Annotated in this window: 127 protein-coding genes and 1 pseudogene; 66 read left to right on the plus strand and 62 right to left on the minus strand. The window is 58.7% G+C overall.

All coding sequences use genetic code 11. From position 1 onward, the window contains the following. Nucleotides 1-190: hypothetical protein (locus tag I9185_RS18015; protein WP_210093764.1), on the plus strand; the 190-nt coding region annotated here is incomplete at its 5' end. Here the strand turns inward: I9185_RS18015 and I9185_RS18020 are convergent. Together I9185_RS18020 and parC are read right to left on the minus strand one after the other, a co-directional pair. After that, nucleotides 168-761, minus strand: a complete 594-nt coding sequence (locus tag I9185_RS18020) for a hypothetical protein (RefSeq protein ID WP_171637519.1) — start codon at nt 759-761, stop codon at nt 168-170. The genes I9185_RS18015 and I9185_RS18020 overlap by 23 nt on opposite strands. Before the next feature lie 96 nt (nt 762-857). Then, nucleotides 858-3,206, minus strand: a complete 2,349-nt coding sequence (parC, locus tag I9185_RS18025; protein ID WP_210093765.1) for a DNA topoisomerase IV subunit A — start codon at nt 3,204-3,206, stop codon at nt 858-860. Between the two features lie 203 nt (nt 3,207-3,409). On the opposite strand from parC, the gene I9185_RS18030 reads away from it, so the two are divergent. The 6 genes from I9185_RS18030 to I9185_RS18055 all read left to right on the plus strand — a co-directional run bounded on the left by I9185_RS18030 (nt 3,410) and on the right by I9185_RS18055 (nt 7,670). Continuing rightward, the gene (locus I9185_RS18030; RefSeq protein ID WP_245218198.1) at nt 3,410-4,039 is read left to right on the plus strand and encodes an SH3 domain-containing protein; all 630 of its coding nucleotides are present in this window, start codon (nt 3,410-3,412) and stop codon (nt 4,037-4,039) included. 69 nt (nt 4,040-4,108) lie between these two features. Beyond that, entirely contained in the window at nt 4,109-4,936 is an 828-nt protein-coding gene (locus I9185_RS18035; protein ID WP_209835303.1) for an SDR family NAD(P)-dependent oxidoreductase, read from the plus strand. Between the two features lie 78 nt (nt 4,937-5,014). Next, nucleotides 5,015-5,218: a twin transmembrane helix small protein gene (locus tag I9185_RS18040; RefSeq protein ID WP_152457110.1), complete on the plus strand. Its 204-nt coding sequence runs from the start codon at nt 5,015-5,017 to the stop codon at nt 5,216-5,218. Next, nucleotides 5,219-5,791: a cob(I)yrinic acid a,c-diamide adenosyltransferase gene (locus I9185_RS18045; protein ID WP_152457109.1), complete on the plus strand. Its 573-nt coding sequence runs from the start codon at nt 5,219-5,221 to the stop codon at nt 5,789-5,791. Between the two features lie 191 nt (nt 5,792-5,982). After that, nucleotides 5,983-6,741 carry an electron transfer flavoprotein subunit beta/FixA family protein gene (locus I9185_RS18050; RefSeq protein WP_171637528.1) on the plus strand — a complete coding sequence of 253 codons (759 nt, stop codon included), beginning with the start codon at nt 5,983-5,985 and terminating at the stop codon, nt 6,739-6,741. Then, nucleotides 6,741-7,670, plus strand: a complete 930-nt coding sequence (locus I9185_RS18055; RefSeq protein WP_210093766.1) for an FAD-binding protein — start codon at nt 6,741-6,743, stop codon at nt 7,668-7,670. Before I9185_RS18050 ends, I9185_RS18055 begins: the two co-directional genes overlap by 1 nt. 50 nt (nt 7,671-7,720) lie before the next feature. On the opposite strand, the gene I9185_RS18060 is transcribed toward I9185_RS18055, so the two are convergent. Continuing rightward, nucleotides 7,721-8,524 carry a DUF6473 family protein gene (locus tag I9185_RS18060; protein ID WP_245223633.1) on the minus strand — a complete coding sequence of 268 codons (804 nt, stop codon included), beginning with the start codon at nt 8,522-8,524 and terminating at the stop codon, nt 7,721-7,723. A gap of 162 nt (nt 8,525-8,686) precedes the next feature. Between I9185_RS18060 and I9185_RS18065 the strand changes: the two genes are divergently transcribed. After that, the gene (locus I9185_RS18065; protein WP_171637532.1) at nt 8,687-9,562 is read left to right on the plus strand and encodes a 3-hydroxybutyryl-CoA dehydrogenase; all 876 of its coding nucleotides are present in this window, start codon (nt 8,687-8,689) and stop codon (nt 9,560-9,562) included. Between the two features lie 74 nt (nt 9,563-9,636). Here the strand turns inward: I9185_RS18065 and I9185_RS18070 are convergent, their stop codons facing one another. The 7 genes from I9185_RS18070 to I9185_RS18100 are packed head-to-tail and all read right to left on the minus strand — an operon-like array spanning nt 9,637 to nt 15,059. Continuing rightward, a complete protein-coding gene (locus I9185_RS18070; RefSeq protein WP_171637533.1) occupies nt 9,637-10,536 on the minus strand; it encodes a lysophospholipid acyltransferase family protein in 900 nt (299 codons plus the stop codon). Between the two features lie 39 nt (nt 10,537-10,575). Then, complete coding sequence (locus I9185_RS18075) at nt 10,576-10,845, minus strand: HPr family phosphocarrier protein (RefSeq protein WP_152457104.1); 270 nt, start codon at nt 10,843-10,845, stop codon at nt 10,576-10,578. Nucleotides 10,846-10,861: 16 nt separating this feature from the next. Next, complete coding sequence (locus tag I9185_RS18080; RefSeq protein ID WP_152457103.1) at nt 10,862-11,254, minus strand: PTS fructose transporter subunit IIA; 393 nt, start codon at nt 11,252-11,254, stop codon at nt 10,862-10,864. After that, complete coding sequence (rapZ, locus tag I9185_RS18085) at nt 11,251-12,132, minus strand: RNase adapter RapZ (protein WP_152457102.1); 882 nt, start codon at nt 12,130-12,132, stop codon at nt 11,251-11,253. Before rapZ ends, I9185_RS18080 begins: the two co-directional genes overlap by 4 nt. Continuing rightward, nucleotides 12,129-12,584 carry an HPr kinase/phosphatase C-terminal domain-containing protein gene (locus I9185_RS18090; RefSeq protein WP_245223634.1) on the minus strand — a complete coding sequence of 152 codons (456 nt, stop codon included), beginning with the start codon at nt 12,582-12,584 and terminating at the stop codon, nt 12,129-12,131. Before I9185_RS18090 ends, rapZ begins: the two co-directional genes overlap by 4 nt. Before the next feature lie 19 nt (nt 12,585-12,603). Further along, nucleotides 12,604-14,322, minus strand: a complete 1,719-nt coding sequence (locus I9185_RS18095; RefSeq protein WP_171724862.1) for a sensor histidine kinase — start codon at nt 14,320-14,322, stop codon at nt 12,604-12,606. Between the two features lie 32 nt (nt 14,323-14,354). After that, nucleotides 14,355-15,059, minus strand: coding sequence for a response regulator transcription factor (locus tag I9185_RS18100; protein WP_171169148.1), 705 nt, complete (start codon nt 15,057-15,059; stop codon nt 14,355-14,357). 343 nt (nt 15,060-15,402) lie between these two features. Here I9185_RS18100 and I9185_RS18105 point away from each other — a divergent pair, with 343 nt between their 5' ends. The 3 genes from I9185_RS18105 to I9185_RS18115 all read left to right on the plus strand — a co-directional run bounded on the left by I9185_RS18105 (nt 15,403) and on the right by I9185_RS18115 (nt 18,229). Further along, entirely contained in the window at nt 15,403-17,001 is a 1,599-nt protein-coding gene (locus tag I9185_RS18105) for a phosphoenolpyruvate carboxykinase (RefSeq protein WP_209835297.1), read from the plus strand. Nucleotides 17,002-17,359: 358 nt separating this feature from the next. Beyond that, nucleotides 17,360-17,650 (plus strand): hypothetical protein, encoded by a 291-nt coding sequence (locus I9185_RS18110; RefSeq protein WP_210093767.1) that lies wholly within the window; start codon nt 17,360-17,362, stop codon nt 17,648-17,650. A 24-nt stretch (nt 17,651-17,674) separates the two neighbouring features. Then, a complete protein-coding gene (locus I9185_RS18115; protein ID WP_348539545.1) occupies nt 17,675-18,229 on the plus strand; it encodes a hypothetical protein in 555 nt (184 codons plus the stop codon). Nucleotides 18,230-18,233: 4 nt separating this feature from the next. Here I9185_RS18115 and I9185_RS18120 read toward each other — a convergent pair whose 3' ends face one another. Next, nucleotides 18,234-18,998 (minus strand): sulfite exporter TauE/SafE family protein, encoded by a 765-nt coding sequence (locus I9185_RS18120; RefSeq protein ID WP_171637544.1) that lies wholly within the window; start codon nt 18,996-18,998, stop codon nt 18,234-18,236. 144 nt (nt 18,999-19,142) lie between these two features. Between I9185_RS18120 and I9185_RS18125 the strand changes: the two genes are divergently transcribed. From I9185_RS18125 to I9185_RS18135, 3 genes are all read left to right on the plus strand, one after another. After that, the gene (locus I9185_RS18125; RefSeq protein ID WP_210093768.1) at nt 19,143-20,834 is read left to right on the plus strand and encodes an acyl-CoA dehydrogenase family protein; all 1,692 of its coding nucleotides are present in this window, start codon (nt 19,143-19,145) and stop codon (nt 20,832-20,834) included. A 252-nt stretch (nt 20,835-21,086) separates the two neighbouring features. Beyond that, complete coding sequence (locus tag I9185_RS18130) at nt 21,087-21,641, plus strand: hypothetical protein (protein WP_171637548.1); 555 nt, start codon at nt 21,087-21,089, stop codon at nt 21,639-21,641. 40 nt (nt 21,642-21,681) lie between these two features. Then, nucleotides 21,682-22,074: an META domain-containing protein gene (locus I9185_RS18135; RefSeq protein WP_171637551.1), complete on the plus strand. Its 393-nt coding sequence runs from the start codon at nt 21,682-21,684 to the stop codon at nt 22,072-22,074. On the opposite strand, the gene recO is transcribed toward I9185_RS18135, so the two are convergent. Continuing rightward, entirely contained in the window at nt 22,058-22,783 is a 726-nt protein-coding gene (recO, locus tag I9185_RS18140; protein WP_171169330.1) for a DNA repair protein RecO, read from the minus strand. The two genes, I9185_RS18135 and recO, sit on opposite strands and share 17 nt — an antisense overlap. A 194-nt stretch (nt 22,784-22,977) precedes the next feature. Between recO and I9185_RS18145 the strand changes: the two genes are divergently transcribed. The 3 genes from I9185_RS18145 (at nt 22,978) to I9185_RS18155 (ending at nt 25,033) form a co-directional block, all read left to right on the plus strand. Further along, entirely contained in the window at nt 22,978-23,229 is a 252-nt protein-coding gene (locus tag I9185_RS18145; RefSeq protein WP_171637553.1) for a hypothetical protein, read from the plus strand. Between the two features lie 215 nt (nt 23,230-23,444). Then, nucleotides 23,445-24,449 (plus strand): IS30 family transposase, encoded by a 1,005-nt coding sequence (locus tag I9185_RS18150; protein ID WP_210093769.1) that lies wholly within the window; start codon nt 23,445-23,447, stop codon nt 24,447-24,449. Between the two features lie 194 nt (nt 24,450-24,643). Continuing rightward, nucleotides 24,644-25,033: a VOC family protein gene (locus I9185_RS18155; RefSeq protein WP_171637555.1), complete on the plus strand. Its 390-nt coding sequence runs from the start codon at nt 24,644-24,646 to the stop codon at nt 25,031-25,033. A gap of 56 nt (nt 25,034-25,089) precedes the next feature. Here I9185_RS18155 and I9185_RS18160 read toward each other — a convergent pair whose 3' ends face one another. The 3 genes from I9185_RS18160 to era form a co-directional block, all read right to left on the minus strand. After that, complete coding sequence (locus I9185_RS18160; RefSeq protein ID WP_171637557.1) at nt 25,090-25,413, minus strand: SemiSWEET transporter; 324 nt, start codon at nt 25,411-25,413, stop codon at nt 25,090-25,092. 112 nt (nt 25,414-25,525) lie between these two features. After that, nucleotides 25,526-25,855 (minus strand): DUF1491 family protein, encoded by a 330-nt coding sequence (locus tag I9185_RS18165; RefSeq protein ID WP_171724856.1) that lies wholly within the window; start codon nt 25,853-25,855, stop codon nt 25,526-25,528. Continuing rightward, nucleotides 25,852-26,760 carry a GTPase Era gene (gene era, locus I9185_RS18170; RefSeq protein ID WP_171169156.1) on the minus strand — a complete coding sequence of 303 codons (909 nt, stop codon included), beginning with the start codon at nt 26,758-26,760 and terminating at the stop codon, nt 25,852-25,854. Before era ends, I9185_RS18165 begins: the two co-directional genes overlap by 4 nt. Before the next feature lie 160 nt (nt 26,761-26,920). Between era and I9185_RS18175 the strand changes: the two genes are divergently transcribed. Further along, a complete protein-coding gene (locus tag I9185_RS18175) occupies nt 26,921-28,303 on the plus strand; it encodes a multicopper oxidase family protein (RefSeq protein WP_210093770.1) in 1,383 nt (460 codons plus the stop codon). Between the two features lie 51 nt (nt 28,304-28,354). Here I9185_RS18175 and I9185_RS18180 read toward each other — a convergent pair whose 3' ends face one another. The 10 genes from I9185_RS18180 to folK form a co-directional block, all read right to left on the minus strand. After that, complete coding sequence (locus I9185_RS18180; RefSeq protein ID WP_171637561.1) at nt 28,355-28,831, minus strand: hypothetical protein; 477 nt, start codon at nt 28,829-28,831, stop codon at nt 28,355-28,357. 155 nt (nt 28,832-28,986) lie between these two features. Then, nucleotides 28,987-29,664, minus strand: coding sequence for a ribonuclease III (gene rnc / locus I9185_RS18185; RefSeq protein WP_171637563.1), 678 nt, complete (start codon nt 29,662-29,664; stop codon nt 28,987-28,989). Beyond that, nucleotides 29,661-30,500: a signal peptidase I gene (lepB, locus tag I9185_RS18190; RefSeq protein ID WP_171229134.1), complete on the minus strand. Its 840-nt coding sequence runs from the start codon at nt 30,498-30,500 to the stop codon at nt 29,661-29,663. Before lepB ends, rnc begins: the two co-directional genes overlap by 4 nt. 60 nt (nt 30,501-30,560) lie before the next feature. After that, a complete protein-coding gene (gene acpS, locus I9185_RS18195) occupies nt 30,561-30,980 on the minus strand; it encodes a holo-ACP synthase (protein ID WP_171637565.1) in 420 nt (139 codons plus the stop codon). Then, a complete protein-coding gene (locus I9185_RS18200) occupies nt 30,977-31,600 on the minus strand; it encodes a LysE family translocator (protein ID WP_210093771.1) in 624 nt (207 codons plus the stop codon). The genes acpS and I9185_RS18200 overlap by 4 nt, the downstream gene beginning before the upstream one ends. Continuing rightward, nucleotides 31,597-32,343: a pyridoxine 5'-phosphate synthase gene (locus I9185_RS18205; RefSeq protein ID WP_171637569.1), complete on the minus strand. Its 747-nt coding sequence runs from the start codon at nt 32,341-32,343 to the stop codon at nt 31,597-31,599. Before I9185_RS18205 ends, I9185_RS18200 begins: the two co-directional genes overlap by 4 nt. Continuing rightward, the gene (locus I9185_RS18210; protein WP_171724853.1) at nt 32,336-33,034 is read right to left on the minus strand and encodes a DUF2062 domain-containing protein; all 699 of its coding nucleotides are present in this window, start codon (nt 33,032-33,034) and stop codon (nt 32,336-32,338) included. The genes I9185_RS18205 and I9185_RS18210 overlap by 8 nt, the downstream gene beginning before the upstream one ends. Before the next feature lie 16 nt (nt 33,035-33,050). Next, complete coding sequence (locus tag I9185_RS18215; RefSeq protein WP_171637571.1) at nt 33,051-35,183, minus strand: bifunctional (p)ppGpp synthetase/guanosine-3',5'-bis(diphosphate) 3'-pyrophosphohydrolase; 2,133 nt, start codon at nt 35,181-35,183, stop codon at nt 33,051-33,053. Nucleotides 35,184-35,209: 26 nt separating this feature from the next. After that, nucleotides 35,210-35,563 carry a DNA-directed RNA polymerase subunit omega gene (rpoZ, locus tag I9185_RS18220; protein ID WP_117869873.1) on the minus strand — a complete coding sequence of 118 codons (354 nt, stop codon included), beginning with the start codon at nt 35,561-35,563 and terminating at the stop codon, nt 35,210-35,212. Between the two features lie 94 nt (nt 35,564-35,657). After that, entirely contained in the window at nt 35,658-36,227 is a 570-nt protein-coding gene (gene folK, locus I9185_RS18225) for a 2-amino-4-hydroxy-6-hydroxymethyldihydropteridine diphosphokinase (RefSeq protein WP_210093772.1), read from the minus strand. A gap of 141 nt (nt 36,228-36,368) precedes the next feature. Between folK and I9185_RS18230 the strand changes: the two genes are divergently transcribed. The 7 genes from I9185_RS18230 (at nt 36,369) to I9185_RS18260 (ending at nt 40,868) form a co-directional block, all read left to right on the plus strand. Further along, complete coding sequence (locus tag I9185_RS18230) at nt 36,369-36,944, plus strand: NYN domain-containing protein (protein ID WP_117869875.1); 576 nt, start codon at nt 36,369-36,371, stop codon at nt 36,942-36,944. Between the two features lie 192 nt (nt 36,945-37,136). After that, a complete protein-coding gene (gene ispH, locus I9185_RS18235; RefSeq protein WP_152457074.1) occupies nt 37,137-38,087 on the plus strand; it encodes a 4-hydroxy-3-methylbut-2-enyl diphosphate reductase in 951 nt (316 codons plus the stop codon). Continuing rightward, complete coding sequence (locus tag I9185_RS18240; protein ID WP_171642257.1) at nt 38,084-38,536, plus strand: DUF3429 domain-containing protein; 453 nt, start codon at nt 38,084-38,086, stop codon at nt 38,534-38,536. The genes ispH and I9185_RS18240 overlap by 4 nt, the downstream gene beginning before the upstream one ends. After that, nucleotides 38,533-39,120 carry a class I SAM-dependent methyltransferase gene (locus I9185_RS18245; RefSeq protein WP_210093773.1) on the plus strand — a complete coding sequence of 196 codons (588 nt, stop codon included), beginning with the start codon at nt 38,533-38,535 and terminating at the stop codon, nt 39,118-39,120. Before I9185_RS18240 ends, I9185_RS18245 begins: the two co-directional genes overlap by 4 nt. Next, nucleotides 39,113-39,580 (plus strand): ribonuclease HI, encoded by a 468-nt coding sequence (gene rnhA / locus I9185_RS18250; RefSeq protein ID WP_152457071.1) that lies wholly within the window; start codon nt 39,113-39,115, stop codon nt 39,578-39,580. Before I9185_RS18245 ends, rnhA begins: the two co-directional genes overlap by 8 nt. Beyond that, nucleotides 39,577-40,200: a trimeric intracellular cation channel family protein gene (locus tag I9185_RS18255; protein ID WP_171637576.1), complete on the plus strand. Its 624-nt coding sequence runs from the start codon at nt 39,577-39,579 to the stop codon at nt 40,198-40,200. The genes rnhA and I9185_RS18255 overlap by 4 nt, the downstream gene beginning before the upstream one ends. 65 nt (nt 40,201-40,265) lie before the next feature. Then, nucleotides 40,266-40,868, plus strand: coding sequence for an alpha/beta hydrolase (locus I9185_RS18260; protein WP_210093774.1), 603 nt, complete (start codon nt 40,266-40,268; stop codon nt 40,866-40,868). 1 nt (nt 40,869) lies between these two features. Here the strand turns inward: I9185_RS18260 and speB are convergent, their stop codons facing one another. From speB to def (I9185_RS18290), 6 genes are read right to left on the minus strand one after another with little or no spacing between them, the layout of a single operon-like run. Beyond that, entirely contained in the window at nt 40,870-41,691 is an 822-nt protein-coding gene (gene speB, locus I9185_RS18265) for an agmatinase (RefSeq protein ID WP_210093775.1), read from the minus strand. Between the two features lie 60 nt (nt 41,692-41,751). Then, a complete protein-coding gene (locus tag I9185_RS18270) occupies nt 41,752-41,988 on the minus strand; it encodes a GlsB/YeaQ/YmgE family stress response membrane protein (protein WP_171637580.1) in 237 nt (78 codons plus the stop codon). Nucleotide 41,989: 1 nt separating this feature from the next. Continuing rightward, nucleotides 41,990-42,226, minus strand: a complete 237-nt coding sequence (locus I9185_RS18275; protein ID WP_210093776.1) for a hypothetical protein — start codon at nt 42,224-42,226, stop codon at nt 41,990-41,992. A gap of 6 nt (nt 42,227-42,232) precedes the next feature. Continuing rightward, complete coding sequence (gene fmt / locus I9185_RS18280; protein ID WP_209835287.1) at nt 42,233-43,147, minus strand: methionyl-tRNA formyltransferase; 915 nt, start codon at nt 43,145-43,147, stop codon at nt 42,233-42,235. 2 nt (nt 43,148-43,149) lie between these two features. Then, entirely contained in the window at nt 43,150-43,644 is a 495-nt protein-coding gene (gene def, locus I9185_RS18285) for a peptide deformylase (protein ID WP_171120283.1), read from the minus strand. After that, nucleotides 43,641-44,159 (minus strand): peptide deformylase, encoded by a 519-nt coding sequence (def, locus tag I9185_RS18290; protein WP_171637587.1) that lies wholly within the window; start codon nt 44,157-44,159, stop codon nt 43,641-43,643. The genes def (I9185_RS18285) and def (I9185_RS18290) overlap by 4 nt, the downstream gene beginning before the upstream one ends. A 94-nt stretch (nt 44,160-44,253) precedes the next feature. On the opposite strand from def (I9185_RS18290), the gene I9185_RS18295 reads away from it, so the two are divergent. Next, nucleotides 44,254-45,426, plus strand: coding sequence for a MalY/PatB family protein (locus I9185_RS18295; protein WP_210093777.1), 1,173 nt, complete (start codon nt 44,254-44,256; stop codon nt 45,424-45,426). Between the two features lie 164 nt (nt 45,427-45,590). Here the strand turns inward: I9185_RS18295 and I9185_RS18300 are convergent, their stop codons facing one another. After that, nucleotides 45,591-45,944 carry a hypothetical protein gene (locus tag I9185_RS18300; RefSeq protein WP_171169191.1) on the minus strand — a complete coding sequence of 118 codons (354 nt, stop codon included), beginning with the start codon at nt 45,942-45,944 and terminating at the stop codon, nt 45,591-45,593. A gap of 213 nt (nt 45,945-46,157) precedes the next feature. Between I9185_RS18300 and I9185_RS18305 the strand changes: the two genes are divergently transcribed. Continuing rightward, a complete protein-coding gene (locus I9185_RS18305; protein WP_210093778.1) occupies nt 46,158-47,147 on the plus strand; it encodes a glutathione S-transferase family protein in 990 nt (329 codons plus the stop codon). On the opposite strand, the gene I9185_RS18310 is transcribed toward I9185_RS18305, so the two are convergent. Continuing rightward, the gene (locus I9185_RS18310; protein WP_117869888.1) at nt 47,129-47,491 is read right to left on the minus strand and encodes a response regulator; all 363 of its coding nucleotides are present in this window, start codon (nt 47,489-47,491) and stop codon (nt 47,129-47,131) included. The two genes, I9185_RS18305 and I9185_RS18310, sit on opposite strands and share 19 nt — an antisense overlap. 185 nt (nt 47,492-47,676) lie before the next feature. Between I9185_RS18310 and cobD the strand changes: the two genes are divergently transcribed. Genes cobD through I9185_RS18325 form a run of 3 tightly spaced genes read left to right on the plus strand, consistent with a single transcriptional unit; the run spans nt 47,677 to nt 50,735 of the window. Beyond that, entirely contained in the window at nt 47,677-48,642 is a 966-nt protein-coding gene (gene cobD / locus I9185_RS18315) for a threonine-phosphate decarboxylase CobD (RefSeq protein ID WP_210093779.1), read from the plus strand. Next, nucleotides 48,639-49,559, plus strand: coding sequence for an adenosylcobinamide-phosphate synthase CbiB (cbiB, locus tag I9185_RS18320; protein ID WP_210093780.1), 921 nt, complete (start codon nt 48,639-48,641; stop codon nt 49,557-49,559). The genes cobD and cbiB overlap by 4 nt, the downstream gene beginning before the upstream one ends. A 12-nt stretch (nt 49,560-49,571) precedes the next feature. After that, the gene (locus tag I9185_RS18325; RefSeq protein ID WP_210093781.1) at nt 49,572-50,735 is read left to right on the plus strand and encodes a lytic murein transglycosylase; all 1,164 of its coding nucleotides are present in this window, start codon (nt 49,572-49,574) and stop codon (nt 50,733-50,735) included. A gap of 13 nt (nt 50,736-50,748) precedes the next feature. Here I9185_RS18325 and I9185_RS18330 read toward each other — a convergent pair whose 3' ends face one another. From I9185_RS18330 to I9185_RS18350, 5 genes are all read right to left on the minus strand, one after another. Continuing rightward, complete coding sequence (locus tag I9185_RS18330) at nt 50,749-51,546, minus strand: class II glutamine amidotransferase (protein WP_210093782.1); 798 nt, start codon at nt 51,544-51,546, stop codon at nt 50,749-50,751. A 135-nt stretch (nt 51,547-51,681) separates the two neighbouring features. Continuing rightward, a complete protein-coding gene (locus tag I9185_RS18335) occupies nt 51,682-52,032 on the minus strand; it encodes a hypothetical protein (protein ID WP_210093783.1) in 351 nt (116 codons plus the stop codon). A gap of 53 nt (nt 52,033-52,085) precedes the next feature. Further along, nucleotides 52,086-55,541 carry an AAA family ATPase gene (locus I9185_RS18340; RefSeq protein WP_210093784.1) on the minus strand — a complete coding sequence of 1,152 codons (3,456 nt, stop codon included), beginning with the start codon at nt 55,539-55,541 and terminating at the stop codon, nt 52,086-52,088. A gap of 140 nt (nt 55,542-55,681) precedes the next feature. Beyond that, nucleotides 55,682-56,134 (minus strand): hypothetical protein, encoded by a 453-nt coding sequence (locus I9185_RS18345; RefSeq protein WP_245218195.1) that lies wholly within the window; start codon nt 56,132-56,134, stop codon nt 55,682-55,684. Next, a complete protein-coding gene (locus I9185_RS18350) occupies nt 56,134-57,327 on the minus strand; it encodes a PLP-dependent aminotransferase family protein (RefSeq protein ID WP_210093785.1) in 1,194 nt (397 codons plus the stop codon). Before I9185_RS18350 ends, I9185_RS18345 begins: the two co-directional genes overlap by 1 nt. Before the next feature lie 150 nt (nt 57,328-57,477). On the opposite strand from I9185_RS18350, the gene I9185_RS18355 reads away from it, so the two are divergent. Next, nucleotides 57,478-58,248, plus strand: a complete 771-nt coding sequence (locus tag I9185_RS18355; RefSeq protein ID WP_152457051.1) for an FCD domain-containing protein — start codon at nt 57,478-57,480, stop codon at nt 58,246-58,248. Nucleotides 58,249-58,290: 42 nt separating this feature from the next. Here the strand turns inward: I9185_RS18355 and I9185_RS18360 are convergent, their stop codons facing one another. The 6 genes from I9185_RS18360 to I9185_RS18385 form a co-directional block, all read right to left on the minus strand. Continuing rightward, complete coding sequence (locus I9185_RS18360; protein WP_210093786.1) at nt 58,291-59,124, minus strand: hypothetical protein; 834 nt, start codon at nt 59,122-59,124, stop codon at nt 58,291-58,293. Nucleotides 59,125-59,325: 201 nt separating this feature from the next. After that, the gene (locus I9185_RS18365; protein ID WP_152457049.1) at nt 59,326-59,886 is read right to left on the minus strand and encodes a F0F1 ATP synthase subunit B; all 561 of its coding nucleotides are present in this window, start codon (nt 59,884-59,886) and stop codon (nt 59,326-59,328) included. A 5-nt stretch (nt 59,887-59,891) separates the two neighbouring features. Next, nucleotides 59,892-60,443 (minus strand): F0F1 ATP synthase subunit B', encoded by a 552-nt coding sequence (locus tag I9185_RS18370; protein WP_171120301.1) that lies wholly within the window; start codon nt 60,441-60,443, stop codon nt 59,892-59,894. A gap of 86 nt (nt 60,444-60,529) precedes the next feature. Then, nucleotides 60,530-60,754 carry a F0F1 ATP synthase subunit C gene (locus I9185_RS18375; RefSeq protein WP_005981269.1) on the minus strand — a complete coding sequence of 75 codons (225 nt, stop codon included), beginning with the start codon at nt 60,752-60,754 and terminating at the stop codon, nt 60,530-60,532. A gap of 48 nt (nt 60,755-60,802) precedes the next feature. Next, nucleotides 60,803-61,561: a F0F1 ATP synthase subunit A gene (locus tag I9185_RS18380; RefSeq protein WP_171637610.1), complete on the minus strand. Its 759-nt coding sequence runs from the start codon at nt 61,559-61,561 to the stop codon at nt 60,803-60,805. A gap of 2 nt (nt 61,562-61,563) precedes the next feature. Next, the gene (locus tag I9185_RS18385; protein WP_152457046.1) at nt 61,564-61,896 is read right to left on the minus strand and encodes an AtpZ/AtpI family protein; all 333 of its coding nucleotides are present in this window, start codon (nt 61,894-61,896) and stop codon (nt 61,564-61,566) included. 231 nt (nt 61,897-62,127) lie between these two features. Here I9185_RS18385 and I9185_RS18390 point away from each other — a divergent pair, with 231 nt between their 5' ends. Next, complete coding sequence (locus tag I9185_RS18390) at nt 62,128-62,463, plus strand: metalloregulator ArsR/SmtB family transcription factor (protein ID WP_170344797.1); 336 nt, start codon at nt 62,128-62,130, stop codon at nt 62,461-62,463. On the opposite strand, the gene I9185_RS18395 is transcribed toward I9185_RS18390, so the two are convergent. The 3 genes from I9185_RS18395 to I9185_RS18405 all read right to left on the minus strand — a co-directional run bounded on the left by I9185_RS18395 (nt 62,460) and on the right by I9185_RS18405 (nt 64,789). Next, entirely contained in the window at nt 62,460-62,873 is a 414-nt protein-coding gene (locus I9185_RS18395) for a universal stress protein (protein ID WP_210093787.1), read from the minus strand. The genes I9185_RS18390 and I9185_RS18395 overlap by 4 nt on opposite strands. Nucleotides 62,874-62,999: 126 nt before the next feature. Further along, nucleotides 63,000-63,914 carry a DMT family transporter gene (locus I9185_RS18400; RefSeq protein WP_210093788.1) on the minus strand — a complete coding sequence of 305 codons (915 nt, stop codon included), beginning with the start codon at nt 63,912-63,914 and terminating at the stop codon, nt 63,000-63,002. Further along, nucleotides 63,911-64,789 carry a LysR family transcriptional regulator gene (locus tag I9185_RS18405; protein ID WP_152457042.1) on the minus strand — a complete coding sequence of 293 codons (879 nt, stop codon included), beginning with the start codon at nt 64,787-64,789 and terminating at the stop codon, nt 63,911-63,913. The genes I9185_RS18400 and I9185_RS18405 overlap by 4 nt, the downstream gene beginning before the upstream one ends. Before the next feature lie 120 nt (nt 64,790-64,909). On the opposite strand from I9185_RS18405, the gene I9185_RS18410 reads away from it, so the two are divergent. Then, the gene (locus I9185_RS18410) at nt 64,910-65,491 is read left to right on the plus strand and encodes an NAD(P)H-dependent oxidoreductase (protein WP_171724834.1); all 582 of its coding nucleotides are present in this window, start codon (nt 64,910-64,912) and stop codon (nt 65,489-65,491) included. A gap of 70 nt (nt 65,492-65,561) precedes the next feature. Further along, nucleotides 65,562-66,299, plus strand: coding sequence for an aspartate/glutamate racemase family protein (locus tag I9185_RS18415; protein ID WP_171724833.1), 738 nt, complete (start codon nt 65,562-65,564; stop codon nt 66,297-66,299). Here the strand turns inward: I9185_RS18415 and I9185_RS18420 are convergent, their stop codons facing one another. Beyond that, nucleotides 66,300-66,830 (minus strand): prolyl-tRNA synthetase associated domain-containing protein, encoded by a 531-nt coding sequence (locus I9185_RS18420; protein WP_171724832.1) that lies wholly within the window; start codon nt 66,828-66,830, stop codon nt 66,300-66,302. Nucleotides 66,831-67,109: 279 nt separating this feature from the next. On the opposite strand from I9185_RS18420, the gene I9185_RS18425 reads away from it, so the two are divergent. After that, a complete protein-coding gene (locus I9185_RS18425) occupies nt 67,110-67,634 on the plus strand; it encodes a hypothetical protein (protein WP_171724831.1) in 525 nt (174 codons plus the stop codon). Here I9185_RS18425 and I9185_RS18430 read toward each other — a convergent pair. Then, nucleotides 67,631-68,518 (minus strand): sulfotransferase domain-containing protein, encoded by an 888-nt coding sequence (locus tag I9185_RS18430; protein WP_171724830.1) that lies wholly within the window; start codon nt 68,516-68,518, stop codon nt 67,631-67,633. The genes I9185_RS18425 and I9185_RS18430 overlap by 4 nt on opposite strands. A gap of 251 nt (nt 68,519-68,769) precedes the next feature. Between I9185_RS18430 and ffh the strand changes: the two genes are divergently transcribed. The 12 genes from ffh (at nt 68,770) to I9185_RS18490 (ending at nt 76,163) form a co-directional block, all read left to right on the plus strand. Then, nucleotides 68,770-70,266 carry a signal recognition particle protein gene (gene ffh, locus I9185_RS18435; protein WP_210093789.1) on the plus strand — a complete coding sequence of 499 codons (1,497 nt, stop codon included), beginning with the start codon at nt 68,770-68,772 and terminating at the stop codon, nt 70,264-70,266. A gap of 41 nt (nt 70,267-70,307) precedes the next feature. After that, nucleotides 70,308-70,820 (plus strand): GNAT family N-acetyltransferase, encoded by a 513-nt coding sequence (locus I9185_RS18440; RefSeq protein ID WP_210093790.1) that lies wholly within the window; start codon nt 70,308-70,310, stop codon nt 70,818-70,820. After that, nucleotides 70,817-71,368 (plus strand): GNAT family N-acetyltransferase, encoded by a 552-nt coding sequence (locus I9185_RS18445; RefSeq protein WP_171724828.1) that lies wholly within the window; start codon nt 70,817-70,819, stop codon nt 71,366-71,368. The genes I9185_RS18440 and I9185_RS18445 overlap by 4 nt, the downstream gene beginning before the upstream one ends. Further along, nucleotides 71,365-71,904, plus strand: coding sequence for a GNAT family N-acetyltransferase (locus tag I9185_RS18450; protein WP_210093791.1), 540 nt, complete (start codon nt 71,365-71,367; stop codon nt 71,902-71,904). The genes I9185_RS18445 and I9185_RS18450 overlap by 4 nt, the downstream gene beginning before the upstream one ends. After that, nucleotides 71,901-72,197 (plus strand): chorismate mutase, encoded by a 297-nt coding sequence (locus tag I9185_RS18455; RefSeq protein ID WP_170344783.1) that lies wholly within the window; start codon nt 71,901-71,903, stop codon nt 72,195-72,197. The genes I9185_RS18450 and I9185_RS18455 overlap by 4 nt, the downstream gene beginning before the upstream one ends. Before the next feature lie 96 nt (nt 72,198-72,293). Next, the gene (rpsP, locus tag I9185_RS18460) at nt 72,294-72,683 is read left to right on the plus strand and encodes a 30S ribosomal protein S16 (protein WP_010437590.1); all 390 of its coding nucleotides are present in this window, start codon (nt 72,294-72,296) and stop codon (nt 72,681-72,683) included. A 12-nt stretch (nt 72,684-72,695) separates the two neighbouring features. After that, nucleotides 72,696-73,331 (plus strand): 5,6-dimethylbenzimidazole synthase, encoded by a 636-nt coding sequence (bluB, locus tag I9185_RS18465; protein ID WP_171637632.1) that lies wholly within the window; start codon nt 72,696-72,698, stop codon nt 73,329-73,331. A 6-nt stretch (nt 73,332-73,337) separates the two neighbouring features. After that, nucleotides 73,338-73,487: a hypothetical protein gene (locus I9185_RS18470; RefSeq protein WP_162896811.1), complete on the plus strand. Its 150-nt coding sequence runs from the start codon at nt 73,338-73,340 to the stop codon at nt 73,485-73,487. After that, a complete protein-coding gene (rimM, locus tag I9185_RS18475) occupies nt 73,480-73,983 on the plus strand; it encodes a ribosome maturation factor RimM (RefSeq protein ID WP_152457030.1) in 504 nt (167 codons plus the stop codon). The genes I9185_RS18470 and rimM overlap by 8 nt, the downstream gene beginning before the upstream one ends. Then, the gene (locus I9185_RS18480) at nt 73,983-74,798 is read left to right on the plus strand and encodes a hypothetical protein (RefSeq protein WP_171724823.1); all 816 of its coding nucleotides are present in this window, start codon (nt 73,983-73,985) and stop codon (nt 74,796-74,798) included. Before rimM ends, I9185_RS18480 begins: the two co-directional genes overlap by 1 nt. Then, a complete protein-coding gene (trmD, locus tag I9185_RS18485; protein ID WP_171724822.1) occupies nt 74,795-75,604 on the plus strand; it encodes a tRNA (guanosine(37)-N1)-methyltransferase TrmD in 810 nt (269 codons plus the stop codon). The genes I9185_RS18480 and trmD overlap by 4 nt, the downstream gene beginning before the upstream one ends. A gap of 133 nt (nt 75,605-75,737) precedes the next feature. Continuing rightward, nucleotides 75,738-76,163, plus strand: coding sequence for a hypothetical protein (locus I9185_RS18490; protein ID WP_171637639.1), 426 nt, complete (start codon nt 75,738-75,740; stop codon nt 76,161-76,163). Here the strand turns inward: I9185_RS18490 and I9185_RS18495 are convergent. Continuing rightward, nucleotides 76,160-76,960 (minus strand): GH25 family lysozyme, encoded by an 801-nt coding sequence (locus I9185_RS18495; RefSeq protein WP_210093792.1) that lies wholly within the window; start codon nt 76,958-76,960, stop codon nt 76,160-76,162. The genes I9185_RS18490 and I9185_RS18495 overlap by 4 nt on opposite strands. 370 nt (nt 76,961-77,330) lie before the next feature. Here I9185_RS18495 and rplS point away from each other — a divergent pair, with 370 nt between their 5' ends. The 3 genes from rplS to I9185_RS18510 all read left to right on the plus strand — a co-directional run bounded on the left by rplS (nt 77,331) and on the right by I9185_RS18510 (nt 78,350). Further along, nucleotides 77,331-77,714, plus strand: a complete 384-nt coding sequence (gene rplS, locus I9185_RS18500; RefSeq protein ID WP_152457026.1) for a 50S ribosomal protein L19 — start codon at nt 77,331-77,333, stop codon at nt 77,712-77,714. Between the two features lie 11 nt (nt 77,715-77,725). Then, nucleotides 77,726-77,947, plus strand: a complete 222-nt coding sequence (gene rpmE, locus I9185_RS18505) for a 50S ribosomal protein L31 (protein WP_050605278.1) — start codon at nt 77,726-77,728, stop codon at nt 77,945-77,947. A gap of 175 nt (nt 77,948-78,122) precedes the next feature. Next, entirely contained in the window at nt 78,123-78,350 is a 228-nt protein-coding gene (locus I9185_RS18510) for a hypothetical protein (protein WP_171637644.1), read from the plus strand. Here I9185_RS18510 and I9185_RS18515 read toward each other — a convergent pair. Both I9185_RS18515 and I9185_RS18520 read right to left on the minus strand, forming a co-directional pair. Then, on the minus strand, nt 78,347-79,954 hold the full coding sequence (locus I9185_RS18515; protein WP_210093793.1) for an MFS transporter: 1,608 nt from the start codon (nt 79,952-79,954) through the stop codon (nt 78,347-78,349). The two genes, I9185_RS18510 and I9185_RS18515, sit on opposite strands and share 4 nt — an antisense overlap. 77 nt (nt 79,955-80,031) lie before the next feature. Continuing rightward, a complete protein-coding gene (locus I9185_RS18520; RefSeq protein ID WP_210093794.1) occupies nt 80,032-80,919 on the minus strand; it encodes an AEC family transporter in 888 nt (295 codons plus the stop codon). A gap of 217 nt (nt 80,920-81,136) precedes the next feature. Here I9185_RS18520 and I9185_RS18525 point away from each other — a divergent pair, with 217 nt between their 5' ends. Beyond that, entirely contained in the window at nt 81,137-81,946 is an 810-nt protein-coding gene (locus tag I9185_RS18525) for a division plane positioning ATPase MipZ (protein WP_152457022.1), read from the plus strand. 334 nt (nt 81,947-82,280) lie between these two features. On the opposite strand, the gene I9185_RS18530 is transcribed toward I9185_RS18525, so the two are convergent. Further along, nucleotides 82,281-83,945 carry a tetratricopeptide repeat protein gene (locus I9185_RS18530; protein ID WP_210093795.1) on the minus strand — a complete coding sequence of 555 codons (1,665 nt, stop codon included), beginning with the start codon at nt 83,943-83,945 and terminating at the stop codon, nt 82,281-82,283. A 350-nt stretch (nt 83,946-84,295) separates the two neighbouring features. Between I9185_RS18530 and I9185_RS18535 the strand changes: the two genes are divergently transcribed. Then, entirely contained in the window at nt 84,296-86,350 is a 2,055-nt protein-coding gene (locus I9185_RS18535; RefSeq protein WP_245218194.1) for an alkyl sulfatase dimerization domain-containing protein, read from the plus strand. 46 nt (nt 86,351-86,396) lie between these two features. Further along, the gene (locus tag I9185_RS18540; protein WP_171637652.1) at nt 86,397-86,627 is read left to right on the plus strand and encodes a hypothetical protein; all 231 of its coding nucleotides are present in this window, start codon (nt 86,397-86,399) and stop codon (nt 86,625-86,627) included. 8 nt (nt 86,628-86,635) lie between these two features. Here I9185_RS18540 and I9185_RS18545 read toward each other — a convergent pair whose 3' ends face one another. Both I9185_RS18545 and I9185_RS18550 read right to left on the minus strand, forming a co-directional pair. Then, entirely contained in the window at nt 86,636-87,886 is a 1,251-nt protein-coding gene (locus I9185_RS18545) for an adenylate/guanylate cyclase domain-containing protein (RefSeq protein ID WP_171637654.1), read from the minus strand. 60 nt (nt 87,887-87,946) lie between these two features. Beyond that, the gene (locus tag I9185_RS18550; RefSeq protein WP_171120356.1) at nt 87,947-88,399 is read right to left on the minus strand and encodes a MarR family transcriptional regulator; all 453 of its coding nucleotides are present in this window, start codon (nt 88,397-88,399) and stop codon (nt 87,947-87,949) included. Nucleotides 88,400-88,456: 57 nt separating this feature from the next. Between I9185_RS18550 and hmgA the strand changes: the two genes are divergently transcribed. From hmgA to I9185_RS18585, 7 genes are all read left to right on the plus strand, one after another. Continuing rightward, nucleotides 88,457-89,812 carry a homogentisate 1,2-dioxygenase gene (gene hmgA / locus I9185_RS18555; protein ID WP_210093796.1) on the plus strand — a complete coding sequence of 452 codons (1,356 nt, stop codon included), beginning with the start codon at nt 88,457-88,459 and terminating at the stop codon, nt 89,810-89,812. Nucleotides 89,813-90,030: 218 nt separating this feature from the next. Beyond that, on the plus strand, nt 90,031-91,287 hold the full coding sequence (gene fahA / locus I9185_RS18560; RefSeq protein ID WP_210093797.1) for a fumarylacetoacetase: 1,257 nt from the start codon (nt 90,031-90,033) through the stop codon (nt 91,285-91,287). A 10-nt stretch (nt 91,288-91,297) separates the two neighbouring features. Further along, the gene (locus I9185_RS18565) at nt 91,298-92,248 is read left to right on the plus strand and encodes an MBL fold metallo-hydrolase (protein WP_039541551.1); all 951 of its coding nucleotides are present in this window, start codon (nt 91,298-91,300) and stop codon (nt 92,246-92,248) included. Nucleotides 92,249-92,382: 134 nt separating this feature from the next. Then, nucleotides 92,383-93,993 carry an FAD-dependent oxidoreductase gene (locus I9185_RS18570; RefSeq protein WP_210093798.1) on the plus strand — a complete coding sequence of 537 codons (1,611 nt, stop codon included), beginning with the start codon at nt 92,383-92,385 and terminating at the stop codon, nt 93,991-93,993. A 5-nt stretch (nt 93,994-93,998) separates the two neighbouring features. Then, nucleotides 93,999-94,196 (plus strand): DUF2783 domain-containing protein, encoded by a 198-nt coding sequence (locus I9185_RS18575; protein ID WP_210093799.1) that lies wholly within the window; start codon nt 93,999-94,001, stop codon nt 94,194-94,196. 11 nt (nt 94,197-94,207) lie between these two features. Beyond that, nucleotides 94,208-94,846 (plus strand): maleylacetoacetate isomerase, encoded by a 639-nt coding sequence (gene maiA, locus I9185_RS18580; protein ID WP_210093800.1) that lies wholly within the window; start codon nt 94,208-94,210, stop codon nt 94,844-94,846. 86 nt (nt 94,847-94,932) lie between these two features. Then, the gene (locus I9185_RS18585; protein WP_152457005.1) at nt 94,933-95,286 is read left to right on the plus strand and encodes a DOPA 4,5-dioxygenase family protein; all 354 of its coding nucleotides are present in this window, start codon (nt 94,933-94,935) and stop codon (nt 95,284-95,286) included. On the opposite strand, the gene I9185_RS18590 is transcribed toward I9185_RS18585, so the two are convergent. Beyond that, on the minus strand, nt 95,265-96,893 hold the full coding sequence (locus I9185_RS18590) for an acyl-CoA synthetase (RefSeq protein WP_210093801.1): 1,629 nt from the start codon (nt 96,891-96,893) through the stop codon (nt 95,265-95,267). The two genes, I9185_RS18585 and I9185_RS18590, sit on opposite strands and share 22 nt — an antisense overlap. A 221-nt stretch (nt 96,894-97,114) precedes the next feature. On the opposite strand from I9185_RS18590, the gene I9185_RS18595 reads away from it, so the two are divergent. Beyond that, nucleotides 97,115-98,506, plus strand: coding sequence for an aminotransferase class III-fold pyridoxal phosphate-dependent enzyme (locus tag I9185_RS18595; protein ID WP_171229222.1), 1,392 nt, complete (start codon nt 97,115-97,117; stop codon nt 98,504-98,506). A gap of 90 nt (nt 98,507-98,596) precedes the next feature. Here the strand turns inward: I9185_RS18595 and I9185_RS18600 are convergent, their stop codons facing one another. From I9185_RS18600 to I9185_RS18620, 5 genes are all read right to left on the minus strand, one after another. Then, nucleotides 98,597-99,772 (minus strand): peptidase S41, encoded by a 1,176-nt coding sequence (locus I9185_RS18600; protein WP_210093802.1) that lies wholly within the window; start codon nt 99,770-99,772, stop codon nt 98,597-98,599. A gap of 126 nt (nt 99,773-99,898) precedes the next feature. Continuing rightward, nucleotides 99,899-100,264, minus strand: coding sequence for a 50S ribosomal protein L20 (rplT, locus tag I9185_RS18605; RefSeq protein ID WP_008756009.1), 366 nt, complete (start codon nt 100,262-100,264; stop codon nt 99,899-99,901). A 14-nt stretch (nt 100,265-100,278) separates the two neighbouring features. Further along, nucleotides 100,279-100,479 (minus strand): 50S ribosomal protein L35, encoded by a 201-nt coding sequence (gene rpmI / locus I9185_RS18610; protein ID WP_010443552.1) that lies wholly within the window; start codon nt 100,477-100,479, stop codon nt 100,279-100,281. Between the two features lie 184 nt (nt 100,480-100,663). Beyond that, entirely contained in the window at nt 100,664-102,214 is a 1,551-nt protein-coding gene (locus tag I9185_RS18615) for an alanine/glycine:cation symporter family protein (protein ID WP_210093803.1), read from the minus strand. A gap of 13 nt (nt 102,215-102,227) precedes the next feature. Then, nucleotides 102,228-102,665, minus strand: a complete 438-nt coding sequence (locus tag I9185_RS18620; RefSeq protein WP_171229185.1) for a universal stress protein — start codon at nt 102,663-102,665, stop codon at nt 102,228-102,230. Nucleotides 102,666-102,863: 198 nt separating this feature from the next. On the opposite strand from I9185_RS18620, the gene I9185_RS18625 reads away from it, so the two are divergent. After that, the gene (locus I9185_RS18625) at nt 102,864-103,325 is read left to right on the plus strand and encodes an Lrp/AsnC ligand binding domain-containing protein (protein WP_174830357.1); all 462 of its coding nucleotides are present in this window, start codon (nt 102,864-102,866) and stop codon (nt 103,323-103,325) included. A 12-nt stretch (nt 103,326-103,337) separates the two neighbouring features. Here I9185_RS18625 and pyk read toward each other — a convergent pair whose 3' ends face one another. Beyond that, a complete protein-coding gene (gene pyk, locus I9185_RS18630) occupies nt 103,338-104,783 on the minus strand; it encodes a pyruvate kinase (RefSeq protein WP_171637669.1) in 1,446 nt (481 codons plus the stop codon). A gap of 142 nt (nt 104,784-104,925) precedes the next feature. On the opposite strand from pyk, the gene I9185_RS18635 reads away from it, so the two are divergent. The 4 genes and pseudogenes from I9185_RS18635 to I9185_RS18650 all read left to right on the plus strand — a co-directional run bounded on the left by I9185_RS18635 (nt 104,926) and on the right by I9185_RS18650 (nt 107,634). Further along, complete coding sequence (locus I9185_RS18635; protein WP_171724811.1) at nt 104,926-105,663, plus strand: N-formylglutamate amidohydrolase; 738 nt, start codon at nt 104,926-104,928, stop codon at nt 105,661-105,663. Nucleotides 105,664-105,750: 87 nt separating this feature from the next. Then, entirely contained in the window at nt 105,751-105,990 is a 240-nt protein-coding gene (locus tag I9185_RS18640; protein WP_171637671.1) for a DUF6868 family protein, read from the plus strand. 87 nt (nt 105,991-106,077) lie between these two features. Then, on the plus strand, nt 106,078-106,392 hold the full coding sequence (locus tag I9185_RS18645; protein WP_152456994.1) for a DUF1244 domain-containing protein: 315 nt from the start codon (nt 106,078-106,080) through the stop codon (nt 106,390-106,392). Between the two features lie 94 nt (nt 106,393-106,486). After that, nucleotides 106,487-107,634, plus strand: a pseudogene (locus tag I9185_RS18650) (IS3 family transposase). Nucleotides 107,635-107,929: the final 295 nt, after the last annotated feature.

The following is a 107,929-nucleotide window of genomic DNA, read 5'->3' on the forward strand; positions in this document are numbered from 1 at the left end:
CAATCGTGCCGATGTTGACGTGCGGTTTTGTACGCTCAAACTTTTCCTTTGCCATTCCTCAGGCGCCCTTTTGCGATTTGGGGGACCCTTGGTCCCGTGGTTACATCTGCGCGCGCGAGATATTTGGTTCAAAGGGGAAAATCAAGCACATCCTGAGGGAAAAGCGCTTATCCTGCCGGATTTTGCGTGACCTCGACAGATTCCAACGGCTGGATAAGGTCCGGCCGTTTGTCGAACCAGCCATTTTCCTTGTGCTCTTCAGCCAGCCATTCCTCGACACGGTCGGCTATCTTGAGGGCCAGACCGCTCATCTGTTCTTCTTTTGTGCGCTCATGCCCCGATCCTTTGAGGGCACTTCCGCCGGTGGTGTCTTCCAGCACCTGGAATTGCTTACCCTTGGCCAGAAACTCTTTTTTCTTCACGTCATAGACGTTGACCAACACAATCGCAGTGCTTTTGGGGTTGTAGATCACAGGGATCCCCGGCGGGGCCAGCATGTAACCCTCGAGGCTGATGCCAAGGTCATATTCCTGTGAGCCTTCGTAACGCCCCAAACGAATATCAACCGCGTTCTGGATCGCTTTTGTCCATTCGTCAGGTGTGGCGTCCCGCGACACAGGTCCCTGAACGGCCTTGTCCGCAAAGGCATAATTCACGCGAAGCTTGAATTCTCCGAGGGATTCAGGCGGCTCATACACCTGTGTCTGTGTGCAAGCGGCCATCAGGGCCAGTCCGGTGATCAGCGTCAGAATGCGCAACATGTGTCGTCTCGATAGGCCTGTTTTTTGTTGATCTAGCGCACCGATACGGGTTGTGCCAAGCCGTATCGGCGGAAATTCACCCGCGCAACAGCGCGATCACGAAAACTTATAGTCGCGCGGGAAGCCATAGGGCGGTTTTTTCCCGACACTGGCGCGTTTTGCCAGCCATTGCGTCATATCCGCCTCATGTCGGGTCTTGTCGCCACCCATGGACCACTTGAGACCGTCTTCCCAGTTGAACGTCGTGATGTCGGACAAGCCCCCATCCAGTTCAAGCGTTCCCTGACGGCCCCGCGCCATATTGTATTTCTGCAAACGCACGCCCTTGCCGCGACCCATCTCTGGCAGTTCTTCCGTGGGGAAGACCAGGAATTTGCCGTTTTGGGACACGACAGCGACATGATCGCCTTCCACAGGCTTACAGATCATGGCCGTCTCATCACCCTTGACGTTCAGCACTTGTTTGCCGTTGCGCGTCTGCGCCAGCACGTCATCTTCCGGCACCATAAAGCCGTTGCCCGCGTCCGAGGCCACCAGCAGCTTGCGCCCCGGCTTGTGGATCAGAATGTCGATGATCTGCGCCTCGTTGGGCAGATCCACCATCAGGCGCAAGGGCTCGCCCATGCCGCGCCCGCCGGGCAGGTTGGCTGCGCTGACGGTATAGAATCGGCCATTCGAGGCAAAGACCAGCAACCGGTCGGTCGTTTCCGCGTGGAAGATGAAACGCGGGCCGTCGCCGTCCTTGAACTTCAACTCTCGCTTCAGGTCGATATGGCCGGTCATGGCGCGAATCCAGCCCATCTGCGAGCAGACGACCGTGATCGGCTCCTTGTCGATCATCGCCTCAAGCGGAACTTCCTCGACCTGCCCCGCCTCGGCAAACCGGGTGCGGCGCGCACCGCCTGCATAATCTTTGCCAAAGGTCTTTTTCGTCTCTTTCAATTGCTCGGCAATCTTGGCCCATTGCAGGGCGGGATCGGCCAGCAGATCTTCGAGATTGGCGCGTTCTTCCATCAGCGCGTCGCGTTCGCGAACCAGCTCCATCTCTTCCAGACGGCGCAAGGAGCGCAGGCGCATATTGAGGATGGCGTCGACCTGAACTTCCGACAGCTCGCCCTCGCCCGGCTTAGGCGTGACGTAGTCAGATTCGTCGGTGGCGCGAACGTGGTCGATGCCCCAATCCTCGCGCATCAGCGCGGCCTTGGGGTCGTCGTCATAACGGATGATGTCGATCACACGGTCGAGGTTCAGGAAGGCGACGATAAAGCCTTCGAGCACTTCCAACCGGTGGTCGATCTTGGCCATGCGGTGACGCGAGCGGCGCAGCAGCACCTCTTGCCGGTGATCGAGGAAGGCTCGCAAAACTTCCTTCATCGAACAGACCTTGGGCGTCACCCCATCGATCAGCACGTTCATGTTCAGGCTGAACCGCACCTCGAGGTCCGAGTTGCGGTATAACATGCCCATCAGCACCTCGGGGTCCACGTTCTTGGAGCGTGGCTCGAGGATCAGACGGATATCGTCGGCGGATTCGTCGCGCACATCTGCGAGGATCGGGATTTTCTTGGTCTGGATCAGTTCCGCGATCTTTTCGATCAGCTTGGATTTCTGAACCTGATAGGGAATCTCGGTGACCACGATCTGCCACTGGCCACGGCCCAGATCCTCGACTTCGAACTTGCAGCGCAGTCGGAACGAGCCGCGCCCGGTGCGATAGGCTTGCGCGATGTTCTCGGGCGGTTCGACGATCACGCCACCGGTCGGAAAATCCGGGCCGGGGACATAGTTCAGCAACGTGTCGTCCCGCGCGTCCGGTGTTTTGATCAGGTGCAGGCAGGCGTCGCAAAGCTCCGAGATGTTGTGCGGCGGGATGTTCGTGGCCATGCCGACGGCGATACCGCTGGCGCCGTTGGCCAAAAGATTCGGAAACTGCGCAGGCAGCACCACAGGTTCGGTCAGCGTGCCATCATAGTTGTCGCGGAAATCCACGGCGTCTTCGTTCAGACCTTCCAGCAGCGCCTCGGCCACGATGGTCATCCGCGCCTCGGTATATCGCGAGGCCGCCGGATTGTCGCCGTCGATATTCCCGAAATTCCCCTGCCCGTCGACCAGCGGGTAACGCACGTTGAAGTCCTGCGCCAGGCGCGCCATTGCGTCGTAAATCGCGGCGTCGCCATGCGGGTGGTAATTGCCCATCACGTCGCCGGAAATCTTGGCGGATTTGCGAAAACCTCCGGTTGCGCTGAGTCGCAGCTCTCTCATCGCAAAGAGGATTCGCCGGTGCACCGGCTTCAATCCGTCCCGCGCGTCCGGCAGGGCGCGGTGCATGATTGTGGACAGCGCATAGGTCAGGTAACGCTCGCCTATCGCGCGGCGCAGCGGTTCTGCAACCTCACCCCCGTGGTCGGGGGCCTCCATGTTGGGGTCGTCGATCGTATCGTTCATATATGATGTGATACGACGCAAGAACGCCTTGGTAAAGCAAGCAACGCGTATTTTACTGGGGACAAGTCGGGCTTTTTGCAACAGGGGGAGGCAAGTCGGTGTTTTCCCCGAATTTTCGACTCTGCCCTTCTATTATGCTACCATTCCAACAATTGAATGATTGCTGCCTTTTTTGTTGTTACGATTGAATTGGGGGATGCGCCATGACGCGCCTTGTACTTGTTACTTTCGCCGCACTCGGCTGGGCTTTTTACGTGATGAGCGGAGGTCCGGACTTTGAGCCGCGCGGGGTCCGCACAGCGGAGCCCGAGCGTGTTGCCATTGTCCCGAAACCTTCAAGACCAGCTATCGAACCCGCGCCCGCGGAAACGTTGGTCGTGCGCGCCGCGGTGAAGCCTCCGGCGCCGGTCGCACCGGTCACTGAACCTGTCGCCGAATTGGACGAAGCAGAAACCAAAGCGCTGTTGTCGCAAGTCGCGGCTGGTCTGAAGGCAAACCCCTCACTGTTCGCTGACGAAAACGTCACTCTGACCCTTGCGTCGCTGGAACAGGGTCTGGCCTCTCTCGAACAAGTCACCACCGACGCCGAGCTGCCAACGGTCGAACTGCCCGCCCCTGTTGAAGCCGCCAAGGATATCCGTGAAATTTCGGGAACGCGCGTGAACCTGCGCGATGGGCCGGGGACGATCTATCCGATCATCGGCAAAGCCAGGATCGGCCAGCAGGTTGAGGTATTTGGGGATTCAGGTACCGGCTGGTTGCGCCTGCGCGTGTTGCCGGGGCAACAGGTTGGGTGGGTTTCGGCATCACTCGTCCGGAAAACAACGAACTGACATCGAAGTGTCATTGCCCTGCCGCAAACCCCGCCATAGCTATGGGCGGGGATTAGGCTCGGAAGGCATATGCAGAAATCGATTCTTATCACGGGATGCTCGTCAGGCATCGGTCTGGACGCAGCACACGGGATGCGTGCACGAGGCTGGCGCGTTTTTGCATCCTGCCGCCAGCAACGCGACTGTGATCGCCTACGCGCACAAGGCTTTGAAAGCCCCAGAATCGATTACACTGATGCAGAGAGCATTACATTGGGTTTGTCCCACGTTCTCGAGGCTACAGGCGGCTCTCTGGATGCCCTTTTCAACAATGGCGCACATGGCTTGCCCGGCGCGGTTGAGGATGTTCCGACGGATGGCCTGCGCCATATATTTGAGACCAATGTCTTTGGCTGGCACGAGCTGACCCGACAGGTCATTCCCGTCATGCGGGAACAGGGTCATGGCCGGATTGTGCAGTGTTCCTCGGTTCTGGGTCTTGTCGCCTTCCCGTGGCGCGGCGCATATGTCGCCACGAAATACGCGATCGAAGGGCTGACCGACACGCTGCGGCTGGAACTTCGGGATACCGACATCCACGTCGCCCTGATCGAACCCGGCCCCATCACCTCAAAACTCCGGGAAAAGGCGATCCCATTGTTCGAGAAATACATCGACTGGGAAAACTCGGCCATTCGGGAGAAGTATGAAGGCTCACTGCTTAATCGCCTTTATGAAAGCAGTGGGCCAGACCGATTTGAACTGCCCGCCTCTGCCGTCACGGACAAGCTGGCCCATGCGGTCGAGGCCCGACGCCCCAAACCACGTTACTATGTGACCACTCCGACATATATCGCCGGGATACTGCGCCGCATTCTGCCTACAAACGCCTCTGATCGAATCCTTTCGGATATCTGAGACGATATTTCCCGTTCGCTTTTCGACGCCCTGACGCTAGATGGGTGGTAATCGAAAAAAACCGGACGGTGACTTCAAATGGACCTTGTGATGGTCATTCTGCTTCTGGCTATGGCGGCAGTTGTCGTAGTGCTGGCCTTAGGCATCGCGAATTTCGGCAAAGGCGGCATGGAAGCGGCCAAGAAAAGCAACAAGATGATGCGCCTGCGCATTCTCTTTCAGTTCATCGCCGTGTTGCTGATCGTGCTTTTCGTGTATCTGCGCGGACAGGGAGTTCAATAAATGGTCGTACTCAACAAAATCTACACACGCACTGGCGATGACGGGAAAACCGCCCTGGGCAACGGAGAGCGCGTGGCAAAATATTCGGGCCGCGTTGCAGCCTATGGCACCGTGGACGAACTGAACGCTTTTGTCGGCGTGGCACGGACCGAGGCCGAAGGTGATGTCGAAACCGCGCTGTCGCGCATTCAAAATGACCTGTTCGATCTGGGTGCCGACTTCTGTCGCCCCGACATGGAAAAAGACGCCGAGGCCGATTATCCCCCCCTACGCATCGTGCCTGCCCAGATCGACCGGCTGGAAGCCGAGATCGACGCAATGAACGAGACGCTGGAACCTCTGCGCAGTTTCATCCTGCCCGGTGGCTCGCGCTTGGCAGCACATCTGCATGTCTGCCGGACCGTTTCGCGCCGGGCGGAACGGCTTGCGGTCGAGCTGACGAATATGGAGCCCGTCAACGACGTGGCGGTCAAATACCTCAACCGTCTCAGCGACTGGTTCTTTGTTGCAGCACGCTGCGCAAACGCAAACGGCAAAGACGACGTGTTGTGGGTTCCGGGCGCGAACCGCTGATCGCGAAATACAGAGTCGCGGGTAATATTCTTTCGCCACTTGGCAAAAAAATTGCAAAACGCGACGTCCCGACGCCATGACGTGACGATTTTGCTCTGTTGTGCCACTGCGGCAGGCGCTATCTAGTCGGTCGAGAGCATTGGTGGAGTCGCCTGCGCGGCTTACCGTTTTTTTGAGGAGAAAGCGCTACAATGAAGGTACTGGTGCCTGTCAAACGCGTGATTGACTACAATGTGAAGGTCCGCGTGAAAGCGGACGGTAGCGGTGTTGATCTCGCCAATGTCAAAATGTCGATGAACCCGTTCGACGAGATTGCGGTGGAAGAAGCTATCCGCCTGAAAGAAGCCGGCAAGGCCGACGAGGTCGTTGCTGTTTCGATTGGCGTGAAGCAGGCGCAGGAGACGCTGCGCACGGCGCTGGCCATGGGGGCTGACCGCGCAATCCTGGTTGTGGCGACTGACGATGTACACACCGATATCGAGCCTCTGGCCGTTGCCAAGATCCTGGCCAAAGTGGTCGAAGAAGAGCAGCCCGGCATTGTTCTGGCAGGCAAGCAGGCGATCGACAACGACATGAACGCCACCGGCCAGATGCTGTCGGCGCTGTTGGGCTGGTCCCAGGGCACCTTCGCGTCCGAGCTGGACATCGAAGGCGACACCGCCAAGGTCACCCGCGAGGTCGATGGCGGCCTACAGACCATCAGCGTCAAGATGCCCGCCATCATCACCGTCGACCTGCGTCTGAACGAGCCGCGCTATGCCTCGCTGCCCAACATCATGAAGGCGAAGAAAAAGCCGCTGGACGAGAAAACCGCCGCCGATTACGGCGTCGACGTCACCCCGCGTCTGGAAATCGTCAAGACCGAAGAGCCGCCGGCGCGCGCGGCGGGCATCATCGTGGGCTCGGTTGACGAGCTGGTCGAGAAACTCAAAGAAGCGGGGGCTGTGTAATGGCTGTACTTCTGCTTGCCGAAGTGAACAACGGCGAATTGGCGATGGATGCGACCGCAAAGGCCGTGACCGCCGCGAAAGTGCTGGGCGACGTGACCGTTCTGGCCGCTGGTGGGTCTGCCGCTGCTGCCGGTGAGGCCGCCGCCAAGATCGACGGCGTTTCCAAGGTTCTGGTCGCCGAAGACGCATCGCTGGGCCACCGCCTGGCGGAATCGACCGCAGCCCTGATCGTGGGCCTGGCCGATGGGTATGAGCACATCGTTGCCCCTGCCACCACCGACGCCAAGAACGTGATGCCGCGCGTTGCAGCGCTGCTGGACGTGATGGTGATCTCGGATGCCTCGGGCGTGGTCGATGGCTCTACGTTTGAGCGCCCAATCTATGCGGGCAACGCGATCCAGACCGTGAAGTCGAACGACGCCAAGAAGGTCGTCACCATCCGGACCGCCAGCTTTGACGCTGCCGGCGAAGGTGGTTCGGCCGCGGTCGAGACCGTGTCGGTCGGTGAGAACCCCGGCCTGTCGTCCTGGGTTGAGGACAAGGTTGCCGAAAGCGACCGTCCAGAGCTGACCTCGGCCGGCGTTGTTGTTTCGGGCGGCCGCGGTGTCGGCTCGGAAGAAGACTTCAAACTGATCGAAACCCTGGCTGACAAGCTGGGCGCTGCGGTTGGTGCGTCGCGTGCGGCCGTTGACTCGGGCTATGCGCCGAACGACTGGCAGGTGGGTCAGACCGGCAAGGTTGTTGCCCCAGATCTGTATGTCGCCGTCGGTATTTCGGGCGCGATCCAGCACCTGGCCGGCATGAAGGACTCGAAGGTCATCGTGGCGATCAACAAGGACGAAGAGGCGCCGATCTTCCAGGTCGCCGATTTCGGCCTGGTCGCAGACCTGTTCCAGGCGGTACCGGAACTGACCGAAAAGCTCGGCTGAACCGGATATCCGGATTGATCTGTAAAGGCCCGCCAACAGGCGGGCCTTTTTCAGTTCAGGTTCCGCAAGGCGATTAGCAGGTGTTCGGCAATTTCTCGATGCGCGGACGGGCCGATCATATTTTCCGCAATTGGCTGCTGAAGCGTTCCGAACATTACGTCTTCGAGAGCATCCGATCGCGCGGATACAGCGACCGAAACCTCGACGACATCTGCGCATAGCGGGCGTAGCTCTTCGATCATGGCGGCGTCGGGCACGATATGGTCGACATGCGATCCGGTTTGCCGCTGCACATGCAGCCAAAGCAGAACCACGCCGGGTTCGATCCGTTCTATCAAGTCCCCGGTGGCGCGTATCCAGACCTCTCGCAGCTCCTGCGTTACGACTTCAAATCGTGCGTCTTCTGTTGCGCTCAGCTGCTCCAACAAATGGCGCACAAAATGGATTTCCGTGAAGTCAACATCCGGGTACAGCCCCAGCAAGTCCGCGGTGGGTTCAAGGAACCGATCGTTGCGACGCGGGTGCACGCGGTAAAACCGGTTCGATTGACGCAGAAGATCGGGCACCTGCAACACGCACAGGTCTGACTGATTGACCAGATTCAGCACCCCCGGATCAGTGGACAACGCTTCGATTCCGCAAAACAGGCTGCCGAAGTTTACGCATGGCTTTCCCAATCGCTTCTCAAGCACGGCAGGAAACGGGTAATCGACGAATCTGCCGAAAGTTTCCTCTCCTCCCAGACAGGCCACATAGGGCTGGTTCAACGTGCCGGGTGGACCCCGGAACCAAAGTTTCGAGTTGGCATATTGGCAGGCGGACTCCCCGCCGCTGTTTGTCTGATGAAAGCTCATATCAAGCCCCCGTTTTCTCACCCGGTGCCATCTTGCGGCCTTAGATATTGAGATTTTCCTAATGCGCGCATTTGAAGCGAAATTGACCGCCTTGATCCTCTTGCCGCCTGCCCCGGTCTGCCGATACTGTCGCGGTATCCTACAGGGCAAAGGCAGCTGAACATGGAAGTTAAATCGGTCGGGGTGATTGGCGCGGGGCAAATGGGCAACGGCATTGCCCATGTTATGGCGTTGGCGGGATACGACGTCTTGCTGAACGATGTCAGCCAGGATGCTCTGGACAACGCCATTGCCACAATCGAAGGTAACCTGGCGCGGCAGGCGTCGCGTGGCAAAATCACCGAAGAGGCGATGAAGGCTGCACTGAAACGGATTACGACCACGCTTGAGTTGCCGAAACTGGGCCAAACCGATCTGGTTATCGAGGCAGCAACCGAGCGGGAAACGATCAAGCAGGCGATTTTCGAGGACCTGCAACCGCACCTGCTGCCGCATACGATTCTGACGTCAAATACATCCTCGATTTCCATCACCCGCCTGGCAAGCCGCACGGATCGGCCCGAACGGTTCATGGGTTTTCATTTCATGAACCCTGTCCCTGTTATGCAGCTGGTGGAATTGATCCGCGGCATCGCCACGGATGAAGAAACTTTCAAGGCCTGCAAAGCGGTGGTGGATCGGTTGGGCAAAACGGCGGCCAGCGCCGAGGACTTTCCGGCCTTTATCGTGAACCGGATCCTGATGCCCATGATCAACGAGGCTGTCTACACACTCTATGAAGGTGTGGGGAACGTTCAATCCATCGACCAGTCCATGAAACTTGGGGCGAATCATCCCATGGGCCCGCTGGAATTGGCGGACTTCATCGGGTTGGATACCTGTCTGGCGATCATGAACGTGTTGCATGACGGGTTGGCCGATACCAAATACCGCCCCTGCCCCCTGCTGACGAAATATGTCGAGGCCGGGTGGCTGGGGCGCAAGACCGAGCGCGGCTTTTATGATTACCGTGGTGAAGTTCCGGTACCGACACGCTGAAGGGGGCCAACCCCCTCGCCCGGACTTTGTCCGGGCTCACCCCCGGGATATTTTTGGCCAGATGAAGACGCGGGTCAGGTCTGTTCCGACTTGCCCAGAGACATGGTGTGATTTCTGAGCCAGGCCATGAAACCGCGCGGGTCGCGTTCCAGCAGTTCCATGTCGCGGTCTGAAATCGGTTCGCCGATCACCGGCGACTGAGGTTTGTTGCAGGATCGGACGATCTCGTGCAGCAACAATCCCTGCCGGAGAATTGCAGAGACACGGTTGGCGATCTGATACCAGCGCGAATTGCTGCCCGGAAAGAAAATCGGCACCACACGCGCGCCTGAACGGCGGATCATCTTGGCGGTGAACACGTTCCATTCCCGCTCGATCGCAGGCCCGAACCAATCATCCGAGGACATCACAACACCGGATGGGAACAGCGCCACAACGCCGCCGTTTTTGAGATGTTCCATGGCTTTGCCGCGCATTTCCAGCATCTTGGCCTGCGCCTCGGGGTCATGTGGGAACGGAACCGGAATCATGAATGACGTGGCCGCTTCGTCCAGCCCTGTCAGGACCGAACGGGTCAGGATGCGGTAATCGCTGCGTACCCGGCCGATCAGTTCTGCCAAAATCATGCCATCGACCATACCGTGCGGGTGGTTCGCGACAACAACAACCGGGCCGGTCTTGGGAATGCGGTCAATCTGTTCCTGCGGTGTGGTCAGGTCGATTCCCATAGTCTTGAGGGCACCGCCCCAGAACCGCTGGCCGCGATAGTATTCGTTCTTTTTTTCGAACTTGTTGACCATGCGCAAAATGGTCAGCTTGCCTGTGCACCACTCGATGGCCCGAATGGCGGTCGCTGTCCAGGCATCGTCGAATGAATTCGCATAGGTCAGCGTTCTACGGTCGTAGATCTCACCCTGATCTGTGGTCCCATCCACCACCGGGTTTGTCTTGGTCTCGTGCGTCGTTTCCGCCAATTCCTGGTCTTCCCGTTCTTCCTGTCCCGGCGGGGTGGCTTAGAACCCCTCTCCGAACTTGTCGTTCACAAGCGTTTCCAGAGCTTCTGCCAATGCCTCAGCATCCGGCCCGGACGTCTCGACGTCAATAGTTGTTCCGCGCGATGCTGCCAACATCAAAAGGCCCATGATGCTGTCGCCCGATGCAGAAAGTCCGTCTTTTGACACCTCAGCATGTGCATCAAACCCCTCGACAACCTCAACCAGCTTTGCCGAGGCGCGTGCATGCAGGCCCTTTTCATTGATAATTTTCAGGCTTCGGCTCGTCATATTCAATAATCCGTTTTTAATCCAATGTCACATTCTGCGCATTGATGTACTTCCGTCCAGCCTCCATTGCCTGACGGACGGCATCACCAATGGGCAAGTGGCGACTTTTGGCCAATTTGATCAGCATCGGCAGGTTTGCCCCATACAGAATACGCCGATCCTGAGGCGCGCAGGCGCGCAGGCTGAGATTCGAGGGGCTTCCGCCAAAGAGGTCGGTGACAACAACGACACCATCTCCGGTGTCCACTTCGTCCGCGGCACGGCAGATTTCGGCCTGTTTTTCGTCCCGATCATGATCAGCCTCGATCGCGACCGCCACGAGGCTGGCCTGTGGTCCGACCACGTGTTGTGTGGCGGCCAGGTATTCCTGAGCCAACCCACCATGTGCAACGATCACAATTCCGATCAATCCGACCTCACATTCAACGACCGACGTTCCATCTCGCGATGCCTAATTGCCACCTGCTGCCCGTCTTCCGCAAGGGCCTTTGCAACGGCCTCTGCCAGGGCAACTGATCTGTGCTGGCCCCCTGTGCACCCAAACGCCACGGAAAGATGCGCTTTGCCCTCGGCCCGAAAGGCCGGCAGCAACAGGGTCAGCAAGTCCAGCACACGTTCAAAAAACGGTAAGTAGTTAGCGTCTGACTGCACATAGTGCGCAACGTCAGGGTTTCGACCATCCGCTGCGCGAAATTCCGGGCGCCAGTACGGATTCGCCAGAAATCTGCAATCGAACACCATGTCCAATCCACGCGGCAGACCGCGTTTGTAAGAAAAGGATTCGATGGAAACCGCCAGATGCCGCCCGCCTTGCGGGGCGAACCAGTTCTCGACCTCTTCCCGCAGTTGATGCACGTTCAGAAGGCTGGTGTCGATCAGTGTATCCGCAATCTCACGTATCGGCGCCAGCAGCTCTTTTTCGCGCTGAACGCCGGTTTCCGGGCTGGCATTCTTGGCGACGGGATGCCGCCTTCGGGTTTCTGAAAACCTACGCACCAGAACATCATCACTGCAATCCAGATACAGAACCGTCAGATCGACCTGCGCCAAGCGGCCCAGCTTTTCAGCCAATTCTATGAAACCGATCGTCGAAAAATCACGGTTGCGGGCATCTATACCCAAAGCCATCGGACGGTCGCTGTCAGCACTGTCGAGCAAGCGCGACAAAAGACCCATCGGCAGATTGTCGATGGCTTCAAAGCCCAGATCTTCCAGCACATGAATGGCTGTGGATCTGCCTGCCCCAGAGGGGCCCGTGACAAGTACGATCCGTCTTTGCGATGTCATGTGTTCGGCCATTCCGGGTTTACGTGCCCATTTCCTAGAAGCTGCATCATCGCTACAGCCAAGTTGGGCACGCCTTCACCCCGAAGCAAGGGAACAGTTTGCCTCAGCACGGAAACCGTCAAAGGGTCGGGCAGACGCTCGGGCTCAGGCTGATCCAGATCCACCACGTAATCCAGCGGAACCGGACCACTGGGTTCGGCTTTGATCAGGCCAATTTGGCGCGCCTCGATCAAACCGCGGATCTGCGATACGGCCGAAGCGATCACCCGATTCTGCTGCATCTCTAGATTGACTCGGTCATCGGCGACCAGTTTCGCGCCGAACGCCATCATTTGCAACGCCAGCCCGGACTTCCCTGTGCCGGACGCACCGATGATCAAAAGCCCGCGTCCGGCAACCGAAACGCAGGAGGCATGAACACAGGCGCTGTCCTGATCTTTCGCGAGTGACAACGAATCAATATGCATGGATTTAGACGGGCAACCCCACGACAAAGCGGGCACCCAGCGGATCCGATGTGATATCGGCCTCTGTCGGGCGGATGTTCTCAGCCCAGATCACCCCGCCATGCGCTTCGACAATCTGCTTGGAGATCGCCAAGCCGAGACCCGAGTTATTGCCGAAATGTTCCGCCGGACGCTGCGAGTAGAAACGCTTGAACACTTTGGTAAGCGCCTGTTCGGGAATCCCCGGGCCAGTGTCTTCGACAACCACCAGCACGCGGTTGTCCCGCTGCCGGACCCAAACGCGAATTGCGTCATTTTCCTCGCAGAACGAAATGGCGTTGGTGATCAGATTGACAAAGACCTGCGCAAGACGCGCTTCCAGCCCGTTGATCACAATTGGCTCAGAGGGCAGATCCGTAATGTAATCGATGCCCTTGGAGCGTGCATCTTCACCCAGATACTGGCCGAGATTGCCCAGCAGCTTAAGCAGGTCAAAGGGCTGCTCTTCTTCCTTGACCAGTTCCGCATCCAGACGCGACGCATTTGATATGTCGCTGACCAGCCGGTCCAGACGCCGTACGTCATGCTCGATCACGTCCAGCAGCTTGTCGCGCTGATCCTCGCGCTTGACCATCCGCAGCGTTCCCACGGCGGATTGCAGGCTGGCCAGCGGGTTTTTGATTTCATGGGCGACATCGGCGGCAAACTGTTCGTTTGCGTCGATCCGGTTGTAGAGCGCGGTCACCATACCCCGCAAAGCGCGGCTGAGACGTCCGATTTCATCAGGACGGGCGCTGAGGTCGGGAATGCGGATGCGCCCGGGATTGACACCCGTGCCCCGGTCTTTGCCCATCTCTGCCGCGGATGCCAGATCGGCCAGCGGGTTCGCAATGGTCGAGGCCAGGACAAGGCTGAGGCCCACGGAAACCAGCAGGGCCACGACAAACATCTGAAGAATGCGCTCCTGCTCGCGGCGGGCAAGCGCGTCGATTTCACCAGCCGGGCCGGTAATCGCCACCGCGCCGGCGGGTACATCCTGATAAAGAACTGGTGCCGCAGCCACGATGACCGTCTCACCCGCGCCATCTTGTACCGCCTGCACCTGGCTTTGACCGGCAATCGCTTGTGGAATAATGGTCTGAACACGCTGCGCCAACGTCGGTGCCTCGGTGTCAGTCGACCAGTTCAGCAGGTTTGACAAACCCGTCCAAACGGCATTCAGCGTGTCGCTGATCACCGTACTGCCGGTCTGCATCTCGGCCTCGGATTGCAGAAGAACCGGCATGTCAGAGGCTTGCGGGGCACCACGTGTCCAGCCGATCAGCGTGCCACTGGCGTCATAAACAAAAACCTCGCCCCCTTCGGGTAAGGTGAGGCCAGACAGGGTATCCTTGACGTCCAGGTTCCCGGCATTCTGCCCGGATTGCTGTGCGCCCTGACGCAACTGGGTTTCAAAAACGTTGCTGACAAGTTGCGCATCGCCCAGCAGATTGCGGGCGGTCTGCTGAACCTTCTCTTTTCGCGAGTCGTCCAGATACAACAACCCAGTGACCAGGATCACCAGAGCGATCAGATTGAACGTGATGATTTTGCGCGCCAGAGGAGAACCACGCAGCGAAAACAGGTTTCTCCGCGATCGCTTTTCCCTTAGCTCCGCTGACTCGGGGTCCTGGGGAATGACCCAGTCATCCCCAAGAACGACGTCACCGTCGCGCAATTCGCTGGCTTGTTCGGTGTCGCGCACGAGACCCCATTACCTCTTGCAGGCGGCGGCGCCTATTCTTCGTTGTACCGGTAACCGATACCATACAAGGTTTCGATCGCCGAGAACTCGGGATCAGCCGCGCGCATCTTTTTCCGCAGACGCTTTATGTGGCTGTCGATCGTCCGGTCATCCACATAGACCTGATCATCATAGGCGACATCCATCAGCTGGTCGCGGCTTTTGACGAATCCCGGACGTTGGGCCAGCGCCTGAAGCAGCAGGAACTCGGTCACGGTCAGGGACACATCATTACCTTTCCAGCTGACCGCATGGCGCAGCGGGTCCATCCGCAAGTCGCCGCGCTCCATGACTTTGGTGTCATTGCTGTTGGATGCGACCGCATCGCCGCTTGTCGCCTCTTGCCGGCGCAGCAAGGCCCGAATGCGTTCGACCAGCAGACGCTGCGAAAAAGGTTTCTTTACATAGTCATCCGCGCCCATGCGCAGGCCCAAAACCTCGTCGATCTCATCGTCTTTCGAGGTCAGAAAGATCACCGGCATTTGCGTCTTCTGACGCAGCCGTTGCAACAGATCCATGCCGTCCATCCGCGGCATCTTAATATCCAGAACAGCCATGTCCGGCAGTTTCTTGTTGAACGCATCCAACGCGGCCTGGCCATCATTATATGTTTCAACCTCGAAACCTTCGGCTTCGAGGGTCATGGATACAGACGTCAGAATGTTTCTATCGTCATCCACAAGTGCAATCTTTGACATCGGGCTCACCCCTATTCCTGCTCACTCGCGCAATAATTCGCTTATTTGTAAGGCATTGTTGGCGGTTTTAAGACGCCGAATCAATCCGTAACTGCGAATCATGCCTTTGTTGCGGCAGGTCTGCGGCAAATTTGCCTTTATGCCCGCAAAAATCTGCCCGCTTTTCCGACATTGAATTTCTGATGGCGCTAAACCCGGACTTGGTTGCGCTAACTGCGTCAAACCCGCCTGTTCATGCCATGAACGACCGTGATAAGACGCGCTCAGCCGCCGGTTTTCCCGGCTCACTGCCCCAAAGGCGCAACGGCCAACGACCTTCGCGCCGCCACAGGAGAAGACACACATGACATCTGGACGGGTTAACCCGCAATTCCGCCTCGAAGATCAGGGCATCGAGGGTCTGGGCAATGTCTATTACAACTTCATGGAGCCGGCGCTGATCGAAGAGGCACTGAAGCGCGGCGAAGGCACACTTGGCAATGGTGGAGCGTTCCTGGTTACCACAGGCAAGTTCACCGGCCGGTCGCCAAAGGACAAACACGTCGTCAAGACCGACACCGTTGCCGACACCATCTGGTGGGAAAACAATGCCGAAATGAGCCCCGAGGGCTTTGACGCGCTGTACGAAGACATGCTGGCTCACATGAAGGGCCGCGATTATTTCGTGCAGGACCTCGTCGGTGGTGCGGACCCGGCTTACGCAATCAATGTACGAATGGTTACCGAGCTGGCGTGGCACAACCTGTTCATCCGCCACCTTCTGCGTCGCCCGGACCGCGAAGATCTGGATGAGTTCACGGCCGACTTCACTGTCATCAACTGCCCCAGCTTTCAGGCCGACCCGGCAAAGCATGGCTGCCGCAGCGAGACTGTGATTGCGATGAACTTCGACCGCAAACTGATCCTGATCGGCGGCACTGAATATGCCGGTGAAAACAAGAAGTCCGTTTTCACCCTGCTGAACTACATGCTTCCTGAAAAAGGCGTGATGCCGATGCACTGCTCGGCCAACCATGCTGTTGGCAACCCGGTCGATACGGCCGTGTTCTTTGGCCTGTCCGGCACCGGAAAGACCACCTTGTCCGCAGATCCTTCGCGCATACTGATCGGGGATGACGAGCACGGCTGGTCCGATCGCGGCACCTTCAACTTCGAAGGCGGTTGCTATGCCAAGACCATTAACCTGAATGCCGAGGCAGAGCCGGAAATCTATGCCACCACTTCGAAGTTCGGAACCGTGATCGAAAACATGGTCTTCGACCCCGAAACCAAGGAACTGGATTTCGACGATGACTCGCTGACCGCCAACATGCGCTGCGCCTATCCGCTTGAATATATCTCGAACGCATCCAAAAGCGCACTGGGTGGTCACCCGAAGAATATCATCATGCTGACCTGCGACGCGTTTGGCGTTCTGCCTCCGATCGCGCGGCTGACGCCGGCACAGGCCATGTATCACTTCCTGTCGGGTTTCACGTCAAAAGTCGCCGGGACCGAACGCGGCATCACCGAGCCGCAGCCGACATTCTCGACCTGTTTCGGCGCGCCGTTCATGCCCCGTCGCCCTGAGGAATACGGCAACCTGCTGAGGGACAAGATCGCCCAGCACGGCGCGACCTGCTGGCTTGTGAACACCGGCTGGACCGGCGGCGCCTATGGCGTGGGCAGCCGGATGCCGATCCGCGCGACACGCGCCTTGCTGACCGCCGCTCTGGAAGGGTCCCTGCGCGACGCCGAGTTCCGCAAGGATGCCAATTTCGGCTTTGACGTTCCAGTCTCTGTCCCGGGGGTTGCCGAAGTTCTGCTAGACCCGCGCCGTACCTGGGACGATCAGGCAGCCTTTGACAAACAGGCCGAAAAACTGGTGCAGATGTTTGCCGAGAACTTTGAACAATATCTGCCCTTCATCGATGACGACATCAAAGCCGTCGCAATCGGATAAATCAGGAAAAGGGGCCACAGCGCCCCTTTTTTACTACACTCACTGTGCTTCTCCCTAAGGTTGTTTGTCGCAAAAAGCACATACAATTGCGTTGTTTCAAAATGAAATTTGCGCTAGCCCTGATAATCGCTGAGACGAAAAAACCCGGCACTTTTGCGCCGGGCACTGACTGAAATTAGATTGGGGGTTGCTCATGTGCGCACACTCACAACGCTGGATTGAGCAACCTAATCAGTCACCTAGTCTAAGTAAATGGGGATGAGTGTCAACACGAGACCTGCTGACTTGCGCATCATTCAGCATGGCTCAAACAGTCGCAATTAGGCGGCAAATGACACGGCAAACGATAGGTAACATTATGACTGAGATCTCGAAACTCACCGAACTGCGCAAATTGATGCAAAGCATGGAGCGCACTTTAGGCCTGGAAAAACTATCTCCGGTTGAACGCGACATCTACTATGCCGCCGAAGAGCTTTCCAAGTCCGATCAGGAAGTGCGCACATTCGGCCTGATCGAGCACACGTTGGTTCAAAGTGTTTCGCGCCCAACATTCTTTCGCGCACTGAAGTCGCTGGTCGAAAAAGGCTATCTTTCTCAAAGCGGCAGCACCAACCGGGGACGGTATATCGTTCATGCACCCAAATGATGCGATCCACCCGCGCAAGAGGCCGTGATTACTTTGCGCGGGTGGGCTACTGAAACGCTTCTGGCCTCATTGGCCTATGTGCTGGCGTCGTTCCTTACATTCGCCGTCCTCATGCCGTTACAGAACGTGTTTTTCCCGGAATACCCAAGCAGGGCGAGCCTGTTGTTTCTGCCGCATGGCGTGCGGGTTCTGTCGGCGTGGCTGTTGGGGTGGCGCGCCGTTTTCGCATTGTTGCCCGGCGTGTTCATCGTTTTTGCCTATTTGGGTCAAACGGATGTGTTCCTGCCCAGCCGCCTGATGGCCATGGCGATTGCGGTTCTGACGGCCCCGATCGTGTTCTATCTTCTCAAGGCAATCGGGTGGGATCTGTTTCCCCGTCCGGATCGCAAACCCTGTTGGATATGTGTGATGGGCATCGGAATCGTAACGTCCTTCCTTGTCTCCGGGTTGACCAACCTGGCTTTTGGCAGCGCGACGGTGGAATATATCGCATTCCTGATCGGCGATATCTCGGGTTTGTTCTTTCTGATGCTGGGCCTGTATTTTGCTTTCCGGTTTGCCGACAAGCGCTCGGGCTGACGTGTTACCCCACCAAACCGCGTCGAAGCAGGTTCAGGCCCGCGATCAGCAATACCAACAAGGTCGCCTTGCGAAAGCTTGCCTGATCAATACGGTCCTGCAGCTTCATGCCGATCCACATCCCGGCCAGGGCCGGAACGATCAGGGCTGCCGAAAACTCAAGTGTTTCTGCATACAGAATGCCTGATCCAAGATGTGCGACCAGCAACAAAACCGCCCCCAAACCGTAGATTACGCCCTGAATTCGAATCTGTTCGGTCTTGGGGGTGTTCAGCGCCGTCAGATAGGCAACTGTCGGAGGCCCCCAAACTCCTGACATGCCGCCAACAAACCCAGCCAAGCCACCAACCACAGCCTCGACTGCGGTCGAGGGTTGGTTCAGCGCCATTCTGAACCCAAGAACCTGTAACAGCGCAAAAACTGACACAAAGCCGCCCATCAGAACCAGAAAGACAGACCCTGGGATCAATGCGACCAACTGTGCGCTCAGCAGCAGAAGAAGACCGCCAACAACAAGGAAGACCCGAAAGCGCCGAATCGAGGCAAACGCGGCGACACGGCCACCGCGAAGGGCCTGCAGCCCATTGGTCACCAGCGTCGGCAGGATAAGTCCCGCCAGGGTCAGATCCGGCGGCAGAAATGAATTCAACCCTGATACCAAAATCATGGGCATCGCGAAACCAACCATGCCCTTGACCCAACCAGAGGCAAACGCGATTGCCATGGCCAACAACAGTTCCTGCGGGGAAAGAATGGAAAACAGGGTCATGCCCCCTAGATATCATCTGGATTTTCTTCTGCATTGCAAAAATGGTGGGGTAATTTTTGAACTTTTTCGCAGCGTAATAAGTATTTTTGTTGCGCTGCACGTGCAGCATGATATGACCAGACGACCGAGGAAAGGACGCGATTCATGGCCCACGACGGACAGGATATGACCGAGATGACAACTGCTGCAGTTTTGCCCGATCTTCTGAATTTGACCCGGGCTGCCCTACCCGCGGTAGAAGCTGTTTTTGAAAAAGCCCGTGAATCCGTGCGCGACATGGTCTCGGCGGATGGCCGTATCTCTGGCGCTCTGATCGAGGCAAACCAGACCGCCGCGCATGGCCTGGCCTGGCTGGCCACGTATAACCAGTCGCTGCAACAGATGCAGCGCTGGGCCGAAGCACTTCAGGCCGAAGGCAAGTTCGGTGAGGTCGAGCAGTTGCTTCACCAGATCGCCTTTGGCGAGTACCTGCATCAGGTCGCAGGCGGCATCCCGATGAACCAGGGCGAAGTCGTGCGCCTTCAGGATATGGGTCTCGGCTGGGATGCGCTGTCGGGCTTTCAGTCGTCCGAAGTACAGACCTTGATGGCGCAGGCGAATTCACAAGCCGCACGCAGCCGTTTGGTCGAGCTGATGCAAGATCAGGCCGGCGCCACAATGTTCGGCGCGTCGGGCCTGGACGAAGAACTGGAAATGATCCGCGACCAGTTCCGCCGCTATGCGCAGGAAAAGGTCGAACCGTATGCCCATGAATGGCACCTCAAGGATGAGCTGATCCCGCTGGAAATCATCGAAGAACTGGCGGAAATGGGCGTTTTCGGGCTGACCATCCCGGAAGAGTTTGGCGGTTTCGGACTGTCCAAAGCATCCATGTGCGTCGTTTCCGAAGAACTGTCGCGTGGCTATATCGGCGTCGGCTCGCTGGGCACGCGTTCGGAAATCGCGGCCGAGTTGATCATTGCCGGCGGTACGGACGAGCAAAAAGCCAACTGGCTGCCAAAACTGGCCAGCGCTGAAATTCTGCCGACGGCTGTCTTCACTGAACCCAACACCGGCTCGGATCTTGGCAGCCTGCGCACCCGTGCCGTGAAGGACGAGAACGGTGATTACCGGATCACCGGCAACAAGACCTGGATCACCCACGCCGCGCGGACCCATGTCATGACGTTGCTGGCGCGGACCGATCCCGACAGCACCGATCACCGCGGCCTGTCCATGTTCCTGGCGGAAAAGACACCCGGCACGGACGACAATCCCTTCCCCACCCCCGGCATGACCGGTGGTGAGATCGAGGTTCTGGGATACCGCGGCATGAAGGAATACGAGCTGGGCTTTGACGGCTTTCACGTCAAGGGTGAAAACCTGCTGGGCGGTGAAGAAGGCAAGGGTTTCAAACAGCTGATGGAAACCTTTGAAAGTGCCCGTATCCAGACCGCCGCGCGCGCCATCGGCGTGGCGCAAAGCGCGCTGGATATCGCCATGCAATATGCCGTCGACCGCAAGCAATTCGGCAAATCGCTGATCAACTTCCCGCGTGTCTCGGGCAAGCTGGCAATGATGGCGGTCGAGATCATGATCGCGCGCCAGCTGACCTATTTCAGCGCATGGGAAAAAGACCACGGCCAGCGCTGTGATCTAGAGGCCGGTATGGCCAAGCTGCTTGGCGCGCGTGTGGCCTGGGCTGCGGCGGACAACGGGCTGCAAATCCACGGCGGAAACGGCTTTGCACTGGAATACAAGATCAGCCGCGTTCTGTGCGACGCGCGTATTCTTAACATTTTCGAAGGGGCGGCCGAGATTCAGGCACAGGTCATCGCACGACGTCTGCTCGGGTGACCCATTCCGGCAGCCCTGTTTCCCCGACTGGCCCGGCGCTTGCGCCGGGTCTTTTTCCTGTTTTGTACAATCTGTACGCGGTCCGAACCATGCAGAGTGTGTTTTGTACAAAACATACCATCGCCCCTCGTAGCCCGCGTGACGGTCACAAATGACCCACGTGTTTCAAAACTTCCCCCTTTGATCCCGCCCCTTTCACCGGTAGAGCATCAGCCGAACACGAGACGTCGAAATTAACTTTTGGGATACCGCATGACCCGATCTTTCCTTGCCATGTGTGCTGTTCTTGCGGCTCTTGCTCTGGCGGCTTGCACCACGTCTCAACCGACGGTGAGCCGGAACGATATTGATGCGCTGGCTCAGTCGATCCAGGCGCTCGGGTCGGATGTCGATCCGGCCGAGGCTCAGAGGGCGGCCACAATCGCCTATTCCTACTCGCAGCAGTTGGCACGGGATTGGAATGTCACCGACCCGGCTATCATCCACAACGCCAAGGTCATCAACGGGTTCCGCGAAAAGGGCCTGTGCAATGACTGGGCCGAAGCGATGACCAAACGCTTGCGGCAGGAAAATTTCCAGACGCTGGACCTGAACTGGGCCACGTCGCCGCCGACCCCGTTTCGCATCATCCACCATTCGGCATCGATCAGCGCCAAGGGGGACACAATGTATGACGGTATCATCCTCGACCCATGGCGCAACAGCGGTGCCTTGTTCTGGGCGCCGGTGCGTGAAGATACGCGCTATAACTGGAAACCCCGGCAGGAAGTGCGTGCGCAACTGCTGAACGGGTCTCTTCCTTACTGATCCGGTTCCAACAACATCCCCTATGCGCTAAGACCCAGCCATGACTCGTCTGATCCTGACCCTGCCCTTGTTGGCACTGTTCCAATGCGACAAGGACGAAACCGTCGCCGCCTATGGTGCGGCGGACCAGATTTGGGTGCTGCAGGAGATCGATGGTCAGCCCTATGAGGCGAGCGCTCTGCTGCGGTTTCCGGAAGAAGGCAGGATTGCCGGCAACGCTCCTTGCAACAGCTATGACGGAACACTCAACGCGCCTTACCCTTGGTTTGAGGTTCAGAACCTCAACGCGACGCGCGCCGCCTGCGCGGGACTCGAGGCGGAAGGGGTCTACTTTGCCGCCCTCATGGCCATGACCCAATCCGAGGTGTCAGGCAATGTTCTGATTCTGCGCAATGAGGACGGGCACGAGATGGTGTTCACAGCCGCCGAGTGACCTGATCCACGAACCGAGCCCGCGCTTCGGGCAGCGGATTATGCCCCAAAGACGGAGCAACGCGGTGCTCCAGGAAATATCCGGTTGTGCGCAGGGCCTCTGCGACCTCGGCATCGGGCGCAGTGCCCTCACCTCGCAGACAAGGCGGCAGAGGCAACAGCTTGTCAGCCCATTCCCCGGCGCCATTGGCGCTGACGGAACGGCCTGTTTTGGGGGATACATAGATCAATCCTTCGGTCACACCGGTCACGGCGCAGGCTGTCAGATCAAGGCCAAAGCCAAGTTCGTCAAGCAACGCGAGCTCCCACCGCAGATAGGCCAGAGGCCAGACCTCGTCCTGCCCCAACAGATCCATCAACTGTTCCGTCCGGGAATAAAGCGCGGGGTGTGGTTCCCGTTCGGGCAGACAAAAGGACAACAGCGAAACGACCGCGTTCAGCCCGGACAAGGCCAGCCGCCCTGAAAAAGCGGCTGCCGCGCGGGACCGCAGGGGTTCGACCTGAAAGGTGCCGATATGTTCTTCCAGCCGCGCACGCCACAGCACGTCCAATTGCGCCCCAGGTTGCAGGATCGGCGCGATCTTGCGGCTGGTCCCGCCGCGCACCACACCTGCGTGGCGCCCGTGGCCTTCGGTAAAGACCTCGATGATCGCCGCTGTTTCACCATGGCGGCGTAATGTCAGGAGTATTCCGTGATCGCGCCAGTCCAAAACCTGACCCTGTTGCTGGTTTGGTTGGTTCGCAGAAAATCCCAAGCGACGTTGGCACGCAAGAGCGGAAGTGCTTCAACCCCTTTTCAGCGCGTGTTCTTTTCCGAAGCTGCCATAGTTTTGTGACTTCGCGCCACCCGGCTTGTACGTGTTTTTACGACCCCCAACTGCGCTTCAACAAAAGGGGCCGCAGCATGATCGATGACGAACCGAAACCCGCCACATATTACGACGAACTCGAAATCTGGACACCGGATCCAACGGCGGCAGACATGCAGGTCTATGAGACATTTGCGTCAGCCATCGTCGAACTTGTGCAGGTTTTGGATGACAACAAGCCGATGTTGTCGAGGGATGTCTATGCACGCTTTTCTGCCTCTCTGCTGCACCTGTCCAGGGTGTTGGGCGAGTACGAAGACGGGTGGAACGGCGGACATGGCGCGTAATCCCAAGACATGCAAAGACTGAAGGGCAGAGCATCGGCTTTTCATTGCAACGGTCCAGTCCGATATAGCGACCAGACCTGACCACGGTGGATTCCGTTGTGCCTCAAAATGAACCCGCCGCCATTCCTCAGATCACCAATGTGCCCCGGAGCGCGCTACCCTGAAGTGCGACTTTTGTTAGAAAACAACATGTTATCTAATGAGAGGATATTGCCATGGGAGCTGTTTATTCGCAACTGTCGCTGTCTGAACGTCGTAGAATAGAAAACTGGTGGCACGCGAAGGTCCCTGTCGCTGAAATGGCGCGGGTTCTGAAGCGCCACAAATCAACGATTTTCCGTGAAATCAAACGTAACTTCTGGGCGGATGACTCCGTTCCTAAGAATTACGCTGGTTACTTCGGATCCGCCGCTCACTTGCAGTCGCAGAAACGTCGTTCCGTTCAACGCAAGCTGATCCGTTATCCTGGTCTCTGTCAGCGTGTCATCGCGCGCCTTAAGAATGGCTGGACACCAGAGCAGATTGGCAATCGCATGATCTATGAAGGCGTCAAGCTGCGGGTCTGCCAGGAAACGATCTATCGCTACATCTATTCCAAGGAAGGCATGGCACAAGAGCTGTGGTGGTATCTGCCAGAGCATCGCAAGTCCCGTAGACCACGTCGTGCCAGAAAGCGTCAGGCTCCAAAATTTGATCGAGATGTCAGCATTCTCTTTCGACCTGATGATGTTGCCCACAGACGCCAGTTTGGTCATTGGGAAGCTGACTTGATCCTGTTCAAACAGAAGCTTGGACAAGCTAATGTCACATCGCTAGTCGAGCGCGTTAGCCGCTTCACAGTGTTATTGAAGAACCCCAACAAGCGCACGAAGCCCGTCATGGGAAAGATCATGAAAGCTGTCCGTGACCTGCCCCACCTAGCGCGGAAATCCATCACGTTTGACCGCGGTAGCGAATTTGTCAGCTGGCCGCACCTTCAGGCAGAGATCGGAACGCAGACCTGGTTCTGTGATCCATCCAGTCCGTGGCAGAAAGGCACCGTTGAAAACACCAATCGCCGGGTACGAAGATGGTTGCCCCGCAAGCGTGACATCAGGACAATGAAAGATCACGACCTGAAGATGCTCTGTGACCGTCTCAACAACACGCCCCGCAAGTGCCTCGGATGGAAGACGCCGGCAGAGGTCTTCAGAGAAAAGATGCTGGAGGAATTGCGGTGAGACCCCTACCCTGAAGCCAACAAAAGTCGCGGTTCAAGTATCGCTCACACCGGCAGAACGCGCCTGCTGCCCCTTGGTCGATGGAAACCCCGTCTGTCGTCCGGGGTATCGCCAACTGCGGGCAAAAGAATGCGTTGCTTTAATCCCGTTCAGGCCATAATGTTCTACTTATGTTCTAAAACGGGATTCCTAAAATGTCTCTTAATTACGTCATGATCGGTTCCAACGACGTTGCCAAGGCACGCAGCTATTACGACGCGGTTATGCCCCGGATCGGCGGAAAGGTCGTCGCTGAGTATATGCCGCATGCCGTATGTTATGAGCTGCGCGGCGGCGGATGCATATGGGTCGCGACACCGTTCGACAAAAAAGACGCGACGATCGGCAACGGAAACATGGTTGGCCTGCTGTGCCAAAGCACAGAGGAAGTGCGTGAGGCGCACGCGGCCGCGCTTGCAAATGGCGGAACAAACGAAGGTGATCCGGGGGACCGCCCCCAATATGGCCCAAACTTTTTTGGTGCCTACGCACGCGACCCCGATGGGAACAAGATGAGCTTTGTCTATTTTGGCGACGCGGATTGATGGCCCCGAGCATCGTCTGCGACCGCGAACAAGAAAGACCCAAGCCAGCGTGAAGTTCAGAACGTCACACCCGCATGAACCAGAATTCCTATGACCATCAGCAGGTTCAGCACCATCGAAATACCGTTGCCCACATAGATGGGCAACTTGCCGACCACCAGACCATATGCGAACCACAGGAAGGACAGCCCGGCATAAAGCGACCAGGACAGAAGCGACTGACCAGTAGCGTGTTCGGAATGGGTGAAGTAGAGCTTGATCAGTTGCGGAAGCGTGGCAAAAGGACCAACAACCCCGACAAAGACCATGAAGCTTTCGAAACGCTGCATCCAGTGGCCGAGTTCCGATTTTTCCAGTTTCTCAGCAAGCGTTTTAGCCACGAAAGCACCTCTTGGTTGCGCCTGTCCACAGGGCAAGCCAGCCCTGCCAGTGTAATTGCCGGGGTAAAATAGTCATTTTGGTCTCTGCGTCAAAGACCCGTCTGTACCGTGGTCACTCCAGCCCTTCTTCGCCCAGCAGGTGCCGCCCCTGCCGGTCTTCGACCTCGATCACCCAGAGGTCGGGGTCAAAGCTGCGTTGGCGCTGAATGGCCTGGTCCACGTCACCTTCAAGGCCGGACGAGAGTTCGACCCATTTCCGTTCGCCACTCATCAGATCAAAGCTGCGTTGGAAGGCAACGGCCTGCCCGTTTAGTGTGTTCAGCTTGACCAGAACTGCGCCTGCGGTGTCATCGCCATGGGCAACCACATAGGCCGGGATATCCTGAAATCGCAGCCGCGCCAGATAGGCGTGAACCCAGAATTCCGCCGTCAGCCGCGTCATGCGTTTCCGTCTTTGAAATCCAGCCCCATTTCCGAATACCGCTCGGATTCTTCCAGCCAATTGGGCCGGACCTTCACTTGCAGGAACAGGTGAATCCTGCGGTCGAGGAATTCTTCCAGCTCGGCCCGTGCGGCCTGACTGACGGCCTTGATCGTCTCGCCCTTCTTGCCCAGAACGATGCCCTTGTGGCCGTCGCGCATGACATAGATGACCTGATCGATCTTGGCAGAGCCGTCTTTGCGCTCTTCCCAGTTTTCGGTCTCGACGGTCAGTTGATAGGGCAATTCCTGATGTAGACGCAGGGTCAGCTTCTCGCGCGTCATTTCGGCGGCGATCATGCGCAGGGGCAGATCGGCGATCTGGTCTTCGGGATACAACCACGGGCCTTCAGGCAGTTCAGAGGCCAGCCACTTGCGCAAGTCCTCGACGCCGTGTCCCTTTTCAGCAGAGATCATGAAGGTTTCGGCAAACGGGTAGCGCGCGTTCAGGTCACTGGTCAGCGCCAGCAGCTTCTCGGACGGCACCTTGTCGATCTTGTTGATGGCCAACGCGATCGTGCGGCCCTGCCCGATCTCTTCCAGACCTTCAAGGATGCGCTCGACGCCTTCAGTAATGCCACGATGCGCCTCGACCATGAGCACAACGATGTCGGCATCCGCGGCCCCGCCCCATGCGGCGGCGACCATGGCGCGATCCAGTCGGCGGCGGGGTTTGAACAGGCCCGGCGTGTCGACGAAGACCAGTTGCGCGTCGCCTTCCATCGCCACGCCGCGGATACGCGCGCGGGTGGTCTGCACCTTATGCGTCACGATCGACACCTTGGCCCCGACCATGCGGTTCAGGAGGGTGGATTTGCCCGCATTGGGCTCTCCGATCAGGGCGATAAATCCGGCGCGTGTGGTCATGTGTCTGGCAATCCTGTCTGCAACTGCGCCCCCCTATAGCAGAAAGGGGCGGCGGGCCAGAGGGATTTGTCGCATTGCAGCCCTGCGCTTGCAGTGGCAGGACAGGATTAGATGCCCAGCCAGTTCCAGCCCGGCAGCAAATCCTTTCAGTGAGGTTGTCATGAAACGTCGCGAGTTTCTTCTTGGAAGCGGTGCCGCCGCTGGTGCGTTTGGGTTGGGCGGATGGTCGCTGGCGGCAGGCAATGCGGCGCAGGAGCTGGTGCTGCAACCCGCCAGTTGCCGGCTGCGCGAAGGGCTGACCACAGGGATGGTCAGCCTGTCGCCCGATGCGCCGCCGCCGATTCTGTATGGGCGGCAGGGCGAGCCTATGCGGCTGAGCGTTCGCAACACCTTGCCGGATTATACCTCGATGCACTGGCACGGGCTGCGCATTCGAAACGGGATGGACGGGGTGCCCTACCTGACCCAAATGCCCATCGGCGAGGGCGAAAGTTTCGCCTATGAGTTCACGCCGCCGGATGCGGGCACGTATTGGTATCATCCCCATTGCATGACGATGGACCAGATGGCGCGCGGGCTGACCGGCGTGATGGTGATTGCCGAGCCGGACGAGCCGGGGTTCGACAGCGAGCAGGTGGTCAATCTGCGGGATTTCCGTCTGGACGAGAATGACGCGTTCCTGCCGGCCTATACGGCGCGAGGTGCGGCGCGGGCGGGCACGTTTGGCACGGTGCAGACCGCCAACTGGCAGAGCGAGGCGGTCTATGAACACACGGCGGGTAGTCTGGTGCGGCTGCGGGTGGTCAACACAGACACGACCCGCATCTATAGGTTGCATCCTGAGGGGGCCGAGACCCGGATCATCGCCTGGGACGGGCATCCGGTCGAGATCGATCTGCCGGTGCCAACGGCGGACGAACCGCTGTTGCTGGGCCCCGGTCAACGGGTGGATATTGCCGTCCGGATGCCCGAGGGCGAAGGGCAGTCGGCGGACCTGATAGCCAAGTTTCCCGGTCAACCACATCGCGCCATGGCGCGCTTGCGGGCGACCGGCACATCAGCGGCGCGCGATCTGAGAGAGCTGCGCCCATTGCGTGCAAACCCTGTCGCGCGCCCAGATCTTGATCAGGCCGAGTTGCATGAATTCGTGTTCGGCTGGACCCCGGAAGGCGGCGCCCCGAATGACGGGTTCTGCGGGTCGTTGGGCTATAGTTTCTGGTCGATCAACCGCACACCCTGGCCGGGCGATGCGGCGCAGGAAACCGGGCCGCTGGCCGTGCTGCAACGGGGCAAGAGCTATGTTTTGCGATTGCGCAATGAATCGCCCAATCTGCACCCGATCCACCTGCACGGGCTGGCCTTCGTGCCGCTGCGATCCAACCTGCGCACCCTGCCACCGCTGATGACGGACACGATGCTGCTGTTGAAGGATGAGGTGGCGGATATCGCACTGGTGGCGGACAACCCCGGCGACTGGGCGTTTCATTGCCATGTGATCGAACATCAGAAAACCGGGCTGACCGGGTTCATTCGCGTGGAGTGATCAATGAAAACCGTCGGCCCGACACCGGACCGACGGATAGTACGGGTCAGATCACGGGTGACGGCGCAGGATGGGGTTCAGCACGGCCACAAACACGATACCGTACAAAACGTGTCCGATCAGCGCGACCCATGTGATGCCGACAAAGTTCAGGAACGGTGGCAGACCGGCAAAGGTCGTGACACCTCCGATAGCAAACACCCACAGACCGAAACCATAGATTGCCGAGGCTACAAAGATGTGGGCCGGACCCAGAACCTTGACCCAGATTGGCTGGAAAATAAGGAACCAACCCAAAGGATAGGCAATCAGGCCGACAATGTAGAAATGCACAAAGAAGCCCAGAAAAGCGTTGCTGGGCAGGCCCAGACTGGACAGCAAACTCTGCGCCAGACCTTCGGGTGACAGGTTGGCCCAGCCGATCCCGGGACTGACAACCTGCCCCCAGAAATCGAAGGCCATGGTTGCCACAAACCCGGCAATGAACAGAAAGCCGATATTGACGAGCGAGAGTTTTGCACGTTGCATTAGATTGCCTTTTTTATGTTGTTTTCTGAGTGCTTTGACCTGCCGTAGCCTGACTGGTGCCAAAACGACTGATACCCAGATACAGGTCGCCTGTCGTGGCTTCTATAGTCTTCAAGTTAGATTGAAGTTTGTGACAGGCCGAGCTTAAACTGAGATCAGCCGACCCGCTCCAGCAAGGCCTTGGCGGCCGCCTGTTCGGCCTGGCGCTTGGAACCTGCCGTGGCTTGTGCCTCGGTTCCGTCCTGAAGGCGGGCGGCGATGGTGAAGACGGGGGCGTGGTCGGGGCCGCTGCGTTTGACCTCGACATAGCTGGGTGGTTTCTGGCCGCGCGCCTGCGCCCATTCCTGAAGCGCGGTTTTGGCGTCGCGGGCGTCGGCCTCGACCTTGTGGATGCGGTCCCCCCAGAGGGCGAGGATGACATCGCGGGCGGCCTCAAACCCCGTATCCCGATAGATGGCAGCGATCACGGCCTCCATCGCGTCGCCCAGCAGCGCTTGCTTGCGACGGCCACCGGACAGCATCTCGGACCGGCCGAGTTTCAACACCGCGCCCAGGTCAATCTGGCGGGCCACGTCAGCGCAGGCTTCTTTGCGGACCAGTGCGTTGAACCGTGGGGCCAACTGACCCTCGGACGCCTTCTTGTCAGCTTCAAGCAGCGCAGTGGCCATAACAAGGCCCAGCACCCGGTCTCCCAGAAACTCCAGCCGCTGATTGTCGGGGCGGGTGGACGAAGACACCGAGCCATGGGTCAGCGCGCGCACCAGCAGTTCGGGGTTTTTGAACTCATACCCCAATCGCCGCTGGAACGCCTTTATTTCAGCCGAGAGCTTCAATTGACCGCCTTGAAGAACCGATCACCGCGCCATGTCCAGAAGAACAGCATCGAACGGCCCGCGGACGAGAACATGATCCGGTCGGCACGACCGATCAGGTTTTCGTAAGGCACGTATCCGACACCACCGGCAGATTGCGGCAGACGGCTGTCGCTGGAATTGTCACGGTTGTCACCCATGAAGAAATAATGACCCTCGGGCACGGTATAGATGCCGGTATTGTCCGATGCCTGGTTGCCGATATTCAGCACGTCATAGGACACACCGTTGGGCAGGGTTTCGATCAGGCGCGACTTTTCACAGGTACCACCGATTCCAACAGGGCCGTTTTCACAGCGGGGGCGCAGGCGCTGCGGGCCTTGCGGTTCGGCAATTTCAGTAAACACGCCGTCGGGCTGCTGAGGAACCGGAGTGCCATTGAGGATGATCTGGCCATTGCGGACCTGGATCCGGTCGCCCGGCAACCCAATCAGGCGTTTGATATAATCACGCCCGGTGACCGGATGGCGAAAGACGATGACATCGCCACGTTCGGGATCACCGCCCCAGATACGGGTATTGTCTTCGCCCTGCATCCAGCCACAGATATCTTCGGCATCCACGTTCAGGCCGACGCTGGGGATGATCAGGCTGGGGCAGGATGCGTAGGAATAGCCATAGGCCATCTTGTTGACGAAGAGGAAATCGCCGATCAGCAGCGTCTGCTTCATCGAGCCCGAGGGGATCCAGAACGGTTGAAAGAAGAGGGTGCGGAACACGCCGGCAATCAACAGCGCGTAGACGATGGTCTTGATCGTCTCCCAGACGGGATTTCCGGTTTTGGCGTCCTCGGCCATTCTGCTCGCTCCAGTTCTTTGCTTGGCTTCGCTGCTACATGCGGGGGGGATGGGGGCAAGTCAAGGCTGCGCGGGCTGATCTTGAACCGGACGCGCCTCGATCACCACAAAAGCCTGCGCCCAGGGGTGATCATCGGTCAGGGTGACGTGGATGATCGCCTCGTGCCCGTCGGGGGTCATTTCCTTGAGGCGCTCGGCGGCCCAGCCGGTCACGTGCATCACCGGTTGGCCGGTGCGCAGATTGGTGACGGCCATGTCCTTCCACGAAATGCCCATGCGCAGGCCGGTGCCGAGCGCTTTGGAACAGGCCTCTTTCGCGGCCCAGCGTTTGGCATAGGTTCCGGCCGTATCGGCGCGGCGTTCGGCCTTGCGCTGTTCGGTGTCGGTGAAGACCCGGTTGCGGAAGCGGTCGCCGAACCGGTCGAGCGTGCCCTGGATGCGGTCGATGTTTGCGAGGTCTGTGCCGATTCCGAGGATCATGACAACCGCACCGTGAGGATCTTGTAACTCGCCACCCCGAAGAACCCGGCAAAGGCGAAATCGAACCAGCGGCGGGCGCGGCGGTAGGTTCGAACCAGGCGTTCGGAGGAAAACAGAAACGCATAGCCGATAAAAATCATCAACGATCCAGCATAGAGCATGGTGAAATAGCCCAGCAGCGTCGACAGGCTGGCATCGCTGGGGGCGACGATGGCATAGATCGAGCCCCAGCTAAGGATCGCCTTGGGGTTCGTCAGGTGGATGGCGGCACCTTTGGCGAAGATCGTCGGCAGCGCGCCCGTGACCGGCTTGCCCAAAGCGACCTCATCCGCGGTCATCGCGCGGCGCAAGGCCTTGAGGGCCAGCCAACCCAGATAGGCCACGCCGACATAGCGGATCACTTCGAACACCCAGACATTGGCCAGCATGATCGCCGACAGGCCAAGCGCTGCGGCAATGCCCCAGGCGGCGGACCCGGCACAGATGCCCAGCGCGAAGACCAGACCAGCGCGGCGGCCTTCGTTCATGGCGGTTCCGGCAATGCCCATCGTGGCGGGGCCCGGAGAGCCCCCGGCCATCAGCCAGGCGAACCAGATGGCGACAAAGCCGGGGGTGATCACGCGCGCGCCTCGTCCATCAGGCGACGCATTGCCTGAATGGCCGGGGTCATGCCCAGAAAAATCGCCTCGCCAATCAGGAAATGACCGATATTCAGCTCTTTTACTTCTGGGAAAGCGGCAACCGGTTTTACGGTGTCATAGGTCAGGCCATGGCCCGCATGAACCTCGAGCCCAAGCGAATGGGCGAAGGTGGACATCTGGCGCAGCGACTCAAGCTCGCGTTCGGCATCTTCCATGCGACCTTCGGCATGGGCGTCGCAATAGGCGCCGGTGTGCAGCTCGATCACTTCGGCACCAATGCGATGCGCGGCTTCGATCTGACGCTGATCGGCGGCAATGAAGATCGACACGCGGCAGCCGGCCTCACGCAGGGGCGCGATGAAATGCGCCAGCTTGTTTTCCTCGCGCGCGACTTCAAGCCCGCCTTCGGTCGTGCGCTCTTCGCGCTTTTCAGGCACGATGCAGACCGCGTGAGGCTTGTGGCGCAGGGCGATTTTCTGCATCTCGGGCGTCGCGGCCATCTCAAAATTCAGCGGCACCGACAGAACCTCCATCAACCCGTCGATATCGGCGTCCGAGATATGGCGTCGATCTTCGCGCAGATGCGCGGTGATGCCATCCGCCCCCGCTTCTTCCGCCAGTTTGGCAGCGCGCAGCGGATCTGGATAATCCCCACCCCGCGCATTGCGCACGGTGGCCACGTGATCGATGTTCACACCCAGACGCAGATGGTTCTCAGACATCACTCGATTCCTTTTGCATGTTTCTGCCCGAGCCTAGAGGCTCTGCCGAAGAAACGGCAGCCGAATCTTCGGCCAAACGCTTGATTTCCTCGAACTTCGCCTTGATCCTGGCGCGGCGGCGCTGCTGATACGTCAGGATCAGCGGCAGGCTGAGGTAATAGCAGATCACCCCCGCAACGACGCCCGGAATGATCCCACCGATCATATAGGGATAGAAGACGTCATCGTAGAACTGCGACAGCCCGTGCCAGTCGGCCACGCGATCCGTAAACAACGCCAGAAAATTGTTCTTGAGGTCCCCTATGGCGCTGGCGAATTTGCCCATCAGCCCTTGTGTGTCGCCTTCTTCGTATTCTGTCCCCAGCAGGAAATGCCCAGTCTGAAGACAGATCACCCCGATCGGAACATAGGTGAGCGGGTTGCCAAAAAACGTGCCGCTGAGCGCGGCCAGAATATTTCCCTTGATCAGCCGGGCACCGATGGCGGCGACAAGAAAATGCAACCCGTAAAACGGCGTAAAGGCCGCGAAAACACCCGCCCCTATACCGCGCGCGATCCGGTCAGGGGTATCCGGCAAGCGCCGGACGCGGTGTTTCACGTAATGGAAGGCGCGGGTCCATCCGCCACGCGGATAGACGAAATCCGATGCAATCTGGACTGGAGAGCGTCGGTCTCGGCGCTTGAATACCACCCGTGATCACCCCTTCTCAGCCAGCCGCGGTCGCGGTTTTGGTCCGGTCCCGATAACGTTCGACCGCTGCAACGTCGCTTTCCGCCTCCAGCATCAGCATGAGTGAATGAAGCTGTTCAAGGTCGCGCAGTTCGACATTGATCAGAAGGCGGTAAAAATCCGGTTTGCGGTCAACAAATTCCAGGTTCGAGATATTGGCCTTTTTCTCGCCGATCAATGTGCAAATACGCCCCAGAACCCCGGCATCGTTGCCAATGGTCAGATCCAGCGTCGCGCCATAGACGGCCGGGTGCGTGCCCGAATGCCAGTGCAGATCGACCCACCGGTCAGGTTCGCCTTCGAACTCGCTGAGCCGATCGCAATCGATGGCATGCACGACCACGCCCTTGCCCCGATAGGTGATACCGACGATACGTTCCCCCGGCAGCGGCTGACAGCAGGGGGCCCGGTCGAACTTCTGCCCCGGCTCCAGGCCAATCACCGCACGGCGCAGCGGAATGGCGTCGCCGTCGTCCTTGGCAAGTTCGGGATAGACGGCCTGAACCACCTCATGTGCGGTCAGTTCGGCGCTGCCAAGGCGGGCCAGCAGCTCGTGCCGGTCTTTCAGGCGCAGGTGTTTTGCTGCGGTATCGAGCGCCTTGTCGGTCGCCTTGCGGCCCACGTGCTCGAACCCGGAACGGGCAAGTTCCTTGCCCAGCTTGATGAATCGTTCCCGATCCACTTCGCGCAGGGCGCGGCGAATGGCGGTACGCGCCTTGCCGGTGACTGCAATCTCCAGCCACGTGACCTGTGGCGTCTGACCATCGGCGGTAATGATGTCCACGGACTGGCCATTCTTGAGCCGTGTCCAGAGCGGAACGCGGATCCCGTCAACCTTGGCCCCGACACAGGCATGACCGATCCGGGTGTGAATGGCATAGGCAAAATCGATCGGCGTCGCGCCACGCGGCAGCTTCACCACGTCGCCCTTGGGGGTGAAACAGAACACCTGGTCCGAATACATCTCGAGCTTGACGGCCTCGAGGAAGTCTTCGTGATCTTCCTCGTTGTCGAACTGCTCGGTCAGATTGGAAATCCATTTGGCCGGGTCGACGGCGAACGGGTTCTCGGTGCGCACACCGTCGCGATAGGACCAATGCGCCGCGACCCCGGTTTCGGCCACGTCGTGCATCTGGCGGGTGCGGATCTGGACCTCGACCCGTTTGCCGTCCCGGCCCGACACCGTGGTGTGGATCGAGCGGTAACCGTTCGATTTGGGCTGGCTGATGTAGTCCTTGAAGCGCCCCGGCACCGCGCGCCAGCGCTGGTGGATGGCCCCCAGGGTTCGATAGCAGTCTTCCTCGGTCTGGGTGATGATGCGGAACCCATAGATGTCGGACAGGCGCGAAAAGCCCTGATCCTTTTCCTGCATCTTGCGCCAGATCGAATAGGGTTTCTTGGCTCGGCCGAACACCTCGGCCTCGATCCCGGCCTTTTCCAACTCGTGCCGCATGTCGCCAGTGATGCGATGGATCACGTCGCCGGTTTCGCGTTGCAGGGTGATAAAGCGACGGATGATCGACTGGCGGCCTTCGGGATTGAGAACACGGAAAGCCAGGTCTTCCAGTTCCTCGCGCATCCACTGCATACCCATCCGGCCCGCAAGCGGTGCGTAGATGTCCATCGTCTCGCGGGCTTTGACGATCTGTTTTTCGGGACGCATCGCCTTGATCGTCCGCATGTTGTGCAAACGGTCGGCCAGCTTGACCAGGATCACGCGCAAGTCCTTGGACATGGCCATGAACAGCTTGCGGAAGTTCTCGGCCTGCTTGGTCTCGCGACTGGACAGTTGCAGATTGGTCAGCTTGGTGACGCCGTCGACCAGTTTGGCGACTTCATCCCCGAAAAGTTCAGCCACCTTGCCATAGTTGGCCTTGGTGTCTTCGATCGTGTCGTGAAGCAGCGCCGTGATTATGGTCGCATCATCCAGACGCTGTTCGGTCAGGATGGCGGCAACGGCAACGGGATGAGTGAAATAGGGCTCGCCGGAATGGCGGAACTGCCCTTCGTGCATCTGCTGGCCAAATTCATAGGCCAGCGCAATGCGGTCAGCATTCGTCTTGGGATTGTAGTTGCGGACCAGCGCAATCAGATCGTCAGCAGAAATCATCCGGTCCGCACCTTCGTCTTCAGGGCTTACCCCTGCCCTTGAGCCTCCATCAGAGCGCGCAGGAGCTTCTCTTCCGACATGTCGTCCATGGCGGGTTTGTCCGTTTCGGCACCCATCAGCAGCGCCATCTGATCTTCTTCGGGCTCATCAACCTCGATCTGGGTCTGGTTGGCTTCGATCAGACGCTCGCGCAGTTCGTCCGCGCTTTGGGTTTCATCGGCGATCTCACGCAGAGACACGACAGGGTTCTTGTCGTTGTCGCGGTCAACGGTAATCGCTGCACCGGCGGAAATCTCACGCGCCCGATGGGCGGCGAGCATCACCAGCTCGAACCGGTTTGGAACCTTGTCTACGCAATCTTCAACCGTCACGCGGGCCATTGGGCGCTCTCCGTTTCTGAATCCATGTCAGGAAGGGGTTTATCTAAGCGCGAATCCGCGCCTTGACAAGCAGGAAATGCTGCATTTGCACGGATCACAGCGCCGTGACCGCCGCAACCTCTACCGCGGGAAGGGTCTGGATCATCTCGCAGACCGTGCGACCCATAACCGGATGACGCCAGTCGGGCACGATATCGGCCATCGGCACCAGGACAAAGGCGCGATCCTGAAGGCGCGGATGCGGCAAGATCAACTGATCCGGTGCCTCTTGCCTTTGCGCGTCGGTCGGCAGGGTCCGCCAGCGATCAAACGTGACTCGATCCGGCAGGACCTGATCTTCGAAACAGACCAGATCCAGATCCAGCGTCCGCATCCCCCAGCGCTGCACCCGTTCACGCCCGAATTCCTGTTCCACCTCGTGCAGCACCTGCAACAGCTGCGACGGAGATTTCTCCGTCGCAATCAGCGCCGCAGCATTCACATAATCCGGGCCGGCCCCGGCGGGAAAGCACGGGGTGGAAAAAAAACGACTGACGGAGCGAATCACCACATCGTGACGCGATAACGCGTCAAGCGCGTTCTGAAGTGTTACAGCAGGACTATTTCCTCTCAAATCGAGATTTGCGCCCAGCGCAACAACGGCATTTGGCATGGATTTGCTCATGTGATACCCTACATTCGACCCATTGCATACTTGCGATAATCGACAGAAGTTCTAATTATAGGCGTACCAGAGCGCGTCATTTTATCACTCACTCACTCACGTAACGCGGCACGCACTGGATTATACCGGAAGGGAACATTTATGTTTTATAAAGACGAACGGCTAGCGCTGTTCATCGACGGCTCGAATCTTTATGCCGCGGCAAAAGCACTCGGTTTCGACATTGACTACAAACTTCTGCGGCAGGAATTCATGCGCCGCGGCAAGCTTCTTCGGGCCTTCTATTATACAGCGCTGCTGGAAAACGACGAGTATTCGCCGATCCGCCCATTGGTTGACTGGCTGCATTACAACGGCTTCACCATGGTCACGAAACCGGCCAAGGAATACACCGACAGCATGGGGCGTCGGAAAGTCAAAGGAAATATGGATATCGAGCTGACCGTCGATGCCATGGAACTGGCGCCGCGCGTCGATCATATCGTGCTGTTCTCGGGTGATGGGGATTTCCGCCCGCTGATCGCCAGCCTGCAACGGCAGGGCGTGCGCGTATCGGTGGTTTCGACAATCCGCAGCCAACCGCCGATGATCTCGGACGAACTGCGCCGCCAGGCCGACAATTTCATCGAACTGGAAGATCTGCGCGATGTCATCGGTCGCCCGCCGCGTGAAATGCCGACGGAGCATCGCAGCGTCGCTGTTGCCAGCAACAGCTGACAAGGCGACAAGCCTGTCATGATGGGGAAAAAAATTGCGCGGTCAGGACATCAGTCCTGGCCGCGCTTCTTTAACAAGGTACAGGTGCTTAAACATCACCCTAGTAGCAACGATTCGTGTCAGATGAATGACGATGTCCTGTCTGGACCAAGGCCGGGAAAAGACTTACCTGTGCCACAAGGAGACAGCCTGATGAAAAAGCCGCCACTGACACTTTACCTTGCCGCCCCACGCGGGTTCTGCGCCGGTGTGGACCGTGCCATCAAAATCGTTGAGATGGCTTTGCAGAAATGGGGACCACCGGTCTATGTGCGCCACGAGATCGTGCACAACAAATTCGTGGTCGATGGCCTTCGCGCCAAAGGGGCTGTGTTTGTCGAAGAATTGCAGGAATGCCCCGATGACCGCCCGGTGATCTTTTCCGCCCACGGGGTGCCGAAATCCGTTCCCGCCGAGGCTGCCCAGCGCGAGATGATCTATGTGGACGCCACCTGTCCTCTGGTTTCCAAGGTGCATGTCGAGGCTCAGCGCCACGCGGACGCGGGGTTGCAGATGATCATGATCGGCCATAAAGGCCATCCCGAAACCGTGGGCACCATGGGGCAGCTGCCCGAGGGCGATGTGCTGCTGGTCGAGACCGTGGACGACGTGGCCACGGTGCAGGTGCGTGACCCGGATAAGCTGGCCTTTGTCACCCAAACCACCCTTTCGGTCGATGACACCAAGGATATCATCGCCGCCCTTCAGGCCCGGTTCCCGGCCATTGTCGGACCGCACAAGGAAGATATCTGTTACGCCACCACCAACCGGCAGGAAGCGGTGAAAGCCGTGGCCCCCAAGGCGGACGCCTTGCTGGTAGTAGGCGCGCCGAACTCATCGAACTCGCGCCGTCTGGTCGAGGTTGCCTCGCGCGAGGGGTGCCAGTACGCGCAGCTGGTCCAGCGCGCCACCGAGATTGACTGGCGCGCGCTCGAGGGTATCTCGACCGTGGCTGTCACCGCAGGCGCGTCGGCCCCGGAGGTTCTGGTAAACGAGGTGATCGAAGCGTTCAGCGCGCATTATGATGTCACCGTCGAGCCGGTCGAAACCGCCGTTGAAAACGTCGAGTTCAAAGTCCCCCGCGTGTTGAGGCAACCGGCGTGAACGGAGTGCCGAAAGCGCCGCTCTGTCTTGGGCTGGCGGGACTGATTCCGTTTGTCTGGGGCGCCCTGACCTATCTGAATGGCGATCTGAATGCCTGGGGCGCGCAAACCTTTGGCCCGCGTTTCGTGGGCCCTTATGTGCAACTGTTCTATGGATCAGTCATCCTCAGCTTCATGTCCGGTGTACTCTGGGGTTTTGCCACCAAGACATCGGGCAGCAAGGCGGCCCTGTGTTATCTGTTGTCGGTTCTGCCCGCGCTTTGGGCCTTTGCCATGACAGGTGGTGGGCCGGTGAATGCGGGCACCAATCTGATGTATGGGTTCGCTGGTTTGTTGTTGCTGGATGCCCTGTTTTCCTACTGGCGCCTGACACCGGTCTGGTGGATGCGGTTGCGCATCCTGCTGACCGCGGTCGTATTGGCCAGTCTTGCAGTCGGAGTCTATCTGTGACCGATGAACGTACGATCACCGCTTATACCAACAGGGTGGCGGAATATCTGAAGATCCCTCTGCCGCCCGAGCAGCTTGAGGCCCGACAGGCTTTTGCTGATGCAGTCGGCGCAGGCGGCTATGTGCTGGATTTGGGGTCCGGGCCGGGATCGGACAGCGGGTTCCTGATGCGTCAGGGGCTGAAGGTTCGCGCGCTGGATGCCACGCCGGCCTTTGTCGAACATGCGCGGGAAAACGGTGTGGATGCTTATCTGGGTACGTTCGATGACGTCACCGAGACAGCCGAATATGACGGTGTTTACGCCAGCTTTTCCCTGCTGCACGCGCCGCGCGCTGATTTCCAGCGGCATCTGAATGCGATCCACAGGGCTCTGAAACCCGGTGGACAGCTGTTTCTGGGGATGAAGCTGGGCACTGGTGAACATCGGGATGATCTGGATCGTTATTATTCCTATTACACGGAGGCCGAGATCGAGGACGCCTTGAACAAGGTCGGTTTCACGATTGACCGCGCAGTCCATGGCATGGGCAAAGGCCTGGCCGGATCGTATGACGGATATATCCTGGTGTTCGCCCATGCCTGAATTGTTTGCCTATACAGACGGTGCCTGTTCCGGAAACCCCGGCCCCGGAGGCTGGGGCGTGCTGTTGCGCGCGATGGACGGGGACAGCGTTCTGAAAGAGCGTGAGCTGAACGGGGGCGAAGCCGAGACGACCAACAACCGGATGGAGTTGCTGGCCGCCATCAGCGCCCTTGAAGCGCTGGAGCGACCGTCGAAGATAACCGTCGTCACCGACAGTGCCTATGTGAAGAACGGCGTCACTGGCTGGATTTTCGGTTGGAAACGCAACGGCTGGAAAACCTCGAACAAGAAACCGGTCAAGAATGTCGATCTTTGGCAGCGTCTGGACGAGGCGCAGGAACGGCATGATGTGACATGGGAATGGGTCAAGGGCCACGCAGGCCACCCCGAGAATGAAAAAGCTGATGAGCTGGCCCGGGCCGGAATGGCGCCGTTCAAACCGAAAAAGGCACAGGCGTGACCGCGCTGACGCTGCTGGACTATGCCTCGGTTCTGATCTTCGCGTTGACGGGGGCACTGGTGGCCAGCCGTGCCCAGCTGGATCTGGTGGGATTTGCCTTCATGGCCTGCCTGACTGCCGTCGGGGGCGGCACTGTACGAGACCTTTTGCTGGACCGTCACCCGATCTTTTGGGTCGGGCAGCCGGATTACATCCTGATCGCAGTCGCGGCGTCGGTCCTGGTGTTCTTTACCGCACATCTGGTGGAAAGCCGCTATAACTGGCTGGTCTGGCTGGACAGTTTTGCACTGTCAGTGGCTGTTGCGGCCGGAACCGGCGCGGCATTGTCGCTGGATCAGTCCGGGGTCATTGTCGTTTTGATGGGTGTGACGACCGGATGCCTGGGCGGGCTGATGCGCGATGTGGTCTGCAACGAAGTGCCGCTGGTGCTGAAACAAGGTGAGCTTTATGTGTCCTGCGCCTTTACAGGTGCCCTGACGGCGGTTCTGGCTGCCCGATTGGGGACAGAGCCTGCGTTTTCTCTGGCTCTCTGCGCCTTGGTGTGCTGGGCGTTGCGTGCCGGGTCGTTGATGTTTGGCTGGCAATTGCCGGTCTACAAAAGCCGTCCGCCGCGCAACTGAGCCCGATAGTGGACGCCAAAGCGGCTGGCTGATACCCCTTTTGAAAGCACAGCCCGGAGGCCAACGTGACATTCAGACTTGCATCCATCACAGCCTGCCTGGCCCTGCTCGCCTCATGCGGCGCGTATTACACCCCTGTCAGTTTTGTTGCGCAGGACGACCAGATCATCGCCTCGGGCACGATTGACGAGACAACGCTGTCTGCCTTTGAGGAAGCGACAGCCCAAAACCCCGAAGCCCGCACTTTGGTTCTGCAATACATTGAAGGATCGGTTGATGATGACGCCAATGTCATCTTCGCCCGCGAAGTGCACAGGGCCGGGTTCGATACCGTTGTTCCATCGAACGGTCTGGTTGCCAGCGGCGGCACCGATCTGTTCCTGGCCGGAAACCGCCGCGTGCTGCAACCGGGGGCCTGTGTCGGTGTCCACAGCTGGGCCGGGTCGGGTCTGGTGGCGACCGACTTGCCCGAGGACGATCCCGAACATGACCGATACCTGGACTATTTCAAGGATATCGGCGTGGACGAGGAGTTTTACTGGTACACTCTGTTCGCAGCCCCGGCCGACAGCATCCACTGGATGACCGCCGCCGAGGCGAACCGGTTCGATTTGACCACCAGGGGTGCTCCGGCACTTGGGTCTGCGACGGTGTGCGACGAACGGTAAGTCAACCGTTCAGCAAGCGCGCGCCGATTTCCTTGACGAATTTCGCGGCCACCATCGCCGTCATGCCATAGGGGTCGCGATGCGGGTTGAGCTCGACGATATCCGCCCCGACCAGTTGACCTTTGAACCGGTGGATCAGGTCGATAACCTCGCGCGTGCTCAGCCCACCGGGTTCATAGTGCGAGACGCCCGGGGCAAAGGCCGGGTCCAGCGCGTCCAGATCAAGGGACAGATAGACCGGGCCATCGAATGAAATCTGCAAGTCGGGGCGCCAGTTGCGCATGTCGATCACCTCGACGCCGAACTTGTCGGCCTGTTCGCGCTGATGGGCGTTCATGGTGCGGATGCCGACCTGCACCAGACGCTTGACCGGGCAGGTCTCCATCACCCGCGCAAAGGGGCAGCCATGGCCGAGCGGGCCGATATCCTGCGTGTCGTACAGATCCGGGTGGCTGTCGATATGCAGGATGTTCAGGCCTTCGTACCGATCTGCATGGGCCTTGATCAGCGGATAGGCCACGGAATGGTCGCCGCCCAGCGACAACAGGCGTGCGCCGGTTGCGATCCGCTTCGCCGCTTCGGCCTCGATCCGGTCAATCGGTTCCTGCCCGCGCATTTCGAACACATCCAGATCGCCGGTATCCCTGAATTTGGCGCTTTCACCCAGATCGGTACCATCTTCGGCGGTCAGGTTGGCGGCACCGGAATGCAGCGCCTCGCGGATGCGTCCGGGTGCGAAGGCCGGCCCTTGCAGGAACGAGGAATGCAGATCCAAAGGAACACCCATCAGAGCGACATCACCCGGCTTCAAATCATACGGCATCATCATTCCCCTTTTTCGTTGAATGTGATCTGGACGGAGGAAGGGCGCCGGGTCAAGGGGTTAGCGGCGCAGGTAGGTCTGCCAGATCCAAATCACAAGCAAGGCGCCCAGAACCGCCCCGACAAAACCAGACAGCCACCCCATAACGGTAACAAGAAACCGCAGCAGCGCCCCTCCGATCAGGGCCCCCACGATACCGATCAACATGGTCGTCGGGATATCCGCCTCGATCCGCATCAGGCGGGTGGCCAGAAACCCTGCCGCTGCACCGATGATGATCAGGGCGACGATTGGCATGTCACTTCCTCCAGTGGGTCGGCACGATGATCAGGGCACCAACAGAGGAAATCACCGCATCCAGCCCCGGAGGACCAAAGCTGATACCGAACATGATACGGACGAAATAGAACAGGAACGCCCCGCCCACACAGATGATGATGGATTGCAAATAGCCGTTATGGGTGAAACCGGTTTGTTCGGACAGATACCCGACGATCCCGGCAACCACGACAGTGCCCATCATCACCATGAACATATGGCTTTACTCCGAAGACATCCGGGTGCCGATCGGGATTGGCCAGCCCCGCAGGAACGTTTCCTTATCCTGCGCGCCTTTGCCCGCCCTTTGCAAGCGCAGCAGTTCTATGGCGCCCTGCCCGCAAGCCACATACAGATCGTCATTCAGAACTTCGCCCGGCGCGCCCTGCCCTTCGGCCAGACGCGAAGCGAGGAGTTTTACCCGGTTGCCGTCGATCTCGGTCCAGGCCCCGGGAAAGGGCGACAGCCCGCGGACCTGCCGATCGACCTCAACCGCCGGGCGCGACCAGTCCACGCGGGCCTCGGACTTGTCGATCTTGGCGGCATAGGTGACACCAATCTCGGGCTGCGGATCAGGGGTCAGGCCGGGCAGCTTTGCCAACGCCTCAACGATCAAGGCCGCGCCCATCGCCGAGAGCCGGTCATGCAGTTTCGCAGTGGTTTCCTCGGGCCCGATATCGGTGGCCTGCCGCAACAGAACGGGGCCGGTATCAAGGCCCGCCTCCATTTGCATGATACAGACGCCAGTTTGCGCATCGCCCGCCATGATCGCGCGGTGGATCGGAGCCGCCCCGCGCCAGCGCGGCAGCAGGCTGGCATGAATGTTCAGGCAGCCATGAGCCGGCGCATCGAGGATGGGCTGGGGCAGGATCAGCCCATAAGCCACAACCACCGCCACATCCGCGTTCAGTGCCGCAAAACTGTCCTGCTCCTCGGCCGGTTTCAGCGAGGTTGGGTGACGCACGTCCAGACCCAGCGCTTGGGCACGCGCGTGGACCGGTGTCGGGCGATCCTTCTTGCCCCGCCCCGCCGGGCGCGGGGGCTGGCAATAGACGGCGGCGATCTCATGCCCGGCCTCGACCAGCGCATCCAGAACCGGCACCGAGAAGTCCGGGGTTCCCATAAAAACAACGCGCATCTTTACCCCTGTTTCTTGGCTTTGCGCAGCAGCATGTCGCGTTTGACCTTGCTGAGCCGGTCAAAATACATCCGGCCATTCAGATGGTCGATCTGGTGCTGGACACTGGTGGCCTCGATGCCGACAAAATCGCGACGGTCCACCACGCCCTGCTCGTTCAGGAATTTGACAGTCACCGCGCGCGGGCGTTTTACCTTGGCCGACACGCCCGGCAGGTTCGGACTGGCTTCTTCATGTTCACGCAGTTCGATCGAGCTGTGCAGGATTTCCGGGTTCGCCAGACGCACGGCCTTGCCCCGCTCGGCCGACCCATCGACCACGGCCAGACGCAACATCACTCCGATCTGCGGCGCGGCCAGACCGACACCGGGCATGGCCTCCATCGTGTCGATCATGTCCTGCCAAATCCGGCGAATGTCATCGGTGATTTCAGTCACCTCATCCGCCTTTGTGCGCAAGCGTTTGTCAGGCCAGGGCAGACAGGTGCGGACGGTCATGCGCGCGCCCGTTCACGTTTGAGCTTTTGCATCTTGCGGGTAATCATCTGCCGTTTCAGCGGTTTGAGGTAATCGATGAACAGCTTGCCGTTCAGATGGTCGATTTCATGCTGCACGCAAGTTGCCCAAAGACCGTCGAACGTCTCCTGTCGCAGGTTTCCCTTCTCGTCCATCCAGGTGACATCGACCACCTTGGGGCGGGTCACTTCGGCATATTGATCCGGGATCGACAGGCATCCTTCTTCGTATACATTGGTTTCCTCGGAAGAGGCGATGACCTCGGGGTTGAACATGATCAGCGGGCGCGGGGTCTCGCCTTCTTCCTTGATGCAATCAAGCACGATCAACCGTTCCAGCACACCGATCTGCGGGGCGGCAAGGCCAATCCCGGGCGCGTCATACATGGTTTCCAGCATGTCGTCAGCCAGCGTGCGCAGCTCGTCCGTCAGGTCGGATACGGGCGCGCAGACCTTTTTCAGGCGGGGATCGGGATGGATCAGGATAGTGCGTTTCATGAGGCTGATTTAGGCCATCCCGCCCCGCGCCGCAACGCCCCCCTTGCACCTGCCCGATTTGCGGTTAGCTTTCGGTCGAGAAAATGGAGCAGACATGACTTTCAACGACCTGATCGACCGCCGGGGCACCAACAGTTCTAAATGGGACAAGATGGAGATGCTGTATGGCGTCTCGCCCGAGGGCGGTCTGGCCATGTGGACGGCCGATTCCGATTACCAAACGGCACCCTGCGTGATCGAGGCCGTGCGCAAGGCCGCAGATCACGGCGTGTTCGGCTATTCATGGATGCACCCGGACTATCTGGCCTCGGTTCAATGGTGGATGAAAACCCGCCACGATTGGGAAATCGACACGGATTGGATTCTGACCACCCAGGGCTTGGGCAATGCAATCGCCCTGTCGCTGGATGTCTGGACCGATCCCGGTGATGGCATCGTGATCTTTACCCCCGTTTACCATGAGTTTGCCCACAAGGTGAACAAATCCGGCCGCCGGGTCGTGGAATGCCCTTTGGTGCGGGACGGGGAATGTTACGGCCTGGATCTGGACGACGCCCAGTCCCGGTTGGACGGGTCCGAGAAGATGCTGCTGTGGTGTTCGCCGCAAAACCCGTCGGGTCGTGTCTGGACGCCCGACGAGTTGCAGGCCGTTGCTGCGTTTGCCGAACGGAACGGTTTGATCCTGGTATCGGACGAGATTCACCACGATCTGGTCTATCCCGGCGCCAAATTTGTGCCGATGGACGTGGCGGCCCCGGATGCACGCCCGTGGACCGTGACGCTGACTGCGGCGTCGAAGACCTTCAACATTGCCGGGCAGCGGACCGGCAACATGATCATTCCCGATCCCAAACTGCGCGCGGCCATGAAGCAACGGCTGCAAACATTGGATTACGATCCCGGCGCGTTGGGCGTGGCGATGATCACCGCCGCCTACAGCCCCGAAGGGGCCGAATGGGTAGATGCCCAGATCGCGCATCTGGAGGGAAACAGGCGTCTGTTCGATCAGACCATCACCGAGATTCCGGGGCTCTGGTCGATGCCCTTGCAGGCGACCTATCTGGCCTGGGTCGATTTCTCGGGCACCGGCATGGATCACGCCGAATTTGTCCGCCGATTGCGCGAGGACGCGCGGATCGCGACATCGTCAGGTCCGGGTTTCGGCACTGGAGGAGAAACGTTTGAACGGTTCAACCTCGCCACTCAACGGGCGCGGGTCGAGGAAGCTTGCCTGCGGCTGAAACGTGCTTTCGGGGATCTGCAATAAGTACGTGCCGGCCAGAGCTTGAAAGCCCTGCCCTGTTTTCACAGGTGCCGGTTGCCTTGGTTGAGGCCGCTTTGGGCCGCGCGCGCCTGTCTTTAGGCTGGCATCGCTGGCCTTTGGCATCGACCAAACCCGGGCCAAATCGGAATACCAGTTGAAATTCGCCCCTAGTCGTCACGCCCCAGCAGGGCGATCGGCGCATCGGGCGCGCGGTAAAAATCAAGCGGCGCGCTGTCATGGGCGGCCGTGCTGCGTTTGAATTCATACCGCATCTCACCGCCTTCATCCTCATCCGCGACGATGAGGCATTGATAGAGGTGGTTGGCCCCGTCAAAGATATCGACAAGCCCGCGCAGGCGCGGCGTGGTTTCCGCCTCAACCGTAAAACCGTCTTTCCACAATTTGAGTATTTTGTAGGTATTGTCGCCCATCTCCACCCGTAAACGGCTGGCTTTTTTCAATGTGGCGATTCGGGCCGCGTCCAACTCTGCGCGTATTTCCTTTGAAACATAGGTACTCATTAATCCGTTCCCCCGTGAATGACTTCTATTGTGCGGGATAAGTTGTAAAAATCCAGTGAACCACGTCACAGAAACACGATCCAGCCGAGGTTTGTTGCACAGAAATCCCGAACTCGACTGTGCGCGGATGCAGAGCATTTGCGCGGGCGCTCGCATAGGAAGATGCAAGCCCTGGCCCTATGTTTTTCGAAACGCACATGCGGAGGAAAAGACATGGGCCTGCTGGTCGACGGAAAATGGCACGATACCTGGTATGATACCAAGTCCACGGGCGGTGCATTCAAGCGCAGCGCAGCGCAGTTTCGCAATTGGTTGACAGCTGACGGCGAGGCGGGGCCATCAGGCAAAGGCGGGTTCAAAGCAGAACCCGGGCGCTATCACCTTTACGTCAGCTATGCCTGCCCCTGGGCCCATCGCACGCTGATTTTTCGCGAGTTGAAAGGGCTGAGCGATCTGATCTCGGTGTCGGTCGTGCATCCGGACATGCTGGATCAGGGTTGGACCTTTGAAACAGACGCTCACGGCGCGACGGGAGATGACCTTTACGGGCTGGGTTTTGCGCACCAGATCTATACCAAAGCCGATCCAGCCTATTCGGGGCGCGTGACCGTGCCGATCCTGTGGGACAAGCGGCAGGAAACCATTGTGTCGAACGAAAGCTCGGAAATCATCCGCATGTTCAATTCGGCCTTCAACGGGATCACCGGCAATACCGATGATTACTGGCCCGAAGCGATGCGCGATGAAATCGAAGAGGTCAACGCGCGCATCTATACAGACGTCAACAACGGCGTCTACAAGTCCGGCTTTGCCACTTCGCAAGCGGCCTATGACGCCGCCGTGGGCCCGTTGTTCGACACGCTGGACTGGCTGGAAGGTCGTCTGGCCCGGAACCGTTACCTGATGGGGGATCGGATTACCGAGGCTGACTGGCGGCTGTTTACGACGCTGATCCGCTTTGATCCGGTCTATCATCTGCACTTCAAATGCAACAAGCGGCGCCTGATCGATTACCCGAACCTATGGGCCTATACGCGTGAACTTTACCAATGGCCCGGCGTGGCGCCCACGGTGAACATGAACCATATCGTGCGCCACTATCACTACAGCCATGACAGCATCAATCCGCACCGGATCATTCCGGTAAACCCGGTGCTGGATTACACAGAACCGCACCGCCGCGATCAGCGCCCTGCTGCGTAATGCTCGACCATCGCCGCCAGATCCTCTGGCGGTGTTTCGCTTTGCACATAAGCACAGGCGTTCGGGCTGTGGGCAAATATCGATCCATCCGAGAAGAAGGTGGTGTTGGTGACAAAGATCACCCGCGCCTGGGGGCGGCGATAGCTTGCGAAATCGGCCACAGCCAGTGCACTGCCAGTTTCCAGAACCAGATCCAGCACGATGATTTCGAAATCCGTGCCGTACAGCGCCAGAATGGCGGCTTCCTGCGTCTCGACCAGCGTGACCTCGGCGCCCTGCCGTTCCAGATGCCTTTTCCAGACCCGACCAAGGTCGGGATTACTCTCAACAATCAGAACTTTCATTTGCAACAACCTCGGCACTTGGTATGGTGAGTGGTGCCGACCCCCATGGTCCGTGATCTCGTTATTTCCTTAACAAAGTGTTAACAGCAGCCCCACAGGCCCGTGAACAGGCGGATTTGCTTGTGTAAGAGGCGAAAATCCGCTTGAAGCGGTCCAAAAGCGGTAATTTCTCGCAGAGAGAGCAGATGAGCACATTCGATGAAAGTCTGAATCCACGCGCGGTTCGTGACCACGGCGGCGGGTTGGACAAGGCAATTGTCAAATATGGTGGGCAACGCACCGACTGGATCGACCTGTCCACCGGCATCAATCCACATGCCTATCCCGTGTCCGGCCTGACGGCCGGGGATTGGGCCGAATTGCCGGATCACGGGGCGTTCGAACGGCTCAGCGATGCCGCGCGCCGGTTCTGGAACGTGCCGCAGCGTGCCGCGATCCTGCCCGCGCCCGGAGCGTCGGCGATCATCGCGCGTCTGCCGGCTCTGGCCGCGACGGGTACGGTACAGATCACGCCGCCCACCTATAACGAACACGCCGCCGCCTTTTCGGCGCAGGGGTGGAAGGTACGGCAAGACGGGCCCAGCGACGCCCGCGTGATCGTACATCCAAACAACCCGGACGGGCGTATCTGGCAGGAAAGCGACGTATCGGCACCACTTACCGTGATTGACGAAAGCTTTTGCGACGTCATGCCTGACAAGTCCCTGATCCATCTGGCAGACCGCCCCGGCGTGATCGTGCTGAAGAGTTTTGGCAAATTCTGGGGGCTGGCCGGGGTAAGGCTGGGGTTTGCCATCGGACGGCCGGATATGATCAGCCGGTTGAACGATCTGACCGGCCCTTGGTCGGTATCCGGTCCGGCCTTGCGGATAGGCACACAGGCTTTGATGGACAACCGTTGGGCGGAAGCCACGCATGCGCGTCTGGCTGACGAGGCCTCAAGGCTGGATGCGCTGGTCACGAGAAAAGGGGCCAAAGTGATCGGCGGCACCAGCCTGTTCCGACTTTATCAGGTCGACAACGCCGCCCATTGGCAAGGTCGTCTGGCACGGTCCCACATCTGGAGCCGCATCTTCCCCTATTCTGAAACCTATCTGCGCTTTGGGCTCCCGCCCGAGGATGGATGGAACAGGTTGGAGGCCGCCCTGTGAGCCCTGGCCTGATGCTGGTCTGTGCCATGTGTCTGGACGCAGCACTGGGGGAACCCGACTGGCTCTGGTCGCGCATCAGGCATCCGGCGGTGATGATCGGCAACCTGATCGGCTGGCTGGATACACGCTTGAACCACGGGGCCCTGCGCCGTTCAAAAGGGGTGGGTGTGCTTGTCCTGCTGGTTTGCGGCGCTGGGGCGCTTGGCTGGGGTTTGTCCCTGTTGGGGCCGGTGGTTGAAATCCTGGTCTGCGCGATCCTGTTGGCGCAAAAATCGTTGGTCGCCCATGTGCGCGCCGTGGGCGAAGGGCTGATGGCCTCGCTGTCAGAGGGGCGGGCACGGGTGGCCATGATCGTCTCACGCGATACACGGGACATGACCGAGGCACAGGTGGCACGCTCGGCCATCGAAAGCGCCGCTGAAAACCTCAGCGACGGCGTCGTCGCACCTGCTTTCTGGTTTCTGATTGCCGGGTTGCCGGGGCTGCTGGTCTACAAGGCGGTGAACACGGCCGACAGCATGATCGGGTATCGCAATGAAACGTACCGCGCGTTTGGCTGGGCTTCGGCCCGGTTCGATGACCTGCTGAACCTGATCCCGGCCCGCCTGACCTGCGTGATGATCGTGGCGCTGTCGGGCCAGTGGTCGCGCTGGCGCGAAATCGTGGCAGATGCACACCGGCACATCTCGCCCAATGCGGGCTGGCCCGAGGCCGCCATGGCCCGCGCGCTGAACGTCGCCCTGGCCGGGCCGCGCAGCTATGACGGCACGGTGCGGGATCTGGCATGGGTCAATGGCAATGCCCAGCGCGAGATCGGAGCTTTGGACATTTTCCGCGCATGTCGCATGTTGTGGCGTGTTTGGGGGCTTGCGCTTGGGCTCGTGTCGGTGTCGGTTGGGATCGACCTGATTTACTGACGGACTTTTGTCATGCGTTTTCTTTCCGGCCTGATCGCCGCCACCTTGTTTGCCCAACCTGCCCTGGCCCAATGTGGTGGTGGCTTCAATTCCTTTGTCAAAGGGCTAAAGGCCGAGGCCGTGCAGCAAGGCTTTGACAAATCCACCGTGAACGCGTTTTTCAATGGCGTGCAGCAGGACAATGCGGTGCTAAGGGCCGACCGGGCGCAAGGGGTGTTTCAGAAACCCTTTATCGAGTTTTCCCGGCGGCTGATCTCGGCCAACCGGATCGAACGCGGGCAGGCGATGTCGCGCAAATACGACGCGGTGTTTGACCGGATCGAAAAGCAATACGGCATCTCACGCGGGGTGTTGCTGGCCTTCTGGGCGTTCGAGACCGACTACGGATCATTTCAGGGCGACTTCAACACCCGCAATGCGCTGGTGACTTTGGCCCATGACTGCCGTCGCCCCGACCTGTTCCGCCCTCAAATCTTCGCCGCCATCGAACTTTATCAGAATGGTGATTTCGACCCGGCCCGCACAACGGGCGCATGGGCCGGAGAAATCGGTATGGTCCAGATGCTGCCGCGCGACATTCTGGAAAACGGTGTCGATGGTGACGGCGACGGGCATGTCCGCCTGAAAACCTCGGCCCCGGATGCGCTGATGTCCGGCGCCAAGATGCTGTCGCATCTGGGCTGGCGCGCTGGCGAACCGTGGCTGCAAGAGGTCACGGTGCCCGCGCAGATGGACTGGTCTCTGTCCGGCCCTGGCAAGCCCCGGTCGGTGGCCGATTGGCAGGCCATGGGCGTTCAGGCACGCAGCGGGTCGCTGGCAAACCTGCCTGCCTCGCTGATCCTGCCCCAGGGGCACAAGGGTCCTGCCATTCTGGCCTATCCCAACTTCGACGTCTATTTCGAATGGAACCAGAGCTTTGTCTATGTCCTGACCGCCGCCTATTTCGGGACACGTCTGGAAGGGGCACAGATCTATGATGCTGGCAACCCCACGCCGGGCCTGAGCGGCGCGCAGATGAAGCAGCTGCAAAGTAAGCTTCAGGCCAAAGGGTATGACGTTGGCAAGATCGACGGGATCCTGGGCGCTGGCACGCGGGCGGCCGTGCAGGCGGAACAGAAGCGGCTTGGCCTGCCGGCCGATGCATGGCCGACAGTGGATCTGTTAAACCGGCTTTAGGCGGCAACCGCGCTTACGCGACCCATTCGCGTTGCTGCGGAACACAGGGCGCAAAGGTGCGCGTCGTCACTGCGGCACCCTCGGTTTCGATTGCCGTGTTGGGCTGTATCTCGAGCCATCCCTCGTTGATGGCATCCAATGGCTCGGACGAAATGATGATACCGTCTTTGCAGGCCTTGTAGTGCAAGCTGGGCGCAAACCGATCCGAGGCATATCGGGCCGCAAAAACCCGTTTGCCGTCCGACCAGCAGGCGGCAAACCGAAGATAGGGTGACGCTCCGCGGCACCTGGAAAGGGCTTCGACCCGACCGACCGCACGGGCCATGGCACCCACAGGATCGGTGTCCAGCCCTTCGCCATGAGCGATGAGAAAGATCGCCTCGCTCTCGGTTGCGCCCATACGATGCTGGTACAGATGCGCCGGGATCATGGCATCAAGCTCTTGCCGGATTCGTTCATGACCCCCGGCCTGACCGTTATGCATGAAACTCCACCTGCCGACGCCGAAGGGGTGACAGTTGTTGCGCGAGGTCGCCGTACCCGTCGAGGCCCGTACATGGGCCAGAAACAGCCGGGATTTCGTGTGATGCGCCAATTGCTTCAGATTGGCATCGGACCACGCCGGATGGGTGTCCTTGTAAAAGCACGGCGTATCACGATCAGAATACCATGCCAGACCGAACCCATCCGCGTTTATCGGTGTTTTTCCGATCAATGCGTTTCGGCTTTGAATGACAAGCGATTGTTCTTGCTCAAGCACCAGTTCGTCCAGGTATCGCTGTTGCCCAACCCAAGCCAAGAATCGGCACATGTGCCTGTCTCCGTCCGTCAGTGAAAATTTCCGGGACGATACCACCCCGGTTATCAGGTTTTCTCCCATACATCATCTGATTTGTCGGGTTTCTTCTATCAAATGCGCAGAAATTGAAAAATTTTCAGATCAATTTCACTTACTGCGCACCGGATACCGATCGCCTTTTTCGTCAATCAGGATCAACCTGCCCCCGTTGCGGACATACAAGTCGCAACGGCTGAACCCATTGCGGTACGCGATGCACACGCTGCCATCATCGGCAATCGCGTAAGTTCCAAAGGCAGAATCTCCGCTTGCATATGTATAGGAATAGGCGCCCCCGGCCGAGAATTTGGCCTGTCCGTCGTCGTAAAAGGTCAGTGTCTGCCCCGCCAAAGCATCAAGCTCTGCGGCTGTAAGGGGCGTGTCCCCGGTTTTGACGGGCCAGTCGGCTGCAAAGACAGGGCCGGCGGCGATGAGGGCGGGGATCAGAAAGCGCGTCATGCGCTCAGGTTAGCGCGATAAAGCCGCAACCGTCATAAATTTGCAGTGAGCGGTCAGGCGACCATCTGTTCGGCCTTCTTCAGATCGACCGAAACCAGCTGGCTGACGCCCTGTTCCTGCATGGTGACACCGAACAGGCGATCCATGCGCGCCATGGTCACCGCGTGGTGGGTGATGATCAGGAAACGCGTGTCGGTCTGGCGGCACATTTCGTCCAGCAGATCACAGAAGCGTGTTACGTTTGCATCGTCCAGTGGCGCATCAACCTCGTCCAGCACACAGATCGGGGCGGGATTGGCGAGGAAGACGCCGAAGATCAGCGCGGTCGCCGTCAGGGTCTGCTCACCGCCCGACAACAGGCTGAGAGTCGACAGTTTCTTGCCCGGCGGCTGGCACATGATCTCGAGCCCCGCGTCCAGAGGGTCGTCACTTTCGACCATCACAAGATTGGCCTCGCCACCACCAAAGAGATGCTTGAACAACATGGCGAAGTTGGAATTCACCTGTTCAAACGCGGTCAGCAACCGCTCACGCCCTTCGCGGTTGAGGCTGGCGATCCCGCTGCGCAGCGCCTTGATCGCCTCTTCCAGATCGGCTTTTTCGCTGCTGAGCGTATCGAATTCTTCCTGAACTTCCTTGCTGTCTTCCTCGGCCCTCAGGTTCACGGCCCCCATCGCATCGCGCTGACGTTTGTGACGGTTCACTTCGGATTCCAGAACGTCCGCAGCTGGCATCTGGTCGGGGTTCACGTCCAGCTGGTTCAGCAATTGGTTTGGGGTCAGTTGCTGATCCTCGGCAATCCGTTCGGCCGCCGCGACAACACTTTCCTTGGCCGCGTCACAACGCGCCTCGGCCGCGGCACGGCTTTCGCGCGCTTCTGATGCCAGACGCTCGGCCTCCCGTTCGGCCAGAACGATTTCACGGTGCATAGCCTCGGCTTCGGCCAATTTGTCGGCGGCTTCGGCGCGCCGTACTTCGGCGGCTTCGATCTGTTCGTTCAGCTCCTCACGCGCCTCGGCGATTTCGCCGGGCATGGCCATGGCCTCCGTCAGCTCTTCTTCCGAACTTTCCTTGCGCTCGGCAAGTTCGGAAATCCGCTTTTCAGCCGTTTCCAAACGGTGGCGCCACCCGCTGAGATCTTTCGCGACCTCCTGGGTGCGACGCGTGCGGGCGTCCCCCTCACGGCGCAGCTCGTCATGGGTCGAGCGGTGGGTCAGCATGGTGATCCGCGCCGCCTCGACCGTCTGCTTGATGTCTTCGACCTGCGCGCGGGCACTGTCCAGATCACCCAGACCGGCCAAAGCCGCTTCGGCCTCGCGCAGTTGCGCGCGGGCGGCCATGGCGTCGTCCTTGTGGCGGTCAACGGCGAGGGTCAAGGTTTCCAGCTTGCCCTGGGCCAGATTGCGGTCGGCCTCGGCCCGCGACAGTGCGCGCGCGGTTTCGGCCATGCGCTGATCAGCAGCACGGCGGGCCTCACGCGCGCGCCGGTCTGCTTCGGTCACGTCCGCCAATTGCTGAGACAGCGCCTCATGCGCGGCCCGGGCACCGTCAGCCTGTGCTTCGGCACGGGCAAGGTCCTGTTTCAGTGCTTCCAGCCTGTTGAGCTGCTCCAACCGCAGAGCAGCAGCACTTGGCGCGTCTTCGGCCCAGGCACGGAACCCGTCCCAGCGCCAAAGGTCGCCCGAGCGGGACACGAGCCGCTGGCCAGGCTTCAGCGATGCCTGCAACCGTCCGCCCTGATCCGCATCTACCAACCCGATCTGCGCAATGCGTCGGCTGAGACGATCGGGGCCCGATACATGAAGCGCCAGAGGCTCGGCCCCTTCAGGCAATGGCTGGTCGCTGTCATATCCAGCCACCTGCACCCAGCCGGATGGCCCGTCACCCTCGACCAGCGGCGCGCGAAGATCGTCGGCCAGAGCAGCACCCAAAGCCTTTTCATAGCCGGGTTCGACGCGCAGCAGGTCCAGCACCTGACCGCCTTCCGCCGTGTCGCGCTCCACCAGCTTGGCCAGCGCCGTGGTTTCGGCCCGGATCGCGCCCAGCTCGCCTTCTGCCTCGGACCGTCTTGCCCGGGCCTCGGCTTCGCGCGCTTGCGTTTCGTTGCGCAGTTCATCCGCCGCGGCAAGCGCCTCTTCGGCGGCTTCCACCGCTTCACGGGCTTCTTCTTCGCCCGATTGGGCGTCTTCAAACGCCTCGCTGGCGCGGATCAGGGCCGTCTTGGCCTCGTCCACGGCTTTCCGGGCTTCTTCTTCTTCACTCTCGGATCGGGCCAGCGTCTTGCGACTGTCTTCGACCAGACGCTGGGCGGACTGGTGCCGGGCGACAAGACGGGCCATATCTTCGGTTTGCTGCGACAGGTGGTCTTCGCGCTCCTGTAGGATCGAGGCTGCCTCGCGGGCGATTTCCGCCGCTTCGGCCACTTTCTCATCGTGACCTTCTGCCGCCTTGGCCAGTTCGCGCGCTTCCCATTCCAGCCGTTCAATCATCTGTCCCGCATCGCGGTTCAATCCAGCTTCGCGTTCGATATCGTTGGCCAGCTGCTGAATCCGGTTGGTCAGCGTCTCGATCGTTTGACGGGCGCGGGTTTCCTGATCAGACAATTGATCGCGCTGCACCTGCTGGCGTTGCAGCACGGCGGCGGCAATGGCCTCCTCCTCGCGCAGCGGCGGCAGGGTTTCCTCGATCTCGGCACGTTTTGCGGCGGCGGCGCGGGCTTCAGCCTCGGCACGGGAGGCTTCGGTGATCCGCTCACGGAGTTTTTCTTCGGCCTGCTGGCGGGCCATGTCGGCCTCTTTCCAACGTCGATAAAGCAGCATCCCCTCGGCCTGACGCAGCTGTTCGCCAATTTCACGATAGCGGGCCGCCTGACGGGCCTGACGCGCAAGCTGGGCCAGTTGTCCGCCCAACTGCTCCAGCACGTCATCGACGCGGGTCAGGTTGGCTTCGGTGCCTTTCAGCTTGAGCTCGGCCTCATGGCGACGCTGATACAGGCCCGAGATCCCGGCGGCCTCTTCCAGAATGCGCCGACGGGCACGCGGCTTGGCGTTGATCAGTTCGGCAATGCGGTTCTGCCCGACCAAAGCGGGCGAATGCGCACCGGTCGAAGCATCCGCAAACAACATCTGCACATCGCGCGCGCGCACATCCTTGCCGTTGGTCTTGTAGGCGCTGCCCACATCGCGGGTGATGCGGCGAACGATTTCGAGTTGATCGCTGTCGTTGAACCCTGACGGTGCCAGACGTTCCGAGTTGTCCATGGTCAGGACAACTTCGGCAAAGTTGCGCGCGGGTCGCGTGGCGGCCCCGGCAAAGATCACGTCTTCCATCGCGCCACCGCGCATGGATTTGGGGCGGTTTTCGCCCATCACCCAACGCAAAGCTTCCAGAAGGTTGGATTTGCCGCAACCATTCGGGCCCACCACACCGGTCAACCCGTCCGCGATGATCAAATCGGTCGGATCAACAAAGCTTTTGAAGCCGGTCAGTTTGAGCTTGCTGAAACGCAATGGCTGCGTGTCCCATGATTCCTGTGCATTGGAAGTCTGCGCAAGGGATGGGGTCCGAGTCAACGGAGTTGCGCAGGATATGGGATATCAGCCCGAGTTATCCACAACATCTTGCCGAAATACGCAAGAACGCGCGCATCTCAATACGGCGTGCATTCAAAGACCTGATACCCGTTTTCCCCACCGACGTTTTCATAAAGACCAAAGTCGATGCATTCGTAATTGGGGGTCGAGACGGCCGTCAGCAAAAGCCGCTCACCCGCATCGCGGTCACACCCCAAAACCCCAACGGTCACGGCTGCGTCCCCCAGCACGTCCAGGATCGGACATCCCGAAACCTGCGCCATCGCCAAAGCGGCGCGATCCCGGACCGGGCCCAGCCGAGGGGCGTATTGCGCGTTGATCCGCACAGCCTCGGCCAGGTCGCCGCGCACACGCACGTCGAACACACTGCCATTCACAGCCACGCGCGTGGCAGGAACGTCGCGGAAATGCGGGGTCCCGGCGGCGCAGGCGGCCAGCAAGAGAGGTGCGAGAAACCGGATCATGCCGCAGAGTTGCAGCATTTTGGTTAACAGAACCTTTCCGAACATCAGGCCCGCAGCACCTCTCCCAGCCGGCGAATACCTTCGCGGATTGTCGCCTCGTCAGAATTCGAAAAACTGAGACGGATCGTGTTTGCCCCGCTGCCATCCGGGAAGAACGCCTGCCCCGGAACAAATGCTACTTTGACGGTGTCCAGCGCACGCGCCAGCAGGTCAGAGCCAACCATCCCCTCGGGCAACGTGACCCAGATGAACATCCCCCCTTCGGGACGTGTCCAATCCACCCCGTCAGGCATATGCTGTTCCATCGCGTTCAGCATCACATCACGACGGGCGCGATAGGCGTTTCGTACTTTCGGAATATGGGTGTCGAAACAGGCCTGCGCCACGTGATGCACGGCCATCTGGTTGATGGTCGCGGAATGAAGGTCCGCTGCCTGTTTCAGCAGCACCATCTGGGAAATGACTGGCTTGGCCGCAACCACCCACCCCATGCGCAAACCCGGCGACAGCGTTTTCGAGACACTGCCGCAATAGATCGTCCGACAGTCCTCGATTGACCCTTTGCGGGCCTGCTCCAATGACAGTATGGGTGGGATCGGGTCCCCGTCATAGCGCAGAGCCTGATAGGCTCCGTCCTCTATCAACGCGCAATCCAGTTCCTCGGCCAGATCCAGCAGAGCCTCTCTGCCCTGCAAATCCACGGTTTCTCCTGTCGGGTTCGCAAAATCCGCCGACAGATAGGCAAATTTCACTGCGCCTTCGCCCGCTGCGGCCTTGTATTCCTTGGCCCCCTGATTGCCATTGAGCCGGTCAAAGCGCGGCTCGTAGGCGTTGAATGCCGCCAGCGCACCCAGATAAGTGGGCCACCCGACCAGGGCCGTGTCGCCGGGGGACAGGAACAGCTTGCCCAGATAGTCCAGCGCCTGCTGCGACCCCGAGGTGATCAGGATGTTGTCGATGTCACAGGACACCCCGATTTCGCGCATGTGATGCGCCAGCCACTGCCGCAATGGGACATAGCCTTCGCTGACCGAATATTGCAGCGCCTGCGCTTGAAAATCCGGCCCCAGAGCCTGCTGAAACGCCTGTGCAAACGCATCGGCGGGAAACAATGCGGGATCAGGAATCCCACCGGCAAAGGAAATGATGCCGGGTTGGTCGAGCAGCTTCAGCAATTCGCGGATCTCTGACGCTTTCATTCGCGAGGCCCGGGTGGCAAACAAAGGGTGTTGGGACATGAGGCTCCTCCGATCTCAATTCGGTGCAGCCTAAGCTCTCCCCCATTAAGGTCAATATTGCTGATCTAATTAATCAGCGGATGCGACCGGGGATTCTTGAACAGTACCGGCGTCCATGGTCAAATGAGTTGACCACTTTCGGAAGATGAGATGCCATTTCACAAAGTTCAGACGGAAAAGCTGTCGCTCGCAGTTGTTCGCCAGATCGAGCTTTTGATCCTGCGAGGCATCCTGCGCCCCGGCGAGCGCCTGCCATCCGAGCGGGAGTTGGCAGAGCGCATGGGCGTTTCGCGCCCGTCCCTGCGAGATGCAATTTCTGACCTTCAGGAACAGGGGCTTTTGACTGCGAAAGCCGGATCCGGGATCTATGTGGCCGAGGTTCTGGGCTCTGCCTTTTCACCGGCACTGATCCGTCTGTTCGGCAGCCATGAAGAAGCTGTATTCGATTACCTGTCCTTTCGCCGTGACATGGAAGGGCTGGCGGCGGAACGAGCCGCGCGCCTGGGATCAGACAGCGACCTGAAGGTCGTTCAGGCGATCTTTGACAAGATGCAGGCGGCCCACAACCGAAACGCTGCGAATGACGAGGCGCAGCTGGACGCCGAATTCCACATGGCCATCATCGAAGCCAGCCACAATGTGGTGATGCTGCACATGATGCGGTCGATGTATGACCTTCTGGTGCAGGGGGTGTTCTACAACCGTCAGACCATGTTCCGTCAGCGCGCCACCCGCGAGGCTATCCTGGACCAGCACCGCGCCATCAATGCGGCGCTGCAAGAGCGTGATCCCCTGGCCGCCCGAAATGCAATCGAACGCCATTTGGATTTTGTGGAACGCTGTATGGCGGACCAGCAAAAGGCCGATCGAAACGAAGCTATTGCGCAACAAAGGCTGCAACACGAAACCGGGCGGGGCTGAGCGCGGCCCCGATTTTGCAGACTAGGCAGGGCAAGGCCGGGACTAGGCAGCGCCCGACGCGGCTGGCAGCAGATGTCGGGGGAACGGCGCGCCGCTGCCTTCTCCCAAACGGTCCTCAGCGGCCAGTGTCGTCAGCGCCGGGTCGATGAACAGCCTTGCGCCGCGATCTCTCAGATGTTTGTGCAGCATTACATGTTCGCACACCTGTTGGCCTTTTTCGTCCCGGCAAGAATAGCGCAACCCTCGCAGCGCGCGGGATTTGTACAACCCGGCACCGCCGAATGCGCTGTCGACCGGGATTAGGGGCGTATCGGCAGGAATGTGGAACTGGCGGTCAAAAACAGCGGACTTCATGACAGACCGGCGCCATTTGCGACGCCCGAACAGCGGCCTGCGCGTGCTTTGAATGCGTTGCCATACGTCCTCATCACACCAACCCGAACAACGCAGGGCGTGGATATCATCATATGCTGGTTTGGGGTTGGCGAAAACGCCCTCCCACAACGGGGCGACCCGCTGTGCTGCTGTCAGAACCGCCTGAGCATCCAGGCAGGTATTCGGCCCATCCAGATCCAACACCAGCGTCAACTCCAGATCCCTGTCCTGATCCTCGAGTTTTTTGAGAACTGCATTTCTGGCCGCCGTGATACGCTCGACCCGGTTTGGCAATTCTGACGCAAGACCATCCAGTCGCAGGATATCGACATGCCTGTTTTGCCCTGCATAGTCGGACAACACCTGATCCGTACCGTCCGTGTTGTCGTTCGTGGCAATGGTGACGGTGAACCGGTGCAACTGCGCAGACAGGTTTTCGATCCTGTTGATCGTGTCGATCAGCGCCGACCCGCCATTTCGGACGACGCCGACAATATTCATCGAAACTGCGTTGCCTGACACCGCCTGTCTTTCCCTGTTGTTTTCACGCCCCCATCAGGGCGCTCCTATCAACCTGATCCCCGGCAGGTCGTAGGATTCGGAGTGTTCCAAACAACAGAAACAGAAGCACGGCAAAAACAAAAGACCCGACAGCCAAAAGCTCTCGGGTCGTCTGTATCACGTGTCTGTCGGGGTCACCCGTCAGTGCAGCTTGGCATCCACATCTGCAATCGATGCATCGATCAGCTTGTTGGCCTGCGCTGCGGTCATTTGCTTTGCCAGAACCGAGCTGGCCGCCGAAACCGCAACCGAAACGGCCTGATCACGCACTTCCTTCAGTGCAGATGCTTCGGCTGAAGCGATCTGGTCCTGAGCTGCGGCCAGACGACGTTCGATCGACTTTTCCAAGTCAGCTTTCGCCTGTTCTGCCGCCAAGGCCGCGTCTTCCTTCGCTGCCGCGACAATCGCATCGGCCTGCCCCTGAACTTCACGCTGCTTGCGCTCGTACGAGGCCAGCAAACTGCGGGCTTCTTCATGCAGAGCACGGGCTTCGTCCAGTTCGGATTTGATGCCTTCGGCACGTTTGTCCAGCGCACCGCCGATCATACCGGGTACCTTGAAATAGAACAGGACCGCGATGAAGACGATGAAGCCCAGAAGGACGACAAAGTCGGTATTGCCAAGCGAGAAGAACGGGCCGCTTGCAGCCAGCGCGGGGCTGGCGGCACCAACGGTCAGGATAAGGGCAAGAGTGTTCCGCATGTCACTTATCCTTTCGTCTGTGCGTCTACTGCACTGTTGATGGCTTTGGCATCTGCCTCGCCGCCCAGTGCGGTGACCAGTTCAGCCGCCGTATCCTTGGCAACCACTTGAATGCTTTCCAGCGCACCGGCACGGATTTCGGCGATTGCCTTTTCCGATTCAGCCGCCTTGGCAGCGATTTCCGCATCCGCCTTGGCAATCGCATCATCCAGACCTGCCTGGATTTCCGCACGTGCTTCGGCAGCGATACGCTGCGCTTCGGCACGGGCATCGGCCAGCGCCTTGTTATAGGCCTCTTCGGCCTCGACCGCCTTGGCCTTCAGATCTTCGGCCGCAGCCAGGTCATTTGTAATGGTCCCCTGACGTTCAGCCAGGATTGCCGCGATGCGGGGCAGAGCCACGCGGGACAGGACCAGAAAGATGACGACCAGCGTAATGACCAGCCAGAAAATCTGGTTGGGGAACCAATCGAAGCAGAGCTGTGGCATCCCGATGGCAGAGCCATAGGAGTCGACGCACGAGCCAGCTACCTCTTTTGTAAGGGGTTCAGTCGCCATGATATCCTCCGTCGGAAACGTGTCTTTACAACAGGTGGGCCGCTATGGCTTGGACCCACCTGCGCGTAAGGATCAGGTTCCGCAGATTATACGGCGAACATCAGCAGCAGCGAGACCAGGAATGCGAAGATCCCCAGGGCTTCTGCGAACGCGATACCGATGAAGAGGGTTGCGGTCTGCGAAGCAGCCGCCGAAGGGTTGCGCAGGGCGCCGGCCAGGAAGTTGCCTGCAACGTTGCCCACCCCGATTGCGGCTGCGCCGGAACCGATTGCTGCCAGGCCTGCGCCGATGTGTGCGAGATCGCCTTCCATGATGTGTCTCCTTACGAATTGGAAGTTTCGATGTTGGGGTATCGGACCTTAGTGCGAAGGATGCAGCGCATCTTTCAGATAAACACAGGTCAGAATGGTGAATACGTAGGCCTGAATGAAGGCCACCAGGACCTCAAGACCATACATTGCAGTGATCGCCAGAACCGACACGGGCGAGATCACGGCAATCGCGGCGAAGCCTGCGAAAACCTTGATAACCGCGTGACCTGCCATGACGTTACCGGCAAGACGGATGGAGTGGCTGACAGGGCGTACGAAGTACGAGATCAGCTCGATGAGCGCCAGGATCGGGCGCAGCGCCAGAGGCGCGCTGGAGACCCAAAACAGGCCCAGGAATGCGGCGCCGTTCTTCACGAAACCCAGCACGGTCACGGTCAGGAACACAGCCAGTGCCAGCGGGATGGTCACGGCGAAATGCGACGTGGTGGTGAACGAGGTCGGGATCAGCCCCAGGAAGTTTGCGCAGACGATGAACATGAACAGGGTCATGACATAAGGGAAGTATTTCACGCCCTCCTTGCCGCAGATGTCTTCCAGCATCTTGTAGATGAAGCCATAGGCCAGCTCGGCCACCGACTGCATACGGGTCGGAACGATGGCGCGTTTCGAAGTGGGCAGCACCAGCAGAGCGATTATGGCCAGCACCGCAAAGAACAACCACAGGGTCACGTTGGTGACCGTGAACATGCCTACTGCACCGTCGCCGAACAGCGGCTTGACGATGAACTGATCCATCGGGTGGAATACCAGGCTGCTGCCTTCTGCTGCGGTGGTCTCGGTTGCCACGTTCAGTCCCTCTCGTCCTTCTCGGCAGCCGTTGCCGCCGTTTGTTTCTCTTGAACCTCTTTCGCGCTGCGGAGCATAACCTTCACGCCCGCGACAAGGCCCAGCAATGTAAACAGCACCAGAAAGATCGGGATCGTCCCGAGCAGGCTGTCCAGCCCGTAACCGATGCCAAATCCGATCCCCAGACCGGATACCATTTCGATGACCATCCGCCAGGCAAGCTCGCCCCCGGACACGTCAGCATCCGCACGAGGTTTTGGCGCTTTGGCCTTTTTCGCCGCTTCGATCTTGGCCTCAAGCTGCGCCATACGCTGCTTTTGGTCATCATCGGTCACGGGCGTTTCCCTCGTACAATCTTGGGCATGGTGCTAAGGCGCGAAGCGCCCAGAGTCAACGACCTTGAATGCCCTCATTGACGCAGCCTAAAGCATTGAAAATTTTATGATTTTCAAAACCCACAGGGCGTGTCATTGGTTTCGAGGGCCACCGTTGCGCCGCCAAGGCCCTGAATCCACATATTCAACCAAATGGTTGACCAATCCCGGCAGCTATGGTTGAGCGGACGCATGTCCAACGATCTCGACACCGTCTTTGCAGCCCTCGCCGACCCCACCCGCCGCGCCATTCTGGCGATGCTGCTGGAGGATGACATGGCGGTGACGGATGTGGCCGAACCGTTCGAGATGTCACTGGCGGCGATTTCCAAACACCTGGTCATACTGACCAAGGCCGGTCTGATCAGTCAGGAAAAACGCGGGCGGGTAAAATGGTGCAAGCTGGAACCCGACGCCTTGCGCGCCGCTTCGGTCTGGATGCAGGGGTTCGGACAATTCGAGCCCGTCAATCTGGACGCGTTCGAACGGTTTCTGGAAGCTGAACTGCCAAAGTCGGGCGAGGCCTAGCGCACCACAAAAACAGACATGCTGGCGTGTTTCGCCAGATAACCGGCGTGGCTGGAAAAAATATAGTCGGTGATCCGGGGCGCGTGGGTGCCGACAATGACCAGATCTGCGCCGATCTCCTCGGCCGCGCGGGTCAGATCGCTGTCCACCTCTGCGGCAACGTCGACCGAGTGGATTTTGCGCATGGAAACGTCTGATCCACTTTCTGCGGCCAACTGTTCGGTGAACTCCGCCAAGTCCTTGTCGATCTCGGCCTCGGTTTCCGAGGATTCACCCATATGAGCCCCGGTAACGCTGACCAGAGTGATTTTGGCGCCCTGCCATTTTGCAACCTGCGCGGCAACATCGGCTGCTTTGCGAACTTCGGGCGGTAGATGCCGGTCAATCGGCAACATGATGTGTTTGAACATGATCTCCTCCATTTGCCTGCCAAAGAGGTTATGGAAGAGCCCGCAGGGGCGCCTTGATCTGGCTCAACAAATTCCACCTCTGGAATGCATCTAGGATCTGTCGGGTTTTTCCAGCGAAGACATGGCTTATTCCACGGCGCGGCGAACAGGCACCGAGGGCGGGACTTCCTCTTTCAACAACATCAGCAGGGCGATGATTGTCAGCGCCACACCACCCAGGATCAAACCGGTTGGCACGCCTTTGCCCAGCGCAATCTCCCACAGAATGACCCAGCTGGGAACCAGGTAGGTATAGGCCATGACCTTGGCCGACGGCAGCCGCAAAGAAGAAAACTGCACCAGCACGAAGCTGGCTGCCGTTGCAAATAACGAAATATAGAACAGACCGATCCAGACAATAGCCGGAAGCCCGGCCCAATCGGTTGCCATCAGGTCCGACCAGCCGAAGACGACCAACAACAGACACCCGGCGACCAGCGTACCGAAGGTGAATACCACGGCGGGCTCTCCTCGGTTCAGCTTGCGTATCATGGGCGTATAGATCGCATGGGCGACGCAGCCCCAGAAATAGATGATTTCGCCGCCACCGATTTCAAAGGCGCGGAACATTTGCCAATCGGCCCGGAAAATCACCCAAAGCGCCCCCACGGCGCCAATGGTCAGGGCCAGCGCCATGCGCGGAGTCGTGATCTGGCGCAACAAGACCCAACCGGCCATGGCAGAGACAACTGGTGTCAGGGTGAACACCGCCGCCGCACTGACAGGTGGGGCGGTTCGCAACCCATAGAACATCAGGACGAAGTAGGTGGCGAACAAAGCCCCGAGCACCAGATAGCGCCAAGGGGCCTGCGCGGCGCTGCGCGGCAGGCCGGTTGTCGCCAAGGCGGCCAAACCAATCACGGCAGCGGCAATCGCAAAGCGAACCGCATTCAGGGCGGCTGGCGCGATTTCGTTGGCGATCATGGACCCCAGCGAAAAGCTGCCTGCCACAAGGGCTGAAAAGGCAAGCATGGCCAGATGGCCACGCATCTGCGGGCTCATGGCTGCCAGCCTTTGGCTTCTTCTTTCAGAAAGCTCAGAAAGGCCTGTACCTTGGTGGTGCGGTGCAAATCCACGTGGGTCACCAGCCACAAATTGCCGAACCATTCCGGCAGCGGATCAATCACCTCGACCAGATTGTCGTGGCGGGCAGCCTCCCAACGGGCCATGAAGCCGATGCCGGCACCGGCCAGGACGGCCTCGCGCATGCAGAAGTTGTTGGTACAGCGGAAGGTGATGCGATCGGCGGGTACCGTCGCGCGCAGCCAGCGTGTGAACGGCGCGCGGCTGGTCTCATCATCGGAACTGACGAAGTGATGGCGTGCAAAATCTTCGATTCCGGATGGCTTGCCGAACCGTTCGATGTACGAGGCGCTGGCATAAAGACCAACTTCCTCTTGTCGGAAAGGCTGGACGACATTGTCGGGTTGATCAGGGGCCGATCCGGCGCGGATCGCCACATGCGCCTCACCGTATTCCAACCGGAACAGCCGGTCGCCCGTCAGGTATCGCACGATCAGGTCCGGATGCATCTTTTGAAACGCGGTGAGCGTCGGCACCACCAACGGGGCAAGAGACCCCAGGGATGTCACGACCAATTCACCCGAGACATCGTCTCCGCGTCCCTTCATCCGGCCGACAAGCTGGTTGAACTGATCTTCGGTCGCCTGGGCCACACGCAACAGATCGTCGCCTGCTTCGGTCGGCGTATACCCACGGGCATGGCGCTGGAACAGTTTGACACCCAATCGCGCCTCGATCGCATCAATGTGACGGATCACGGTGGCGTGGTGAACACCCAGAACCTCTGCCGCGCCGCTGACCGTCCCCATGCGTGCCACCTGATAGGCGGTTCTCACTTCATCCCAATTATCCATGGCAATGTCGTCACTGTGCAATTTCCAACAATAACTGTTGATGTATCCGAGTTTTGTTCATCAACGCAACAATCATATTGGGCGCAGGACAAGATTCCCCTGACCAAAAGGACCAAAACAATGACCAAAACGATCCTTCACATCGACTCATCCGCCCGCCGCGTGAACTCGACCACGCGCGATCTGTCTGACCGTGTGGTCAAGCAACTGGGCGCAGACCGTATCATCCGCCGCGATCTGGCCACCCCCCTGCCCCTGCTGACAGAAGACTGGATCGCCGCCAATTTCACCCCCGCCGAGCAGCGCGACGATCTACAGCGCGACCGGCTGGCCCTGTCGGACGAACTCGTTTCCGAACTGCAAGAGGCCGACACCATCGTCATCGGCCTGCCGATCTACAACTTTTCGGTGCCTGCCGCATTCAAGGCCTGGGTCGACCTCGTGGCGCGCGCGGGCCTGACCTTTTCCTACACGGAAAACGGCCCCAAAGGCCTGCTGGAAGGGAAACGTGCCATTCTGGCCATCGCATCGGGCGGTGTTCCCGTCGGATCCGAAGCTGATTTCGCCACCAATTACGCGCGCCACGTTCTGGGTTTCATCGGCATTCATGACATCGACGTCATCGCCGCTGATCAGATGGCCGTGAACCCGGATGCGGCGCTGGAAAATGCCCACAAGGCGGTTGCGGAGCTTGCAGCCTGATCGCCTCTGGCCAACGAGCGTGGAAACGTCCAGTCTGCATGCGAGCAAACAGGCAGACTGGATGGGCCACATGAAGAAAATCGGCATTCTGGGCGGTGTGGGCTGGGCCTCGACCGTCGATTATTACCGGGCGATTGCCGAAGGGGCCGGGCGTTATCACGCGGAACGCGGCCATGGTTCGCCTTTGCCAATCCCACCGATGACCATCGAATCCGTTACGCAGGCCAGAACGCGCGCCCTGCGCGGTGTCGCCGGTGATGAGGCAAGCTGGGCGGATTTTGACGCGGTGTTCCGCGACGCCCTGCTGACTCTCGAACGCGCCGGGTGCGATTTTGGCATTATCGCGTCCAACACCCCCCATGCGCGGCTTCACGCGATACGGCAGGGTGTCTCGATGCCGATCCTCAACATCTTTGACGCAACCGCCGAGGCGACGGCAGGTACCGGCGCATCACGGGCTCTGGTCCTGGGAACAACCGTGACGATGCAGGCCACCAACTATGCGGATCGACTGGCCGCCGAAGGCATTACCGCGAATGAACGGTTGCCCGAACCCGAGATTTCCCAGATGCAGGCCATGATCGACAGTGATTTCTATGGTGGTGCAACCGACACGGCCCGCGCTCGTCTGCTGGCGTTTTGCGACAAGCACGCCAGCCCCGGAACCGCGATCCTGCTGGCCTGTACCGAGCTTCCACTGGCTTTTCCGAACCACCTGGACGATCCGGTGTTCGAAGCTGACGGGCATCTGTTCGTCAACCCGTCAGCCGCGCATGTTGCCGCCGCATTGAAAGAGGCGCTGATGTAATCAGGGCAACCACGTGACCGCGCAGCCGATGCGCTCGAAAAAGGCCATCATGTCGGCCCGCTTCAGGGCCACGGTGCGGTCGTTGACAAGGGGGTGCATGTAAATCACCTCGGCCTGCTGTGCCGCCGCATCCATGAAGAACCTGACATCATTCTGAACACCGTTGATCATCGCCAGCGGACTGACCGCGCCGGGGCGTATGCCGAGATTCTGAAACAGCCGGTCCGCCGAGCCGAAGGACAGGTTGCCTATGCCCAACTCGGCCCCCAAAGCCTTGAGATCAATCTCGCGACTTTGTTCCAAGGTCACCAGATAGTTGCGCTTTTTCTTGTCGCGCAGGTACAGGTTCTTGACCCTCAGCGCGTTCTCTCCCGGTGTCATGAACTGGTCTTCGACCGCCTTTGCATCCTCGACCGTACGCAATGGCACATGGGTATGCAGGCGATAGGTCAGCCCCCAATCTTCCATCTGCGCCAGCAATGCGTCCGAACTCAGCGGCAACGTGTCCTGATAGGTGGATGAAGCGTCCATGAAGCCCTCGCTTTTTGGGGATTGCTCATCGCGCAACAAAGCTTGGAATTCAAGCGCGGGACATACAATTGCCAGGGTGACACCCGCCCGAATGAAAATCGCGCGCATCACTGGCGCAGTCAGTGTCTGGCGTGCCGAACCTGGCCTTGACCCCGCCAACCACACTGCCCGAGATCAAGGACGGTGCTGTCCTTGCCCCGCGCGATTCAGCCTGATTTCACGCAAGACGGTGATGAAACAAACTGGAACAGGGTGTTGGAACGGTGCTAGCGTACCGCCATGAAAGTGACCCGAGACACCCCGAACCAACTGATCATCGCCAATACGCCCTGGTTCATCGGTATCACGCTGGTCATTTTCATTCTGGCCTTTGTCGGCCCCGGTATTTTTCTGATGAGCACGGGCGGCGAAGGCATCTGGTTCGGCCTGATCTTCGCCCTTGGCGGAGGAGGTCTTGGGTTTGGTACGTTTTGCGTTTTCGTAAGACGGGTTCAGATCATTCTGGATCGGAACAAGGACAGTATCCTGATCCGCCGCCAATCGGTTTTTGGTTACGAAGCGGTTGAACACAAACTGTCCAACCTGTCCCACGCAGAAATCGAAAGCACGACATCCCGAAGCAAAAACGGCACCTCGACGCTGTATCGCCCGGTCCTTGTTCTTGAGAAAGGCATGAGCGCGGGCCGCCATCCCATTGTCGAAGCGTTTTCCAGCGGCTCCGGCTCTCGCCGGTTGGCCGAGGCGGTGAATGACTGGCTTCCATCTAAGCCCGGCCAAGACCGTCGCGCAGTCGGGACGAATTAAGAGGTCAGGCCGCGTTCCAGCCACAATCGTTCTTCGGCTGAGACCAGCCGGGACATGCAGGAGTCATATCGCGCCATGTCCTGCTCGGTCAGCTTGCCTTCCCACTTGTTGCTTGTGCCCGAAGAGAAGAACTGCGCAAAGTCGTGAAAACCGCTGGTGAATCCGGGGGTTTGCTCCAGACGTATGGCATTGTTTTTCATCGATCCGAAACTGCCGGCCCCGGCTATGTCCTTGACCAGAACCGGGTTAATTTCGATGTCCATGATCCGTGCAAGGCGCGCGACCTGTCCCGGAAGATCCCGGCTGAGCTCGGCATAGTGCAGAAAATGGATGTTTGGCAGGTCGCGATACATCCAAAAGGAATGGAAGTGATGAATGATCGATCTGAGGGTCAGGTCATCTGTGCCCTTGGACGACGCGGGCCGGTTCAAAAACATGTCGAAAGCTTCCGACAGATCGTCGGGGAACAGGTAATCAAGCCAGTCATGCTTCATATTCTCGACATGGCGGCGCATTGAAAAATGAACGTCAACCGGGTGGCGGTGAACAACCAGATATTGCGCATTTGGCGAGAACAAGATGCCATCAAGCGGGGTATGTGTCTTGATACAGCGCCGATGGCTTTGCGCGCTCAGTTCATCCGCCTGCGCGACCCGATCGCGAAAACTGCAATCAAGCCACGGTGAGACCCTGTTGTCGTACACACTGGGGTCGGCCGTTTCGGTGATGAGCATGCGCACCAGTGTTTGCGTCCAAGTGGTGCCGCATTTGGGCGGTGTGCACACAAAGACGTCGCTGGGCCGGATCTCGAATCCGGACCATATATCGGTGTTGGTCACTTCGCCGACATAGTCGGTCGTCTTTCGCGGCAGACCATTCTTCATCGCCCCCTCCCTCAGCTTCAATCACGCAGAATAGCCCGCAATGTGACACTCACATAGCTTATCTTGACTCACACGGCCCAGAGGCGTAGATGATCGCCAAACATCCGGAAGCCTTTCGATCTTCCGGTCCCTTGAGTCGTTCAGGGATCGCCCCCCACCAGCGAGTTTCGCCCGTGGGGGCGTTTGTGCATTGACCCGTCTGCCCTTATCTAAGGGGCGCCAAATCAGAACCGGCTAAGGAGGCCGCAGGCATGTTTGAAAATCTATCCGAACGCCTCTCTGGCGTCTTCGACCGGTTGACCAAACAGGGCGCCCTGTCCGAGGAAGACGTCAAAACCGCCCTGCGTGAGGTCCGCGTTGCCCTACTTGAGGCCGACGTCTCGCTGCCGGTTGCAAGGGAATTCGTCAAGAAAGTTCAAAGCCAGGCCACCGGTCAGGCAGTCACCAAGTCGATCACCCCCGGTCAGCAGGTCGTCAAGATCGTGCATGACGCTTTGGTTGACACCCTGCGTGGCGAGGAAGACCCCGGTGCGCTGAAGATCGACAACCCGCCCGCGCCGATCCTGATGGTCGGCTTGCAGGGTTCGGGTAAGACGACGACCACCGGCAAGCTGGCGAAACGTCTGAAAGAGAAAGAGGGCAAAAAGGTCCTGATGGCCTCGCTGGACGTCTACCGCCCGGCGGCGATGGATCAGCTGGCGGTTCTGGGCACCCAGATCGGAGTGGACACCCTGCCGATCGTTCCCGGCCAGAAACCTGTCGATATTGCCAAGCGCGCCAAACAGCAGGCGACGCTGGGTGGCTACGACGTGTACATGCTCGACACCGCGGGTCGTCTGCACATCGACGAAATCCTGATGGATGAGGTCGAACAGGTCCGCAACGCCGTTGACCCGCGCGAGACGCTGCTGGTGGTTGACGGCCTGACCGGGCAGGTCGCCGTCGAGGTCGCTGAAGAGTTCGACGCCAAGGTCGGCATCTCGGGCGTGGTTCTGACGCGGATGGACGGCGACGGGCGCGGTGGTGCGGCGCTGTCGATGCGCGCAGTCACCGGCAAGCCGATCCGCTTTGTCGGTCTGGGCGAGAAGATGGACGCGCTCGAAACCTTCGAGCCGGACCGGATCGCCGGTCGGATTCTGGGCATGGGTGACATCGTTGCCCTGGTCGAAAAGGCCCAGGAAACGATGGAGATGGAACAGACCGAGCGCATGATGAAGCGCATGGTCAAGGGTCAGTTCAACATGAACGACCTGAAAATGCAGCTGGAACAGATGATCCAGATGGGCGGCATGCAGGGCATGATGGGCATGATGCCGGGCATGGGCAAGATGGCCAAGCAGATGGATCAGGCCGGTCTGGACGACAGGATTCTGCGCCAGCAGATCGCCATGATCCAGTCGATGACCAAGAAGGAACGCGCCAATCCCCAACTGCTGCAAGCCAGCCGCAAGAAACGCATCGCGGCGGGGTCCGGGATGGAGGTCAGCGACCTCAACAAGCTGCTCAAGATGCACCGGCAGATGTCGGACATGATGAAGAAGATGGGCAAGATGGGCAAAGGCAAGATGCTGAAACAGGCCATGAAAGGCATGTTCGGCAAAGGCGGCCCCAGCCCCGAGGAGATGGCCGCAGGCATGGACCCCAAGGCGCTGGAACAGGCGGCCAAGGCCATGGGTGGCAAAATGCCCGGTCTGGGCGGCGGCATGGGTCTGCCTCCGGGCCTGAGCGGGTTCGGAAAGAAAAAGTGACCCCCGCACGCTGTACCCAGCCCCCGTCCGGAAAGGCGGCGATGGCAGCAGCGCAATATCGCGCAGCCCTGCCGGTCATTCAGACCCGGCGGCTGGTACTGCGCGTGCCCACACTGGACGACCTGCCGGTGTGGACGTCGATCTGCAAAGGCAGCTTTGGTGACACCGCGCAAGCCGCGTGGACCGAGTTTTCCTATTATACCGCGGGCTGGCTTCTGCATGGTCACGGCCTGTTCACGGTCACGCTCAAAGGAAATGATCAGGCCATTGGCTTCGTCGTTCTGGGCTTGGAATGGGACGATCACGAACCGGAACTTGGCTATATGTTCGGCGCTGAACACCGGATGCAGGGCTATGCCACCGAAGCTTGCGCCGCCGTGCGTGATTTCGGATTTGACCTGCTGGGATCGGGGCAGTTCGTAAGCTATGTTTCGCAATCCAACGCCCCTTCGAACGCGCTTGCCCAACGACTGGGCGCAGCGCGTGATGCCGATGCAGAAAGCGCCTTTGGGCCAACCCAGCATGTCTGGCGCTACCGCGAGGTGCAGGCATGACATTCGCGTTGCCGATCCCGACGCTGGAAACCGAACGCCTGATCCTGCGCGCGCCGTCCGAGGCCGATGTCGATGCGGACACTGCCTTCTTTGCAAGCGATGCGGCCAAGTTCGTCGGCGGCCCTCTGCGGAAGGATGAGGTTTGGCGGGTGGTCGCCTCGCTGCTGGGGCACTGGGCTTTGCGCGGCTATGGGTATTGGAGCGTCGATGAAAAAGACACCGGCACCTATGTCGGGCGGATCGGGCTTTGGTTTCCCGAAGGCTGGCCGGAACCCGAAGTTGGCTGGACCCTGTTGAACCACGCCACCGGTAAGGGCTATGCGACCGAGGCCGCGCTGACCGCACGCGCCTACGCCTATGATGTATTGGGCTGGGAAACCGCGATCTCACTGATCGACCTGGACAATCACGCCAGCAAGGCCGTGGCCAAGCGTCTGGGCGCGCAGTTCGAGTATCACTATGACCACCCCAAGTACGGAAAATCCGAAATCTGGCGGCACCCGGCGCCCTCGGATCTGGTGAATGGCGGAATGGAGGCATACGCATGACCTCTTTCACCATTCCCACCATTGAAACCGAACGCCTGATCCTGCGCGCGCCGCATCTGGATGATCTGCCCGCAATGACCGCATTCTTCGCGACCGAGCGCAGCCATATGGTGGGCGGCCCGAAGGATTCGTTCGAATGCTGGAACTCTCTGTCGAACCGGCTGGGTCATTGGGCGTTGCGGGGTTATGGGCTGTGGCACCTGACCGAAAAGGCCGGCGGCACATTCTTCGGCTGGGCCGGAATGATCTACGTACCGGGCTGGGCCGAACCGGAACTGGGTTGGACCCTGATGGAAGAAGCCGAAGGCAAGGGGCTGGCCTTTGAAGCTGCATCGGCTGCGCGTGATCATGCCGCCCGGCATCAGGGCCTGAACGGTGTGATCTCTTACATCGCCCATGCAAATGATCGTTCGCGCGCTTTGGCTGAACGGCTTGGTGCAACGCTGGAGCTTGAGAATGCCGAACTTCTGGGCAAGCACGCTCAGATCTGGCGCCATCCGCAGATTGACTTGACCACCGAAAGGACCGGCCAATGACCAACCCCGTGACACAGGCTGCCACGCTGTTGAAAGAGCATCGCGAAAGCATCGACAGGCTGGATGCGATCCTCGTCTACACGCTTGGCGAGCGGTTCAAGCACACGCAGGCCGTTGGCAAGCTCAAGGCCGAACACGACCTTCCCCCGTCCGATCCCTCGCGCGAAGCTGCGCAGATCGCACGGTTAGAAGACCTGGCGAATGAGGCCGATCTGGACCCCGATTTCGCCAAGGCTTTCCTGAATTTCATCATTCAGGAAGTCATCCGACACCACCGGAAGCATCAAGAGTGAACCTCCGGTTCAACAAACACCAGAACTAACCGGCACCCACGCCGACTCAAACAAAGACACGCCTCTGGCGTGATGCCATTCAAAGGAGATACCACCATGGCAATGAAAATTCGTCTCGCCCGCGGCGGCTCGAAAAAACGTCCTTTCTATCGCATCGTTGCGGCTGACAGCCGTATGCCGCGCGATGGCCGTTTCATCGAGAAACTGGGCACCTACAACCCGCTGCTGCCGAAAGACAGTGAAGAGCGCGTGAAAATGAACATGGAGCGCATCCAGTACTGGCTGGATCAGGGCGCACAGCCCACCGACCGTATCGCACGCATGCTGGAAGCGGCCGGTGCCCGTGACAAGGCCGAGCGCAACAACCCCAACAAGGGAACTCCGGGCAAGAAAGCCCAGGAGCGCGCCGAAGAGAAAGCCGCCAAGGCCGCTGAAGCAGCCGAAGCCGCTGCTGCTCCGGCGGAAGAAGCCGCAGCAGAAGAATAAGCAGGCGCACGCGTGCGGGATCATTCCTTTACAGACGATTTTCGCACGCAGTTCGACCTGTTGTTGCGGCTCCGGCGGGATGTGCGCCGGTTCCGCACCGATACGATTGACGAGGCAGTGCTGGCGCGCTGCCTCGACGCATTTCGACTGGCCCCTTCGGTGGGGCTCAGCGAACCCTGGCGCGTGATCCGCGTCGAAAGCGAAGCGGCAAGGGCCGCAGCGCTGAAGAATTTTCGCACCGCCAATGACCACGCTTTGGCGGGCTACTCGGGGGACAAGGCGCAGCTATACAGCAGTCTGAAGCTTTCCGGGATGCAGGAAGCGCCTGTGCAACTGGCCGTCTTCTGCGACGACAGCACCGAAAAAGGGCTGGGACTTGGCGCCGGCACGATGCCCGAGATGCGGCGCTACTCTGTCGTGTCGGCGATCACTTTGTTCTGGCTTGCACTTCGGGTCGAAGGGCTAGGGCTGGGCTGGGTTTCCATTCTGGATCCCGACCAGATGAAGCGCGATCTGAATGCTCCTGAAACCTGGCGCCTGATCGGCTATTTCTGTGTCGGCCGGCCGGAACAGATGTCGGATACACCTGAACTGGAACAGGTCGGCTGGGAAACCCGGGCGCAGGGCCTGACGATCGAAACAAGGTAAGGCCTCATGTTCGGATTGATACGACTTCCCATTCTGCTGTTGATCGCCTTTATTGTGGGCGTGTTCTTCGAGCGCAACAACCAGCGTGAAGCCTGCAACGGGCTTGGCGAATGGAGAAACGGGATATGTTTGACGACTGGGGCAGCCAATGAGTGATCTGATCTGCGTCGGCAGCATTGCGGGGGCTTACGGTGTGCGAGGCGAGGTGAGGCTGAAAAGCTTTTGCGCCGTTCCCGAAGATATCGAGACCTATTCGCCGCTGACCGATGAAGCGGGCAAAGAGCGTTATCCGGTGGTATTGACGCGCACCATCAAGAACGGATTCGCGGCCCGCCTTGGTGGCGTTGAAACCAAGGAACAGGCGGATGCCCTGAATGGGTTGCGCCTTTACGCAAGGCGCGATCAGCTGCCGTCGCTGCCCGATGATGAATTCTACCACAACGATCTGATCGGGCTGGATGTCTATGACACCGGAGGCACCTTGCTGGGCAAGGTCAAATCGGTGCAGAACCACGGCGCCGCGGACTTGTTGGAATTGCACGGGCCGGGCCTGAAAACCACGGTTTTGCTGCCTTTCACGATGCAAGTTGTACCCACGGTGGATCTGGAACAAGGCCGTATCGTGGCCGACCCGCCCGAAGGCCTGATCTGATGCGTCGGGTCCTGCTGCATCTGGGCCTGCACAAGACAGGCATGACCGCAGCACAGTCCTTCCTCCATGAAAACCGGAAACTGATCTGGCCACGCTTCGCATTGGTACTGCCCTACAAAACGCGCAACAGCGGCTTGAGCGAGAGCGCCACGCGTCACTCGCTTTACCGGCTGGATTCCACATTGGCGGGTTTTGGAAGCCACCTGCACGCGTTTCTGGACGATCTGGATTTCGGCGCACGCCGGGGGTTGATCCTGAGCGAAGAGAATTTCGCAGGCTTGCGCCCCAGCAGAAACAAGCGAGAAGGATACGGTGCTGCACCGGAACTGGCGGAAACTCTGGTCAGCGTCGTGCGGCGTCGGTTTCTGGGTCATGAAACCGACATCACGATCTACATATCCTTGCGCGCCCGCGATCAATGGCTGCGGAGCCTGTGGGCACACGACTTGCAGAAATCACGCATGGTGCAGGATTTGGACGCCTTTTCCTCCGAACTTGCCCATTTGCCATCCCTTAAGGAAACTGCTGATGCGGTCCGGAATCGGCTGCCATCCGTTACGGTCAGAACAGAGTGGATGGAAGCGTTGCAGAACCACCGCCTTGGTGCAGGTGCGCCCTTGGCCGAATTTTTGAACCTGCCACCCGAGCTTTCGTCGCAGCTTGTCGGGCCTGCACATGGCACGCCAACATTTTCAGACGATGTGCTGCAGGAAATCCTGGCGCTGAACCGATCCTCGCTGGACGACGCCGCCATGATCACCCAGAAGAAAGCTCTGATTCAATCCGCACAGAACGAACTGGCCCGCCAGACATGACAGAGAAACCCAGCAGATCCCACGGCCGCAAGGCGATCCGTCCTTCCCTGAAACCACGCGAGCTGATGACGCCGAGCCCTGATCTGCACGGGGTCTGGAAAGCCAAGATCATCACTTTGTTCCCGTCCGCCTTCCCCGGTGTTCTGGGTGAAAGCCTGACAGGTAAGGCCTTGCAGGAAGGGCTTTGGCAACTGGAAACAGTGGATCTGCGACAGTTCGGAATAGGCAAACATCGCAATGTTGATGACACCCCGGCCGGGGGTGGCGCGGGCATGGTTCTGCGGGCCGATGTTCTGGGTGACGCGATCGAACATGCGATGGCAGGCATTCAAGGAAACTGGCCGCTGATCTACCTCAGCCCGCGCGGGCGTCGCATGGACCAGCGCATGATGCAGAATCTTGCCCGTTGTGACGGCATGACCCTTCTGTGCGGTCGTTTTGAAGGCGTGGACGAGCGCGTTTTGGAACATTACGGCGTTCAAGAGGTATCGTTGGGTGATTTCGTCATGACCGGCGGCGAAATCGCGGCACAAGCCCTGATCGATGCCACGGTACGGCTGATTCCCGGAGTGCTTGGAAATCAGGCTTCGACAGAAGAAGAAAGTTTTGCCTCGGGTTTGCTGGAACACCCCCAGTATACCCGCCCCGCAGATTGGAAAGGGCGCCCGATCCCCGAGGTTCTGATGTCGGGCCATCATGGCCGGATCGCGGAATGGCGGCATAAAATGGCAGAAGACATCACGCGCGAACGGCGTCCTGATATCTGGGCGGAATATGTCAAAGCCACATCGGAAACCCAGGACTAGACCCGCTCGTTGTGGCCGGGATGCCTCATTTTCGATGTTTGTCAGAATGCCATTTGAAGTTGAACACACCTAAACTTATTCACTTCCATGCCCCATTGGTTTTTGGGTAATAAGAAGTGAAATAGAAGGCATTATGAAAAAGCTATTGCTTGGCACGTTACTGGTTGTCTCCGCCTGTACCACCAAACCGCTTGGGATGTCCGTTCCGACGCAAGCCGGTCACAATCTGCACTCTGCGAAGGTTGCCGTTGATTCCTGCTCTCAGGAAGCTGACGAGGGCGGCAACAGCGCCGTAATTGGCGGTTATGCAACCAATATCCTGCTTTGGGGCATCATCATCGGGCCTGCGGTCACCGCGCCATTTCAGGACGAGCTGCGCCAACAGGGCGAAATCGATCAGGTTGATCGCTGCCTGCGCGCACGCGGTTTCGAGCGGCGCGAACTGACCGCGGGTGAATCGTTCTGGGTGCGCAACGCCTTTGGTGATGAACGCGAACGGCGGCTGGACCACCTGGTCGGGGGCGGCACTATCGAAACCTACGGGACAGCCAAAAACTAGCGGCGCGCTTTCCAGCTGGCCCAAGTTTCTGGGGTGCCGTTGAACGTGTTGATGTCCACCCTGCCCTGAACCCCCGGCACCAGCCCGGTGCCGGTGTATTGCCAAAACCGCCAGACTGTGCGGGGATAGACCTGACGCGGATGGCCTGCGACGGATCGCAACCAGAACTCGGTTTTGGGCAAACGCCCGATATCCGTATCCGCAAAGAAATCCACTGTCGTATAGACGATGGGACGCCGGCCATAATGCCGTTCGAGAATGTCCAGAAAGCGCTGCGCTTCGGCGCGGACGGTTCTGCCATCGGGCCGCAACGTGCAGGTCTTGGAATGCGGCGTCCACTCCATGTCAAGAACATGCGGCAGATCTGCCCCTTTCGGGACGTTCTGAATGAACCAACGCGCCTGTTCCTGGGCCGATCGGCAGAAATAATAGTAATGATAAGCCCCCCACGGCACGCCCGCTGCCTGAGCACCGCGCCTGTGGTCGTCGAACAATGGATCCGCCACATCGCCGCCTTCGGTTGCTTTCAGAAATGCAAAGCTTACGCCCGAAGCTTTGGCCGTACGCCAGTCTATCGGTCCCTGCCAGCGCGAGACGTCAAGCCCGTGGATCGGATACAAGCCAGGGTGACGGCCTTCCCACTCATGCGGATCGGCGTCCCCAAAATCAGGATAGATTACGGACGGTGCCGTCCTGTCCACGCCAGGCGTGGGCTCCACGACCTGCGGTTTCGGGCCGCCGCGTCCGCACGACATAAGCAAAGCGGCTGCAATCGTCAGCATAAGTGCAATTCGCATCATGGGATCCTGTCTGAAATTTCTGCTCTTTCAATTTCCTTCAGAATGCCTGATCTGACCGCTGTGGCAACGGTGGGATTTTCGAAAGGCGGATTCCCACTGCTTCGCCATACGATTTGTTCTTGATTCCGGCACTCAATACCCTTAAACGACCGCAATCCGGTGCCGCATTCTGCGACTCCGGTGTTTTGGTTTGATTTTCGGCTTAAAGCCCGGCTTTCTTCGGCGGGAATGTGTCAGATCAAACCAGACCAAAGGAACATTCGATCTGACCTCTGGCGGGCTGCATGCAGGACCCGGTGAAGACCAAGAGCTCTCAGGCCGTGCCCAAACTTCGTGGACCAACCACGAGCATATAGGAGTACCTGCGATGGATCTTATCGCACAGCTTGAGGCGGAACAGATTGCCGCCCTGGGGAAAGACATCCCCGACTTCAAGGCCGGTGACACCATTCGTGTCGGCTATAAGGTGACCGAAGGGTCGCGCACCCGTGTGCAGAACTACGAAGGCGTCTGCATCGCGCGCAACAACGGCAATGGCATTGCCGGTTCGTTCACCGTTCGCAAGATTTCGTTCGGCGAAGGCGTGGAGCGTGTGTTCCCGCTGTATTCGACCAACATCGACAGCATCACCGTTGTCCGCCGTGGCCGCGTTCGTCGCGCCAAACTGTACTATCTGCGCACCCGCCGCGGTAAATCCGCACGTATCGCAGAGGTCACGAACTACAAGCCCAAGGCTGGCGCCGAAGCGTAAGGAACGGAAAGATGAAAAAAGACATCCATCCCGATTATCACGTCATCGACGTCAAAATGACCGATGGCACCGTGGTTCAGATGAAATCCACCTGGGGCGCCGAAGGCGACCAGCTGGCTCTGGAAATCGACCCCTCCGTGCACCCTGCATGGACTGGTGGTTCGTCGCGCCTGATGGACGCCGGCGGCCGCGTGTCGAAGTTTAAAAAGAAATACGAAGGTCTGGGCTTCTAAGTCTGACCGGTTTCGATTTCGAAAGGCCGTCCCTTGGGGGCGGCCTTTTTTGTTGGAAGCTTCCATGTGTCTTATGGACGCGAAACCGGACTAACCGAACAAGATGCGTTTTGGCAAAGGCCCAGGGATGCTACACTCCGGTTGACCAACGCTCAGCTTCCACGGAGATCCGGACATGCCCCAGTACAATGACATGATCGAGCTTTCAGTCGATGATATGGATCTGATTGAAACGGCTTTGCGCGACTCGATCGCTTCGTTGTCACATGTTGCTTCGGATGAACCAGAGGACAGCAGGACCGACCGGGAAGACACGTTGAGGCGCATTCACGAACTTCTGGGCAAGCTACACGATCAGAAGGTCTTTTTTCGCCCGCAGAAAGGGGTTTACCTCGGCGGTTAGGGGCTTGGTTGTCGCGGATTGCGGGTCAATTCCGCCGCACTGTGTACAGGGGGAACCGGCCCGCGCAACAACATCAGCGCCAGAGTCATTCCGACCAGTGCCGCAATCGCGGCAACCAACATGGCATTGTCAAAGGCGTTGTCCTGCACATCCCGCAGGGCCTTCGCCAATGTATCTCCCGCAGACGGATCCATCCCCGAGATCAATTGCTGTATCTGGTTCGGCGTTCCATGTGCCAGCGCATGGGCCAGATCCTCGCGCTGGATTGACCCGGCAGGCAGCGCGTCGATCACCTCGGACAGACCTCGGCGTTTGGTGATCGCTTCGGCCAGACCGCCCACCACGGCACCAAGAGTTGCTCCGAAATAGAGACAGGCGTTGATGACCCCCGAACCCTGCCCCACATGCTGCTCGGGCAGCAGGCGCAGGCCCAGACGTGGCAACAGCGAAAAGCAGATGCCCAACCCGACACCGACGATCAGCAACTTCCACCAGATTTCGGAAAACTGCGTTGTGTTCGTTGTTGTCATCAGCAGCAGGAACCCGCAGGCCATCGCCCCCAGGCCAATGGCGATCGGCCATTGAAAGCTGTAGGGGGCAAGAAAGCGGGGTGCGGTGACCGAGATCACAAACATGCTGAGGCTGAGCGGCATGATCGCCAGACCTGCACCGATGGACGAATACCCAAAGGCATCGGGCGATTGGACGAATGTATTGAAATAGACGAAGAAGCAGAACAGCGTGAAGCCAGTAAAGAACATCCCCGCCGCGGCCATCAGATAACGCGGATGGCGAAAGTACCGAAGCTCGATCAAAGGGTCGTCGCTGCGGCGGGATACGATGACAAGGGCAATTGTCGACACGGCCGCCACGACCAGCGGCACCAGTGTCAAAGGCGAAGTCCACCCGCCGTTTTCCCCGTTGCTGAGCGCAAAGGACAATGGCCCGAGGAAAAACAGAATGGCAACGGCCCCCGCATAATCGAACTTTGCCCCGGCAAGACGGGTATCGGGAACGTATTTCCGTTTGCTGACATGCAGCCCGATGGCGAAGGCCACCGCCAGCAGAATCAGGTCGGCTGCAAAGACGGCGCGCCAGCTGACATAATGGCCGAAAGCGCCACCGACGATGGGCCCAACACCGATCGCCAGACCGACAATCGCCCCCCAGATGCCGGTAACGCTGGCGCGCTGCTCTTCGGGCGTGGCCGCCGTCAACAATGACAGGGACGTGCCGAACAAAGCAGCCGCGCCCGCGCCTTGCGCGCCGCGCCCGATGAGCAGCATCGCCCCGTCCTGCGCCAACAGGGCAAAGGCAGACCCGATTGCAAAGACGATCATGCCAAAAAAGAACACACCCATCTTGCCGGTAATGTCACCCAGCCGGCTGACGATGCAGACAAGCGTGGCGCTGGTCACGGAATACGTGGCCATCACCCATTGCAAACCTGACGGGGTCAAATCGAACTCGGCCCTGAGATTGGGCAATATGGTGGTCACAGCAGTTGTGTTGAACCCCACGACCATCATGCAGATGGCCGTCATGGCCAGCACCACACGGGCGCGGGACTGCGGAGATACATTGGCCGAGCTCTCATCGCCCATAAAACACCCACTGACCAAGAATTTTGAATACAAACATCATCAGTTTAACGATTTCTGGTCCTGCGCATAGGGTTGCGTCAAATCCAGTAAGACAGCGCAACGGGCAGCACCAGTACAGTGCTGAGCGTCGAAACAAGAATGAACCCCGCCACATCCGGCCCGTATTCCGGAACATGCTGGTCGATAAACAGATAGGTCGCCACGGAAGAAGGCATCAGGCAACACAGGATCAGCGCACCCCGCTCGGTTCCCGTGAACCCAAACAACCAGATCAGAACACTGGCAATTGCAACCGCCATCGCCAGATGCAGGGCCGTCAGCAGAACCGCGCGACCCAGGCTTTTCACACGCAGCGTCGCGAGCGTATGCCCCAGGGTCAGCAGCATGAGCGGGATCGACAATCCACCCAAGATGTCAAAGGACTTTGCGACCGGTTGCGGCAGGCTTTGCCCCGTTGCCATCAGGATCAGGGCGAGGCCCACGGCGTAGATAATCGGGGACGTCGCCAGTTTCCTGGGCGAGAATTCTCCGGCCGGGATCCACATGCCGACGGTAAAGATGCTGATCAGCACAACCACCACGAACGCCATGGTATAGGCCATACCTGCATCGCCCAGCGCCAGCAAAGTGATTGGCAGGCCGATGTTGCCGACATTGCCGTGCATCAACGGCGTCAGAAGTGCCCTCACCGGCAAGCGAAGAACCTTTAGCACGACATACCCCAACACCCCGAAACCGGCCACCGCAAGGGCAGCGGCCGTCATCATGTCAAGAAACGTGCCCACGGCCAGTTTGGTGTTCGACAGATGAGAAATGATCAATGTCGGATAGCCGACTTTTGAGACGATCCCACCAATGACCTTGTTGTCGAAAGGCGCCTGAATCACGGCAAGAACATAGCCAATACCAGCGCAGATCAGGACAGGCAGAACCACGTTCAAAACATTCAGGAACAGGTGCTCCAAGCAAAAAACTCCTTGCCGAAACCGTTTGTCGACAGTGAATCAGTGCCATTGCAATGGCAAGCGCCCTGTGTAACCCGTGCACGGCGTTGGGTTTTCCCGATTGGAGTCTGATATTGCCCGAAAGCGCCGCTTGAGGTTCTTTCCTTCGCCGCCGACACAACATATAGTGGCTGACAACAACGTGTAGTGAAGCACGGCGGGACTTGGGAATACAAGCATGGCACATATCATTGTGGTCGGGAACGAAAAGGGTGGCGCAGGCAAATCGACCGTGTCGATGCATGTGGCGACCGCGCTGGCCCGATTGGGACACAAGGTCAGCACGTTGGATCTGGATCTGCGTCAGCGCAGTCTGGGACGATACTTCGAGAACCGCAACAACTTCCTCAAGAGCTCGGACCTGACCCTTCCCAGCCCGCGCCATCACGACCTGCCCGAGATCGATGCCGCAACGTTGAAACCGGGCGAGAACATCTATGACCATCGCCTGTCTGCTGCCGTATCCCAGCTGGAAAGCGACAGCGACTTTATTCTGATCGACTGCCCGGGGTCTCACACCCGTCTGAGTCAGGTGGCGCATTCGCTGGCCGACACCCTGATCACCCCGTTGAACGACAGCTTCATTGACTTCGACCTTTTGGCGCGGATCGACTCGAAGGGCGAAAAAATCCTTGGCCCGTCCGTCTATTCCGAAATGGTCTGGAACGCTCGTCAACTGCGGGCACAGGCGGGGCTGAAGCCGATCGACTGGGTCGTTGTCCGCAACCGGGTCGGTACGCAGCGCATGGTCAACAAGGAAAAGATGCAACGCGCGATCGAAATGCTGTCCCAGCGCATCGGCTTCCGCGTCGCCTCGGGCTTTTCCGAGAGGGTTATCTTCCGCGAACTGTTCCCGCGCGGCCTGACCCTGTTGGACCTGAAGGACATAGGCGTCAAACAGCTGAACATCTCGAACATCGCCGCCCGGCAGGAATTGCGTGACATGATGAAAGAGCTGAACCTACCGGGTGTAGAGATAGATTTCTGATCAGCTGTCCCGGCGACCGCCATGCCGACAAAGTGAGCTGCGCGGCGGCTGAGCGTCACACTGCTCGCCCCGGCCGGCCCGCGAGGCGATGTCTATCTCATGACGGAGAGTACGTTTTGCGTTGGATGCTCAGACTGCATTTCCCGGATCGCATGGCGAAGGGATCTCCGAGAGCGGGCTTCGTCGGTGGCCGGATGCGGTGAAAGCCGGGCGGTCAGCTGCGGCTGATCTTCGGCGACGTGACGGTCGAGCCCGCCGCCGACACCTCGGCACGGCTCGAGGGCGACGGCATTCAGAATTCCCGGCTTCGAAGATTTCCTTCGGTCAGATGTCGTCAAGCTTCGGCTTGCAGGCCGGCTTTACGAAGACTGTTCATCAGTTTCCTCTGAAACGAGTCATCGAATTGCCAGATTGAAAAAATGTCCCGCGCCTTTGATGCGAAATTTGGCTGTAGCGTCCGCAGTTCATTCAATGACGCCTGGGCCGCTTCTTGATTCCCCAACTCACCATTCAAGGCAGCCCCCCATAGATGCGTCCAAAAGAAGTTCGGCATGTCGATTTGATCCAGAATTGTCAGGGCCCGCTGGTGGTTTCCCTGATCGAACTCATAAATGACACGCGGGAAACGATACCAGTGCGGATGGACCGGGTTCAGGGCGATGGCCCGTTCCACGAAGGTCAGCCCTTCGTCCCATTCGCCACTGAAGGCCAATCTCATTCCGTAATGCGCCAGAACAGCCGTGTCATTCGGGCTCAGATCAATTGCGACCTGACCCGCCTGGCGAAACCCCTGAATATCGCCAAGAACAAAGCGCATGTTGGCCAGCATCAAATGCCCGGCAGCCAAATTTGGATCAATCTCCACCGCCCGACGCGCAGCCGCATCCGCGGCGGCAAAAAGATCTTGGCGGTCTCCGCCAAGACTAAACCGGACTTGTTGAAGATACAGGTTGGACAGTACTGCCCACGCTTCGGCATAGTCGGGGTTTTGTTCAAGCGCTCTCAGGATACAGGCCTTGATTGCGTGGTGCCGATCAAGATCGATTGTGACCTGATAGCTGTAGTAACTCAACACGCAGTCAAGGGCATCACGGTTTCCGGGTGGGGTGCGCGCCGCCTTCTTCATCGCGTCTTGCGTAAGAACACCGTATTTACCCGCAAGTTTTCCGATCACATCCTGTATGACCATGTCTTGCGCGGCATAGATGTCACTGGGTGAGCTGCCAACCTTGTATTCGTGAACCCAGATGTAGCGCTGGCTCTTGAGGTCTATGAGACGGGCAGACAATTCTACCGTGTCGCCCATGTCCATGACACTGCCTTCCAGCGCGAAATCCGCGTCGAACTCTGCGCGCAAAGCTTGTGAATCCGTGCCCCCTTGCGAAAACCTCCGCACGCTGCCCAAAGGGAGAACCCAAATATCACGAAACCGGACCAGCTCGCTGGTCAGTTGCTGAGTAATGCCATCGGCGAAATAGCTTGGCCCCTCACCCAGAGTGTCGAATGGCAGTACCGCAACCACAGGACCCTGCGGCAACGGTTGAACCGAGAGCTGAGCCGTTTTTGTGGACGACGCAAAAAAAGAAACCCAGATCAAGGCGCAAAGCACCAAAGCCCCGAAAACAGCCAACCCAGCCCTGAAAAATCGCCGGGGGCCGAAGCCGGAAACATGAGGGGGCGCAGGCTGTGCCGGTACTGGTTCCGCCGGGGGGGCAACGCTTTCAAACCTTGGGGCATAGCCGCCCTTGGGAATGGTCAATCGAATGGGATCTGATCGGCCGGGCCCAGCATAGTAGCCGTCTATATCTTGACGCAGTCGCCTCGCTTCAAGCCTGACAATCGGATCAATTTGCTGATCGAAGGTTTCATCCCGGCCGAAAACGGACATGGCGATGGACACGCCTTTGATTTGGTCCGCGCGCCCGGCCAGATACTCATCCACGATATAAGACAGAAAAGCGCGGCGCTGGGGTGTGGCGGTGAAATCTTGATGCTTCAAAAGGCGGTGCAACTGCGCCCGAATGTCATTTTCCGAAAAGCCCAACTGAAGAATCCCGGTCCCGTAAAAAGTTCCTATAAATTAAGCACTCAGAGAGCTACGGGAACGTTCATACATGGGATTGAACTCGGGTGGCAACATGTTCGCACTTCACTGATCTTTTTCTCAGGTTAGCAGGAACGTGCAGTTTGCCACGCAGGCAGGCGCCGGAGCCTCAAGGAAGTGGCATTTGTGTTCAAAACAGCTACCGTCCCGTGCGGACGGTCTGATTTTCCCTAGTGGTGTGATTTTATTGCTGCTTCCTTGTCGCTTTCGTTATTTGCATTCAACTCGACAGGAACCGTTTGAACATGGCACGCCGACATACACTTTTTTTCTCTACCGCGCTTTCGATTTTGACGGCTGGTGCCGCGGTCGCGCAGGATCACTTTGACCCCAAGGGCAAGATGCCATCGAAATTCACGGTCGAATTTCAGGAGCAGATGCGCGACTCTCTACCATTTGACGATCAGCGCGATTTTGAAGAAAGCCGCAAAGGTCTGATCGCCGTTCCGGATTATCGCCAAATCAAGACCGAAGACGGCACTGTCGCGTGGGACATCGGCAGCTATGACTTCCTGTTGGAAGAAGGGCAGGATTTCGACTCGATCCATCCATCGCTGCAACGTCAGGCGATCCTGAACATGAACTATGGTCTTTACGAGATTCTGGAAGGCAAGATCTATCAGGTGCGCGGCTTCGATCTGTCGAACATCTCGTTCATCCGCGGCGAGACCGGCTGGATCATCTTCGATCCACTGGCATCGAAGGAAACGGCGGCGGCGGCGTTGAAACTGTTGAATGACACGGTAGGCGAGTTGCCGGTCAAGGCGGTTGTCTATTCGCACTCACATGCCGACCATTACGGCGGTGTCCGTGGTGTCATCACCGATGAAGATGTGGCCAATGGGGTCGAGGTCATCGCACCCGAAGGGTTCATGGAACATGCAGTGTCCGAGAACGTCTATGCAGGAAACGTGATGAACCGCCGTCTGTTCTTCCAATACGGTGTTTTGCTGCCGCGCGATCCGCATGGTCATGTGGATCAGTCGATCGGCAAGAACATCTCGGCCGGAACCACCGGCTTGATCGAGCCGACCCGCTATGTCTCGGACGATTATGAAGAGATCACCATCGACGGTGTGCGCATGATCTTCCAGAATACGCCTGGCACCGAAGCCCCTGCCGAGATGAACACCTATTTCCCCGACCTCAAGGCGTTCTGGGCTGCGGAAAACATCACCGGCACGATCCACAACATCTATACCCTGCGCGGCGCGCTGGTCCGCGATGCGCTCAGCTGGTCGAAGCATATCAATGACGCGCTTTATGAGTTCGGGCAGGAAGCTGAGTTGATGTTCGCTTCGCATTCCTGGCCGCGTTTCGGCAATGATCGCATTCAAGAGGTCATGCGTGCACAGCGCGACACCTACGCCAACCTCAACAACGGAGTGTTGAATCTGGCTAACAAGGGTGTGACCATCAATGAGGTCCATAATGTCTATGAGGTCCCCGAAAGTCTTCGGCAGCAATGGGCTGCGCGCAGCTATCACGGCTCGGTCGAACATAACAGCCGGGCAGTGATCAACCGGTATCTTGGGTATTGGGATGCGAACCCGACCACCTTGACGCCTCTGTCGCCCCAGGACAGCGCACCACTGTATGTCGAGATGATGGGCGGTGCCGATCCGATCCTGTCCAAGGGGCAGGACTTGATTGACGCAGGGCAATACTTGCACGCAACCGAGATCCTGAACAAACTGGTCTATGCCGAACCGGAAAATCAGCAAGCCAAGGACCTGCTGGCTGATGCGTTCGAGCAGATCGGCTATCAAAAAGAAAGCCCTTCGGTTCGCAACTCGTTCCTTGGTGCCGCTTACGAATTGCGCAACGGCATCCCGCAAGGTGCAACTATCGAAACCACCGGCCCTGACACGATCCGGGCGATGGAAACCTCAATGTGGCTTGATTTCATAGCCATCCGCGTCAACAGCGAAAAGGCGGCGGGTATGGAATTCACGATCAACCTGTCGATTCCGGACCGGGATGAAAACATCGTCGTCGAGATGAGCAACGCCACGCTGACCCACATCGTTGATCGAAAGGCACCCGACGCAGACCTGTCGATCGTCTTGAACAGAGCGGATCTGGAGAAAGTCATGACCGGAGAGAGCAAGCTTGTCGATATGCTGGCGGACGGAACCGCTCAATCCGAGGGCAACACCGATGTTGTGTCGCAATTGGCTTCGACTCTGGACCAGTTTGATCTTGGGTTCGAGTTGATGCCCGGAACCGGAGCCGCGGACCTGACAGCGCCAGCCAATGACTTTGCTCAACCGCCGCTGGCGAACTCAAACGGAGGCTGAGTTCTACATGGATTGAAACTGGCAAGACCCAAGTCGGCATGGATTCATGGCAGCAGGAATAAAGCTGGCAAAACCCAAAACCGGCTTGGGTCACCTTTTCCGGCAGATATCAGAATTATGTGAGGTTCTGTCGCTTGTCCCCGGTGCAGCATCGGTGGATCTGGGTTCGAACCAGATACTGGCTCAAATCCACAACATACGCGATTATCCGATCAATCCCGGCGGGTTAAAGGCGTTCCATCACGTCTTTCAGCTTCGGCACCGCTGGAAGGAATAGCCGCAGTTTCAATTGGTTTCCGATGGCCCGCCGGGGCTGTACACCGTAAACAGCTCTTTTGGTTCATTCACCCCGCGCAGCATGTAGCGACCGACCGAGACAAGCTCCTGCGCGCAGGGCTGTGCAGCGCGGGCGACATCATCCGAGATCAGGATCCTCTGACCCAAAGACCGGTGCATTCCCGCAATGCGGGCGGCCTGGTTGACAGCCGGGCCGATCACCGTGAAGTCCAGCCGGGTCTCGGACCCGATATTGCCATAGAGAATCTCGCCCGAATGCAAGGCCAGCGTATAGTTGGCCACCGGCAGACCCTGCGCGCGGCGCCTTGCGTTCAGTTCATCCATGCGGGACTGCAATAAGGGCACGGCCTCAAGCGCGGCACGGGCGTCTTCGTCGATCTCTCCGACATCGAACATTGCCATCAGGCCGTCACCCATGAATTTCAGGATGTTGCCGCCCTTGTCATGCACCACACCCACGGCGACGGCCAGATAGTCGTTCAGCATGTCGATGATCTCATGCCCCGGCAGGTCTTCGGACAGCGTGGTGAAGCCTTCGAGGTCGAAATTCCAGATCACAGCGTCGATTTGCTGCAAAGACCCACGCCGAATTTCACCCGACAGAACCCGGCGACCGGCATCCCGCCCCAGATAAACCCGCATCAAATCCTTGGCCAGTTCCTGGTTCTTGGCGGATTTGAGCGCCAGCCCCAGATGCGGCAGTACAGTTTGTATTTGGTTCAGATCGCTGTCTTCGAATCCGTTCGGTGCGTCGCTGGTCCAGGACATCAGAACACCATCGCTGACCTTTTTCGTACCGTCGGGGCGCAGTTGTCTGGCCCCTTCATATGACAGGCCGGTGGCATAATAATCGGTCGCTCCGATTTCACGCAGATCATTCAACAAGGGAAAGCGGCTGGGTTCATTATGGTCGACCAGTTTGACCCGGATTTCATCCAGATCACCGTTCAGCAGCGTATAGAGTGGGCTTTGCTGCCAAACTTCGCTGGGCGTTTCCGTGAACTCAAATTTCTCGGATTCACCGCCCGCGCCGTTGTACCAGCTGTAACCGGTACCTCCGTAAACCGGATGCAGAGTCGACTGCGCCGCATGAAAGCGCATCAACGGAATACCCATTTCCACCAATCGGGCACAAAACCCTTCCAACAGCTCTTCTTGCCCCGCGCCCTCCAGCCCCTTGCTGACCAGCCATTCGATCAGGGAATGTGAGAAAACTGAAGCGGAATCTGGCAATGTCATTTTGTTGTCCGTATCAAGTATGATCCCCATTTGGGGGCAGGCCGCGTCAATTGCCATAGATCAGTCCAAACCAGCCAACCTTTGCAGCATTTGTCGCAACAACGCGGCCTCTTCCGGTTTGAACAGGCCTGACAGTTTCGCATCGTAATTGGCAGCAACGCCGCGCAGGTCACGATACACAGCTTGCCCTGCTGGTGTTAGTGTCAACCATTCCGCCCGCCGATCCGCTTCGTCCCGTGTGCGTTTCAGGTATCGACGCTGTTCCAGCTTGGCGACAGCACGGCTGATTTTGGTTTTGTGCATTCTGGCGCGCTCGCCGATTTCCTTGGCGGTCATCTCGCCAAACAAACCCAGATGGAACAATACCCGCCATTCGGTTCTGAGCATCCCATAGCGGCCCTTGTAAACTGCCTGAAACTCTAGCGAAGCCCGTTCGGCCGCCTGATTCAGCAGGAAGGGCAGAAAATTTTGCAGATAAAAGTCATCATTTTTTTCGGATTCATCGTGTGTCATGCTTGTTAGTTACAAAATCAACTATTACCCGACAAGCAGCAAACGGAGGAAAACGCAATGAATCGTCCGACTGATCCGCATACGCTGACACAGGCTGCGACGCCTGTCGGAACTCATGCAGGCTATATGCCTGGCTTTGGAAATGACTTTGAAACCGAGGCCCTGCCCGAGGCCCTGCCGCAAGGCATGAACAGCCCGCAACGGTGCAACTATGGTCTTTACGGAGAGCAGCTGAGCGGCACCGCCTTTACCGCCAACCCGCCCGAGCGCACCTGGTGCTATCGAATTCGCCCATCGGTAAAGCACTCACACCGTTATGAAAAAATCGATCTTCCCTACTGGAAATCGGCCCCCTGCATTGATCCGGATGTGATCAGCCTTGGACAATACCGCTGGGATCCTATCCCGCATTCCGATGAAGGTCTGAACTGGATGACGGGTATGCGGACCATGACGACCGCAGGTGACGTGAACACGCAGGTCGGCATGGCAAGCCACATCTATCTGGTCACGGAATCCATGGTGGATGACTATTTCTTTTCGGCTGATTCCGAATTGCTGGTTGTGCCACAGGAAGGACGCCTGCGATTTGCGACGGAATTGGGAATCATCGACCTGGAACCCAAGGAGATCGCTATCATTCCACGCGGTTTGCTGTACCGGGTCGAGGTTCTGGAAGGCCCTGCGCGCGGCTTTGTCTGCGAGAATTACGGTCAGAAGTTTGAACTGCCGGGTCGCGGACCAATCGGTGCCAACTGCATGGCCAACCCGCGCGACTTCAAGGCGCCGGTGGCCGCTTATGAGGATCGTGAAACCCCTTCTAACGTGACAATCAAATGGTGCGGGCAATTCCACACAACCAAGATCGGCCACAGCCCGCTGGATGTCGTGGCATGGCACGGCAACTATGCGCCCTACAAATACGACCTGCGCAACTATTGCCCCGTCGGCGCGATCCTGTTTGACCACCCCGACCCGTCGATCTTTACAGTTCTGACGGCTCCGTCCGGCCAGCCCGGTACGGCCAATATCGACTTTGTCCTGTTCCGTGAACGCTGGATGGTGATGGAAGACACGTTCCGCCCGCCGTGGTACCACAAGAACATCATGTCCGAGCTGATGGGCAACATCTACGGCCAGTACGACGCGAAACCGCAGGGCTTTGTTCCCGGCGGCACAAGCCTACACAACATGATGATCCCACACGGCCCCGACAGGGAGGCCTTCGACAAGGCGTCATACTCGAACCTGGGGCCGGACAAGCTGGACCAGACAATGTCGTTCATGTTCGAAACCCGCTTCCCGCAGCACCTGACCTCGTTTGCCGCCACCGAAGCGCCGTTGCAGGATGACTATATCGACTGCTGGACATCGCTTGAGAAGAAGTTCGACGGAACGCCGGGCAAGAAATGAGCCACCCATCGGTTCAGTTTCATTGCCGTCGTCCTGCCCGCGCTGAACATGCCGGAGTTGAACCGGTTGCCGAGCCAACGTGCCTCGGCAACCGGTGTGCAGTGACGCCTCGTGCATATGACATGCCACAACCGCCGCGGCTTCGTGCTTTTGCTATCGCCGTTCCAAAGCTAAAATCCTCTCGAACCTCTTAGAACACAACAAAATAGGGGCAAGAAATGCCTTTGATGACTTCGTGGGTGGCGTCGGCCAATGACGCGACACATCCGTTCCCACTGAACAATTTGCCTTATGGTGTCTTCTCGACCGAAGGTGATGATCCCCGCTGTGGTGTGGCCATCGGTGACGTGATCCTCGACGTCACCGCCGCCGAAGCCGAGGGGTTGATCACCCTGAGCGATGAGCCGCTGTTCGACATGCCGTTCTGGAACCCTCTCATGGAGGAAGGCCCAGCCGTCTGGGCGGCCCTGCGTGAGCGGCTGATCAGCCTGCTGACCGAGGGTTCAGATGAACAAGCCAAGGTCGAACCGCTGCTTGTCAAACAAGAAGATGCGGAAATGCATCTGCCCTTTGCGGTCAGCGAATACACCGATTTCTACGCAGGCCGAAACCATGCCTTCAACGTGGGCACCATGTTCCGGGGGCCGGAAAACGCCCTGCCACCGAACTGGCTGCACATTCCCATTGGTTACAACGGCCGCGCATCTTCGGTCGTGGTATCAGGCACGGATATTCGCCGCCCCTGGGGTCAGCTGAAAGCCCCCGATCAGGACTTGCCCGCCTTCCTGCCCAGTCGCCGTTTTGACATCGAGCTTGAGATGGGCGCGATTGTCGGAACACCCTCGGATGGTCCGATCACCGTTCAGGAAGCGGATGACAATATCTTCGGCTACGTGCTTCTGAATGACTGGTCCGCGCGCGACATCCAGGCATGGGAATATCAGCCGCTGGGCCCGTTTCAGGCAAAGGCCACGGCAACCTCGATCAGCCCGTGGATCGTGACCAAGGCGGCGCTCGAGCCATTCCGCTGTGACACGCCACCCCGCGAGTTCGAGCTTCTGGATCACCTCAAGGATTGCGGCCCGATGCTTTATGACATCGATCTGGCGATCACCATGGCACCTGCCGGACAACCCGCCACGACGATTGCCCGGACCAATTACAACCAGATGTACTATTCCGCTGCGCAGCAATTGGCGCATCACACCACATCAGGATGCCCCATGAACACGGGCGACCTGCTGGGATCGGGAACCATTTCCGGGCCAACCAAACCTGAACGTGGCTCGTTGCTGGAGCTTAGCTGGGGCGGCAAGGAACCTCTGACATTGGACAGCGGTGAAACCCGCAGCTTCATCGACGATGGCGACACGTTGACCCTTACCGGCGCAGCTCGTGGCGACGGCTACACGATCGGCTTCGGTGAATGTGTCGGCACCGTTTTGCCCGCTCTTGAAAACCCATATTCACGATAAGGAACCCACCATGGCCAAGGCATTCGCGTCCCAGGGGGACATGTCGGAAAAAAAGATCAGCTTTACTGAAGTCGGAGAAGGGCTTTATGCCTTTACCGCCGAAGGCGACCCGAATTCGGGTGTAATCATCGGCGACGACAGCGTGATGATTGTCGAGGCGCAGGCGACTCCGCGTCTGGCAAATAAGGTAATCGAATGCGTGCGTTCCGTCACCGACAAACCGATCACGCATGTGGCCCTGACCCACTACCACGCAGTGCGTGTTCTGGGCGCAAGCGCATTCGGCGCGCAGCAGATCCTGATGTCGGACATGGCCCGCGCCATGGTCGTCGAGCGGGGTCAAGAAGACTGGGACAGCGAATTCCAGCGCTTCCCGCGCCTCTTTGAAGGGCATGAAAGCATCCCTGGCCTGACATGGCCCACCACCACCTTCAGCGATACGATGACGGTGTATCTGGGCAACCGCCGGATCGACCTGATGCATCTGGGCCGCGCGCATACAGCTGGCGATATCGTCATCCATGTGCCGGATCAGAACGTGATGTTCACCGGCGATATCGTCGAATATCACTCGGCCTGCTATTGCGGCGACGGTCATTTCAGCGATTGGGGCGACACGCTGGACGAGATCAAGTGGTTCGACGTCGACGCCATCGCACCGGGGCGCGGTGACGCGCTGGTTGGCAAGGACATGGTGAATGCGGCCATCGAGAACACCCGCGATTTTGTCGAAAGCACATACCGGCCGGCGGCGAAGGTTGCCGCGCGCGGCGGGTCCCTGAAAGAGGCCTGGGACGCAGTCCGCGCTGAATGCGATCCGAAGTTCGCCGACTACGCAATCTACGAGCACTGCCTGCCGTTCAACGTGGCCCGCGCCTATGACGAGGCGCGCGGCATTGACACGCCCCGCATCTGGACCGCCCAGCGCGACCTCGAGATGTGGGAAGCCCTGCAAGGCTGACGAAAAACGGTCGAGTTTGATCCAGATCGTTTTTTGCGGCGGGATTCGATGAAACCATAATCTAAGACCTCCGGCGCCCGTCGCCGGGGGACAGGACATGCAGCACATCGGTGCATCTGTTTCGGGGGGAGCCCATGAACAAGATCTTTGAAACGCCGCTTTACGGATATGAACGCAGCCCGGATCAGGACAGCCCGACGCCCATCAGGCGCAAGGTGATCGTTATCGGTGCGGGGCCGGTTGGTCTGGCCGCCGCCATCGATCTGGCCCAGCAAGGGGTCGAAGTTGTGGTTCTGGACGAGAATGACAAAGTCAGCTTCGGCAGCCGCGCCATCTGTTTTTCTCAGCGCACGCTGGAAATCGCAGACCGGCTGGGTTGCGGCCAGCAATTGGTCGACAAAGGTGTGCTGTGGGACCGGGGCAAGGTCTTTTTCGACGACCGTCAGGTCTATGATTTCAACCTTCAGCCGGACGAAGGTTATGCCAACCCGGCCTTCATAAACTTGCAGCAATACCATTTTGAAAACTTCTTTGTGGAACGCGTGCGCGAGTTGCAGACAGACGGCGCACCGATTGAAATTCGCGGGCGCAACAAGGTTGACGCAATCGGTACGCACGAAGATCACGTTCGGCTGGAGGTCGAAACCCCCGAAGGCCCTTATACACTCGAGGCCGAATGGCTGATCGCCTGCGATGGTGCCGCGTCCCCCACCCGGCGCATGCTGGGCATCGATTTCGAAGGGCGTGTTTTCGAAGACAATTTCCTGATCGCGGACGTGATCATGGATGCCGATTTCCCCTCGGAACGCTGGTTCTGGTTTGACCCGCCGTTCAATCGCGGGCAATCCGCGCTTTTGCACAAACAACCCGACAATGTCTGGCGTATTGACCTGCAACTGGGTTGGGACATCGACAAGGAACGCGAAAAGCGTCCCGAGAATGTGATCCCGCGCCTCAAGGCGATGCTGGGCGATGACGTCGAGTTTCAGCTGGAGTGGGTCTCGATCTATACGTTCCAGTGTCGCCGCATGGAGAGCTTCCGCAAAGGGCGTGTCCTATTCGCAGGCGACAGCGCGCACCAGGTCAGCCCCTTTGGCGCGCGCGGTGCCAATTCCGGCCTGCAAGACACTGACAACCTGTGCTGGAAACTGAAACTGGTGCTGGATGGGAAAGCCCCCGAAAGCCTGCTGGACAGCTACAACGCGGAACGCGTGCACGGGGCTGATGAGAACATCCAGAAATCCAGCCGCTCCACCGATTTCATCACGCCGAAATCCGAAATGTCGCGGGTTCTGCGGGATGCGGTTCTGGACCTCAGCGAGAAGCACGAATTTGCGCGTCCGTTGGTGAATTCGGGACGCCTGAGTCAACCTTGCACCTATGACGGCTCGACCCTGAATTCTGCCGACGCGCTGGATGGCCCAGCCGAAACGCGCCCCGGCTCGGCCTGCCCGGACGCGCCGCTGGGTGATGCGTTCCTGTTGCCCAAACTGGCAGGCAAATTCACCCTTTTGACGATTGACGCGGATGCCCCGGAGGTGCTGGAAGAAGACGGGGTCGAGGTCACGCGGTTGGCGCTGTCGGTCAAGGATGACCAGACCCTGGCGCTGAAACGTCGCTATCTGGGCGACGCAACCAGCGCGGTTTATCTGATCCGTCCTGATCAGCACGTGGCGGCGCGCCGGGACAGTTATGAAGAAAACAGTTTCCGCCATGCAATCCGCAGAGCCTGTGGTAAGGAGTGAGCGAGATGTCTGACCTGATCCTTTCCCCGAATATCGACGATGCTGACGACTTCTATGCCGAGCTGCTGGCCGCGCATGAAGGGCTTGAAAAAGCCGACAGTGACGCGTTGAACGCCCGACTGGTTCTGGTGCTGGCCAATCATATCGGCGACAAGGCGGTGTTGTCTGACGCCATTGGCGCCGCCACCCTGGCCGACACGTGACGGATTCGAATGTGAGCAAAACCGTCCTTTATGACTATTGGCGGTCCTCGGCCAGCTATCGGGTGCGGATCGCCCTGAATCTGGCCGGGATCGACTATCGCGCGGTTGTCGTCGACCTGGTGGGCGGCGAACACAAGGGCGATGCACATATTGCGCGAAATCCACAAGGGTTGGTTCCGGTGCTGGATATTGACGGGCAGCGGCTGACTCAGTCTCTGGCCATTCTCGACTATCTGGACAAGACACGTGAATTGAACCTTCTGCCCGACGATGCAGCAAGGCGCGCGCGCGTGCAGGCGCTGGCCTATGCGATTGCGGTGGACATTCACCCTGTTTGCAACCTTTCAGTTGCTCGCCATGCGACCACCCTCAGCAAAGATCCGACCGACATGCCCGGAGAGTGGATGCGGCACTTCATCCGGCCGGGGTTGCAGGCCTTCGAGACCATGTTGGGTGAGTTTGAACAAACCCCCTATTGCGTTGGTTCACAGCCCGGCCTCGCCGACATCTGCCTGATCCCGCAGATCTACAATGCACGCCGGTGGAAGGTCGACTTGTCGGACATGCCGCGTCTGCTGGGTGTCGAAAAGGCCTGTGCCGATCACCCCGCATTTGTCGCGGCGCATCCTGACAGGCACGCACCCCAATAAGCTTGCACAGGTCCTGTGTGCCGGTGTGCCTAGGCGTTCGTCGCAATCGGACTTAGCTTTGTTTCATCAAAGCAAAAGAGGTTCTGATGCCCGAGATCACCGGATACCACGCCCATGTCTATTTCGACGCCGATACGCAGCACACGGCGCAACAGGTCTGCGAAGAGGCCGCCCGTCTGTTCCCCGTCCGGATGGGGCGCATGCATAGCCGCAATGTTGGCCCCCACCCGCGCTGGAGCTGCCAGTTGAGCTTTGCCGCTGATGCCTTCGATCAGGTCACTCCGTGGTTGATGCTGAACCGGCGAGGTCTTACCGTTTTCACCCACCCGGAAACCGGCGACCATCTGGCCGATCACCGCGATCGCGCGATTTGGATGGGTGAAATGTTGGATCTGGACCTGTCGATCTTTGACACGCTTCAGCCCAGCGCCCGCGCCTGATCCCGCAGAACGAATTTCTGCACCTTGCCGGTTGAAGTCTTCGGCAGGGTGCCAAACACCACGGTCTTGGGCGCTTTGAAATGGGCCATGTTGTCCCGGCAAAAGGCAATCAGCTCTGTCTCGGTCGCGGTTGTACCAGGCTTCAGCTCGACAAAGGCACAGGGGGTTTCGCCCCATTTCTCGTCTGGCCGGGCCACAACCGCCGCTTCCATTACTGCCGGGTGTTTGTAGAGAATGCCCTCGACCTCGACGGAGGAGATGTTCTCGCCGCCTGAAATGATAATGTCCTTGGACCGATCTTTGAGCGCGATATAGCCATCCGGATGCATGACGCCCAAATCGCCGGATGCAAACCAGCCGCCCTTGAAGGCCCCATCGGTGGCATTTGGGTTCTTGAGATACCCTTTCATCACCACGTTGCCCTGCATAAAGATCTCGCCCATGGTTTCGCCATCCGCGGGCACGGGCTCCATCGTTTCGGGATCGGCCACCATCAGGCCAGACAGTGCCGTATACCGCACGCCCTGCCGTACTTTCAGGGCAGCACGGTCTTCGGGTCCCTTGTCGTTCCATTCATCCTTCCAGGCACAAACGACCGAGGGCCCGTAAGTCTCGGTCAGGCCATAAACGTGCGTGACTTCGACCCTCATCGCCTCCATCGCTTCGATCACGGCGGCCGGCGGCGGAGCACCAGCGGTCATCACCTTGATCTGATGGTCAAAGTCTTTCAGTTCATCCGGCGCGTGGGCCAGCATGTTCAAAACGATAGGAGCACCGCAGAAATGGGTGACCTTCTCGTCGCGGAATGCCGCATAGATCGGCTCGGCACGCACGGCGCGCAGACAGACGGACACGCCCGCATTGGCGGCCATGGCCCAGGGGAAGCACCAGCCGTTGCAGTGAAACATCGGCAAGGTCCACAGATAGATCGAATGCTTGGGCATGTCCCAGTCCAGCAAATCCGATTGTGCATTCAGGGTGGCGCCGCGGTGGTGATAAACCACGCCCTTGGGATTGCCCGTTGTGCCGGACGTATAGTTCAGGGTGATCGCGTCCCATTCGTCCTCGGGCAGTGACCAATCAAATTCCAGGTCGCCCCCTGATATCAGGGCGTCATAGGTCAGGCTGCCAAGCCTTTCACCGCCTTCAAAGCTGGGATCCTCGATGTCGATTACCAGAATATCATGATCAACCTGCTCCAGCGCCTCCTTCACGACGCCGGAAAACTCGGGGTCAACCAACAACGCCTTGGTTTCGGCGTGGTTCAGGATGAAAGCGACTATCGGAGCATCCAGACGCGTGTTGATGGCATTCAAAACGGCGCCCGCCATGGGCACACCAAAATGCGCTTCGTACATCTCGGGGATGTTTGCGGCGATAATTGATACGGTATCTCCCTTTCCGATACCCCGCGCATTCAGGGCCCCCGCCAGCCGGCGGCACCGGGCATAGGTTTCAGCCCAGGTATACCGCCGCTCACCATAAACGACCGACGGGTAATCGGGATAAACCTGCGCCGTGCGCTCAATGAAGGAGAGGGGCGACAAGGGTGTGTAATTCGCCCGGCATTTGTCCAAATGACGCTCATAGATATTGGTCGCTGCCAACTGCTGATCCTCCCTGCACTCGGTTTGCGCGACTTGAGCATAAACTTGGTGCTCTGACAAATCCGTAGTATTACGGTCCCCTTATTGACTGGCAATACGGGATGGTGCGATCTGGCCCTACTTAGATCCGGCCATTCGCGGTGATCTGAAGTATCTTAAACATATGCCGGGGCACGCCATCTCCGCACCCCGTGCACCGCACCTCACTGAAAGGACTTGTCATGGACGGCACGTTCAACGAAAACGATCTTTCCCGCGTGGTCGAAGCCGACCGCGCCCATATCTGGCACCATCTGATTCAGCATAAACCCTTTGAAACCAACGATCCCCGCATCATTGTCGAAGGCAAAGGCATGCGCGTCTGGGACCAGAAAGGCAAAGAGCATCTGGATGCGGTTTCCGGCGGCGTCTGGACTGTGAACGTCGGCTATGGCCGCGAATCGATCTGCAAGGCCGTTTACGACCAGCTGATGAAGCTGTGCTATTTCGCCAATTCGGCCGGTTCGATCCCCGGCGCGATCTTTGCCGAGCAACTGATCGACAAGATGCCCGGCATGAGCCGCGTGTATTACACCAATTCGGGCTCTGAAGCGAACGAGAAGGCGTTCAAGATGGTGCGCCAGATCGCGCACAAGAAGTACGGCGGCAAGAAGACCAAGATTCTGTATCGCGACCGCGACTATCACGGTTCGACTCTGGCAACCATGTCGGCAGGCGGTCAGGACGAGCGCACCGCACAATACGGACCTTTTGCTCCTGATTTCGTCCGCGTGCCGCACTGCATGGAATACCGCAAGCACGAGCTGGATGGTGCACCGGAAGAGAACTTCGGCGAATGGGCCGCAGATCAGATCGAACAGGTCATCCTGCGCGAAGGTCCCGACACCGTTGGCGCGCTGTGCCTTGAGCCAGTGACCGCAGGTGGCGGCGTGATCGAAGCGCCCGAAGGATACTGGCAGCGCGTGCAGGAGATCTGCAAGAAATACGACGTGCTGCTGCATATCGACGAGGTTGTCTGCGGCGTGGGCCGCACCGGCACATGGTTCGGTTATCAGCAATACGGCATCAAGCCGGATTTCGTGACCATGGCCAAGGGCGTCGCCTCGGGCTATGCCGCGATTGCCTGCATGGTCACCACCGAGGAAGTCTTTGACATGTTCAAGGATGATGCTTCGGACCCGATGAGCTATTTCCGCGACATCTCGACCTTTGGTGGCTGCACTGCCGGTCCGGCGGCTGCGATCGAAAACATGCGCATCATCGAGGATGAAAACCTGCTGGGCAATTGCGCGGCCATGGGTGACCGCATGATGGGCAACCTTCAGGCGCTGATGGAAAAGCACAAGGTTATTGGCGACGTGCGCGGCAAGGGCCTGTTCCTGGGTGCCGAGCTGGTCGCAGACCGTGGTTCTAAAGAGCCGGTGGACGAGAAACTGGCGCAGGCGGTTGTGGCCGACTGTATGAACCAGGGCGTGATCATCGGCGTCACCAACCGCTCGATCCCAAGCCGCAACAACACGCTGTGCTTCTCGCCCGCCCTGATCGCCACGGCGGATGACATCGACCAGATCACCGACGCGGTCGATGGCGCGCTGGGGCGTGTGTTCGGATAAGTTACCTTAACGGAACCTATGAAAACCGGCGCTAAAATGCGCCGGTTTTTTCGCTCGCATGGCATCTACGCGGACTTTCCTGCCATTCGTCTAATTTCTCAGACTTCTGAGAATTCGTTGATAGAACGCGCCGTTTGCATCTTCAGCGGTAGGTTCGTTGATCAATTCCCAATCCAAATCCAGTGGTCCAGCCGGAACTAGTTGCCGCGCGATCTCGGCTGGTGTGGTTTCATCGCTGGTTCCGCTCTCCCAATCGTGAAAAGCCGATGAGTATCGAACGATCGCCCCGCTGGTGGGCAAATCGAGCGAACCTCCCTCGGCAAAAAACGTCAACCCGTCACCCATTTCTTCCCCTATGAGCTTGAGCCTAGGTCCCAATCGATGTTTGAGGATGGCGACAAAAACTATCGCAGCCGAAAACGTGAATTTATCGACAAGCACAACAACCTGCCTGCTTGCGTTTTCAGAGATAGCGTCGATCAAGGGCATCGTTTTAAGAAAGTCGCCACCGGTGTTTCCACGAATATCAATCAAGAGCGTTTTTTCCGAGCAAACGCGTACTTGTTCTGCTGCACCTGAGATGGCTTTCGGCAGCGCACCTTCTCCTGAATCGAGAAAACTGGGCAACAGTATCGAAAGCCCAAGTCCCCGCCAGCCCTTAGTCTCCACAAGTCTCTTGGGTGTCCAAGCCGGATCGGCCCGGCCATGCTCGTTTCTCGGGTAGAGCGTTGATGCAGGAACCGTATGACTGTTTTCCACTTTGAATTCGGATATCTGACCGTTCTCGTCTTGCACGCGATACTCGGTCGTTTCGTCTTTTGAGGAAAAACCGAGACGAGACAAAGCATGGGGCCACACGAGTATAATCGATCCGATTACCCGTTTCCTTTGGCGCGTTCCTGCCAGAAATGTTCCTGAGGCGGCTTCGATTTGGCTTAACGGTGTACCGTTGACTGCAACCAGCTTTCCTCTGGGCGCAGTTGTTTCTGGTGCCGTACCAACTAACTGGATGGCAGTTCCGATGCTCACGAATCTCAGCGGGAGCACCGAGATGGCATCATTCGGAATCAGCCGTGTGTGCCCGTTGTCGGGAAGTGCCAGTAGGCGCATTGTTGAAAACAGAAAGGCCTCTTTTAAACCTTCTGAAGCGTATCTTCGGGCATCACTAATGCAACTGTCTATCGCCGTCTGTTCGATCCGCCGAAAGCTGGGATCACGTGGCAAGGCAGTTTCTAAAACTTGCTCAAAGTCTTGTACCAGCGACATAGTTTAAGGTGCGCACGACTGCCGGACGATGTCCAGAGTGTGCTTAACACCGACGTCCAATCCATGGAAAACAAAAAAGCCGCCCCAAATGGGACGGCCTTTCTTTCACTGTCTCTCGAAAGAGGATCAGGCAGCCAGAGCGGCCTGAGCTTTGGCGACGATCGCGCCGAACGCTTCCGGTTCGTGCACGGCCAGGTCGGCCAGAACTTTGCGGTCCACCTCGATACCGGCCAGGTTCAGGCCGTTGATGAAGCGGGAATATGTCAGTGCCTCGTCATGCGAACGCACAGCAGCGTTGATACGCTGGATCCACAGGGCGCGGAAGTTGCGCTTGCGGTTCTTGCGGTCGCGGGTTGCATACTGGTTGGCCTTGTCGACGGCCTGACGGGCAACCTTGAAGGTGCTTTTACGGCGGCCATAGTAACCTTTGGCGGCCTTGATGACCTTCTTGTGACGGGCGTGAGTTACGGTTCCACCTTTAACGCGGGACATCTCTTAATCTCCTCTTAGCGGTCGTAGGGCATGTAGCCCTTGACGATCTTGGCGTCGGGGGCGGACAGGGTGGTGTTGCCACGGGCGTCGCGGATGAACTTCTTGGTCCGCTTGATCATGCCGTGCCGTTTGCCGGCCTGGCCAGCAAGGACCTTACCGGTCGCAGTCACCTTGAAGCGCTTTTTGGCGCTCGACTTGGTCTTCATCTTAGGCATTTCCGTCTCCTTTTTCGGGTTCGGTTCCAGACGCGACTCGGCATGCCATCTCGGCCGGTCACGCGATCAGAAGCGCCGTTTACGCAAGTTCGGTCATACTGGCAAGGGGGTTTGGATCAGATTCTGCGCTTTTTGCCGGCTGATCGGGCACTGGGGCGACAAAGGCCGCCCCAGTGATTGGGTTTTAGTGTTCGAATTTCCGGATTTCACCGGTTTTCAGGCGCTCGGAATACGAAGCCAGCTCCTGACGCACCACTTTCATCAGGAAGTAGAGCGCAAAGACGTTGACCACCGCCATCGCAAAGATCGCCGCATCCGAGAAGTCGATGACCGGGCCAAGGTTGGCTGCGGCACCGATGACGACGAAGATGCAGAAGATGATCTTGAACACCAGCTCTTTGGTGTGACCCTCACCAAACAGGTAGGTCCAGGCCTTGAGGCCATAGTAGGACCAGCTGATCATGGTCGAGAAGGCAAACAGGATCACCGCAACCGCCAGGATATACGGGAAGAAACCGAACGCGCTGCCGAAGGCGGCAGAAGTCAGGCTGACACCCGAGTTGCCGTCAACAGTGGCAATCGCCGTGCCGGCCTCATTCAGCATGTAGTTTCCGGTTTCCGGATCGATGATCAATTGCTGGGTGATGATGATGACCAGAGCGGTCATTGTGCAGATCACCACTGTGTCGATGAACGGTTCCAGCAAGGAAACGAAGCCTTCCGTGATCGGTTCCTTGGTCCGAACAGCCGAGTGCGCAATCGCTGCCGAGCCAACACCCGCTTCGTTCGAAAACGCCGCACGTTTGAAGCCCTGGATCAACGCCCCGACCATGCCGCCTGCAACACCCAGACCGGTGAAGGCGCCGGCGAAGATCTGACCAAAGGCCCAGCCGATCATATCCGCATTCATCAAGATGATGACCAGAGCGGTCAGAACGTAGAGAACGCCCATGAACGGCACCACCTTCTCGGTCACCCGTGCGATAGACTTCAAGCCGCCGACGATGACCATGAAAACAACCGCTGCGAAGACCAGCCCGGTAATCCAGCCCGGATAGTCACCCACGATTCCCGCGATCTGCTGATGCGCCTGATTGGCCTGGAACATGTTGCCCCCACCCAGCGCGCCAAGGATACAGAAGATCGAGAACAAAACCGCAAGGATCTTGCCACCCGGCAAGCCCAGTTCGTTGAACCCTTTGGACATATAGTACATCGGGCCACCCGAAACGGTGCCATCTTCGTACTCGTTGCGGTATTTCACGCCCAGCGTACATTCGGTGAATTTCGACGCCATCCCCAGAAGACCGGCCAGGATCATCCAGAAGGTTGCGCCCGGTCCGCCGATGCCGACGGCGACGGCAACACCCGCGATATTCCCCAGACCGACTGTTCCGGACAGCGCCGTGGCCAGAGCCTGAAAATGGCTGACCTCGCCTGCATCATTGGGGTCGGAATAGTCACCTTTGACAAGACTGATTGCGTGGCCAAAAAACCGCATCTGCACAAAAGCAAAATACAGCGTGAAGACCGTCGCAGCGATCACCAGCCACATCACGATCCATGGGAAACTGGTCCCGGGGAATGGCGCGAAGATGAAGCTGACGAATGGACCGGTCAGATCAGCGAAAGTCTGGTTGATTTTTTCATCAAGCCCCGGAGCTTCTTGCGCAAAGGCAGGGCTGGCGACAATAGCGGCTGCCATTGAGGCGCCGAGTTGTTTAAGCACTCTCATTTTGTCCCTCCCTTCAGTTCACAACCGTGACCGGAACATCGGCATGCATCACAAGGTTCTGGGTCGAGCTGCCGAAGATACGTTTCTTGATCCCGTCCGCCGAAGACCGGCCGACAACGATCTGCGAGCCGCCCATTTCCATTGTGATGGCGTTCAAGGTCTCGGCCACGTCGCCGTGGCGAACAACACCCTGCGCTTCAAAACCAGCCTCTCTGAGGGCCTCAACGGCAGGTGTCACGATCCGCGACGTTGCCAGATCAACCTCTTCTTCCCGTCTTTTGTGACGCTGTGCGTTTTCTTCCGGTGTCTGAAAGGTGTAAGGGGACCATTCGATCACATAAGCGACCACCAGTTCACACGACCCGATCAACTTTGCCAAATCCTTGGCAAAGGCAATCACGCGCTCACCGGTCTCTGTCCCGTCGAGTCCTATGACAATCTTTGTTGTCATGTCGTTCCTCCATTATTTTTCATTTGGCCGAGGCCCGTGCCCCCGGCAGGGCAGCCGGAACTTGGAACTTTCAATAAGACCGCCCTTTGGTAAGTATCAGGAATTTTCACTAGGAATTGGGGATTTTTTTGGTCTATATTCAGTGGAAATTGTCGTTTTACACTAAAATAACAGGAAATTTTACTGATTAGTAGAGAATTGGACAATATCGATCAACGCATCCTGCACGAGCTTGAGGCCAATGGCCGGCTCTCAATAGTTGAGCTTGCGGCGCGCGTAAACCTTACAAACACGCCCTGTTCCGAGCGTGTGAAACGACTGGAAAAGAACGGCTATATCAAGGGCTACAGCGCCATCGTCGACAAAGAGAGAATGGGGCTGGCCCTTCTGACCGTCGTACAGGTGTCGTTGACCGCAACGGCCGAGCAATCCCTGGAAAAATTCAACGAGGCCGTACGCGATGTGCCGGAAATCGAAAGCTGCCTGATGGTGGCAGGGTCGTTCGATTATCTTCTGACAGTCCGCACCCGCGATATCGCGCATTTCCGGATGATACTGGGTGAGAAAATCAACAAGCTGCCCGGGATTCACCAAACCAGCTCATTCACGGTCATGGAGGCCGTGAAAGAGCCGGTTGGCCAACGGGTGTCCGGGCCTTGATACCCGTTCCGGTTATTCGGGATCCGTGCTGTAGATCAGTCGCTCGTCACAGGGCGCCACGCGCAGAATGTTGGTGGTACCCGGTACGTTGAACGGCACCCCGGCGGTGACAACGATCTGGTCGGTTTCAGTTGCAAAGCCCCCTGCCCTTGCGGCGCGCGCTGCGTTTACAACCGCGCTTTTGAACCGTTCGAGCTCGGGCGTCATGACGCAGTTGCAACCCCAGCTCAGACAGAGTCTGCGCGCCGTTCCCATCAGCGACGTCATCGCGATAATCGGAACACCGGGACGTTCGCGCGCGGTCAATGCGGCTGTCGTGCCACTTTGCGTAAAGCAGCAGATCGCTTTGATATCGGTTTTCTCGGCTATTTCACGCGCGGCGGCAACAATCCCGTCCGCAACGGTGGTTCCCTTGGCGGTACGCGAGGCTGCGATGATCTGCGTATATGTCGGGTCGGCTTCGACTTCGATGGCAACCTTGTTCATCGTCTGCACCGCTTCGATCGGATAGGCACCGGCTGCCGATTCCGCGCTGAGCATGATGGCATCAGTGCCTTCGTAGATCGCCGTCGCAACGTCCGACACTTCGGCACGGGTCGGCATCGGGCTTTCGATCATGCTTTCCAGCATCTGTGTGGCGACGATGACGGGCTTGGCTGCCCCGCGGCATTTACGGACCAGTCGTTTCTGGATCGGAGGTACGGCAGAAACAGGCAGTTCCACGCCCAGGTCGCCGCGTGCCACCATGATCCCGTCCGACGCATCAAGGATGTCGTCAAACGCCTCAACTGCCGCAGGCTTTTCAATCTTGGACAGGATCGCTGCGCGACCATCCGCAAGCGCGCGAGCCTCGAAAACGTCCTTGGCGCGCTGCACGAAGCTCAGCGCCAACCAGTCCACACCCAGTTGGCAGACAAACTCCAGATCCTCTCGGTCCTTGGCCGACAAAGCCGCCAGCGGCAGCACCACATCAGGAACGTTGACACCCTTGCGGTTCGAGATCGTGCCACCCACCTCGACCGTGCAATTTGCAAAATCCTGCCCACAGTCCTGAACGATCAGTCGGATCTTGCCGTCATTCACCAGCAGGCGCGCGCCCGGCTCTAGCGCCGCAAATATCTCGGGATGCGGCAGGCAGACACGTTTGGTGTCGCCCGCAGCAGGGTCGAGGTCGAGCCGGAAGGACGCACCTTCTTCCAGCTCCTCTGCCTCATTGGCAAAGACACCAACGCGCAGCTTGGGCCCCTGAAGGTCGGCCAGAATGGCAATCGGGCTGTCCAGATCCTTTTCCACCTGCCGAATGATCTTGTGCCGTTCGCGGATCTCATCATGGCTGCCATGGCTCATGTTCAGACGAAAGACATCCGCGCCAGCCTCGTGCAGGGCACGAATTGTGTCATAGTCATTTGACGCTGGCCCCAGCGTCGCCACGATTTTCACATTTCTCAGGCGTCGCATTGGCATAGACCTCCTTACGTCATCTCAAGTTTGCAGATCAGATTTCGCGAAATGTTACCGCAAACATCATTTCGATGCTTATTGCGCAATTCCCTTTCCAAAGCAACTGCCCTACATCTGCGGCAAACAAGATGACAGGCTCATGACATACACTCCATTTTTCGTCCACGGTGCGGATCGCCCGTCTCGCTGGCTGATTACATGCGACCATGCAACCAACACTGTTCCCCCAGACGTAAATGGTGGCGACCTCGGTCTGCCGCGCGAGGATATGGAACGCCACATCGCCTATGATGTGGGCGCGTATGAGGTGTCTAAACACTTGGGCGAGATCCTGAACGCACCGGTGATTGCCGCCAACTTCTCGCGGTTGGTCATCGACCCTAACCGGGGTGAAGACGATCCCACGCTGTTGATGAAGCTCTATGACGGGTCAATCATCCCCGGAAATCGCCATGCAGATGATGACGAACGCGAGCGTCGCCTGAATATGTGCTACCGCCCTTACCACGAGGCATTGGCACAAATGGCGGCCCTGCCCCATGCTGTGATTGTTTCGATGCATTCCTTTACGCGCCAGCTGCGCGGTCGTGAGCCCCGCCCATGGCACATTGGCGTGCTGCACACCTCGGACGAGCGGTTCTCTGGCCCGCTGATCGAAAGGCTTCAGGCCGAGGAAGATCTGTGCGTTGGCGTCAACGAGCCGTATACCGGAGTTTTGCCGGGGGATGCGATCGACAAACACTGTACCGCGTTCGGACGCCCCAACGCACTGATCGAGCTGCGCAACGACTTGATCGCAGACCATACGGGTCAAAGGGAATGGGCCGAGCGGTTGGCGGTAATCCTGCAGGACGCATTGGAAGCCAGCGACCTTTGACCGCAAGTCCTGCGCGTGCTTTTCCGCGCATCACGCTGTTGTGAGCACGGCCTTCATTTCCCATATCAACGGGGAAAGGGGGTCATCATGACACAAGAGTTTTTGACGATGTTTTTTGGTTGGATGGCCGTGCTCAATATCGCGGTGCTTCTGTTTACCACCCTGATGGTTCTGCTTTTGCAGGATTGGATTGCCGGCATTCACGGCAGGATGTTTCGGATGGAACGCCCGGATGTGAAACGCGCCTATTTCAGGTATCTTGCGAACTACAAAATCCTGACGCTGGTTTTCTGCATCGTGCCGTGGCTGGCTTTGAAACTGATGTGAAAAGGCGCTTCGGCACGTCCGTTTCTTGTAACGGGTCCACTGGATTGTTAGGTCAGAAGCAACTCAATCGCCATCCGGAGCCAGATCATGGACAAGCAAACCGAAATTGAACTTCAGGCTGCCGCATTTCGCCGGTTGCAAAAGCACCTGATGGAAGACCGCACGGACGTTCAGAACATCGACATGATGAACCTCGCCGGGTTTTGTCGCAACTGCCTGTCGCGCTGGTATCAGGAAGCGGCAAACGAAAAGGGAATCGAACTGGGCAAGGATGAAGCCCGCGAGATTTTCTACGGCATGACGATGGATGAATGGAAATCGAAATATCAAACCGAGGCCAGCCCCGAGAAACAGGCCGCCTTCAAGGTTGCGTTCGAAGAAAACGTCGGCACGAAAGACTGACAGCTCAGAGCTCATGCTCTGAAACCTGATTTGCCGGCCTTTTGTGATTAGAGTATTCCGCGACGAATCCCTGGTTGGAGCGGGATCGGAAGCGATGAAAGCAGCGAGATTTACGGACGCACAGAAGGCGTTTGTTTTGACGCAGGTCGAAGAAGGCAAGACGGTTGCCGAAGTGTGCTGAGAAGCTGGGATCAGCTCGGCAATCTACTTCAAATGGAAGAAGAAGTATGCGGGGATGTTGCCATCCGACATGCGGCGGTTGCGAAAGCTTGAAGGCGAGAACGGCCGTCTGAAACGCATCGTGGCCGAACTGACGCTGGATCGGGAGATGTTGCAGGACGTCATCAAGCGAAAGCTCTGAGGCCGGATCGGAAGCGCGAGCTTATCGACGGTGTTCGGGAAGACTGGCGAGTGTCTGTCAAACGCACCTGCAAGGTGTTGCGGTTCGACAGATCGACCTGCCAGTATGTTTCCCGGCGCACCGATCCGGCCGTCCTGAATCGGCGTATCAAGGAGATCTGCGAGACCCGTGTTCGCTATGGATACAGGCGTGTGCACTATGTGTTGCGCCCGGAGGGTTGGGCAGCCAACGTCAAGAAAGTCCACAGGATTTACCACGCAATGAGGCTGCAATTACGGAACAAATCACCAAAACGGCGGGTGAAAGCCAAGCTGAAAGAGGATCGTTCGGATGCCGTGAGGCCCAATGATGTGTGGGTCATGCCTTGCCCGATAGGCGATTGCGCAAGTGCAATCTGCCGAAAGGGACTTCGTTCATGATCAGCTTGCGACTGGCCGCAAGCTACGTATTCTGACCGTGGTCGATACGTTCTCGCGCGTCTCACCCGTCATTGCCCCAAGGTTCAGCTAAAAGGGCGAAAACGTTGTCGTCACGCTGGATCGAGTGTGTCGGCAGATCGGATTCCCAGCGACGATACGGGGGGACAACGGCAGCGATTTCATCTCTCGGGACTTTTGGATCTATGGGCCTACCACAACGGCGTTACGCTCGACTTCTCCCGCCCTGGCAAACCGACCGACAATGCTTTCATCGAAGCGTTCAACTCAAAGTTCAGGGCAGAATGCCTGAACACGCATTGGTTCCTGTCGCTGGCAGATGCTTGCGAAAAGATGGAGGAATGGCGTAGATACGACAACGAAGAAAGACCGCACAGCACCATCGGGAACATCCCACCGGCAATGCTGGCAAACCCACATGGCGATACCAGCCCGCCATGCTGAGACAAGGTGGTAAACTCTATGCCCAAGTGGCAGAAGGTTGGGTATCAGAGCAACTTGCAGAACGAGCGATGAGTTGCACGAACTTCTGAGTTGAACGAACTGCTGAATCGGGTTGTTGTTTCATACGACCATGGAGCCAAGAACCGCATCCTGGACATGCAGGGCGCTTTGATCACTATGCCCAAAAAAGCAAAACCCGCTGATGAGGCGGGCCTTGATTCCGACGACTGTTCGCTAAAGTTGGTTGCGGGAGTAGGATTTGAACCTACGACCTTCAGGTTATGAGCCTGACGAG

Origin of the sequence: Ruegeria sp. HKCCSP346 (assembly GCF_017872595.1) — a bacterium.
In the GTDB taxonomy this organism is placed as follows: domain Bacteria; phylum Pseudomonadota; class Alphaproteobacteria; order Rhodobacterales; family Rhodobacteraceae; genus Ruegeria.

Coding starts and splice junctions, on each gene's coding strand:
- I9185_RS18020 (WP_171637519.1), bottom strand. CDS start 761: ATGTTGCGCATTCTGACGCTGATCACCGGACTGGCCCTGATGGCCGCT.
- parC (WP_210093765.1), bottom strand. CDS start 3,206: ATGAACGATACGATCGACGACCCCAACATGGAGGCCCCCGACCACGGG.
- I9185_RS18030 (WP_245218198.1), top strand. CDS start 3,410: ATGACGCGCCTTGTACTTGTTACTTTCGCCGCACTCGGCTGGGCTTTT.
- I9185_RS18035 (WP_209835303.1), top strand. CDS start 4,109: ATGCAGAAATCGATTCTTATCACGGGATGCTCGTCAGGCATCGGTCTG.
- I9185_RS18040 (WP_152457110.1), top strand. CDS start 5,015: ATGGACCTTGTGATGGTCATTCTGCTTCTGGCTATGGCGGCAGTTGTC.
- I9185_RS18045 (WP_152457109.1), top strand. CDS start 5,219: ATGGTCGTACTCAACAAAATCTACACACGCACTGGCGATGACGGGAAA.
- I9185_RS18050 (WP_171637528.1), top strand. CDS start 5,983: ATGAAGGTACTGGTGCCTGTCAAACGCGTGATTGACTACAATGTGAAG.
- I9185_RS18055 (WP_210093766.1), top strand. CDS start 6,741: ATGGCTGTACTTCTGCTTGCCGAAGTGAACAACGGCGAATTGGCGATG.
- I9185_RS18060 (WP_245223633.1), bottom strand. CDS start 8,524: ATGAGCTTTCATCAGACAAACAGCGGCGGGGAGTCCGCCTGCCAATAT.
- I9185_RS18065 (WP_171637532.1), top strand. CDS start 8,687: ATGGAAGTTAAATCGGTCGGGGTGATTGGCGCGGGGCAAATGGGCAAC.
- I9185_RS18075 (WP_152457104.1), bottom strand. CDS start 10,845: ATGACGAGCCGAAGCCTGAAAATTATCAATGAAAAGGGCCTGCATGCA.
- rapZ (WP_152457102.1), bottom strand. CDS start 12,132: ATGACATCGCAAAGACGGATCGTACTTGTCACGGGCCCCTCTGGGGCA.
- I9185_RS18100 (WP_171169148.1), bottom strand. CDS start 15,059: ATGTCAAAGATTGCACTTGTGGATGACGATAGAAACATTCTGACGTCT.
- I9185_RS18105 (WP_209835297.1), top strand. CDS start 15,403: ATGACATCTGGACGGGTTAACCCGCAATTCCGCCTCGAAGATCAGGGC.
- I9185_RS18110 (WP_210093767.1), top strand. CDS start 17,360: ATGACTGAGATCTCGAAACTCACCGAACTGCGCAAATTGATGCAAAGC.
- I9185_RS18120 (WP_171637544.1), bottom strand. CDS start 18,998: ATGACCCTGTTTTCCATTCTTTCCCCGCAGGAACTGTTGTTGGCCATG.
- I9185_RS18125 (WP_210093768.1), top strand. CDS start 19,143: ATGGCCCACGACGGACAGGATATGACCGAGATGACAACTGCTGCAGTT.
- I9185_RS18130 (WP_171637548.1), top strand. CDS start 21,087: ATGACCCGATCTTTCCTTGCCATGTGTGCTGTTCTTGCGGCTCTTGCT.
- I9185_RS18135 (WP_171637551.1), top strand. CDS start 21,682: ATGACTCGTCTGATCCTGACCCTGCCCTTGTTGGCACTGTTCCAATGC.
- I9185_RS18145 (WP_171637553.1), top strand. CDS start 22,978: ATGATCGATGACGAACCGAAACCCGCCACATATTACGACGAACTCGAA.
- I9185_RS18150 (WP_210093769.1), top strand. CDS start 23,445: ATGGGAGCTGTTTATTCGCAACTGTCGCTGTCTGAACGTCGTAGAATA.
- I9185_RS18155 (WP_171637555.1), top strand. CDS start 24,644: ATGTCTCTTAATTACGTCATGATCGGTTCCAACGACGTTGCCAAGGCA.
- I9185_RS18165 (WP_171724856.1), bottom strand. CDS start 25,855: ATGACGCGGCTGACGGCGGAATTCTGGGTTCACGCCTATCTGGCGCGG.
- era (WP_171169156.1), bottom strand. CDS start 26,760: ATGACCACACGCGCCGGATTTATCGCCCTGATCGGAGAGCCCAATGCG.
- I9185_RS18175 (WP_210093770.1), top strand. CDS start 26,921: ATGAAACGTCGCGAGTTTCTTCTTGGAAGCGGTGCCGCCGCTGGTGCG.
- I9185_RS18180 (WP_171637561.1), bottom strand. CDS start 28,831: ATGCAACGTGCAAAACTCTCGCTCGTCAATATCGGCTTTCTGTTCATT.
- lepB (WP_171229134.1), bottom strand. CDS start 30,500: ATGGCCGAGGACGCCAAAACCGGAAATCCCGTCTGGGAGACGATCAAG.
- acpS (WP_171637565.1), bottom strand. CDS start 30,980: ATGATCCTCGGAATCGGCACAGACCTCGCAAACATCGACCGCATCCAG.
- I9185_RS18205 (WP_171637569.1), bottom strand. CDS start 32,343: ATGTCTGAGAACCATCTGCGTCTGGGTGTGAACATCGATCACGTGGCC.
- I9185_RS18215 (WP_171637571.1), bottom strand. CDS start 35,183: ATGATTTCTGCTGACGATCTGATTGCGCTGGTCCGCAACTACAATCCC.
- rpoZ (WP_117869873.1), bottom strand. CDS start 35,563: ATGGCCCGCGTGACGGTTGAAGATTGCGTAGACAAGGTTCCAAACCGG.
- folK (WP_210093772.1), bottom strand. CDS start 36,227: ATGAGCAAATCCATGCCAAATGCCGTTGTTGCGCTGGGCGCAAATCTC.
- I9185_RS18230 (WP_117869875.1), top strand. CDS start 36,369: ATGTTTTATAAAGACGAACGGCTAGCGCTGTTCATCGACGGCTCGAAT.
- ispH (WP_152457074.1), top strand. CDS start 37,137: ATGAAAAAGCCGCCACTGACACTTTACCTTGCCGCCCCACGCGGGTTC.
- rnhA (WP_152457071.1), top strand. CDS start 39,113: ATGCCTGAATTGTTTGCCTATACAGACGGTGCCTGTTCCGGAAACCCC.
- speB (WP_210093775.1), bottom strand. CDS start 41,691: ATGCCGTATGATTTGAAGCCGGGTGATGTCGCTCTGATGGGTGTTCCT.
- I9185_RS18270 (WP_171637580.1), bottom strand. CDS start 41,988: ATGCCAATCGTCGCCCTGATCATCATCGGTGCAGCGGCAGGGTTTCTG.
- I9185_RS18275 (WP_210093776.1), bottom strand. CDS start 42,226: ATGTTCATGGTGATGATGGGCACTGTCGTGGTTGCCGGGATCGTCGGG.
- fmt (WP_209835287.1), bottom strand. CDS start 43,147: ATGCGCGTTGTTTTTATGGGAACCCCGGACTTCTCGGTGCCGGTTCTG.
- def (WP_171120283.1), bottom strand. CDS start 43,644: ATGACCGTCCGCACCTGTCTGCCCTGGCCTGACAAACGCTTGCGCACA.
- def (WP_171637587.1), bottom strand. CDS start 44,159: ATGAAACGCACTATCCTGATCCATCCCGATCCCCGCCTGAAAAAGGTC.
- I9185_RS18295 (WP_210093777.1), top strand. CDS start 44,254: ATGACTTTCAACGACCTGATCGACCGCCGGGGCACCAACAGTTCTAAA.
- I9185_RS18300 (WP_171169191.1), bottom strand. CDS start 45,944: ATGAGTACCTATGTTTCAAAGGAAATACGCGCAGAGTTGGACGCGGCC.
- I9185_RS18305 (WP_210093778.1), top strand. CDS start 46,158: ATGGGCCTGCTGGTCGACGGAAAATGGCACGATACCTGGTATGATACC.
- I9185_RS18310 (WP_117869888.1), bottom strand. CDS start 47,491: ATGAAAGTTCTGATTGTTGAGAGTAATCCCGACCTTGGTCGGGTCTGG.
- cobD (WP_210093779.1), top strand. CDS start 47,677: ATGAGCACATTCGATGAAAGTCTGAATCCACGCGCGGTTCGTGACCAC.
- I9185_RS18325 (WP_210093781.1), top strand. CDS start 49,572: ATGCGTTTTCTTTCCGGCCTGATCGCCGCCACCTTGTTTGCCCAACCT.
- I9185_RS18330 (WP_210093782.1), bottom strand. CDS start 51,546: ATGTGCCGATTCTTGGCTTGGGTTGGGCAACAGCGATACCTGGACGAA.
- I9185_RS18335 (WP_210093783.1), bottom strand. CDS start 52,032: ATGACGCGCTTTCTGATCCCCGCCCTCATCGCCGCCGGCCCTGTCTTT.
- I9185_RS18345 (WP_245218195.1), bottom strand. CDS start 56,134: ATGTTCGGAAAGGTTCTGTTAACCAAAATGCTGCAACTCTGCGGCATG.
- I9185_RS18350 (WP_210093785.1), bottom strand. CDS start 57,327: ATGTCCCAACACCCTTTGTTTGCCACCCGGGCCTCGCGAATGAAAGCG.
- I9185_RS18355 (WP_152457051.1), top strand. CDS start 57,478: ATGCCATTTCACAAAGTTCAGACGGAAAAGCTGTCGCTCGCAGTTGTT.
- I9185_RS18360 (WP_210093786.1), bottom strand. CDS start 59,124: ATGAATATTGTCGGCGTCGTCCGAAATGGCGGGTCGGCGCTGATCGAC.
- I9185_RS18365 (WP_152457049.1), bottom strand. CDS start 59,886: ATGCGGAACACTCTTGCCCTTATCCTGACCGTTGGTGCCGCCAGCCCC.
- I9185_RS18370 (WP_171120301.1), bottom strand. CDS start 60,443: ATGGCGACTGAACCCCTTACAAAAGAGGTAGCTGGCTCGTGCGTCGAC.
- I9185_RS18375 (WP_005981269.1), bottom strand. CDS start 60,754: ATGGAAGGCGATCTCGCACACATCGGCGCAGGCCTGGCAGCAATCGGT.
- I9185_RS18390 (WP_170344797.1), top strand. CDS start 62,128: ATGTCCAACGATCTCGACACCGTCTTTGCAGCCCTCGCCGACCCCACC.
- I9185_RS18395 (WP_210093787.1), bottom strand. CDS start 62,873: ATGTTCAAACACATCATGTTGCCGATTGACCGGCATCTACCGCCCGAA.
- I9185_RS18400 (WP_210093788.1), bottom strand. CDS start 63,914: ATGAGCCCGCAGATGCGTGGCCATCTGGCCATGCTTGCCTTTTCAGCC.
- I9185_RS18405 (WP_152457042.1), bottom strand. CDS start 64,789: ATGGATAATTGGGATGAAGTGAGAACCGCCTATCAGGTGGCACGCATG.
- I9185_RS18410 (WP_171724834.1), top strand. CDS start 64,910: ATGACCAAAACGATCCTTCACATCGACTCATCCGCCCGCCGCGTGAAC.
- I9185_RS18415 (WP_171724833.1), top strand. CDS start 65,562: ATGAAGAAAATCGGCATTCTGGGCGGTGTGGGCTGGGCCTCGACCGTC.
- I9185_RS18420 (WP_171724832.1), bottom strand. CDS start 66,830: ATGGACGCTTCATCCACCTATCAGGACACGTTGCCGCTGAGTTCGGAC.
- I9185_RS18425 (WP_171724831.1), top strand. CDS start 67,110: ATGAAAGTGACCCGAGACACCCCGAACCAACTGATCATCGCCAATACG.
- I9185_RS18430 (WP_171724830.1), bottom strand. CDS start 68,518: ATGAAGAATGGTCTGCCGCGAAAGACGACCGACTATGTCGGCGAAGTG.
- ffh (WP_210093789.1), top strand. CDS start 68,770: ATGTTTGAAAATCTATCCGAACGCCTCTCTGGCGTCTTCGACCGGTTG.
- I9185_RS18440 (WP_210093790.1), top strand. CDS start 70,308: ATGGCAGCAGCGCAATATCGCGCAGCCCTGCCGGTCATTCAGACCCGG.
- I9185_RS18445 (WP_171724828.1), top strand. CDS start 70,817: ATGACATTCGCGTTGCCGATCCCGACGCTGGAAACCGAACGCCTGATC.
- I9185_RS18450 (WP_210093791.1), top strand. CDS start 71,365: ATGACCTCTTTCACCATTCCCACCATTGAAACCGAACGCCTGATCCTG.
- I9185_RS18455 (WP_170344783.1), top strand. CDS start 71,901: ATGACCAACCCCGTGACACAGGCTGCCACGCTGTTGAAAGAGCATCGC.
- rpsP (WP_010437590.1), top strand. CDS start 72,294: ATGGCAATGAAAATTCGTCTCGCCCGCGGCGGCTCGAAAAAACGTCCT.
- I9185_RS18470 (WP_162896811.1), top strand. CDS start 73,338: ATGTTCGGATTGATACGACTTCCCATTCTGCTGTTGATCGCCTTTATT.
- rimM (WP_152457030.1), top strand. CDS start 73,480: ATGAGTGATCTGATCTGCGTCGGCAGCATTGCGGGGGCTTACGGTGTG.
- I9185_RS18480 (WP_171724823.1), top strand. CDS start 73,983: ATGCGTCGGGTCCTGCTGCATCTGGGCCTGCACAAGACAGGCATGACC.
- trmD (WP_171724822.1), top strand. CDS start 74,795: ATGACAGAGAAACCCAGCAGATCCCACGGCCGCAAGGCGATCCGTCCT.
- I9185_RS18490 (WP_171637639.1), top strand. CDS start 75,738: ATGAAAAAGCTATTGCTTGGCACGTTACTGGTTGTCTCCGCCTGTACC.
- I9185_RS18495 (WP_210093792.1), bottom strand. CDS start 76,960: ATGCGAATTGCACTTATGCTGACGATTGCAGCCGCTTTGCTTATGTCG.
- rplS (WP_152457026.1), top strand. CDS start 77,331: ATGGATCTTATCGCACAGCTTGAGGCGGAACAGATTGCCGCCCTGGGG.
- rpmE (WP_050605278.1), top strand. CDS start 77,726: ATGAAAAAAGACATCCATCCCGATTATCACGTCATCGACGTCAAAATG.
- I9185_RS18510 (WP_171637644.1), top strand. CDS start 78,123: ATGCCCCAGTACAATGACATGATCGAGCTTTCAGTCGATGATATGGAT.
- I9185_RS18515 (WP_210093793.1), bottom strand. CDS start 79,954: ATGGGCGATGAGAGCTCGGCCAATGTATCTCCGCAGTCCCGCGCCCGT.
- I9185_RS18525 (WP_152457022.1), top strand. CDS start 81,137: ATGGCACATATCATTGTGGTCGGGAACGAAAAGGGTGGCGCAGGCAAA.
- I9185_RS18535 (WP_245218194.1), top strand. CDS start 84,296: ATGGCACGCCGACATACACTTTTTTTCTCTACCGCGCTTTCGATTTTG.
- I9185_RS18540 (WP_171637652.1), top strand. CDS start 86,397: ATGGCAGCAGGAATAAAGCTGGCAAAACCCAAAACCGGCTTGGGTCAC.
- I9185_RS18545 (WP_171637654.1), bottom strand. CDS start 87,886: ATGACATTGCCAGATTCCGCTTCAGTTTTCTCACATTCCCTGATCGAA.
- I9185_RS18550 (WP_171120356.1), bottom strand. CDS start 88,399: ATGACACACGATGAATCCGAAAAAAATGATGACTTTTATCTGCAAAAT.
- hmgA (WP_210093796.1), top strand. CDS start 88,457: ATGAATCGTCCGACTGATCCGCATACGCTGACACAGGCTGCGACGCCT.
- fahA (WP_210093797.1), top strand. CDS start 90,031: ATGCCTTTGATGACTTCGTGGGTGGCGTCGGCCAATGACGCGACACAT.
- I9185_RS18565 (WP_039541551.1), top strand. CDS start 91,298: ATGGCCAAGGCATTCGCGTCCCAGGGGGACATGTCGGAAAAAAAGATC.
- I9185_RS18570 (WP_210093798.1), top strand. CDS start 92,383: ATGAACAAGATCTTTGAAACGCCGCTTTACGGATATGAACGCAGCCCG.
- I9185_RS18575 (WP_210093799.1), top strand. CDS start 93,999: ATGTCTGACCTGATCCTTTCCCCGAATATCGACGATGCTGACGACTTC.
- I9185_RS18585 (WP_152457005.1), top strand. CDS start 94,933: ATGCCCGAGATCACCGGATACCACGCCCATGTCTATTTCGACGCCGAT.
- I9185_RS18595 (WP_171229222.1), top strand. CDS start 97,115: ATGGACGGCACGTTCAACGAAAACGATCTTTCCCGCGTGGTCGAAGCC.
- I9185_RS18600 (WP_210093802.1), bottom strand. CDS start 99,772: ATGTCGCTGGTACAAGACTTTGAGCAAGTTTTAGAAACTGCCTTGCCA.
- rplT (WP_008756009.1), bottom strand. CDS start 100,264: ATGTCCCGCGTTAAAGGTGGAACCGTAACTCACGCCCGTCACAAGAAG.
- rpmI (WP_010443552.1), bottom strand. CDS start 100,479: ATGCCTAAGATGAAGACCAAGTCGAGCGCCAAAAAGCGCTTCAAGGTG.
- I9185_RS18615 (WP_210093803.1), bottom strand. CDS start 102,214: ATGAGAGTGCTTAAACAACTCGGCGCCTCAATGGCAGCCGCTATTGTC.
- I9185_RS18620 (WP_171229185.1), bottom strand. CDS start 102,665: ATGACAACAAAGATTGTCATAGGACTCGACGGGACAGAGACCGGTGAG.
- pyk (WP_171637669.1), bottom strand. CDS start 104,783: ATGCGACGCCTGAGAAATGTGAAAATCGTGGCGACGCTGGGGCCAGCG.
- I9185_RS18635 (WP_171724811.1), top strand. CDS start 104,926: ATGACATACACTCCATTTTTCGTCCACGGTGCGGATCGCCCGTCTCGC.
- I9185_RS18640 (WP_171637671.1), top strand. CDS start 105,751: ATGACACAAGAGTTTTTGACGATGTTTTTTGGTTGGATGGCCGTGCTC.
- I9185_RS18645 (WP_152456994.1), top strand. CDS start 106,078: ATGGACAAGCAAACCGAAATTGAACTTCAGGCTGCCGCATTTCGCCGG.